We start from the raw sequence: 114,268 nt of genomic DNA on the forward strand, positions 1-114,268 counted from the left end.
TTTCAGGTTCAACAGGTGCGGACTTCATCGTGGCGCGGGTAACGCAGTGTTCCCCATCAGACGCCGTATAGATTTAAGCAAGCCCATCATAAATCAAAATCGGTGTTGCAAAAACGGGGGTGACCATAGATTTTATGGGCAGGGGAAAGAGGCTATTACAACGTCATTTGTGCCGGTTGGCAGCGATAGAGGACAGCCAGCTTTTCCCGGGTTTTCTTTTGTGGTTTCGAGTGAGGGGCTTCCCATTGGGAAACGGCGGATTGTGTCGTGCCCAATTTTTCCGCTACATCGTATTGCGAGAGGCCACGGAAAATTCGCCAGGCGGCAATCAAGCTGACGTCTTGATCCAGCATGATGGAAACGACTTCATGGGGGACGGTTTCATCATCATGCTTATCGGCATGGTAGGGAAGAGGCTCATAGTCCTCTTGCTGTCTCACAAGCCTTTTATACTCATCGAGCGGCAATACCACATAGAGCGGCTGGCCGGAGTCATCATGGATATACTGTAACTTCGCCATTCGGCATACCTCTGACTTTCAATAAGTTGTCGATGTTCTGCGTTTTACCTGCTGAATCAGGCACACGACAGGTTCATCATCGACGATCTCAAAAATAATGCGGTAGTTCCCTGCGCGTAGACGGTACTGGTTATCGGTACCGTGCAGCTTTTTAATGTCCAGTCTGACGGTCGGGAAAGTGCCCAAGAGTTCAACCTTGTGCGCAATGGCCAACCGGTTCTGAGAAGGCAGTGTCATCAATTGTTTCAGTGCTTTACGTGACCAGCTGATCTTTGCCATTGTTCCCTCAGGCCGAATGCACGTCCTGTGCAGTGATTAGATAATAAGCTTTATATCTTATTATTTCAATCTTGGACGAAGAAGGATACGTGAGACATCAACGATGTTGCTCCACGTGTCGGCGCTCAGCCGTAATGGGCGCTAAACGACGTTTCCAGCGCCTGCACCACCGCCCGCACGCGGGCGGCGCGTTGCAAATCGGGGTGCAGCACCAGCCAGATATCCACCCAGTCTTTGTTCTCCGGGAACAGGCGCACCAGCTCCGGGTCTTTGTCCGCCAAAAAAGCGGAGAGCAGGCCGATGCCTAGCCCGCTGCGAGTGGCGGAGCGCAGCAGCAGCTGTGAATTGCATTGCAGCACGACGTTGGGCTCGTGCAGGGCTTCGCCGCAGAAATTGTTCCAGTGGCGCGGCACCAGCTCGCGCGGGAACATCAGCAGATCGTGGCCGCGCAACTGCTCGCCTTTGACCGGCATACCTCGCCGAGCCAGATAGTGCGGGCTGGCGTACAGGCCCATCTCGATGGTGGCCAGCCGCTTGATGATCAGTTCATCGTCATCGGGGCGTGCACCGCGGATCGCCAGATCCGCGCCGTGATAAGAGATATCGGCGATGTTCAGTGCCGTCAACAGCGTGACGGTGATGGCCGGATAGCGTTCCCGCAGATCTTGCAGCGCGGGTATCACGAAGGCTTCGGCCAGGGTATCGGTGGTGGCGATGCTCACGTGGCCGTGCAGGCTGTCATCGCCGCTGGCGGCTTTGCGGTTGATCGCCTGCACCGCATTCTCCATCTTCATCACGTCCGCCAGCATTTCTTCCCCCAACGGGCTGAGGGCGAAGGATTTCGGCGTGCGGATAAACAGCTTGGAACCGAGAGCGTCTTCGAAAGCGGAGAGCCGTCGACCGACGGTCGCCTGATCGACATGCAGCTGGTTGGCGGCTTTGCGTAGCGTGCCACAGCGTGCGACGGCCAAAAAGAAGCGCGCGTCGTCCCAATTCATCATGCCATTTCCTCTCTGCAGATTTGTCGGCGCCGTGGGGCACAGGCCGAGCCAGGCGAACAATAACGGTTTCTATCATAAAGCGTTGTTCTGCCCGGGGGGAGAGAAAGACGGTTAGCGGGCTGCACATCGGCGGTTATTTCTCCGGTGATGCAAGAATGCATCAGGGTGATTCATTCTTGACGATACTTCGCCCGTCGCCGGAACGCTATGATAAGCGCCGTTCCCGGCAGGCCGGGTGAGGAAAATGTCGACGGCAGGCCGCCGTCTGCCGACTTTGGGAGTTGAAACATGTCAGAAAATACCGCCAGCCAGATTGCGGCGCCGCAAAATGCTCAGGCGTCGGGCAGGACAATTTTATTGTTCCTGGCGCTGGCTTTGATGTCGGCATTGCTGAACAGCAGCGCGCCGACGCCGCTTTATCCGCTGTATCAGCAGCAGCTTACGCTAAGCTCGGTCAGTCTGACCGTCATCTACGGCGCCTATGCCGCCGGCGTGCTGATCTCTTTGTTCGGCGTCGGCAATCTGGCCGGCAAAGTAAAGGATTTACGCAGCATGATCGTGCCGGCATTGCTGGTGGTGTTGAGCGGCGCCCTGCTGTTCGCGCGGGCTGATACCTTTGCCATGATGCTGATGGCGCGGCTGTTGGCCGGGGTGGGCACCGGGGCGCTAACCGGCGCGGCGAACATCGCGTTGGTGCGGTTTGGGCCGCGCGACGGCGGCAAAAATGCGGCGTTGATCGCGACGCTGTCATTCACCACCGGATTGGCGCTGGGCCCGATCTTCAGCGGCATCGCCTTGCAGACCGGTTTCCATCCCACGACGCTGCCATTTGTTTTCATCATGGTCATGGCCGCCGTGGCTGCGTTGGGCGTGATGTTCTCGTGGCCGCGTGGCGTGGTTACGGCGCCGAGCCATGTTACGTCGGCCGAGACAGAAAAAAGCTCGCTGCTCGATGGCTTGCGCGCCACCGGCGGTAAATTCTTTGTGTGTGCAGGGGCTTTATTTATCTGTTGGGCGCTGGCCGCCAGTATTTTGGCAATCGGCCCCGGCGTGGCGGAAACGCTGTTAGGCCTGCACGCTCGTGGCGTCTTTGGCTATGCGATTGCGGTGTATCTGCTGATCGCCGGTATCAGCCAGATCCTGAGCCGCCGCGTTAACGCCCGTCATTCGCTGTTGTTCGGTTGCCTGGCGCAGGTGCTGGCGGCAGTGGTGTTCACCATGGCGATCCAGTGGCATTCTCTTGGGCTGGCGGCGGTGGGGCTGGTGGTGGCCGGCTATGCTTATGGCGCCATTTTCGTCGGCAGCGCGACCCTGGTGAACCTGATTTCGCCGCCGACCAGCCATGCGCGTTTGCTTTCGCTGTTTTACGTTATCGCTTATATCGCCAACTGGGTGCCGATCTTGCTGGGCGTGGTGGTCGATCGCGTCGATCTGAATCAGGCAACCCATTTGCTGTTCCTGGGCAGCACCGTGGTGTGCCTGTTGTTGGCATGGAAGACGTCCCGGGTGGGGTTCCCTCGCTAATTACTTTGTGATGAATATCTATTTTTTATAATTAATGATTCTTTAATTACATTTATAGTGTGATTTTCATCGCATAAATTGGCCTGTTTTCGGGTAAACTGCGCGCTTTCTTTTTGCTGCAGGTCACTTTATGAACGTTCTTTTCGCCATTGCCGTCACCACCGGGATCCTGTCCGGCGTTTGGGGATGGGTTGCCGTCAGTTTGGGCCTGATCGGTTGGGCCGGCTTTCTCGGCTGCACGGCGTATTTCGCCTGCCCGCAGGGCGGACTGAAAGGGCTGTTGATCGGCGCGTTGACCTGCTGCAGCGGCGTCTTCTGGGCAATGGCGATCATCCACGGCAGCGAACTGGCGCCGCAGTGGAATCTGCTGGGGTATCTGCTGACCGGCATCGTGGCGTTCCTGATGTGCATTCAGGCTAAACAGCAGTGGCTGGGATTCGTACCCGGCACCTTTATCGGCGCCTGTGCGACCTTCGCCGGCGGCGGCGATTGGCCGCTGGTGACGCTTTCCCTGCTGGTGGGCCTGCTGTTCGGCTATGCGATGAAAAACAGCGGTTTGTGGTGGGCGGCTCGCAGCGATAAAGCCCGCGCTACGCCGCCGATGGACCCGAATGCCGGCTCAAACGGTGCCGCCGAGTGAGTTGCTGCCGCGCCGCTGTGCGGCAGTATCTCCTGATAACCAGGACGGTAACGCTGTTGAAAATTGTCTATTTTAAAAGGGATAGGTATTGACTCTTCCTGTAGGGATTGCGTGAGATCACGTTAAAAGTAACAGGGTTTCGTAACATTATTTTCAGTGATTCCCATCACGTTTTTACCGGTAACAATCGGCTGAGATAGAGGTCTGTCCGATTGGAGGCCTGAAGGCCGGGAATCACCATGCACAACCTGTTTTCTCTGGATAACAAAACCGTCTTAATCACTGGTGCCTCGCGCGGCATTGGTTTTCTGCTGGCGCGCGGCCTGGCACAGCAAGGCGCGCATATTCTGATCAACGCCACCACCGAAGAACATGCCCGGCACGCCGCCGATCGCCTGCGTGAAGAGGGGCTGCGCGCCGATGCGGCGGCGTTCGACGTCACCGACTCCCAGGCGGTGCATGCCGCCATCGACCGTATCGAAGCGGACATCGGCGCGATAGACGTCTTGATCAACAACGCCGGTATCCAGCGCCGCCACCCGTTCACCGAATTTCCGGAGCAAGACTGGGACGACATCATCGCCGTCAACCAGAAGGCGGTCTTCATCGTGTCGCAGACCGTAGCGCGTTATATGGTACCGCGCCGGCGCGGCAAGATAATCAATATCGGTTCGATGCAAAGCGAGCTGGGGCGGGACACCATTACCCCTTATGCGGCGTCCAAGGGCGCGGTGAAAATGCTGACGCGCGGCATGTGCGTGGAGCTGGCGCGCTACAACATTCAGGTCAACGGCATCGCCCCCGGCTACTTCAAAACCGAGATGACGCAGGCGCTGGCCGACGATCCGGCCTTCACCGCCTGGCTGACCCAACGCACGCCTGCCGCGCGCTGGGGCGATCCGCAGGAGTTGATCGGCGCGGCGGTGTTCCTGGCCGCCGACGCCTCCGCCTTCGTCAACGGGCAGTTGCTGTTTGTCGATGGCGGCATGTCTGCGGCGGTGTAATCTTTTTTCGTGGAGTCTGGAGATGAAAATTCAAACCCAGTCCTGCGTGGTCAATGGCAAGCGAGACGTGGCGGTGATCGCGCAAGAAGTGGATTATCGGGGGCAGGGAACGCTGGTAAAAATCAGCCGCGGCGGCATCTGCGGCTCGGATCTGCATTACTTCCAGGAAGGCAAGGTCGGCAATTTTCAGGTGCGTCAGCCGATGGTGCTGGGCCATGAGGTGATCGGTGAGGTGGTCGCCAGCGATTCGCCGCAGCTGCCGGTCGGGCAGAAGGTAGCGCTCAATCCCAGCAAACCCTGCGGGCAGTGCAAATACTGTCTGGCGCAGCAAAGCAATCAATGCGTCGAGATGCGCTTTTTCGGCAGCGCGATGTATTTTCCGCACGTCGACGGCGCTTTTACCCAATACAAAGTGGTGGATAGCGCGCAGTGCATTCCTTACGCCGCCGATCGCGACGACAGGGTAATGGTGTTCGCCGAACCGCTGGCGGTGGCTGTCCACGCGGCGAAGCAGCCCGGCGATGTGACGGGGAAAAAGATTTTCGTGTCCGGCGTTGGCCCGATCGGCTGCCTGCTGGTGGCGGCGCTGAAAGCGCTGGGCGCCGCCGAGATTGTCTGCGCCGATCTCAGTCCGCGCTGCCTGGCGATCGCGAGGCAAATGGGGGCCGATCGGTGCCTGCATGCCGCGGACGACGATTTTAGCGATTATCTGCAGGACAAGGGGTATTTTGACGTCGCCTTCGAAGTGGCGGGGCACCCGCAGTCGCTGCAGCGCTGTCTGGAGATCACCCGCGCCAAAGGCACTGTGGTGCAGGTGGGCATGGGCGGCAGCTTCCCCGATTTTCCGCTGATGTTGTTGATTGCCAAGGAACTGAATCTGCTTGGATCGTTCCGCTTCGTGGCGGAGTTCGCGTTGGCGGTGGCCTGGCTGGCCGACGGCGTGATCGATCCGCTGCCGTTGCTGTCGGCGGAATTCGCCAGCGGGCAGTTGGCGCAGGCGCTGACGTTTGCCGGCGATAAACGCCAGGCTGCCAAGGTGCAATTGGTGTTTTAGGGTAAAAGTCCGATGGCCGCAGGCGGCGATCCTTGTCTATAGTGTAGGAACGCTTAATTTTTCAACCACGGAGATCTCACGATGGCAAGACATACGGATGCTGAGCAAACTACGCTGGATGACGATCTGAGAATGCTGACCGAGACGCTGGAAGAAGTGCTGCAATACACCGGCGATCGCGCGGATCAGGCCTACATCGACATCAAGTCGCACGCCGAGCAGGCGCTGAGTGAGGTCAAGGCGCGCTGGGCGAACACCGGCGAATCTTACTATGCGCGCGCCAAAGAAGCGGTGCACCGCACCGACGACTACGTGCGGGACAAACCCTGGCACAGCGTGGGCATCGGCGCCACCGTCGGGCTGGTGCTGGGATTGTTGCTGGCTCGCAAATAAACCATGCCATCGGGGCGGCGCAGACCGCCCCGTGTTTTTCTTCAGACTGTGTTGTTCATTCCGCCGTTTTACCGAAAGCTTTTCCTTATCCTGCCTATACTTCCCGCTAGCCGCCGTTGGAGCACCCCTATTTCCCTTGTTTTTATATGGACGGATTGAGCCGACGCCGCCGCAAGTGTAAAGTGTTTGTGTATTTATTGTTTGTTTTTTGTTCTAAATCAAATAATTATCTGGTGTAAACACCCAGGGATATACGGTGTTCTTGCGCTGGCGCAAAAGCCGTGAAAATAACACCTCATATAATACAGAGCGTAACTACAGGCGCGGCGTCTGTCGGCTGCGTCGGAGACGATCTCTGCTAACTGACTTGTGAGCGAACTATGTCGACAAGTGTTTTTAATCGCCGGTGGGCGGCTGTGCTGCTCGAGGCGCTGGCCCGCCATGGGGTGCGGCATGTTTGTATCGCTCCGGGATCGCGCTCCACGCCGCTGACGCTGGCCGCCGCGGCCAACCGATCGTTTATCTGCCATACCCATTTTGATGAGCGCGGGCTCGGTCATCTGGCACTCGGGCTGGCGAAGGCGGCGCGTGAGCCGGTGGCGGTGATCGTCACGTCCGGCACCGCGGCGGCGAACCTTTACCCGGCTTTAATCGAAGCCGGCCTGACCGGTGAACGGCTGGTGTTTCTCACCGCCGATCGGCCGCCGGAACTGATCGACTGCGGCGCCAATCAGGCGATCCGTCAAAACGGCCTCTACAGCAGCCACCCGACGCTGGCGATCGATCTGCCGCGTCCTACGCCGGATATTCCGGCCGCGTGGCTGGCCTCCAGCGTCGACAGCGCGATGGCGCGCTTGCAGCATGGCGCTTTGCATATCAACTGCCCGTTCGCCGAACCGCTGTACGGCGGCGATGAGCGTCACTATGCCGATTGGTCCGCCGCGCTGGGCGACTGGTGGCAGAGCGATCGGCCTTGGCTGCAGGAAAGCGAGACGCATGCAGAGCCATTGCCGCAGCCGGACTGGTTTTTCTGGCGACAAAAGCGCGGCGTGGTGCTCGCCGGCCGCATGAACGCACAAGAGGGCGCACAGGTGGCGGAATGGGCCGAAACGCTGGGTTGGCCACTGATCGGCGATGTACTGTCGCAGACCGGGCAACCGCTGCCCTGTGCCGATTTGTGGCTCGCGCATCCGCAGGCGCAGCGCCTGTTGCAAGACGCGCAGCTGGTGGTGCAGTTCGGCGGCAGCTTGACCGGCAAACGCCTGCTGCAGTGGCAGGCGCAGTGCCGGCCGGAAGAGTATTGGGTCATCGACGAGCTGCCGGGGCGGCTCGATCCGGCCCAGCACCGGGGGCGGCGCCTGCGCGCCGGCGTGGCGCAGTGGTTGGCGCAGCATCCGGCGCAACCGCGTGCGCCGTGGGCCGCCGGGCTGGCTGCGCTGGCGGATAAGGCGCTGACGGCGGCGTCCACGCATCTGTACGATAACTTTGGCGAAGCGCAGCTGGCGCACCGCCTGCCGGAACTGTTGCCGGAGAACGGCCAGCTGTTTCTCGGCAACAGCCTGGTGGTGCGACTGATCGACGCGTTAACGCCATTGCCCGTCGCTTACCCGGTATTCAGCAACCGTGGCGCCAGCGGTATCGACGGTCTGATTTCCACCGCCGCCGGCGTACAACGTGCCACCGCCAGGCCAACGTTGGCGGTGGTGGGCGACCTTTCCGCACTGTATGACCTCAATGCGCTGGCGCTGCTGCGCCACTGCTCGGCGCCGACGGTGCTGATCGTCGTCAATAACAACGGCGGCCAAATTTTCTCGCTGCTGCCGACGCCCGAAGAAGATCGTCAGCGCTTTTACTGCATGCCGCAGGACGTCGAGTTCAGCCATGCGGCGGCGATGTTCCAGCTTGACTACGCGCGGCCGGAGAACTGGAGCCAGCTGCAACAAGCGGTTGAGCAAGGCTGGCGGCGCGGCGGCGCCACGCTGATAGAACTGCAGGTGTCGCCGAGTGAAGGGGCCGAAAGCCTGCAATACCTGGTACAACAGATGGCGGTGCAATGATGCTGGCGACGCGAATTTTGCAACAGGGCGAAGCGGGCCGCCCGTGGCTGGTGTGGCTGCACGGCCTGCTCGGCAACAACAATGAATGGCGGGTGATCGCCGCGCGCTGCCCGGAATGGCCGTCGCTGGCCATCGATCTGCCCGGCCACGGCGATTCCGTGGCGGTGGGCTGCCGCGGCTTCGACGACATCAGCGCGCAAATCGCCGCGACCCTGCAACTGCGCAATATTGAACGTTATTGGCTGGTGGGCTACTCGCTCGGCGGGCGCATCGCCATGTATCACGCTTGCCACGGCCGCCATGACGGCCTGCAAGGGGTGATCGTCGAGGGTGGCAACCCGGGGCTGGAGGACGAAGAACAGCGCCGCCGGCGCTGCGAGCAGGATGCGCTGTGGGCGGCGCGTTTTCGCAGTGAGCCGATCGCCGAAGTCCTGGCGGACTGGTATCAGCAGCCGGTGTTCAAAGAGCTTAGCCATGTGCACCGCCAGGCGCTGATCGCCGCGCGTTCGGTCAACAGCGGCCCGGCGATTGCCGACATGCTCGAAGCCACCTCGCTCGGGCGGCAGCCTTATCTGGCGCCGCAGCTGCGCCAACTGACCGTGCCGCTGCGGGTGCTGTGCGGTGAGAACGATCCCAAATTTCAACGGCTGGCGCGCGACGCCGGGTTGCCGTTGCGCATCGTGCCGCAGGCCGGCCACAACGCGCATCTGGCCAATCCGCAGGATTTCGTCGCCGAGCTGCAGACCTTTCTCGTTAACCCTGGTTAAAGGAACCGAACATGCTTTATCCGAATGAAGAACACCTGTATGCCGCTATCGCCTGGCAGGATTGCACCGGCGATTTCGAAGACATCCTGTATCACAAATCCACCGACGGCATCGCCAAAATCACCATTAACCGGCCGCAGGTGCGCAACGCGTTTCGTCCGCAAACGGTCAAAGAGATGATCGACGCGCTGGCCAACGCCCGTTACGACGACGGCATCGGCGTCATTATTCTGACCGGCGCCGGCGATAAGGCCTTCTGCTCAGGCGGCGATCAGAAAGTGCGCGGCGACTACGGCGGCTATCGCGACGACAGCGGCGTACACCACCTCAACGTGCTGGACTTCCAACGCCAGATCCGCACCTGCCCGAAGCCGGTGGTGGCGATGGTGGCCGGCTATTCGATCGGCGGCGGCCACGTGCTGCACATGATGTGCGATCTGACCATCGCGGCGGATAACGCCATCTTCGGCCAGACCGGTCCGAAAGTGGGCTCGTTCGACGGCGGCTGGGGCGCGTCTTACATGGCGCGCATCGTCGGCCAGAAGAAGGCGCGCGAAATTTGGTTCCTGTGCCGCCAATACGATGCCGCCGCCGCGCTAGACATGGGCCTGGTCAATACCGTGGTGCCGCTGGCCGAACTGGAAAAAGAGACGGTGCGCTGGTGCCGCGAAATGCTGCAGAACAGCCCGATGGCACTGCGCTGTCTGAAGGCGGCGCTGAATGCCGACTGCGACGGCCAGGCCGGTTTGCAGGAGCTGGCGGGCAACGCCACCATGCTGTTCTACATGACCGACGAAGGGCAGGAAGGGCGCAACGCGTTCAACGAGAAGCGCCAACCGGACTTCAGCAAATTCAAGCGTAACCCGTAATGAGCGGAACAAACCGCAGCGCGGCGCTATACCGTTACAGCCTGCCGATGGAGGCGGGCGTGGTGCTGCGCAATCAACGGTTGAAAACGCGTGACGGGTGGGTGGTGCAGCTGTGTCAGGGCGAGCGTGAAGGTTGGGGCGAGATCGCGCCGCTGCCGGAATTCAGCCGGGAAACGCCGGCGCAGGCCGAACAGGCCGCGTTGGGCTGGCTGCAGGCCTGGTTGGCGGGCAACGAACCGGAGCACAGCGCGCTGCCCTCGGTGGCCTTTGGGCTCAGCTGTGCGCAGGCCGAGCTGGAGCAGCGTTTGCCGATGCAGGCGGATTTTCGCAAGGCGCCGCTGTGCACCGGCGATCCGGATGAGCTGTTCGAGACATTGAGCGCTTTGCCGGGCGAGAAAGTCGCCAAGGTGAAGGTGGGGCTGTATGAGGCGGTGCGGGACGGCATGATCGTCAACGTGTTGCTGGAGGCGCTGCCGGATCTGCGGCTGCGGCTGGACGCCAACCGCAGCTGGACCCGCGCCAAGGCCGACGGCTTCGCCAGGTATGTTAACCCGGCATGGCGCGATCGTATCGCTTTCCTGGAAGAGCCCTGCAAGACCCGTGATGAATCGCGCGACTTCGCCCGGGCGACCGGTATCGCCATCGCCTGGGATGAGAGCGTGCGGGAGGCGGACTTTGTGGTGCAGGCCGAGCCGGGCGTGGCGGCCATCGTGATCAAGCCGACGCTGGTCGGCAGCCTGGCGCGTTGCCAGACGCTGGTGGCGCAGGCGCACGCGGCGGGCCTGACGGCGGTGATCAGCTCCAGCCTCGAATCCAGCCTGGGGTTGACCCAGCTGGCGCGCATCGCCCGCTGGCTGACGCCGGACACCGTGCCGGGGCTGGATACGCTGGGGTTGATGCAGGCACAGGTGCTGCGCCCGTGGCCGGGCAGCGCGTTGCCGCTGCTGGATGTCTCGGCGTTGGAGTGCCTATGGCGCCGTTGAACGATTGGCCGTGGCGACATTGGGCGCGCACTCAGCCGCAGGCGACGGCGCTGATGCTCGGCGAACAACCGCTGAGCTGGCTGGAGTTGCAGAGCCAGGTGGATGAGCTGGCGGCGGATTTCCAGCATCAGGGCGTTGAACCGGGCTGCGGCGTGGCGCTGTGCGGTAAAAACAGCTATCCGCTGCTGCTGGCCTATCTGGCGCTGTTGCAGTGCGGCGCACGCCTATTGCCGCTCAATCCCGCCTTGCCGACGCCGCTGCTGGCGCAGCTGTTGCCGGAATTGGATATGACCTTTGTCTTCGGTCCGGACTCGTTGCCGGCGCTGCCGGAAGACGTGATTCGATTGACCCCGCCTTCGACCGAACCGCGTTGGCCAGACCTGCCGACGTGGGATGCGCAGCGTTTGGCGACGCTGACGTTGACTTCCGGTTCCAGCGGCATGCCGAAAGCGGCCGCGCACAGCTATGCCAACCATCTGGCCAGCGCCGCCGGGGTGTTGGGGCTGATGGCGTTTCAGCGCGAGGATTGCTGGCTGCTGTCATTGCCGCTGTTTCACGTCTCCGGCCAGGGTATCGTCTGGCGCTGGCTGGCGGCGGGCGCCCGGTTGGCGGTGCGCGAGATGCACCCGCTGAACGAGGCGTTGGCGGGATGCACGCATGCCTCGTTGGTGCCGACCCAGCTGTGGCGGCTGCTGGCGCAACCGCTGGCGGACATGACGCTGAAGGCGGTGCTGCTCGGCGGCGCGATGATCCCGGTGGAACTGACCGAGCGGGCGGAGGCGGCGGGGATCCGTTGCTGGTGCGGCTACGGGCTGACCGAACTGGCCTCCACGGTGTGCGCCAAGCGCGCCGATGCGCGGCTGGGTGTCGGCCTGCCGCTCGGCGGCCGCGAGGTAAAACTGGTGGATGAAGAGGTCTGGATCCGCGCCGACAGCCTGGCGCTTGGCTACTGGCGTCATGGCCATCTGCAGCCGTTGGCCGATGAACAGGGCTGGTTTGCGACCCGCGATCGCGGCGCGATGATCGAGGGGGAGCTACGCATTCTCGGCCGGCTGGACAACCTGTTTTTCAGCGGCGGCGAAGGGGTGCAGCCGGAAGATATCGAACGCGTGCTGGCGGCGCACCCGCAGATATCGCAGGCGTTTGTGGTGCCGGTGGCGGACGCCGAGTTCGGCCAGCGGCCGGTGGCGGTAATCGATGGCGATCCGTCGCTGTCGTTGGCGGCGTTGCTTGCCTGGTCGCAGGATAAGCTGGCCAATTTCCAACGCCCGGCGGCGTTGCTCCCGCTGCCTGACGAGCTGAAAAACGGTGGCATCAAGATTTCGCGCCGCCAGTTGCAGCGGTGGGTGGCGCAGCGTCTCTCTGAGGCATAAAAAAGCCGCCCGTAAGGGCGGCTGAGTGAATGATGCAAGGGGATTATTTCAGCCCCAACGCCTTGGCGACGCCGGTGCCGTAGTCGGGGTGCACCTTGGTGAACAGCTCGACCTGACGGCGCTGGATGTGTTCCGGCACCTGCGACAGTTCGCCGGCGATGCGGGTGAACATGCGCTGGTGCTCTTCGGCGCTCAGCAGGTTGAACAGCGCGCGCGGCTGGCTGTAGTAATCGTCGTCTTCACGATGATTCCAGTGGTCGGCCGCGCCCTCAATGCTCAGCGGCGGCTCGCTGAAGTCCGGCTGCTCCTGGAACAGGCCGAAGCTGTTCGGTTCGTAGGTGGCGCCGTTGCCGCTGTTGCCGTCCACGCGCATCGCACCGTCGCGATGGTAGTTGTGGAACGGGCATTTGGCGCCGTTCACCGGGATCTGGTGGTGGTTGACGCCCAGGCGGTAGCGGTGCGCATCGCCATAGGAGAACAGGCGGCCCTGCAGCATTTTATCCGGCGAGAAACTGATGCCCGGCACCACGTTGGCGGGGTTCATCGCCACCTGCTCAACCTCTGAGAAGTAGTTGTCGGGGTTGCGGTTCAGCTCGAAATAGCCGACGTCGATCAGCGGGTAGTCGCCGTGCGGCCACACCTTGGTCAGATCGAACGGGTTGTATGGCGTCTGCGAGGCCTCATGCTCCGGCATGATCTGAATTTGCAGCTTCCAGCGCGGGAAGTCGCCGCGTTTGATCGCATCGAACAGATCGCGCTGTGAGCTTTCGCGATCCTTGGCGATGATCGCTTCCGCTTCTTCATCCATCAGGTTTTCAATGCCTTGCTCGCAGCGGAAGTGGAATTTCACCCAGAAACGTTCGTTGGCGGCATTGATAAAGCTGAAGGTGTGGCTGCCGAAACCGTGCATGTGACGGTAGGATTTCGGAATGCCGCGATCGCTGAAGTCGATGGTCAGCTGGTGCAGCGACTCCGGCAGGTGGGAGAAGAAGTCCCACTTGTAGACTGGGTTGCGCAGGTTGGTATGCGGATCGCGTTTCACCACGTGGTTGAGATCGGGGAATTTCAGCGGATCGCGCAGATAGAACACCGGCGTATCGTTACCCACCAAATCCCAGTTGCCTTCTTCGGTATAGAACTTCATGGCGAAACCGCGAATGTCGCGTTCGGCGTCGGCCGCGCCGCGCTCACCGGCGACGGTGGAGAAGCGGATAAACATGTCGGTCTGCTTACCGATTTCGGAGAAGATCTTGGCGCGCGTGTAGCGGGTGATGTCATGGGTGACGGTAAAGGTGCCGTAGGCGCCGGAACCCTTGGCGTGCATGCGACGCTCGGGGATGACTTCACGGTCGAAGTGGGCCAGTTTTTCCAGGAACCACACGTCCTGCAACAGCATCGGGCCGCGTTTGCCTGCGGTGATCACGTTATTGTTATCGACAACCGGGGCGCCGGCTGCGGTGGTCAGTCCTTTCTTGCTCATCACTTGCTCCTTATCGTAGTGCAGTTAAGTAAAGACTCGGGCGGTTTAAGCGTTCATCAGCATAGTCCTTTGGCGGGGCTTCTTCCCCTGACCTTGGTCAAAGCCACTACTAGTTGTAGCCCTATTGCCGAGCGACGGCAAATAGGTCTCGGTTATCGTTGGCATCGCCTTGACGAATATGGATTTTTGTTTGCAAATTTTTACATTTATTTGATTATTGAAGAATTTTTTCGCTTTTATCCCTTAAATACTCATTGCGCTTTGGTATAGACTCATGACGTTATTATTATGCGTTGATTCGATCATTCAGTACGGATGACAAACCAGAGGGAAAGATGATGAAAAAGACTTGGGTCGCGTGCGCGGCAGGATTGCTGTTTGTGACCGGCGCGGCGAACGCCATCAGCGTGTCGGGCGAAGCCGGGCAACACTACACCAACCTGGGCGTTGGCATGAGCACCGGCTCTTCAGGTCTGGGCTTGACCGGCAACTGGGCGCGCAGCGACCACGACGGCAACGTCGGCAGCGTGGGGTTGAACTTCGGTGTGCCGCTGGGGCCGTTGACGGCGACCGTAGGTGCCAAAGCGCTGTACCTCAGCCCGAAAGACGGGAAGAGCGGCGGGGCGGTCGCGCTGGGCGGCGGCCTGGAGTGGGAGATCAACCGCTACTTCAGCCTGCACGGCGAAGGTTACTTTGCGCCTGACTCTTTCACCAGCGGCGTGAAGGCCTATAACGAAGCCAGCGGCGGCCTGCGCTGGAAGTTCCGTCCGCTGAGCGTGGACGTGGGCTACCGTTACATGCAGATGGAAGGCAAAGACGGGCGTCGCGACAACACGCTGGCCGATGGCCCTTATGTCGGTGTCGGCCTGAGCTTCTAAGGCCGGCTGACGGGCTGCGGCCCATCGCGTTTTCCGAATCCCTCGGTCCTTGGCCGGGGGATTTTTATTTGTGCCATCAACGGGAAATCCATCCGGACTCTGAATGGCAAAAGATTAAATAATTTAAAGACTCGACGATCGGCATCGCCATAGGCGAGCACATGCCGTAAAATACGTAATATAAATATTTATATAACGATATGGACGTCATGACTTACCGAAATCCACTGGCGGCGCTGATGCCGCTGCTTGCCTCACTCTTTCCTTATACCGCTGCGGCGCAGGCCGATCGTGACGAGGTGTTGACCGTCACCGGCCACGCGTTATCCCCCGCGACGGAAAGCGCATCCGGCGCCGGTTTTAAAACGCCGGAGATTGAACTCGGGCCGCTGGGTACCAGGGCCTGGATCGATACGCCTTATTCTTCCACCACCGTGACCCAACCGATGATCAATAATCAGCAGGCGAAAAGCGTCGCCGAATTGCTGAAATATTCACCGAGTACGCAGATGCAGGCTCGCGGCGGCATGGACGTCGGGCGGCCTCAAAGCCGCGGTATGCAGGGCAGCGTGGTGGCGAACAGCCGCCTGGATGGGTTGAACATTGTCTCCACCACGGCCTTTCCCGTTGAAATGCTGGAACGGCTGGACGTGCTCAACAGCCTGACCGGTGCGTTGTATGGCCCTGCGAGCCCGGCCGGGCAGTTCAACTTTGTGGCGAAACGCCCGACGCCGCAACCGTTACGCGAGGTGACGCTCGGGTATCAGAGCCGCAGCGCCTTTAGCGGCCACGTCGATCTCGGCGGCCATCTCGACGACGACAATACGTTTGGCTATCGCATCAATGCCCTCAACGAAGAGGGTGAAGGCAGCGTTGACGACAGTACCTTGCGCCGTCGGCTGTTGGCCGTGGCGTTCGACTGGAATATCAAGCCGGGCACGCAGCTGCAGCTGGACGCCAGCCATTACGAATTCCTGCAAAAGGGCTACCCCGGCGGCTTCAGCTATGGGCCGAATGTTCCGTTGCCCTCCGCCCCTAATCCGCAAAATAAACACCTGGCGCTCGAGACGGCGGGCAACGATTTAACCACCGACACCCTCAGCACGCGCCTGGTTCATTACTTCAATGACGATTGGTCAGTCACGGGCGGCATAGGGTGGCAACAGGCGGATCGCGCCATGCGTTCGGTATCCAGCACTCTGCTAAACGGCAGCGGCGATATCAAACGGTCGATGAGCGACTCCAGCGCCTCGGGGCGATTTCGGGTGTTGAGCAATACGCTGGCGCTGAACGGCCATGTCGATACCGGTTCGGTGGGGCATGAGTTGGCGCTCGCCACGACGGGCTACGTCTGGTCTATCTACAGCGGCAAGGGGGCCAGCCGGCGCTACGATTTGGGCATCGACAATATGTACCATCCGTCGGCGCTGCATGAGCCGGGCGACGGAAAAATCCCCAAGAACGGCGCACGCTATAAATCCAGCGAGAACAGCCAGCAGAGCGTGACGTTCGGCGATACGCTGACCTTCAATCCGCAGTGGTCGGCGATGCTCTATTTAAGCGAAAGCTGGTTGCAAACACGGAATTACAGCGCTGACGGCAAGAAAATCGAAGAAGACAATCAGCAGGGTTTGAGCCCGAATGCGGCGTTGATGTACAAAATCACCCCGACGCTGATGGCCTATGTCAGCTATGCCGACTCGCTGGAGCAAGGCGGTACGGCCCCGTTGGGGGAAGGCGTGAAGAACGAAGGGCAGACGCTCAAGCCCTATCGCAGTCGGCAATATGAGATTGGCCTGAAAGCCGACGTCGGGGAGATGAATCTCGGCGCCGCGCTGTTCCGCCTCAAGCGGCCGTTCGCTTATGTTGACGCCGAAGACCGGGTGTACAAGGAGCAAGGCGAACAGGTGAACAATGGCCTTGAGCTGACGGCCGCCGGGCGCGTGGGTGACGGGCTGAGCCTGTTTGGCGGCGTCACGCTGCTCGATCCGCAACTGAAAGAGACGGTTTCCGACAGCACGCGCGGCAAACGCGTGGTCGGTGTGCCGAAGGTGCAGGCCAATATGCTGGTGGAGTACAGCCTGCCGTCGATGCCGCAATGGGTCTATAGCGCCAACGTGCACTATACCGGCAAGCGAGCGGCGAACGACACCAACAGCGCCTGGGCTGACAGTTACACCACGCTGGACTTGGGGGCCCGCTACGTCACCCGCATTCATTCCGTGCCTGCGACCTGGCGGCTGGCGGTCAATAACGTCACTAACGAACATTACTGGGCCTCTATTTTCCCCTCGGGCACGGATGGTAATGGCGGTTCGTCGAGCGCCTTTCTCGGCAACGGCCGTGAAGTGCGCGCATCTGTCACGTTTGACTTCTGAGGGCGCTATGAGGATCGCATCGTTGTCTGCATGGGCACTGTTGGTTGGCGTGTTGTTGCACGGCGATTTGTGGGCTGCATCACCTGCGAGCGAAATGCGTATTGCCTCGCCGTGGCCCGCGCAAAACGCCATCATCGCGATGCTGGGTTATGGCGATAACATCGTCGGCACCTCGAATGTCGCGAAACAGATCCCGCTGTTTCGCCAAAGCCTGCCGCGCATTGACGCCGTTCCGGTGGTGAGTGTGAATAGTGGGCAAGCGTTGAATCCGGAACAAATCATCGCGCTTGGCACTCGGCTGCTGTTTGTGCCTGACAGCATGAAAGTACCGCAATTGGATTTACTCGAACGGGCTGGGGTGCGCGTATTGGCGTTTAAAGCTAATTCGATGGCGGCTCTGCGCGCGCGAGTGTTAAAAACGGGGGCCGCGCTGGGGCCGGATGCACAGGAAAAAGCGTTGGCTTACGAGCGCTATTTTTCTCGTAATGTGGCGCGCGTCGCCGAGCGACTGAAGGATTTACCGCCAGGGCAGCGCATTCGCGTTTATCACAGCATGGGCAATCCGCTGACCACCTCAGGGCGACCGTCGCTTAACCAGGATTGGATGGATCTGGCCGGCGCCGCCAACGTGGCGGAAACGTGGTTTGGTCTGAAAAAAGAGGGGGCGGGTGAAGTGGCGTTGGAGCAGATCGTGGCCGCCAATCCGCAGGTGATCGTGGCGATGAACAGGCGCGATGCCGAAGAGATACGCACGTCCGCGCAATGGCAGGGCATCGATGCCGTTTTGCGGCATCGGGTCGTGGTCAATCCCAAGGGGATGTTCTGGTGGTGTCGCGAGACCAGCGAAGAGGCGCTGCAGTTTTTATGGTTGGCGAAAACGCTGTACCCGGCACGTTTTGCCGACATTGACATGCGGGAAGAGACGAGAAGTTTTTATCGGGACTTTTTCGGTCTGTCGCTCACTGCGGCGCAGATTGACGCTATTCTTAATCCACCCGCTTGAACAGATTCGGGGGCCCAAACGGCCCCCGAATGCGTTACCCCACCGCCGGCAGCATGCCGCTGGCGATGCCCAGTTGAATCGCGATGACCGTCACCCCGCAGACAAACACCAACGCCAGCGCCGGCGTACCGCCCCAGACGCGATACTGCGCCTGATGTTTTTGGCGCGTTTTCCACACCAGCAGTGAAGGTAACAGCAGCGCCAGCACCGACAGGGCGATGGCGGCGAATCCCAACGCCAGCACGAAGCCGCGCGGGTAGAACAGCGCAAAGGCCAGCGGCGGCAGGAAGGTGATGGCGCCGGTTTGCAGGCGGCCACGCACGTTATCTTTCCGCTTGAACAGGTCGGCCAGGAAATCGAACAGCCCGAGCGCCACGCCGAGGAACGAGGTCGCCAGCGCCAGATCGGCGAACAGGTGCACCGCCAGTTCAACGTGCGGCGAAGCCACCGCATCGCGCACCGCCTGCAACAGGCCATTCAGCCCGGCCTGCTGCGCCAGAATGCCGACGAAGGTGTCGGAGCTGATGCTGCCCAGCGTCGCCAGCTGCCAGAAAATATAGGCGATCAGCGGGATCGCGCTGCCGATGATAAACACCCAACGCAGTTTGCGAATGTTGCCGCCCATGTAGTTGACGATGCTCGGCACGCTGCCGTGGAAGCCGAAGGAAGTGAAAATAACCGGAATGGCCGACAGCGCTAGGCCTTGCTCCAGCGGCAGCGTCATCAGATTGGTCTGGTGGATATTCGGCAACATCAGGCCGAGCATCACCACCAGAAACACCACTTTCGCGCTGAACAGGATGCGGTTGAACAAGTCGACCGAGTGGGTGCCGATGCACACCACGCCGCCGGCCACCAGGGTGAACAGCAGGACGCCGAGCGACACCGGGAAGTCCTGTGACGTCCATTGGCTGATGCTGGTGGCGAGCAGTTCGCCGGCGCCGCTGATATAGGCGGCGGTGAGGGCGTACATCAGGAACATCATGCTAAAGCTGGTCAGCCACTGGCCGCCGCCGCCGAGATAACGTTTGGCGAGCGTGCCCAGACCGGTATCCGCCTGCTCATGCTGGTAAACCTCCACCAGTAACAGCGCGGTGTAACACATCAACAGCCACAGCCCGACCAGTAAGGCCAGCGTGACGCCGAAACCGACGCCGGCCGCCGCCAGCGGCATCGCCAGCATCCCGGCGCCAATGGTGGTGCCCGCCACGATAAAAACACTGCCAAGAGTGCGATTCTTCACGTTTTTTCTCTACCAGCCGAAAGATTTTGAAAATTATAGGTAACGATTTATGAGGATGGCAGGATAGTGGAAGCCCTAATTTGTGTCAAACCGACGTTACGCATGATGTACATTAATGTTTACATCTCGCAGGCCTGCATCGCACATGAGAAACGGACCCATGGCTGAAATTATCCGCAGGCGGCTAGTGAAAAGTTATTTACGGGCTTCTATAGTGGAATGACCAAAAAATGTGGGAGAGATCAATGTTAAGGGTAGAGATGCTCAGTACCGGCGATGAGGTGCTGCACGGGCAAATTATTGATACCAACGCCGCCTGGCTGGCGGACTACCTGTTCCAGCAGGGGCTGCCGATGAGCGGGCGTGAAACGGTCGGAGACAGCCTCTCTGCGTTGATCGAGATCCTGCAGGAACGAAGCCATATCGCCGATGTGCTGATCGTCAACGGCGGCCTGGGGCCGACCAGCGACGATCTCAGCGCGCTGGCCGCGGCGAAAGCCTGTGGCGTAGAGCTGGTCGAACGGGCCGACTGGCTGGCGCGCATGGAAGCCTATTTCACCGAGCGTGGGCGGCCGATGGCTCCTTCCAATCGTAAGCAGGCGCAGATCCCGGCCAACGCGGAAATGCTGGATAACCCGGTGGGCACCGCCTGCGGTTTCGCATTGCAGCTGAACAAATGTCAGATGTTCTTCACTCCCGGTGTACCGTCGGAATTCAAAGTGATGGTCGAACAGCAGATCGTGCCGCGCCTGCGCCAGCGCTTCACCTTACCGGCGCCGCCGCTATGCCTGCGCCTGACGACGTTCGGCACTTCCGAGAGCGATCTGGCCGCCGAGCTGGATGGCATGCCGCTGCCGCCGGAAGTGGTGCTGGGTTACCGCTCATCCAGCCCGATTATCGAACTGAAGCTGACCGGGCCGGAAAGCCGGCGTGCGGAAATGGAGCAGGCATGGCGGCGCGTGCGCGAAGTGGCGGGGGACAACTGCATTTTTGAAGGCACCGTCGGGTTGCCGGCGTTGTTGACGCAGCGGCTGAGTCAGCAAGGGCTGAAGCTGGCGTTGAGCGAGCAATTCAGCGGCGGGTTGATCAATCTGCAGCTGCAAAGCGAGGGTGCACCGCTGGCGGGGGGCGAGCTGCTGCCGGCGCACTGTATCGAAACGCTGGAAACGACGCTGGCCCGCGCCCGCTCGCTGGCGGAGTTGACCGGTGCGCCGTTGGCGTTGGCGGTCAGCGCCATGCACGATGAGCAGGTGAGCATTGCGCTGCACACGCCGCGCGGCGGTATTGGCCAGACCGTGCGTTATCGTGCGTCGCGCCACGGCCTGCGGCTGCGTCAGGAGTCGGTGGCGATGCTGGCGCTGGATATGCTGCGCCGCTGGCTGAATGGGGGCCAGGCGTGCGGTAAAAACGCCTGGCTGGAGGTAGTGGAAATTATCGAGTGACGGTCATGGCGCCGAGTTGCCGGCGTCACGGCTTTGCTGCAGCCGTTCGGACGCCAGCCGTGACAGGCGTATCGCCGCGGCACCCCGCACGTGCAGTTCCAGACCGTAGTCCCTGAGCGCCTGCGCGGCGCTGCCGGCTTGCGCCAGATGCGTCGCCAGGCTGGCGGCGTCCGCCAGCGCGGTGTTGGCGCCAAGCCCGCCCGCTGGGCTCATGGCGTGCACGGCGTCGCCGAGAAAGGCGGATGCGTTCGCTGTGCCACACCGGCATCGCCTTCGTGACCTGCACCGTCCGCACGCTGAGCGACAGGGGATCCGCCAGCGCTAACGCCGTTTGCAAGGCGGGCGCCCATCCCTGCGAGATATGCCGTACACGCGCCTGCAGCGTTGCGCTTCCCTTCGCCCGTGTCGGCCCGCCGAGCCGTTCAGCCGATCCGATACAGGCCCAATAGAGATAATCGTCGACCGGCGTGAGGCGGCAATCGGGCGCGTAGTCGGCCGCCAGCTGCGCCAAGGGCGCCTGAAAGCGCATCGGTTCAATCACCAGCGATACGCCGTCGGCGAAGATCACCGATACGCCGTTCAGCAGCTCAGGGGCCAATTGGGCCCGGGTTGCCGCATCGAGCGGCGTTTTGCCGTAAAGAGTGACCGTGCCGCTGTCTTCGGGCCCCGCCTCGGGCAGGCAGCGCCGCCGCACCAGCGAGTTGACGCCGTCGGCGGCGATCAGCACATCGACTCGCACTTGCTCGCCGTTGGCGAACTGTAGCTCCACGCCCTGCGGCGTTTGTGCAAATTCACGCAAGGTATGGCCGAAACGCACCCGGTCTTGCAGGCCGGCAAGCAGGATCTCGCGCAGCGTTTGGCGATGAATGCCGAGATCGCCGCTCGGTTCTTGCGTTTGGCGCTTGCTGGACGGCAACCAGTGCTCGGGGCGCCGGCCGGTGAGCGGGGCAAGCTGCGGATCCCATAGATTGCTCTCGCCGCTGTTTTGCGCGCTGCCGGCGCAGAGCAACCGGTAGTGCGCCGGCGGCAGGCAGGCGGCCAGCGCCTGCTGGCCAGACGGATCGATGCGCAGCCGGTAGCCCTGATCGCGCGCTTGCGGCGTGGTGTCGCGTTCAAACACCGTGGCGTGGATGCCGAAGCGGCTCAGCCCCTGAGCCAGACACAGACCGCCGGGCCCGGCGCCGATAATGCCAATGCTGGGTGTTGTCATCATGTTCCCTCGTGAGTCAGTGGCCACAAACGGGAGCGGCCGGAAGCATTTCATTATGTCGGCGCAGGAAAAGGTTGATATAACGGTATCTGGACTAAAAATAGTGATAAGTGGCCAATGTGAACGATAACCCTCACTTCACTGACGCTGACTGCAGCGAATGGCGGGCGGGCCCCTGGCTGATCGCCCTTGGCGGCCGCGACGCGGCAGGCCGGGAGTATCGGTTGGGCACGCGCGAATACGACTGGCATCAGCATGTGCGCGGGCAGTTGCTGTGCGTCGAAAGCGGCTTGTTGCATGTACGCACGGCGCAGGGCGATTGGGTGCTTCCGCCTCAGCGGGCGGGTTGGATCCCGCCGGCGACGGAGCACCGGGTGCAGGTCTGCGGCGCACTGAGCGGCTGGAGTTTGCTGTTGGCGCCGGAGGCCTGCCACGATCTGTCGGATGTACCCTGCGTCATCGGCATTAGCGCCGTGCTGCAGGCGCTGGCTCAGCGAGCAGAAGGCTGGGACAAGCGCAGCGCGCTCACCCTGGAGCAGGATCGCATGGCGCAGGTGATGCGGGACGAGATACGTTTGGCGCCGACGGAACCACTGCATTTGCCGATGTCGTCCCATCCGCGCCTGGCCGGCGTTCTGCAGGCCTTGCTGGCGCAGCCGGGGAGCGAGCGTTCGCTGGAGGCGTGGGCTGAATGGGGGGCGATGTCGCCGCGTACCCTGCGGCGGCTGATGATCGGCGAGACGGGGTTGAGTTTTGCACAGTGGCGCCAGCAGGCCCGGTTGTCGTATGCGTTAGCGAAGCTGGCCGAAGGCGAGACGGTGCTGCAGATCGCGGAAACGCTGGGGTATGCCTCGCCGAGCAATTTTATCGCCATGTTTCGTAAAGCTTTCGGCGATTCCCCGGCGCGTTATTTTTCCGCATCGGCAGGCAAGGGGCGCTAAGCGAAATACTTTGAGGATAGTTATATATCCCTAATTAATCATAAGGTTATAGGGGATATTCGCGGCGAGGGAATGCTGTTACTCTCTTGACGGGTGCTTGAGACTGTTCGTCTTGGGCATTGTGTGACAAGGCGGATAGATGAAAGCCCCAAACTGACTCTCAATCAGAATGGGGCTGCCCTAACGCCTAGACACCGTTATGGTAGCCCCTTCACAGCAAGGAGGCAAGCATGCGCTTAAGGCATGTGTTTCACTCGCTAACCGTTGTATGTATTACGGTTTTGTTATTTATCTGGATGATAAGAGACTCGCTGTGCGAGCTGAAAATCTACCAGGAAAATATCACTATCCTGATCAGGTTGGCGTGTGAGGTGAAGCGGTAATCATAGGGCGGGGGCAACCCCGCCTTCTGGTCTCCAGGCGCGGTTTCCGGCACCCGACTTTACATTTCCAGCTCGATATCCGTCAGCGGCATGCAGCAGCAGGGCAGGATCTCGCCGGCGTTGATAAACGCCAGCGGCTGCTGGCGGTAGGTCACTTCACCTTTCACCAGCTTCAGGCGGCAGGCACCGCAATAGCCGGATCGGCACTGATACTCCACCTGCACGTCGTGCAGTTCCAGCACGTCGAGCAGACAGTTTTCACTGTTGGGGCAGGAGAGCTGCGTGCCGGCGGCGCGCAGCGTTACGATTGGCGTCGCCATCGCTTACAGTTCGAAGTCGCTCAGGTCGTCGGCGTTGATCTCCGAGTCGATCTGGCCAACCAGGTAGGAGCTCACTTCCACTTCCTGCGGCGCTACCTGCACGTTGTCGGACACCAACCAGGCATTGATCCATGGGATCGGGTTGGAGCGGGTTTCGAACGGCAGACCAAGGCCGACCGCCTGCATGCGGATATTGGTGATGTATTCCACATACTGGCACAGGATGTCTTTGTTCAGGCCAATCATCGAGCCGTCGCGGAACAGGTATTCCGCCCACTCTTTCTCCTGCTGGGCGGCCAGCACGAACAGATCGTAGCACTGCTGTTGACATTCCTCGGCGATCTCCGCCATTTCCGGATCGTCGGCGCCGGAACGCATCAGGTTCAGCATGTGCTGGGTGCCGGTCAGGTGCAGCGCTTCGTCGCGGGCGATCAGCTTGATGATCTTGGCGTTGCCTTCCATCAGTTCGCGCTCGGCGAACGCGAAGGAGCAGGCAAAGCTGACGTAGAAGCGGATCGCTTCCAGCGCGTTCACGCTCATCAGGCACAGGTACAGCTGCTTCTTCAGCGCGCGCAGATTGACGGTGACGGTTTTACCGTTCACCTGGTGGGTGCCTTCACCCAGCAGGTGATAGTAGCTGGTCATCTCGATCAGATCGTCGTAGTAGCCGGAAATGTCTTTCGCGCGCTTCTTGATCTCTTCATTGGTGACGATGTCGTCGAACACCAACGCCGGATCGTTGACGATGTTGCGGATGATGTGAGTGTAGGAACGGGAGTGGATGGTCTCGGAGAACGACCAGGTTTCCACCCAGGTTTCCAACTCAGGGATCGAGATCAGCGGCAGCAGGGCGACGTTCGGGCTGCGGCCCTGGATGGAGTCCAGCAGCGTCTGATATTTCAGGTTGCTGATGAAGATGTGCTTCTCGTGCTCCGGCAGCGCCTGGTAATCGATACGGTCGCGGGAAACGTCAACTTCTTCCGGGCGCCAGAAGAAGGAGAGCTGTTTTTCGATCAGCTTTTCGAAGATTTCATGCTTTTGCTGGTCGAAACGCGCAACGTTTACCGACTGGCCGAAGAACATCGGCTCTTGCAGCTGGTCGTTTTTGGTCTGAGAAAAAGTGGTGTAAGCCATAAGCCTGAATCCATCGTAACGTGGCTAAATGAAGGGGCCGGAAAATTCCGGCCCGCTAGGTCAAACTTTAGATCTTGCAGGCGCCGCTTTCGCAGTCGTCATCGCCGGCCTTGGCAGGCTGCAAATCTTCCTGGGCGTCTTCCGCACCGTCGCGGGTGTTTTGGTAGTACAGCGTTTTCACGCCGAACTTGTAGGTGGTGAGCAGGTCTTTCAACAGCTGCTTCATCGGCACCTTGCCGCCCGGGAAGCGGGTCGGATCGTAGTTGGTGTTGGCCGAGATCGATTGGTCGATGAATTTCTGCATCAGCCCAACCAGCTGCAGATAGCCGTCGTTGCTCGGCATTTCCCACAGCAGCTCGTAGTTGTCTTTCAGACGCTCATACTCCGGTACCACCTGGCGCAGGATGCCGTCTTTCGACGCCTTGATGCTGATGTGGCCGCGCGGCGGCTCGATGCCGTTGGTGGCGTTGGAAATCTGCGAAGAGGTTTCCGATGGCATCAGGGCGGACAGCGTCGAGTTGCGCAGGCCGGTTTCCTGGATCTCTTTACGCAGGGTTTCCCAGTCGTAGTGCAGCGGCTCGCTGCAGATCGCATCCAGGTCTTTCTTGTAGGTGTCGATCGGCAGGATGCCCTGCGAATAAGTGGTTTCGTTGAACCACGGGCAAGCGCCTTGTTCCTGAGCCAGACGGTTGGAGGCTTTCAGCAGGTAGTACTGAATGGCTTCGAACGTTTTGTGGGTCAGGTTGTTGGCGCTGCCGTCGGAATAGCGTACGCCGTTCTTCGCCAGGTAATAAGCGAAGTTGATGACGCCGATGCCCAGGGTGCGGCGACCCATCGCGCCACGGTGCGCAGCCTTGATCGGGTAATCCTGATAATCCAGCAGAGCGTCGAGTGAACGCACCGCCAGGGTCGCCAGCTCTTCCAGATCGTCCAGGCTGTCGATCGCGCCCAGGTTGAAGGCGGACAGGGTACACAGCGCGATCTCGCCGTTTTCGTCGTTGACGTCTTCCAGCGGCTTGGTCGGCAGGGCGATTTCCAAGCACAGGTTGGACTGACGCACCGGCGCGATCTGCGGATCGAACGGGCTGTGGGTGTTGCAGTGGTCGACGTTCTGGATGTAGATACGGCCGGTAGAGGCACGTTCTTGCATCATCAGCGAGAACAGCTCAACCGCTTTCACGCGTTTCTGGCGAATGCTGTCATCTTTCTCGTACTGGGTGTACAGGCGCTCGAATTCGTCCTGATCGGCGAAGAACGCGTCGTACAGCCCCGGCACGTCGGACGGGCTGAACAGGGTGATGTCTTCGCCCTTGATCAGACGCTGGTACATCAGGCGGTTCAACTGCACGCCGTAGTCCATGTGACGCACGCGGTTGCCTTCAACGCCACGGTTGTTTTTCAACACCAGCAGGCTTTCTACTTCCAGGTGCCACATCGGGTAGAACAGCGTTGCCGCGCCACCGCGCACGCCGCCCTGCGAGCAGGATTTGACGGCGGTCTGGAAGTGTTTGTAGAACGGAATGCAGCCAGTATGGAAGGCTTCACCGCCACGGATCGGGCTGCCCAGCGCGCGGATGCGGCCGGCGTTGATGCCGATGCCGGCGCGCTGCGAAACGTATTTCACAATGGCGCTGGAGGTGGCGTTGATGGAGTCCAGGCTGTCGCCGCACTCGATCAGCACGCAGGAGCTGAACTGGCGGGTTGGGGTGCGCACGCCGGACATGATCGGCGTAGGCAGCGAAATCTTGAAGGTGGAAATCGCATCGTAGAAACGTTTGACGTAGTCCAGACGGGTTTCACGCGGGTAGTTGGAGAACAGGCACGCAGACACCAGCAAATACAGGAACTGGGCGCTTTCGTAGATTTCGCCGCTGACGCGGTTCTGCACCAGGTATTTGCCTTCCAGCTGCTTGACGGCGGCATAAGAGAAGTTCATGTCGCGCCAATGATCGATAAAGGAATCCATCTGCTCGAACTCTTCAGCGCTGTAGTCTTCCAGCAGATGCTTATCGTATTTGCCCATCTCGACCATGCGAGTGACGTGGGCGTGCAGCTTCGGTGGCTCAAACTGGCCGTAAGCCTTTTTACGCAGGTGGAAGATCGCCAGGCGAGCGGCCAGGTACTGATAGTCCGGCGCATCGCGGGAGATCAGGTCAGCTGCGGCCTTGATGATGGTTTCGTGAATGTCGGCGGTTTTGATGCCGTCATAAAACTGAATGTGTGAACGCAACTCTACTTGAGAAACCGAGACGTTGTGTAATCCCTCAGCGGCCCAATCGATGACCCGGTGGATTTTGTCGAGATTGATGCGCTCTTTACGGCCATCGCGTTTAGTTACAAGCAGACTTTGGTTCATGTGGTGTTTTACCTGTCCGTATGGTGCCCCTAAGCAGAAGTGTAGTCGCTCTGCTCAGTATGTAAACACTATATATAGGGGTTGTATGTCGGTGAGGTAACAAGATAGTGAGAAAAAACGGCGTTTGCAAGTGAACAAAACCGGCCTAATTTGTGGATAACTTGGGGGTGAAATGCCACTTGCCGTTCGCAGTGCGCGCCGTGACTGGCGCGACAAGCTTGTCAATAAGCACGATCAGATTTTACTGAAAAACTGAAAAAACCGATCGTTTGGCGCTTTATTAAACGTTAGAAAAAAACGGCATATTGATCTGATTTAATATTCTAAAAAACTGTCTACAACCGCTATTTTGATCGAAGTCGCGGAAATTAGGTATTTTTCCTAATACCGCGTTGGCGCCGCCCCCCGGTAATGCAGGGCCGGCGCGGTTTACCGTGCTTAACCTTCGTGCTGGGTGTGCACCATGTAGTTCACGTCAACGTTGCGCCCAAGCTTGAAATGATCGGTGATCGGGTTGTAATGCAGGCCGATCATGTGCTTTTCGCGCAGCGGCGTGCCGTCGACCCAGCCGATCAGTTCGGACGGGCGAATAAACTTCTTATGATCGTGGGTGCCCTGCGGCACCATCTTCAGTACGTACTCGGCGCCGATCACCGCCATCAGCCAGGCTTTGGTATTGCGGTTAATAGTGGAAAAGAACACGTGACCGCCCGGTTTCACCAGATGGGCGCAGGCGCGCACCACCGAGGCCGGATCGGGCACGTGCTCCAGCATCTCCATACAGGTGACCACGTCGTAGCGCTGCGGATTGGCCTGAGCGTGGCTTTCTACGGTTTCCTGCACATAGGTGACGTCCATGCCGCTTTCCAACGCGTGCAGCCGGGCGACCTGCAGCGGCTCTGCGCCCATGTCCAGGCCGGTCACTTTGGCGCCTTCGCGCGCCATGCTTTCCGCCAGAATGCCCCCGCCGCAGCCCACGTCGAGCACCTGCTTGTCAAAGATGCCGCCGGCGCGCTGCATGATGTAGTTCAGGCGCAGCGGGTTGATGCGGTGCAGCGGTTTGAACTCGCCTTCCAGATCCCACCAGCGGGAGGCGACAGCCTCGAACTTGGCGATTTCCTGGTGGTCAACGTTTTGCACTCGGCTGGATGATTCTGCGTTCATGGGCTGGTCTGGCTCCTTGTTCTCGTTGCGCGGATTATACATGTTCCGGCGCGGCATCGTCTGCGCCGATGCGTTTTTAGCGCACTTATCTGCACAATTTCCGTGAAACAGCGGCGGTTATTTTCCCGTAAAGCGTGCTTTGTGATATAGTTTTACACCTTTGCCACTATGGCAGCGGGCAGATGAATCATTAGTAGAGGGATAGCAGCTCCATGAGCGACCTTGCCAGAGAAATCACACCGGTAAACATCGAAGACGAGTTGAAAAACTCGTATCTGGACTATGCGATGTCCGTTATTGTCGGACGTGCGCTGCCAGATGTTCGTGATGGACTGAAGCCGGTTCACCGCCGCGTTCTGTACGCGATGAGCGTATTGGGTAACGACTGGAATAAACCATACAAGAAATCGGCCCGTGTCGTCGGGGACGTGATCGGTAAATATCACCCGCACGGTGACAGCGCGGTTTACGACACTATCGTGCGTATGGCTCAGCCGTTTTCACTGCGCTACATGCTGGTGGACGGTCAGGGTAACTTCGGTTCCGTCGACGGCGACTCCGCCGCGGCGATGCGTTATACCGAAGTGCGCATGTCCAAAATTGCTCACGAACTGTTGGCGGATCTGGAAAAAGAAACCGTCGACTTCGTGCCTAACTATGATGGCACCGAGCAGATCCCGGCCGTCATGCCGACCAAGATCCCGAACCTGCTGGTCAACGGCGCATCGGGCATCGCCGTGGGCATGGCCACCAATATCCCGCCGCACAACCTGGCGGAAGTCGTCAACGGCTGCCTGGCCTATATCGACGATGAAAACATCAGCATTGAAGGGCTGATGGAACACATTCCGGGGCCAGACTTCCCGACGGCGGCGATCATCAACGGCCGCCGCGGTATTGAAGAGGCCTACCGCACCGGGCGTGGTAAAATCTACCTGCGCGCGCGCGCGGAAGTGGAAGCCGACGCCAAGACCGGGCGCGAAACCATCATCGTTCACGAGATCCCGTATCAGGTGAACAAGGCGCGTCTGATCGAGAAGATCGCCGAGCTGGTCAAAGAAAAACGCGTGGAAGGCATCAGCGCGCTGCGCGACGAGTCCGATAAAGACGGCATGCGCATCGTCATCGAAGTCAAACGCGATGCGGTCGGCGAAGTGGTGCTGAATAACCTGTATGCGCTGACACAACTGCAGGTCACCTTCGGCATCAACATGGTTGCGCTGCATCAGGGGCAGCCTAAACTGCTGAACCTGAAAGACATCCTCGAAGCCTTCGTGCGCCACCGCCGCGAAGTGGTCACCCGCCGCACCATCTTCGAACTGCGCAAAGCCCGCGATCGCGCCCATATCCTGGAAGCGCTGGCTATCGCGCTCGCCAACATCGATCCGATCATCGAACTGATTCGCCGTGCGCCGACCCCGGCGGAAGCGAAAGTCGCACTGGTAGCTCAGCCGTGGGATCTGGGCAACGTCAGCGCCATGTTGGAACGCGCCGGTGACGACGCCGCCCGCCCTGAGTGGCTGGAGCCGGAGTTCGGCATCCGCGACGGCAAGTACTACCTGACCGAGCAGCAGGCTCAGGCGATTCTGGATCTGCGTTTGCAGAAACTGACCGGCCTGGAGCACGAAAAGCTGCTGGAAGAATATAAAGAGCTGCTCAACTTCATCGCCGAGCTGATCTTTATTCTGGAAAGCCCAGAGCGCCTGATGGAAGTGATCCGCGAAGAGCTGGTGGCGGTCAAAGAGCTGTACAACGACGGCCGTCGCACCGAGATCACCGCCAATACTTCCGACATCAACATCGAAGACCTGATCAACCAGGAAGACGTGGTGGTGACCCTGTCTCACCAGGGCTACGTGAAGTATCAGCCGCTGTCCGACTATGAAGCCCAGCGCCGCGGCGGCAAAGGCAAGTCCGCCGCGCGTATTAAAGAAGAAGACTTTATCGATCGCCTGCTGGTGGCCAACACCCACGATACGATCCTGTGCTTCTCCAGCCGTGGCCGCCTGTACTGGATGAAGGTGTACCAACTGCCTGAAGCCAGCCGTGGCGCGCGCGGTCGTCCAATCGTCAACCTGCTGCCGCTGGAAGCCGATGAGCGTATCACCGCCATCCTGCCGGTACGCGAGTATGAAGAAGGGCGCCACGTGTTCATGGCCACCGCCAGCGGTACCGTGAAGAAAACCGCGCTGACCGAGTTCAGCCGTCCGCGCAGCGCCGGCATCATCGCCGTCAACCTCAACGAGGGCGACGAGCTGATTGGTGTCGATCTGACCGACGGCAGCAACGAAGTGATGCTGTTCTCCGCCAACGGTAAAGTGGTGCGCTTCCCGGAAGCGCAGGTGCGTTCGATGGGCCGTACCGCGACCGGCGTGCGCGGCATCAACCTCGGCGAAGGCGACAGCGTGATCTCACTGATCGTGCCGCGCGGCGAAGGCGACATTCTGACCGTCACGCAAAACGGCTTCGGTAAACGTACCGCCGTGACCGAGTATCCGACCAAGTCACGCGCCACCCAGGGGGTTATCTCCATCAAGGTGAGCGAGCGTAATGGCCAGGTGGTTGGCGCCGTGCAGGTGGAAACCAGCGACCAGATCATGATGATCACCGATGCCGGCACGCTGGTGCGCACCCGCGTTTCGGAAGTCAGCGTGGTGGGCCGTAACACCCAGGGCGTGACGCTGATCCGCACGGCGGAAGACGAAAACGTCGTCGGTCTGCAGCGCGTGGCCGAACCGGTGGAAGACGAAGAGCTGGATAGTCTGGAACCGGGCGCGGAAGCGGTGGAAGAAGACACCACGCCGCTGGACGATGGCGACGACGCGGCTGAGCCGATGGACGACGACAACGTTTAAAGCAAGGTGAGGGCGTCGGCATGCCGACACCGTAATGCACTGAGACAAAAGGGCCTGGCAGCGATGCTAGGCCCTTTTTCAGTTATATGGTTTAATTGGCGCACCGAGCCGCCGGCCGCCGTGCCGGCGATAGCGTGCGCCGCCACTGACTTTCGTATGGTATCCGATTGAAATACTTAGCCTCTTTTCGAACTACGCTGAAGATATCCCGCTATCTGTTCCGGGTGCTGGCGATTTTGCTGTGGTCGTTGGGAGCGCTGCTCACCACCTTTTATATTCTGAATATCCTGCATCAGAAAGAATCGGACATCCGGCAGGAGTACAACCTCAATTTCGACCAGGCACAGGGCTATATCCGCCATTCCGCCGACATCATCCGCGACATCAAGTATATGGCGGAGAACCGCCTCAACGGGTCAGTCAGCAGCCTGGACATGTTCAGCGGCGTGTTTCCCGGCAAGGGCAGCCCGCCGCAATTCTTTCCGCTGTACCCGGAGTCCAACTGTGCGCTGAGCACCACCTACCGCAGTTCGCTCGATTCACTGAGCGGCCTGATCCAGTATTGGAAAGAGAACTTCGTAGCGGCCTACGATCTCAACCGGGTGTTCTTCATCGGCGGCGACAGCCTGTGTATGGCAGAATTCGGCGGCGGCAATGCGAGTGCCAATCGGGAAAATGTGCTGAAGTCACTGCACGAGCGCATTCTGAAATACCGCAACGCCAAGAATCAGGACAAAGACAACAACCTGTATTGGATCAGCCCCAGCGCGCAGCGGCCGGACGTCGGTTATCTGTATGTACTGACGCCGATCTATATCGGCAACAAGCTGGAGGCGTTGTTGGGCATCGAACAAACCGTTCGGTTGGAGGATTTCGTTACCGCCGGCAACCTGCCGATCGGCGTCACGCTGCTGGATGAGAACAACGAGCCGGTGCTGCGTCTGGCGGACGGCGATCGTTATGCCGCCTCACTTAACAGCTATCCCGTAGAGCACGCGTACTTCGGCTATGTCGACAATTACCGCGACCTGATTCTGAAGAAAGCGCTGCCACCTTCTTCGCTGAGCATCGTCTATGCACTGCCGGTGAAAAGCGTGGTGGAACGCTTCAAAATGCTGATCCTCAACGCGCTGTTGCTGAACCTGTTGTCAGCCATCGTGCTGTTCACGCTGGCGTGGCTGTTTGAGCGCAAGATGTTCCTGCCGGCGGAGGACAACGCGTTTCGCCTGGAAGAGCACGAGCAGTTCAACCGCAAGATCGTCGCCTCGGCGCCGGTGGGTATCTGTATCCTGCGCATCAGCGACGGTACCAATATCCTGAGTAACGAACTGGCGCATAACTACATCAACCTGTTGACCCACGAAGATCGCGATCGCATTACGCGTATCATTTGCGAACAGCAGGCGAATTTCGTCGATGTGATGACCAGCAACAACAACAACCTGCAGATCAGCTTTGTTCACTCGCGCTACCGTAACGAAGAGGTGGCGATTTGCGTGCTGGTGGACGTCAGCGCGCGCGTGAAGATGGAAGAGTCGTTGCAGGAGATGGCGGCGGCGGCGGAGCAGGCCAGCCAGTCCAAATCGATGTTCCTGGCTACCGTCAGCCATGAGCTGCGCACGCCGCTGTACGGCATTATCGGCAACCTCGATCTGCTGCAAACCAAGGCGTTGCCGCAAGGGGTCGATCGGCTGGTCAATGCGATGAACAACTCTTCCGGCCTGCTGCTGAAAATCATCAGCGATATTCTCGACTTCTCCAAAATCGAGTCCGAGCAGCTGAAGATCGAACCGCGCGAGTTCTCCTGCCTGGAGGTGATCACCCATATCGCCGGCAACTATTTGCCGCTGGTGGTCAAGAAACGTCTGGGGCTGTACTGCTTTATCGAACAGAACGTGCCGGAGCGCATCTTCGGCGATCCGGTGCGGTTACAGCAGGTGCTCTCCAATTTGGTGAACAACGCCATCAAGTTCACCGATACCGGCTGTATCGTGCTGCAGGTCTGCACCCGCGGCAGCTACCTGGAGTTCAGCGTGCGCGATACCGGCGTCGGTATTCCGGAGAAAGAGGTCTCGCGCCTGTTCGACCCGTTCTTCCAGGTGGGGACCGGTGTTCAGCGCCACTTCCAGGGAACCGGTTTGGGGCTGGCGATCTGCGAAAAATTGGTCAACCTGATGGACGGCGATGTCTCTGTCGAGTCCGAACCGGGGTTGGGCAGCTTGTTCAGCATTCGCATTCCGCTGTTCAACGCCCAGTTCCCGATCCCGCAGGCCAGCGATACCTGGCAGGGCCGGCGGCTGTGGCTAGATATCCGCAATCAGCGGCTGGAAAGCTACCTGATGGCGATCCTGGGCGGTTACGGCGCCGATATCCAACGCTATGACGGGCAGGAGACCGCTGCCGGTGAGGTGCTGCTCAGCGATTACCCGCTGATGCTGGACACGCCGCTGCTGGCTCAGATCCAATTCTCCACCGAGCATATCGGCCCGTCGCAGGAAACCCGGCCAGGCTATTGGATGCACAGCACCTCCACGCCGCGTGAAACGTTGACCTTGCTCAACCGGTTGTTTGGCGTCGGCGGCGGCGCGGCAGAGGGGCTGGTGCAGCTGCCGGTGCCCGCCAAGGCCAGCGCGGCGGACAACGGCGATATTCATCTGCTGGTGGTCGACGATCATCCGATCAACCGTCGCCTGTTGTCCGATCAGCTGGGGTCGCTGGGGTATCAGGTGGTGACCGCCAACGACGGCGTCGACGCGCTCGGCGTACTGAAACAGCATCACGTCGATATTGTGCTGACCGACGTCAATATGCCGAACATGGACGGTTATCGCCTGACGCAGGAACTGCGACAGATGCAGTTCAGCGCGCCGGTAATCGGCGTGACGGCGAACGCGCTGGCGGAAGAGAAGCAGCGCTGTCTCGAGGCGGGCATGGATAATTGCCTGTCGAAACCGGTTACGCTGGAGACGCTGGAACAGACGCTGGCTTACTACAGTCAACAGGTGCGCTACAGCCGCAGCGAGGCCTGAAAAGCAAACAGGCACGGCGGATGCCGTGCCTGTTTGGCGTTCACCTGCCGTGAGGCGGGCTTTAGTCTTTGTCCAACGGCGTCATGCTGACGGACGAGAGATAGTTGAGCAGGGCGATGTCGTTCTCGACGCCCAGCTTCATCATCGCCGATTTTTTCTGGCTGCTGATGGTTTTGATGCTGCGGTTGAGCTTCTTAGCGATTTCGGTCACCAGGAAACCTTCGGCGAACAGACGCAGCACTTCGCTTTCTTTCGGCGACAGGCGTTTGTCGCCATAGCCGCTGGCGCTGATTTTTTCCAGCAGTTTAGAGACGCTTTCCGGCGTGAACTTCTTGCCTTTCTGCAGGGCGGCCAGCGCCTTCGGCAGATCGGTCGGCGCGCCTTGTTTCAGCACGATGCCTTCGATATCCAGATCCAATACCGCGCTCAGGATCGCCGGGTTGTTGTTCATGGTCAGCACGATGATCGACAACTGCGGATAGTGACGCTTGATGTACTTAATCAGCGTGATGCCGTCGCCATACTTGTCACCCGGCATCGACAGATCGGTGATCAGCACGTTGGCGTCCAGCTTGGACAGATTGTTGATCAGTGCGGTTGAGTCTTCGAACTCCCCAACGACATTCACCCATTCAATTTGCTCAAGTGACTTCCGGATGCCAAACAGTACGATAGGATGGTCATCAGCAATAATTACGTTCAGGTTATTCATGTTGTTGGCTACCTTGCTTCAGCAGTCTGCTGACGAAAAAATCAATCTGACTGATGTTATTCTCGATCTCGGGCGCATCACCTTCTGCGATACGCTGTTCTAACGATTCGCACAGCTGCTTGCCGGGAAGCAGATTTAACATGGCAAACACGCCTTTCAGGCGGTGTGCGGTTTGTGACAGCGCATTGAAATCACTGCTGCCCGCCTCAGTATACAGTTTTTTGACATCGTCGGGTACTGTATCGACAAACAGCCCATAGTAATCACTTGATTTCAATTGTTTTTCATAGAGTTGGATATCTTCTGAACTCAATGAAAGCGGGCTTTCTTCCTGTTCCAGCGCGGCCATTTGCTGTTCGATCAGCATCAGCACGGCGTCGATTAATGCGCCGTTCAGGTTGTAGTTCACCCGAATGTAGCGTTTATCCAGCGCTTGCCAACCCGGCTCATCGGTCGCCAGCAGCAGTGTGTAGTCATCGGCCCGCTGCGGGTTATCCGTCAGCAGCACGTCATAATCGCGATTGACCGCGCGATCTTCGGCGACGAGACAGTCGGCGCCGTAGGCCTGCAACAGGCGGGTCACGATGCCGCGCACTTCATCCGACGTGACGTCCAGCAGGGCGGTGACGCCGTCGAGCAGCTTTTCCTGCTCCTGCGGTTCTTTTTTCTCCATCTCCATGGCGACGCGAATGGTGTAGCGAGTGCCGATATCCACCTTGCTGCGAATGTCCAACTGGCCGTTAAGCTTCTTGCACAGCTGATTGCACAGGAAGAAGGTGAGGCCGGAACCGTGGTTGAAGCGGTCCACCAGCGTCTGGCTGAGGAACGGATAGTTGAGGTTGCTGATCTCTTCGTTGGAGATGCCGGAGCCGGTGTCGTTGATTTGGAAAATCAGGCGGTCAGGGTGCTCGGGCTCATGGTCGATGACCAGAGAAATCTTGCCGCAGGCGGTAGTGATAATGGCGTAATGCACCAGCAGCGAGATCACCTTGCGCAGCGCGTTGGCGTCGCCGATATAGTTCTGCTCGACGTCCAGCTGGAAATGCTTGAACAGCGCCAGCCCCTTTTGATTGAGGGCAGGCAGGGCCTCCAGCAGTAACTCGTCGATCAGCGCCGTTGGGTTGAACGGCTCGCGTGTGGGTTGCCAGTCCTGGGTTTCCAGCCGGGTCAGCAGGGTGATGTTATCGATCAACTCCAGTACCGAAGCCGACGCCGTCGTCAGCTGGCCCAGCAGCGCCTGCTGTTGTTCCTCATCCGGCCGGTTGTGCAGGCGGTCGACCAGATCGTGCATCTGACGTACCGGCTGATTCAGCTCGATGCCCAGATTGTGCAGCATCAGTTTGCGCGCCTGAACGTTTTTGTCGTATTCGCGCCGCGCCTGCTGCAGTCGCTTGTTCACCATCACCTCTTTATCCTGATCGTTCATCAGGAACAGGTAGGTGTCCGGTGAGAGCTGGCTGCGGAAAATGCGAATTTCATACACCTCGTTGTTGACCGTCGCCTGGATCACTCCGTGATGCTGTTCGGCCATATGGGCGATCTTTTGCAGGCTGAGATGCGGCAGCAGGTGTTCGGCGATTTTGTTGCTGGCGATCACCGTATTGTTGGCGAAGCTGTAGACCAGCAGGCCGGAGGGCAGGCTGGAGACGATCTCCCGATTCAGCGCGCGCTCGGCCTCCAGTTCCACTGCCATGTTTTCGCTCGGGCGAATGTACTGGCGGCGGATAAAGTAGATGCTCAGCATCGACAGCGCCAGCAGCAGCAAGTTGACTGCGATCAGCCAGATGTTGTTGCGCAGCAGATCGATGGCCAGATTGATAGCCGAAACGCGATACACCACCTTCAGCGGCGCATTGGGCAGGGCGGCGCTGAACTCCACCCAGCCCCCGCTCATCGTTGCATGGGTACCGAGGACGGTTTCCGACGGGATGGTGCTGTCGTCGAGATCGACATCATCCGGCAGCAGCAGGAAATTGGCGCGGGCCAGATTGGCCGGAATGATGTCGTTGATCGGCAAATCAAAGGCGATCACCGTCGCCAGATGCCCCGGCTGATTAAAGGTGGTGCGAATCGAAAACGAATAGGCGTTCTGGAAGCGTTGCTTGCGCAGATCGGAAAAGCTCTCGCGTTCGTCGAGCATATTGGCCTGCTGCAGCATCTCGGCGCGGCGTTCGTCCGCCGAGGTGGTCAGGTAGCTTTCCCGAAAGCGCGAAGCCAGCTCTTTGAGTGGCTGGGTAGTGATCAGGCTGAGGCTGTTGTCCTGACCATTGAGGTAATACATGGCGTAGTTCTCGGTCTTGGCGCCCCAGCGGGTATCCAGGTAGTCCGAGATGTTGGCGATCATCGCCAGCGTGTTCTCGTCATGGCTGCCGAAGATCACCGCGTCGGTTTTCTTGTGCGGTTTCTCGACATAATAGACGTCGGGCCGCAGGCGGGTTTCCTGCAAACCGGGATCGACATTCTGCGCCGGCGCATTGCCGAATTTGTCATAGACCTGATAGGTCATATAGCGGTAGGTATCGATACGCTTTTGCAGCGAACCGGCGATGCTATTGAGCGTGTATTTCTTTTCCGCCAGCCAGGCATTGGTGTAGTTGTAGCCATACAGACCGATGCCGATCGTCAGCAGCACGATAAACAGCAGGAAGCAGCGGGTAATGTTGCTGGAGCTGATGGTCAGTTGTTTATTTTGCATAGTGGCTGCGCATTCCTGAATCAGCGAGTGACGGCCCTGGCGCTGGCGGTCACCGCCAACAGCAGAGCGGCTACGCAGGCGAAGGCCACCGTCAGGTTGGAAAACTGAGCGATGAAGCCGATCAGCGCCGGGCCGGCCAGAATACCGGCATAGCCGACGGTGGTGACGGAAGCGATCGCCAAATTGGCCGGCATGTCGCGCTGGTTGCCTGCGGCGCTGAACAGGATCGGCACGACGTTCGAGGCGCCCAGGCCGACCAACATGAAACCGGCCAGCGAAACGGTGGCGTGATTGAAGGCGATGGCCAGACCCAGGCCGAAAGCGGCACACAGGCTGCCCAGCAGCAGCACCCGGTAGCGGCCCAGCGAGTTCACCACCCGATCGCCATTGAGGCGGCCGAGCGTCATGGTGATGGAAAACAGCGCATAGCCCAGACCGGCCTGGCTGTGTTCGACACCGCGCAACGTGGTGAGGAACAGCGCGCTCCAGTCGAGCATCGATCCTTCCGCCAGAAACATGATAAAGCACAGAATGCCGATGAACATCACCCAACCGCGCGGCAAGACGAACATCGGCCCGCCGTCGTCGGCGCCGCTCTCACGCAGCAGATGGCGGCTGGCAAGCGCCAGCAGGACTATCACCGCCAGCACGGTGAGCAGGGTGGATTGCAGCGGTGTCAGCCCCAACCACAGCAACGCGCTGACGCCGCCGGCGCCGGCAATGCCGCCGATGCTGAAGAAACCGTGAAAGCCGGACATCATCGCCTTGCCGCTGGCGCGTTCGACGATCACCGCCTGAACGTTCATCGCTACGTCGATCATGCCGATTGCCGCACCGAATAGCAGCAGCGCTACGGCCATGCCGCCGAGGGAATCCATCAGTGCCAACAGCGGCAGATCAATACACAATCCCAGACCCGCCATCAGGATCACCGCGCGGCAGCCCAGTTTGCCGGTCAGGAAACCGGTCAGCGGCATCGCCAACAAGGAGCCGGCGCCGATACAGAGCAGCAACAGGCCGAGCGAACCGTCATCGATACCGATGCGCGCTTTGGCGAAGGGGACCAGCGGCGCCCAGGCGGCCATGCCGAGACCGGCGACGAAAAAGGCCAGACGGGTGGCGATCTGTTGAGGAATGCCGGGCGTTTGCTGTTCATTGCACAAGGTAGCTGTCATGTAAGCGTCAGGATCTTGGGTCAAAAGAATGGTGAAAGTTACTGACAGTTTTTATCACAATCCGCGATCCGGATCGAAAATATTCGCGCCTGACATCTCCCTGGCACCGCCTCTGCGCACCAGCCACAGCGCGATAGCTTGGACAATATACTCCTTTTGCTGCTCGTTCAGTGCGACGCCTTGCGGTATGCCGTGCCACTTTTCCAGACAGCTGCGGCAGCAGGTAGCGGTGGCATGCTGGGCGACGAACACCGGGTGGCCGCGCATCGGTGTTTGCTTGCCGTCATTCTTAGGATGGGCGGCGGCCAGGCGGCGGTCGATAAAATCGCGGGCATGGCTGAGTATCAGCGGCAATCCCTTGCCGTCGAGATAAGTCTGGTCTTTGGCATTTAAACGGAAGCGAGCGCGGAAGGGGGAGGTTTGTAGCCGCCGCCACAGCACGTCGGGTTGAAAGGGCATCATGAATTTTACTCGCTGGAGGTGCACTTTTTTCAGGTTATCAGAATTGAAACTCTGCGGCTAATTGTGCCTGCGGCGGGAAATAATCGGTGGGATAAAGCACGAAATGAAAAGTAATTTCAATTTGTAGACTAAAATAAGGGAAAAGATTAGCAATTAGTGCGAAAGTAAATTAATGAAACTATATCATTAGGTTATTTATTTGCGTGCTATTTGTACGAGTCGGAATTGTGAGGAGAGTATGGAGAAAAATAAAAAACCGGCCAGAAGCCGGTTAAAGGAGTGCAGAAATTATCCTCGGATCTCGGATAATGAAGGTAATAATGAAAATAATGATGATAGCGAGGTGATTATAGCGGCTGCGTGCGGACGGCGTTTTGGCACAATGTGCTTATTGTCTGGCTCAATTGTATGGTTGGCTTTTTTTTCTTAAAGATATGTATAACTACATGATTTTTTATCAATTAATCTATTCTTTGTCTTTAAGTGCTTTATTTTGTTTGTCTGTAATGTTTTGTGAAAGTTCGCGCGTATTTACATTTGGAAACCTTTATTAATTACACTGAAACACTATCGGATACTTGGTATCATTTTCTTTCTGGATTAATATAACCCTTGTTACCAGAATGGTAATGCACAGTCGTGCTAATAATGCTCGAAAAGGGCAGTGGCCGTAGCTCGACATAATTAACGAGGATAATAACGATGAAACTTCGAGTACTCTCTCTGATGGTACCCGCACTGCTGGTTGCAGGCACAGCAGGCGCGGCGGAAATCTACAACAAAGACGGTAATAAACTGGATTTGTACGGTAAAGTCGACGGTCTTCACTATTTCTCCAGCAACAACGGCGTGGACGGCGATCAGTCTTATATGCGTTTTGGCCTGCGCGGCGAAACGCAAATCAGCGATCAGCTGACCGGTTACGGCCAGTGGGAATATCAGGCGAACCTGAATCACGCTGAAAGCCAGGACAACAAGAACTTCACCCGTTACGGCTTCGCCGGTCTGAAATTCGGCGACTATGGCTCCTTCGACTACGGCCGTAACACCGGCGTGCTGTACGACGTCGCGGCGTATACCGACTTGCAGCCTGAGTTCGACGGTATGACCTACGGCGCCGACCAGTTCATGTTCCAGCGCTCCAGCGGCCTGGCGACCTACCGTAACAACGACTTCTTCGGTCTGGTTGACGGCCTGAACTTCGCCCTGCAGTACCAGGGTAAAAACGGCAACGGCGAAGAGACCAACAACGGTCGTGACGTTCTGGGTCAAAACGGCGAAGGCTACGGTATGTCCATGAGCTATGACATGGGCTACGGCATCAGCGCCGCAGGTGCCTTCTTCAACTCGCGTCGTACCAGCGAGCAGAACGGCGGTAACGGTCATCAGAACATCATGGGTCGCGGCGACAAGGCCGAAGGGTACTCCGGCGGTCTGAAATATGACGCCAACGACGTCTACCTGGCGGTGATGTTCACCCAGTCCTACAATGCGGCGCGTTTCGGTAGTTCTGACAGCAGCGTTTATGGCTACGCCAACAAGGCGCAGAGCTTCGAAGCCTACGCGCACTACCAGTTCGACTTCGGTCTGCGTCCGTTCGTGGGTTATAACCAGACCAAAGGTAAAGACCTGGGCCGCGCCGGCAACGGCAAGGACTACGGCGATCAAGATCTGGTCAAATTCGTCGACCTGGGTGCGACCTACTTCTTCAACAAAAACATGTCCACCTATGTTGATTACAAAATCAACCTGGTGGACAACAACGACTTCACCGACGCTGCCGGTATCAACACCGACAACGTGGTTGCCGTGGGCCTGGTTTACCAGTTCTAAGCACCTCAGTGTGAACGTCATCGCGCGGCCTTCGGGCCGCGTTTTTTTTGCCTGTAAGCCGGTAAAAAAGCACGGATTGATCCGCTATCGGCACGGGAAGTACCGTGGTTTTCCTCCTCTAAGCCTACGCTGTCAGTACAGAAAAAGAGGGGGATGATATGGAACTCAAGATCGACAAGGTGATCGAAACGGTGCTGTACGTCAGCGATATTGAACGCGCGGACGCTTTTTACCGGGAGGTGCTGAAACTGCCGGCGATGGTCGCTAACGAACGGTTTCGCGCCTATAACGTCGGCGATCGAAGCGTACTGTTGCTGTTTATCGAGGGCGACTCGCTGCGCGGGGCGCACTATCCTACCGGGTTTATTCCTGCGCACGATGGCGTGGGGCCAGCGCATATCGGGCTGGCGGTGGCGAAAGCGCAACTGCCACACTGGGAACGGCATCTGACGGCCAACGGCGTGGAGATTGAGGGGCGGATGCGCTGGGAACACGGCGGGGAGAGTATTTATTTTCGCGATCCCGACGCCCACCTGTTAGAACTGGTGACGCCGGGCATCTGGGCCAATTACTGATCGAACCCGCCTTGTGCCAGCAACGCCAGAGCGGCATTCAGCACCTGCAGCGCCGCCTGCGGTTGCCGCTCTATCTGCACTCTGACGATGGCGCCGTCGATCAGCATCGCCAGCATTGCTGCCTGCTGTTCCTGCTGTGGGCCGGCGGGCAGGTGACGTGCCAGTTCCTCCGCCATTTGCCGCTTATGCCGGCTGGCGATGTGCAGGCTTTCCGGCAGCAGATCGGCGATTTCCACCGCCGTATTGATAAATGCGCAGCCGCGAAAGCGCGGTTCGTCGAACCACTCCGCCAGGCAGGGCGCCAACGCCGGCAGCAGCCCACCGGTTTGCGCCACATGATGGGCCAGCGATGTGCTGAACCAGGTGAGCCACTGCTGATGGCGATAGGTCAAAAACGCCGTAATTAAATCATTCTTGCTGGGAAAGTGGCGATAGAAGGTCACCTTGGTCACGCCCGATTCTTTGATGATGCGATCGATGCCGGTGGCGCGGATCCCTTCTTGATAAAACAGATCGTGCGCCGTCAGCAGGATACGCTGGCGGGCGGGTAAGGCGTTGAGATCGGCGGTCATCATTTTCTCCCTGGCTATTTCCGAGTCATTGTAGACAACTCTGTCTACATGCGCTAGCGTAATGATGTAGACAGAGTTGTCTACACGCCTTCACTCAGGAGATAAACATGAGCATTAAACCCCCATTGCCGCCTTTTACCCGCGAATCCGCTATCAAGAAGGTGCGGCTGGCGGAGGATGCCTGGAATAGCCGCGATCCCGAACGTGTATCGCAGGTGTATTCCCTCGATACCCACTGGCGTAACCGCGCGGAATTTGTCGATGGGCGCGCGGCGGTGGTCGGCTTTTTGCAACGCAAGTGGGCGAAAGAACTGGAGTATCGGCTGATTAAGGAGCTGTGGGCGTTTGACGGCGCGCGCATCGCGGTGCGTTTTGCCTATGAATGGCGCGACGATTCCGGCAACTGGTATCGCAGCTTCGGCAATGAGAACTGGGAGTTCAATCAGGAGGGGCTGATGATCAACCGTCACGCCTGCATCAACGACATGCCGATCCGCGAACAGGATCGGCGTTTTCATTGGCCGCTCGGCCGGCGCCCGGACGATGTCCCGGCCCTGAGCGATTTCGGTTTTTGAATCTGATGGGATGCTGCGATGGCCTTTTGAGAGCAAAAGCGCACCGATCGACAAAGGGGAATTTGTAGAAAAGCCTTCCCGCTTCTAGACTTAGGGAACAACAAATGCACTCCAAGAGGACAAGCTATGACGAAGAAGTTGGTTTTGGCCGTCGGCACTGCGGCGGTATTCTCCATTCTTGCCGGTTGTACCACCTATGATCGCGCAGCCAGCTATGTCAATGAGCCGGTGGTCAGCGATGTCAAAGTAGGGATGACCAAGCAGCAGGTGCGGGCTATCGCGGGTCCACCGTCGACCACTGCCACACTCGTTCATGCGCAGGGCACCTGCGACACCTATGCGGTGGCGCCGCGCGACGGCAAGGTGCAAACCTACTTTGTCAGCTACAACGACACGGGCCATGTCATGAACAAGGGCTATCAAACCTGTTCAGACTACGATTCTCAGCCGAAATAATCGCGTTTCGGCCGACCAAAAAAGCCTCGCTTGCGCGGGGCTTTTCATTTTTTAAGCGTTTAAGGCCTGAAGTTTAGGCAACTGCACCGGTTGTGCCATTTTTTTGCATCAAAACGATAGACATTTCATAACGGTATCGCTAATATCAGCGCCCATTGGAAGGATGGCCGAGTGGTTTAAGGCAACGGTCTTGAAAACCGTCGAGTGTAACAGCTCCCAGAGTTCGAATCTCTGTCCTTCCGCCAAATTCAGCCGGCTTAGCTCAGTAGGTAGAGCAACTGACTTGTAATCAGTAGGTCACCAGTTCGATTCCGGTAGCCGGCACCATGACAGAGGCCCCAGCAGCGATGCTGGGGCTTTTTGTTATGGTATTGGTGCGCTAGAAAAGTGCACACTGCAGCAGTGCGCGCTTCGAATAGCATCGATATTAACATTAACCAACCGATAACCGGATGGGGGAGGCACGGCGTCAATCCCATTAGCCAAGGGCTGAACGTTTGCATATACTGGCGGAAATATAGCCGGTGGGCGAGTCCGGCTATCAGACAGGGTTCAAATATCAGTGACCAGCCACTGATCCGCTTCTTCGAACATCTCTTCCAACATTCGGTTCAGCTTCTCACGATCGCTTTTGCTGGCGTCGGAGTTCAGGCCGTTGGCCTGCATCGGCTTCACGCGCACCTCCGCCTCCGGGAACAGCACATGCACGCGTTTTTCCAGCTCGTTGCGAATAATCTCGGCGGCGTTGGGTAGCCCAGCGACGTTGCGCTTGTCGTACACTAATTCTACAAACATGACTCACCTGTAAACACTGATTTAATGTACAGTATTCTGGCCTGAGGAAGGCGGGTTGGCAAGAGGGGGGCGCAATTTTGCATAAGGCGTTTATTCTTACTTGCGCAGCGGGCTGCCAAGCCTGCCACTGAATCTTTTCTTTACGTCTGGCCAGTGGTCTGCATTTTCCTCGCTCACTTCGTGCGTGAATATTCAAAGGGCACGATTATCCTCCGCAACCTACATTCTTCTCCCTTACTAATCAGTATGTAAGGCGGTGGCGTCGGGCTGGGGGCTCCCTGGTGTTGGGGGCCCGACGCCACCTTTCTGGTCGCCGTTCTTGGCATAATATCGATCAATGCAGGTATGCGCCGGAACTCGGCGCTACGGGCGCTGACGCAGCTTCTTCGCGTTCTGACAGAGAAAAAATCCCGAGTGTTGGCCAATGGTCGCTCGATGAGCGATGAATAAAGCACTCATCTCATTTCCTTTAAAATTATCGAACCGGGATGCGATTTGCTCTCCAGGTTGGCTTCTGTGCGTTAAATTGCTGCGGGGTTAATGTTTAGCATTTTGGGTTTCTCCTGCGTCGGCTATGGCGTGAATGCGATGAAGATATCCCGGGCGTTGTAAAGCGCCTCTGATGTTTGATGAACGGGCATATGAGTTAGCCTGTGCAGACAGCATTTTTATAAGTAAATTGAATCATTTAAAAGGCAGCCAGTCATGTTCGGCAAGACCGGTGATTCACAATAAAATTATTATATTACAATGTATTGTATTTATATTTCGTATACCAAAGGCCCCGAGTCATTGTCATAGCCACCCTAGAAGTGGTTTAATGTTTTTAATTCACTTTAATGACACTAAAGTATAGGTTTAAAACATTATAATGCAACCAAACAACATTAAAATATCAGAAGAAAATGGTATGTCATTGAAAATGATAGGTGAAAACCTTACTTACCTCATGCGCATGCACGGGATTGACGCCAGTCGGTTGAGCAGCGAAACAGGGATAGGTATTGCCACGATCAATAATCTGAGGAAAGGCGTGGGAAATCCCACGATCTCTACGCTTGCGTCCATTGGTGAATTTTTCAGCGTAAAAGTAGGGGAGCTGACTGACAAGGATTTAAGCGTCACGGGAGAGGCCAAACACAATGTGAGATCGCTTCCACTCATTAGCTACAGCGATGTAGAACGTTTTCTGGCCAACACGATCAGAACGGCAGATACCTATACGACAGAAGTCGATGACATGACGGACGATTCGCTGTTTGTGGTAGAGATAACGAATAATTCACTGTCGCCTGAATTAGACCGTGGAACGTATTGTGTGATCTCGCTCAAGGAGCCATTTTGCGATGGCGATATCGTCCTGGTTAAGCTGAAAAATTACCCAATATGCTTAAGGCGAGTTTTTGTTTCCGACGGCGACTTGTTGTTTACAAACATCTCATTAGATTCAGATAGCAGTGTGAAGTCCTATAGCGATTATGCGATCGTCGGTGTTCTATTGAAAACGATAAAGAGGCTGAAATAAATGGACTTATTTAACATAATGAGAAGGTTAAGAAAAATATACTCTCCCAGTTACCTCTATACGTTAGATCGTAGCGTGATCCGAACGGCGGATGGATATTGGCTTTTCAAAGAGTTTGGCACCCATACTTTCGTGAAAAAAAACTGGGGGCAACTCATCGAGGGCGATTTTCTCAGGCATGTTAACCCGAAAGATATCGCTTTTATCGCCGAGACCGAATCTAAAATAAAAATCGCCTCGGCCAAACTGTCGATTCATGAAGAGAAACGAAACTGTATGTGGACGTTGAAAAACGATGTTGACTCGATATCAATATCAGGGGCGGATTTTCTAAGGGATCGCGATCTTGTCGACAAAACCGAGTCCTTGGATGCGACGAAAATAGCCTTCTATGCCGGGGTAAAGGAAGGCAGAGCACTCTCTGCCTCATTGAAAAATGCTAAGAAAAGCGACAGGTCTAAAAAAACAATACTGACGTTGATTAAATAAACCAGGGTTCGACGTGAATATGCTCATCGAACGTAATCACGCTGAAAGCCGAATTGTCTATGCTGCTGACACCGCTTGTGCCGTTCTTCCATTGCGAACAAATCGCCGGGGAAACAGAGACTAAGGTTTCCCCCAGCTTTCTTTGGAATAGCGTATGTGCATGGCCTGAGCCGATAAACTTAACGTTTAATCGTTGGCAGAGGCTCAAAAACTCCTCGGCATTGTTTAACATACAGCTATCAACAATCGGGGTGCCTACCGGAATAGGATGATGATGCAAGAAGACGGCGACCTTTTTATTGTCACTTGCGACGATGGCTTTTTCAAGCGTGTCGAGCGATTGCGTCGAGATTCTGCCGAAATCTTCATTATCAACCACCGAGTCGATGCTGAGTATGCGCCATTCGTCATCTTCAAACGAGTTTATATCGTAGCTGCCACCCTGCTTACGGGCTGCATCGTCCAGGTTCTTTTTGTTGTCGTGGTTGCCTGGGAAAAAATAGAAAGGTAAGGAAGTGCGGTTCATTATCTTAAAGAAGCGCTCATAAGAGGGGATATCGCCATCATGAGAGATGTCACCCGTCACAATGATTAAGTCGGCATTGATTTTATCGGCATTGGCATTAATGAAGTCAATGGCCCTGTCGAAATTAGCAAGATGCTTCGAAGCCAGCGCGCTTTCATTAGGCATAATATGTATGTCGCTAATCTGAATTACTTTCATGCGAGACCCTGTTGATATTACTTAAATGGATTGTATGAGGTGCCCCAATCATAATGATCGGTGTTTTCTATCTTCTTCACCCACTCGACTAAGGCGATGGCGAGCGGCAGTAATACAATAGAGACGACAACTTTATAAGACCACGTCGTGCTTATGATATTAACCAACTCCATGAAGGTGTATTTTCCTGAAAGACTGATCGGATAGGCTGTCAGCAACAGGGCGGCCTGTGTAGACATGGAGCCAACAATATATCGGATAAAGAAGTATTTGCCGGAGAAGATAATCTTCATCTTTGAAATAATAAAACCATTGACGAAATAAGCGACCGGAACGGACACCCAGGTGCCTATCATGACTCGCCAGAATTCATGGTATAAAGAATAATAGTGTGTGGCGATATCGTTGTTTTCTGGCTGAATAACGGCTGAGAGATTAAGTATTATGACATATAAGCTTTGGCAGAACACCATGATCCATATTGCTCTTACCGACAATTTATAGCCATAAACCTCAGTCAGCAATGTGGATATCAAGAAACACAAGGAGAATACAATGCCGCTTGCCGTTATTTTAAAACCATAGATATCAAAGACCTTATAAACCAACGTGTCGCAGGTGATCATAATGGTCACCGTCAGGCCAACAAAAAGGCCATAGAGCTTGAGATTTCCTTGCATTTTTATTCCTTATTTAGTCCGTGTTCTTCTGTTATTCATAATCCATACTTATTTAAAACGTCAACCGGGCGGTCAGATAGTGGCGTAATGATGCTCGAGCCATGTCACATGGACATCATCTCTCTTTATTCAAAACAACGCCTCTCCTTTCCCTCACGGGGTTCCTGAAGGCGAAAGCGCTACGCTGGGTTTTGCGGAGAATGCTGATAGCCTGTTGGTTGAGAAAAGGTGATTCTACCGTAATTCATTAATATTTCTAATAAATATATTGCCTGGATCGCGCTGTGTCAATCAAGGAAAGAGGAATACGGGACGTTAGCTTGATGAGGGCTTTATGCATTCACTCCCGGGGCGTGGGCGGCAGAGCCTGCAGCTGAATCACCAATTCCGCCAGGCTGGCGGCCTGCATTTTCTCCATCACTTTTGCCCGGTGAACCTCTACGGTGCGCAGGGCGATATTCAGCCGCTCCGCCATTTCCCGATTCATCATGCCCCGCACCACCAGCTGCGCGATGTCGCGTTCTTTCGGCGTGAGCGTGCGGTAGCGGCCGCAAGTTTCATGGCGCTGCTGGGCTTTGGCCGAGACCTGCTGTGCCCGTTCGAGGGCGGCGATCAGCGGTTCTGCGGCGATCGGTTTTTGCAGGAAATCCACCGCGCCGTACTTCATCTGCTCCACCGCCATCGGCACGTCGCCATGGCCGGACAGGAACACCACCGCCAGCGTACTACCGCGGCGGCGCAGTTCCCCGTAAACCTGGTGGCCGTCAAGTTTCGGCATCCGCATGTCCAGCAAGACGATCCCGGTCTGAAACAGGTCGGCCTGGGTCAGAAAGCCGGTGCTGTCATTCCAGCACTGCACGTTGTGACCGAAGCTGGTCAGCAAAAAATGGCAGGCGTCGGTGACGGCGGCGTCATCGTCCACCAGATGAATTAGCGACATGGTTTTCCTCATCGTTCAATATGAAATGCAGCGTTATGCACAGCCCATTGCGGCTGTCGGGGGCGGGGCGGTTAGCCAGGCGGATTTCGCCGCCGCCGTAGCGGGCCAGGCGCCGGCAAATGGCTAACCCCAGCCCCATGCCGCCGGCTTTGGTGGTGTTGAAGGGGCGAAAAGCCTGTTCCAGCCCGGCCGTTGTCATGCCGCCCGCGTTGTCCTGCAGATGCAACTCGATCGCCCGTTCGCTCTGGACGGCGGAAAGCCAGACGGCGTTGGCTCCGGCCTGCGCCGCATTCAGCAGCAGGTTCGCCAGCAACTGTTCCAGCAGCGCCGGCGGCAGGGTTAGCGTCAGCGAAGGCGCCACGTTGTTGAACAGTTTCAGGTCGGGATAGCGCTGCGTCAGGCGCAGCAGCGTCCACACTCGCTCGGCGGTTTCGCTTACCGCCGCGGGTCGCCAGCGTGTTTGGTCTATCGCCTCAGCGGTGGGCTGCACCCACTGGCGCAGGTTATGAATTGTCTCGCCGCCGCGCTGCGCCTGTCGGTCGATATTTTCCAACGGACCCAACAGCGGATGCCCGGCGTCCGTTTTGCGCAGTTGGATCAGGCATCCCTGCGCATAAAGGCGAATAGCCGCCAACGGTTGATTGAGCTCGTGCGCGAAGCCGGAGGCCATTTCCCCCAGCACGTTCAGCTGCCTGGCGTTCTCCAGCGCCTGCTCCTGCCGCCGCAGTTGCTCTCCGGCATGGAGCAACTGCCGCCCGCGCCGGCGTACCAGCAGCGCGATCCAGATATGGTTGACGATCAACAGCGCCAGCACCGCCAGCGACAGGCCGACGGCCGTCTGATGCTGGATCAGCCAGCTCTTGATATCCAGCCACAGCCGCCGCTGTTCCGGGTGTTGATTGACGGCGCGCAGCAAGGCTTCCACCTCGCTGGTCGAGACCGGTGCGCCCCATTGAAAGGGAGACTGCGGAGGTGCGGTCAGCAAGGCTCTTGCCACCGCATCCACCAGTGAGTTATCCAGGCCGGGCAGGGCGGCGAACGACCAGTTGGGGTAAAGTGGCGTGCTGCTGACACAGGGAACCGATGTGGGCCGTTGCAACAGCGGGCGAAAATCCGCCGGGTTGATCAGGCCTTCTCGATCCATTTTCTCCAGCAGGCAGACGGGGACGATGGCGGCCTGAATGGCGCGCTCGCGCAACAGATAGAGCAGGGCATCGGCAGGGAAACCGGTAAAGCGCAGGTGGAAATCGCGATCGGGCCGCATACCGGCATCGCTGAGCGCCTTATAGCCGGTCAGATAGCCGCCGAAGGCCTGCGGATCGATGGCGCCCAGCGTTTTGCCCATCAGCGCCTGCGGCGTCGTGATGCCGCTGTCGCGCCGCACCAGAATCACGCTGCCGATGATGTTGCCCGTTGCCCGATCGCCGTTGGCGGCGCGCAATGATGCCAGCCAGCGCAGATGATAGCGGCTGTTCAACTGCACGAACTGCGCCGGATTAGTGACCACGAACTGCACGCTGCCCCGATTGACCGCTTCGCGCATCTGCGTCAGATCGAGCGGCTGCAGGCGGAAGCGCTCACCGCCGACACTGCCGTTGAGGCTGTCGATCAGCGGCTGCCAGTCACGCGCGGTCGCCGCATCGCCGCGCATCGCCAGCACGCCGACCGACCACTCTCCCGCCTGTGCCGCCATCCCCCAACCGAGACTGAACAGCAGTAATAACACGACCCTCACAGCCCCTCCTGATGGGCAATTTGCCTGCCGCCACTTGTTTTAGATCAACGTTGGGGCCGGTATGTGGTTAACCACAATAGAGCGCCATCGATGCCATTTTTACACTGTAAATCATCGACATTGTTTATTCATCTAACGGGCATCAATAGCGTGATCGGGGTGATGCCCAGGGCGTGGGAGAGGCGCATGGACTTCAGTAAACGGCAGTTTTTGCAGCAGCTGGGCGTGTTGACGGCGGGGGCTTCGCTGATCCCCGTGGCGGAGGCCGGGCTGACGTTAGCGCCGACGCGGCGCGAGGGGGATGCGAGCCGCCGCTACGCGATGCTGATCGATCTGCGGCGCTGCGTCGGGTGCCAGGCCTGTACCGTGAGCTGCGCCATTGAAAACCAGACGCCGCACGGCGAGTTTCGCACCACGGTAAACCAGTACCAGGTCAGCCTCGAAGGTGAAGCGGTGGCGACCAACGTGCTGCTGCCCAGGCTGTGCAACCACTGCGACAACCCACCCTGCGTGCCGGTGTGCCCGGTACAGGCCACTTTCCAGCGTGAGGACGGGATCGTGGTGATCGACAACACGCGCTGCGTGGGGTGTGCCTATTGCGTGCAGGCCTGCCCGTACGATGCCCGCTTTATCAATCACGCCACCCAAACGGCGGACAAATGCACCTTCTGCGTGCATCGGCTGGAGGCGGGATTGTTGCCGGCGTGCGTGGAGTCGTGCGTGGGCGGGGCGCGGATCATCGGCGATATGCGCGATCCGCACAGCACGCTGAGCAAGATGCTGCGGCGCCACGAGGCCGAGATCAACGTCCTCAAGCCGGAGAACCAAACCGCGCCCCATGTGTTTTATCTGGGGCTGGATGACGCCTTCGTCACTCCGCTGCCGGGGCGGGCGCAGGTCGCCTTATGGGGGGAGGGACGATGAGTCGCCAACTGATGATCGCAGAAGTGCTGGGCCAACCGCAGGCGGTGAGCTGGCTGCCGTGGGCCGTGCAATATTTCTTCTTTATCGGCATCGCTGCCTGTGCTGCGCTGCTGGCCTGCGTGTGGCGCTGGCGCGGTGGAGAAAACGCCGCGCATCTGGAGCGCATGGCGCTGTTTATTGGGCTGACGTGCGCCATCACCGCACCGCTGGCGCTGACCGCCGACCTGCATCAAACCGCCCGCTTCTGGCATTTCTACGCCTACCCGACGCCCTGGTCGTGGATGCCGTGGGGCGCGCTGTTCTTGCCGCTCTTTACCCTGCTGATCGGCCTGTGGTTTCTCGCTCTCGAATTTGCGCGGCTGACGGGCAGGCCGGTTGCGCTGCTGCGTGGGATTGCGCCCGCCTGCGCGCTGGTGGCTATCGGCCTGCTGTTGTACACCGGGCGTGAGGTTTCCGTCGTGCGTGCCCGCCCAATCTGGTTCAGCTACGCATTTCCGATCGTGATGTTCCTCAGCGCGCTGCAGGCGCTCTTGGCCTTGCTGCTGCTGACATTGCGCGAACGGCCCGGTCTGCAGGCGCCGCTGGCGCGCGGGATGCTGCTGACGTTACTGCTGCTCGGCGGGGCGATCCTGCTGTGGGTATGCGGCGATACGTTATCCGGCGCGGCGGTACGCCACTGGCTGCAGACGCAGGCGATGGCGCGCCGGTATGCCGTGGGATGGATTGCGCTGTGGGGGCTGACGCTGGCGTGCGCCGCTTGGGCCGGTTCTCGGCGCTTGCCGCGCGGCGGTACGACGCTGCTGGTGGCCGGCGCACTGGGGCTGAGTTGGCTGATGCGCTGGACGCTGTTGATCGAGGTGCAAACCATCCCGAAATACAACGCGACGTATTCCCCTTATAGCCTGCCGCTCGGCACCGATGGCTTGCTGGCGATCGTCGGCACTTTCGGGTTGTGGCTGGCGTTAATGATCATGGTGCGTGAAGCACAGGCGTTTTTACTGCGGAGAAAACAACATGGCTAAACTCACCCGGCGTCAGTGGTTGAAAGTGGGCCTGGCCTTCGGCGGATTGTCCGCCTTTGGCCTGAGCTATCGCGAGGTCGCCAAACGGGCGATCGACGGCTTGATTCACGGCACTTCAGGGCGGGTAACCCTGGATCGCATCAACGGCAACTCCCTGCCGCCCGAAGGGCGGGCAAGGCCGGAATGGCAAGGCAATCCGCAGCAGGCCATCTCGATGACCCAGTGTTTCGGCTGCTGGACGCAATGCGGCGTGCGGGTGCGGGTGGACAGGCAGACCGATCGGGTATTGCGCATTGCCGGCAACCCTTATCATCCGCTGTCTCAGGAACGGCACGTCGACTCGGCCTTGCCGCTGCAGGACGCGTTGGCGCAGCTGGGCGGCGAAAGCGGCCTCGACGCCCGTTCCACCGCCTGCGCGCGTGGCGCCACGCTGCTGGAAGGGCTTTACAGCCCGCTGCGCGTGCTGGAGCCGATGAAGCGCGTCGGCAAACGCGGCGAGGGCAAGTGGCAGCGCATCAGCTTTGAGCAGTTGATCGCTGAAGTGGTGGAAGGCGGCGATCTGTTCGGCGAGGGGCATGTGGAGGGCCTGCGGGCGATCCGCGATCTGGAGACGCCGATCGATGCCCGACAGCCGGGGCTGGGGCCGAAAGCCAATCAGCTGCTGGTGACCAACGCCGGTGACGATGGGCGCGACGGCTTCCTGCGGCGTTTCGCTCAGAACAGTTTCGGCAGCAAAAACTTCGGCGCGCACGGCGCTTACTGCGGGCTGGCCTACCGTGCCGGTTCCGGTGCGCTGATGAACGATCTGGACAAAAATCCGCACGTAAAACCCGACTGGGAACAGGTCGAATTCGCGCTGTTTATGGGGACCTCGCCGGCACAGTCCGGCAACCCGTTCAAGCGCCAGGCTCGGCAACTGGCCAGCGCCAGATTGCGCAGCGAGTTCCGTTATGCGGTAGTGGCGCCGGCGCTGCCACTGACCACCACATTGGCGGACGATCATGGCCATTGGATCCCGATATTGCCGGGCACCGACTCGGCGCTGGCGATGGCAATGATCCGTTGGGTCCTCGACCACCGGCGTTATCAGGCCGATTATCTCGCCATCCCGTCGGAGGTCGCCATGCAACGCGCCGGCGAGAAGAGCTGGACCAACGCCACGCATTTGGTGATCGCCGAGAGCGAGCATCCGCGGGCGGGGCAGCATCTGACGCTGGCCGATCTGAATGGCGCCGGGTCGGCGTCGCCGTTGGTGGTCAACGGCGCGGGGGAACTGGTGGCGGCCGAGGCGTGCGACAGCGCCGAGCTGTGGGTAAGCCGTACGGTGACGCTGCACGACGGCGTGCAGGTGGGGGTGAAAAGCGGCTTCCAGTGTTTGAAAGAGGCCGCCGACAAGCTGTCGCCGGAGGCGTACAGCCGGCAATGCGGCGTGCCGGTGGCACGCATCGCGGCACTGGCCGAGGCCTTTACCGCCCACGGGCGCAAGGCGGCGGTGATCGCCCATGGCGGGATGATGGCGGCAAACGGGTTTTACAATACCTGGTCGGTGATGATGCTTAACGTGCTGATCGGCAACCTGAGCCTGGCGGGAGGCGTGTTCGTCGGCGGCGGAAAATTCAACGGCTTCGCTGAGGGGCCGCGCTATAACCTGGTCGAGTTTCCCGGCCTGGTAAAACCGAAGGGCCTGAATATCGCGCGCAGCAAGGCCGCCTATGAAACCTCCGACGAGTACCGCGAAAAAGTGGCGGCGGGCGTTTCCCCCTGGCCGGCCAGGGCGCCCTGGTATCCGTTCGTCGCCGGGCAACTGACCGAGCTGCTGACATCGGCGTTGGCAGGGTATCCGTACGGGCTGAAAGCCTGGATCTCGAACATGACCAACCCCTTGTACGGTATCGCCGGGTTGCGTAGCGTGGCGGAGGAACGATTGAAAGATCCGGCGCGTTTGCCGCTGTTTATCGCTATCGATGCGTTTATCAACGAAACGACGGCGTTGGCCGACTATATCGTCCCGGACACCCATAATTTTGAGAGTTGGGGGTTCAGCGCCCCCTGGGGCGGCGTCGCCAGCAAGGCCACTACCGCGCGCTGGCCGATAGTGACGCCGGCGACCGCGAAAACGGCGCAAGGGCAGCCGATTTCCATGGAGGCGTTTTGCATCGCCGTCGCTAAACGCCTGGCGCTGCCGGGGTTCGGCGATCGCGCTATCGGCGACGGCCAGGGCGGGCTGTTGCCGCTCAACCGTGCCGAGGATTATTATCTGCGCGCCGCCGCCAACGTGGCGTTTGCCGGCAAGGCGCCGGTGCCGGCCGCGAGGGCGGACGAACTGACGCTGAGCGGTGTCGATCGCTTGTTGCCGCAGCTTGCGCAGACGCTGCGCGCCGATGAAATCGACCGCGTGGCGTTTATTTACAGCCGCGGCGGCCGCTTCGCCGATCACGACAGCGGCCGCCGCGACGGCAGCGTGGGCAACCGGTGGGAGAAACCGCTGCAGATCTGGAATGCGGAAGTGGCGCAGCACCGGCATGCGATCACCGGTGAGCGTTTCAGCGGCTGCCCCACCTGCTATCCGGCGCGTTTGTCGGACGGCCGCGCGGTGGAAGCGCTCTACCCTGAGCAGCAGTGGCCACTGCGCCTGATGTCCTTCAAATCCAACGTGATGAGCAGCTCCACCGCGGTGATCCGGCGCCTGCACGACGTGAAACCGGTGAACCTGGTGGCGCTGAATCCGGCAGACGGGGCTCGTTTCGGCATTCAACACGGCGACCGGGTACGTATCAGCACGCCGGGCGGCAGTCGAGAGGTGCGGATCAGTTTACTGGCGGGCGTGATGCCCGGCGTGATCGCGGTGGAACACGGCTACGGCCACCGGGAGATGGGGGCCAGTCAGCACTACCTGGACGGTGAACCGCTGGCGATGGATGAGCGCATTGCCGCCGGCATCAACCTCAACGATTTGGGCTTTGCCGATCCGACGCGCGAAGTGCCGAATACCTGGCTGGATTGGGTGACCGGAGCGGCGGTGCGTCAGGGGATCCCTGCGACCATCGTCAAGCTTTCCGCGTAGGCGCAGCCGTAATGGCCTGCTGTGGCAGCTGGTTTTACGGTGCGGGGGGTTAAGCCTGCGTCAGCAGCTGCAAAAAGCGGCTCAGCGCGGCAAAAGGCGGTTCGCTGTTGCGCCAGAAGACGCCCACGCTGCCTTTCTGCTCTATCTTCGGCAGATTCAGGATCGCCAGCTGCCCCTGGCTGGCATAACGCTGCGCCAGCCGTAGAGAAAGAATGGAGATCATATCGCTGCTTTGCAGCAGGTTGGTACTGACGTTCATGGATGCCGATTCAACCGTGTTTTCGGGCAGCATCACGCCGTTATCCGCCAGCGCATTATCAATGCTGAGGCGGATGGGCGTGCCGGTCGGCCAGACAATCCAGCGCCAGTGGGTGAGATCGTGCCAGGTGAGGGAGGCGGATTCCGCCAGCGGATGGTGAGGGCGGGCAACAAAGCATACCGGTTCGGTGTAGAGCACTTGATAGTTGAGCGGCAGTTGCAGCGCCCGCCCGCCAACGCGGCCCACGACGACGTCCACCGCGCCCGCGATCAGATCGTGCAGCAGCGGGGTCATCACCTTTTCCTCAATATTGAGATGCAGCGTCGGCATTTCCTGCAGCAGGCTCAATATGGCCTGCGAAACGCAGTCGGTGGCGACCGGCGAACAGCCGATTTTCAGGCTTCCCACCAGCCCGCCTTGCTTAAAGCGGGCGATTTCAGACTGCGAACGCTCCAGATCGTTGACCAAACGCTGCGCATGCTGAAGCAGCAGTTTCCCTCCCTCGGAGGGGCGCAGCCCTTTGCTATGCCGCTCAAACAGCGTGATCCCAATCTCATCTTCGAGCTGTGACAACCATTTTGACAGAGCGGGTTGGGAGATGTTCATCATCCGGGCAACGTGGGTCAGATTTCCCTGCTCACCCAACGCCACCAACATTTGCAGATGGTGAAGTTTCATTTTCTGCGCCCAGTTCGCCATTTGCTATAACCCTCCGGTTATGTCTCTGCCTGAAAAGCCATTGTACATTTTATCGCTAAGGATACAAATTCGTAACATACCTAAAACAAGACAGACATCTCCCTACCTGCACCGAGGCGCTCACTATGACTCAACGGCGTGATTTACAAGCACTGATCGATGCTGCTCCCATCGGTAAGACGCAGTGGCGCGTTATCATCTGCTGCTTTTTGGTGGTGATGTTCGATGGTTTTGACACCGCCGCCATTGGTTTCATCGCACCCGACATCCGTACCCAATGGCAACTGACCGCCGGCGAACTGGCACCGCTGTTTGGCGCGGGGTTGTTGGGATTGACGGCGGGCGCACTGCTTTGCGGCCCGCTTTCTGACCGCTTTGGCCGCAAGCGCGTCATCGAACTTTGCGTGGCGCTGTTTGGCACGCTGAGCCTGATTTCGGCCTTCTCCCCCGATATGCCAACGCTGGTCATTTTACGTTTTCTCACCGGCCTGGGGTTGGGGGGCGCGATGCCGAACACCATCACGATGACCTCTGAATATCTGCCTGCTCGCCGCCGTGGTGCGCTGGTCACGCTGATGTTCTGCGGTTTCACGCTCGGTTCAGCCCTGGGCGGGATCGTCAGCGCCCAACTGGTGCCGGTGATGGGGTGGCACGGCATTTTGGTGCTCGGAGGCGTTTTGCCGCTGATGCTCTTTGTGGTGCTGCTGTTTGCCCTGCCGGAATCCCCGCGCTGGCAGGTCCGCCGCCAACTGCCGCGCAAGGTGATTGCCAAAACGGTCAGCGGCATCACCCGAGAGTGCGATGAAGAGACCCATTTTTACCTCAACGAAGCCGCTACGGCGGCCAAAGGGAGCATCAGCCCGCTGTTTGCCGGCCGCCAGCTGCGCATTACTCTCATGCTCTGGGCGGTTTTTTTTATGAGCCTGTTGATTATCTATCTGCTCTCCAGTTGGATGCCGACGCTGCTTAACCATCGCGGTATAGATCTGCAGCATGCCTCTTGGGTGACCGCCGCTTTCCAGATGGGCGGAACGCTGGGGGCGCTGGGGCTGGGCGCGTTGATGGACAAATACAATCCCTTCCGGGTGTTAGCGGCGAGCTACGCCCTGGGCGCCGCGTGTATCGTCATGATTGGTCTGAGCGAGAACGGCCTGTGGCTGATGGCGCTGGCCATCTTCGGCACCGGCATCGGCATCAGCGGTTCGCAGGTTGGGCTGAATGCCTTGACCGCCACGCTCTATCCGACACAAAGCCGGGCGACCGGCGTCAGCTGGTCCAATGCCATTGGCCGCTGCGGCGCGATTGTCGGCTCGCTTGCCGGCGGCGTGATGATGGCGATGAATTTCTCATTCGATACGCTATTTTTCATTATTGCCGTGCCGGCGGCGATCAGTACGGTGATGTTAATGCTGCTGACGGCTGTCGTTCGCCAGTCTGCCCCAGCCCCTGATACGTTGCCTCGCGCAGCGTCGTGAATGAAAAGGAGAATCCCTATGCCTGAACGCAATCAGGATGTTAATCCCAGCCGCCAGCAGTTCTACCGGCATATTTCCGGGCAGAACCTGACCCCATTGTGGGAGTCGCTGCACCATTTGGTGCCGCAAACGCCGAATGCAAACTGCGCTCCGGCTTACTGGAACTATCAGGCGATTCGCCCGCACCTGCTGGCCAGCGGCGAGTTGATTGGCGCCAAAGAGGCGGTTCGCCGCGTGCTGGTGCTGGAAAACCCGATGCTGCGCGGACAGTCCTCCATCACCCCGACGCTGTATGCCGGATTGCAGTTGATCATGCCGGGCGAAGTCGCGCCGAGCCATCGCCATAATCAGTCGGCATTGCGTTTTATCGTCGAGGGGAAAGGGGCATTTACCGCCGTTGACGGTGAACGTACGCAAATGCATGAAGGCGACTTCATTTTGACGCCGCAGTGGCGCTGGCACGATCACGGTAATCCCGGCGAGGAGCCGGTGGTATGGCTGGACGGGCTGGATCTGCCGCTGGTGAACCTGCTGGGTTGCGGTTTCGCGGAAGACTATCCGCAAGAGCAGCAGCCCGTGACGCGCCAGGAGGGGGATTATTTACCGCGCTATGCGGCCAATATGCTGCCGCTGCGCCATCAGAAAGGCAACTCATCGCCCATTTTCAACTACCGCTACGATCGCAGCCGGGAAGCGCTGCACGACCTCACCCGCATGGGGGACGCCGACGAGTGGGACGGCTACAAGATGCGCTACGCCAACCCGGTGACCGGCGGCTATCCCATGCCCTCGATGGGCGCCTTCCTGCAGCTGCTGCCGAAAGGCTTTTCCTCACGGAAGGCGCGCACCACGGACAGCACCATTTACCACGTGGTGGAAGGGCGCGGCCAGGTCAGCATCGGCAGCGAAACCCTTCACTTTTCGGCAAAAGATATCTTCGTGGCGCCGACCTGGTTCGACGTGTCGTTTCAGGCGGACGAAGACACCGTGTTATTCAGTTTCTCGGACAGGCCGGTTCAGGAAGCCCTGGGACTGTTCCGCGAAGCACGTTATTAATTTGGGAGAGACAAAATGACGCAATACGTATTTGCACCGCAAGCCCCCGTGACGGTTCCTGTTGTGGGGAGTGATAAACAGTTTCCCGTGCGCCGTGTCTACTGCGTCGGGCGTAACTATGCTGCGCATGCCCGCGAAATGGGCTTTGACCCGGATCGTGAGCCACCTTTTTTCTTCTGCAAGCCTGCCGATGCGGTGGTGCCGGTGGCGGCCGGCGAAACGCTGGCGTTGCCGTATCCGTCGCAAACCGACAACTATCACTACGAAATCGAACTGGTGGTGGCGATTGGCAAACGGGGGAGCGATATTCCGCTGGAAAAGGCGCATGAATACATTTGGGGATATGCCACAGGCCTAGACATGACCCGCCGCGATCGGCAGATGGACATGCGTCAGATGGGGCGCCCATGGGAAATCGGCAAGTCGTTCGATCTTTCTGCGCCCATCGCGCCATTGCATAAAGCCGGCGACAGCGCCGACGTGAACAACGCGCCTATCTGGCTGCAGGTCAACGGCAGCGATCGCCAGCGCAGCGACATCCGCCATCTGATCTGGTCGGTGAATGAAACCATCAGCTATCTGTCCGGCTTTTTTGAGCTGCAGCCCGGCGATCTGATTTTTACCGGGACGCCGGAGGGGGTGGGCGCGGTGGTGAAAGGCGATGTGATTACCGGCAATGTAGAGGGGCTAACCCCGATCGCCGTGAAGATTGTCTGAGCCGATTCAGAGGTGAATGATGAAGCTGTACAGTTTCTTTAATAGCTCAGCGTCCTACCGCGTGCGCATTGCGCTGGCGCTGAAAGGCCTCCATTACCAGACGGTGGGGGTCAATATTCGCATCGGGCAGCAGAATGAGCTGGCATATCGGCGAATGAACCCGGTCGGGCTGGTGCCGACGCTGCTCACGGACGACGGTGAGTCTCTCAGCCAGTCGCTGGCGATTATTGACTGGCTGGATCGCCATTTTCCTCAGTCGCCGCTGTTACCGACGGCCGACCCGGCGCGCAGCCGGATACTGGAAATCGTTTATGTTATTGCCTGCGATATTCATCCGGTAAATAACCTGCGGGTTTTACGCTACCTGAGTGAAGAGCTGAAGGTGAGTGAGGAAGAGAAAAAACGCTGGTATGCGCACTGGATCCGCCAAGGGCTGAGCGCCGTAGAACAGCTGTTGCTCCAGAGGCCGCCAGGACCCTTCTGCGTTGGCGATACCCCGACGTTGGCGGATTGCTGCCTGATCCCTCAGTGGGCGAATGCCCTGCGGATGGGGTGCGATCTGAGCGGGTATCCGCGCTGTAAGGCGGTTTACGACGCCTGTACTCAGCTCCCGGCGTTTATCGCCGCGGCGCCCGAAAACCAACAAGACAAAATCTCAGCCTGAGCCCGAAAGGAGGAAAACAATGGCTAAAGTGATGCGCGCAATTATCGTCGGGGGAGGCATTGGCGGCGCAGCGACTGCGCTCTCGCTGGCTCGCCAGGGCATTAAAGTGATGTTGTTGGAAAAGGCGCACGAGATTGGTGAGATTGGGGCGGGTATTCAGCTCGGCCCCAACGCCTTTTCCGCGCTGGATAGCCTGGGTGTGGGCGGCGTAGCGCGTCAGCGCGCCGTCTTTACCGATCACATTACCCTGATGGATGCGGTCAATGCCCAGGAGGTGGTGCATATTGAGACCGGGCAAGCATTTCGCGATCACTTTGGCGGTCCCTATGCGGTTATCCATCGGGCGGATATCCACGCCTCTGTTTGGGAAGCGGTATTGACCCATCCGGATGTGGAATACCGTACCTCAACGCAGGTGGCGGGTATCAGCCAAACGGTGGACGATGTGACGGTATTTGATGAGCAGGGCAATCGCTGGACGGCGGATATTCTGATCGGCTGCGATGGCGTGAGGTCGGTGGTGCGGCAGTACCTGCTGGGCGATGCGCCGCGGGTGACCGGACATGTGGTTTACCGCGCCGTGATTAATTGCGATGAGATGCCGGAGGATTTACGCATTAACGCGCCGGTACTGTGGGCGGGGCCGCATTGCCATCTGGTGCATTACCCGCTGCGCGGCGGGAAGCAGTATAACCTGGTGGTGACGTTCCATAGCCGTCAGCAGGAGGAATGGGGTGTGAAGGAGGGCAGTAAAGAGGAGGTACTTTCCTATTTTTCCGGTATTCACCCGCGTCCGCGCCAGATGCTGGATAAGCCGACCTCATGGCGCCGCTGGTCAACCGCCGATCGTGAACCGGTGGAGAAATGGGGCAACGACCGTATCACGCTGGTGGGAGACGCAGCGCACCCGGTGGCACAGTATATGGCACAGGGAGCCTGCATGGCGCTGGAGGATGCGGTAACGCTGGGTAAAGCGCTGGAAGAGCATGGAGGGGATGCGGCAAAAGCGCTTGCCCTGTACGAGTCGGTACGTATTCCACGCACGGCGCGCATCGTCTGGTCAACCCGTGAGATGGGCCGTGTTTATCACGCCGCAGGCGTTGAGCGCCAGGTGCGTAATCTGTTATGGAAAGGCAAATCTCAGGCGGAATTTTATCGCGGAATGGAATGGCTGTACGGCTGGAAAGAAGAAAACTGCCTGCAGCCGCGCTGAGAGAGAGGCCCTGCCCAGGCCTCCGCTAGCGCATGGGCCAAATCGGTGCGGCCTAATCCTCTCAATATGCAGACGAAAAAAAACCTGCTGTAACAGCAGGTTTTCTTAAATTTGGTCGGCATGAGAGGATTATGCGCATCTTCGATGCTTGCCCTGCGGGCCGTTGCTAAAGCAACGTGGTCTCACTACGTTCGGCTCAAACCTCCTTCGGAGATTCTCATCCTCTCGACGTGCAGACGAAAAAAAACCTGCTGTAACAGCAGGTTTTCTTAAATTTGGTCGGCATGAGAGGATTCGAACCTCCGACCCCCGACACCCCATGACGGTGCGCTACCAGGCTGCGCTACATGCCGACGCTATGAAAAATCATACTACCGATTCCCGATGTTAATGCAAGCGCCTCGCCACTTGATTGCTTTAGTTTTAAGCAGTTAGTTGGCGATAAAGCGTTTTACATCGGTCAGCACCTGCAGCAGCAGAGCAAGCTGCGGTTTCTCGTCTTTTATTTCTTCGCCGTTCTGATCGTAGACGCGATAGTTGCCGCTGTTGTCCAGCATCAGCGTCTGCGTCGGCGTAGTGATCACCAGCTGATTGCCATCGCCGGTGGCGATCCAGTCGTTGCGGCGCTGGGCGGTGAACAGATCTTCGCCCTGCGAATAGTCTTTCGGCGCGGTTTTCACGTGCAGCAACCGTTGCATCAAGGTGCGCATCACGTCGTTATGGCCGGTCAGCTTGCTGATGGTCTGCGCTGGGGTGCCCGGCCAGTGGATCACCAACGGCACCTGCAGTTGCGCCTGGTTGAAGGCAGTGCCGGCGCCCCATTGGCCTTTGCCGCTGTCGTTGAATTCGACGCCGTGTTCGGCGGTGATCACCACCACGGTTTTGTCCAGCAGACCGCGCTGTTTCAGGGTATCCAGCACCTGGGCTATCTGGGCATCCACGTCTTGCGCGCCGGTGCGATAGCGTTGGATAAAATCGGCCGGCGCCGGGGTTTTGTCGCCTTCGGCCGGCTCGGCGCCGCTGAAGTTGATATAGGAGAACCACGGCTCTTTGCCGCCCTGATCCGTCAGCCAGCGCTGCCATTGCTGCGTGGTTTGCGCGTCGCTTTGCGGCGCCGGCGTCGGCAGCGAGAAGTCGGTCAACAGGGCCTGGCGGTACAGGCTTGCGTTGAAACCGTCGGAAGAGAACAGCCCCAGTTGGTAGCCCTGATCGCCGAGCGCGTTGAGCAGCGCCGACGGCTTGCGGCCGGCGAGCACGCTGTCCAGATAGGTCGGAGAAATGCCGTAGAACAGGCCGAACAGCCCGGTGTCGGCATGATTACCCGAGCTGTAGTGATCGCTGAAGCGCACGTTTCCCTGGGCGAAGCGCGTCAGCGCCGGCATGTCCTGCGCCACGTCTTTGGCGCGAATGCCGTCCACCACGATCATCAGCAGGTTATAGCCGCTGCCTTTATCGCCGTAGCTGAGATCGCTGAGCGGATACTCCACCGCCACCGCTTCCGGGTTGCCCTGTTGCATCAGGCGGCGCTCATACTCTTGCTGGTCGAGCAGGCCGTGTTTTTCGAGGAACTTGCGCGCGGTCATCGGGTACGAGAGCGGCAGATTGGCTCGCTGCATGGTGATCGGGCGATAGAAGTTGGCGTCAGCCCAAATGTAAATCAGGTGCGACGCGAAAAAGGCGCTGATAAACAGCGCCGCCAGCGGTTTGCCGAAGCGGCGGCGGTTCAGGCTGCGCAGCTTCTGCCAGCTCCAAGTGCCGAACAACATCTCCACCAGGAAGATCACGGGCACGCAGATAAACATCAGCTGCCAGTCGCGCGACAGCTCACTCTGGTCCGGGTTGACCACCAGATCCCACACCACCGGATTGAGGTGCAGGTGGAAATGGGAGAACACTTCACTGTCGACCAGTAACAGCGTGAGCCCGATGGTGGCCAGCGCGGCGGAAATAAATCGCAGCAGCCGCTGCGACATCACCACGAAGGTGAGCGGGAAGATCACCAGCAAATAACCGGCGAACACGATAAAGCTGAAATGTCCCAGCAGGCTGACAAAGGCATAGACCCGGCCCAGCAGGGATGCGGGCCAGTCGGTAACAAACAGGTAGCGGCTGCCCAGCCCAAGGGCGAGCAGGATGTTGAATAAGGCGAACCAGTGCCCCCAGCTGATCATCTGGGAGACTTTTTCACGATAACGCTGACGGTTTGTCACCATAAGTCAATATTAATGTGCTTTGTCTTCACGGACAGAAGCCTGCAGGGCTTCCGCGAACGATCTTGCCAGGGTTTTCCGCTGCGCGGGGGCAACGCTGGTGTTGATCAAATTAGTGACCATGTTGCCCAGCACCATCAGGGAAAGATCGGTGGGGGTATGGTGTTTTTCCAGAACATTGACCAGCTCTGAGAGCAGTTGTTCAACGTGTTCGTCACTGTAACGGGATGATTGTGGCATAAAATTGCGCTTAGTAATCTGCAAAGTGCCCTATCTTACCGTATAGGGCAGTGATTTTCCGCTCTTTTATCACTTCCTGTCATTTGGGGAAGGGGGCGCCCGTGGCGGGGCTGCTCCTCGCAGCGCCTTTCCGGTTTGCCGCGGTTTTTAGTATTGCAGGTCGGGGCCTTCAGTGTTTGAATACGCGCCTAAAGAACAGGAGGATTTACCATGAGTCTGGATATCGACCAGATCGCTTTGCATCAGTTGGTGAAACGCGACGAGCAAACGCTGGACGTGGTGCTGCGCGATTCCTTGCTTCCTACCAACGCGGCGGTGGAAGAAATGATGACGGAACTGCATCGCGTCTACAGCGCCAAGAGCAAGGCCTTAGGCCTGTTCAACGAAGGTAGCGAGCTGGCGGAAGCGCTGCGCACCTGCCGCAAGGACGATAAGGACTTTCTGGCCTTCAGCCGCGCGGCGACCGGCCGCCTGCGCGACGAACTGGCGAAGTATCCGTTTGCCGAAGGCGGCGTGGTGCTGTTCGGCCAATACCGTTATCTGGCGGTGGAGTACCTGCTGATCGCGGTGCTGAACAGCCGTAACAGCATGCGCGTCAACGAAGAGCTGGATATCAACACCACGCACTATCTGGACATCAACAACGCCGATATCGTCGCGCGCATCGATCTGACCGAATGGGAAACCAACCCGGAATCGACCCGCTATCTGACCTTCCTGCGCGGGCGCGTAGGCCGTAAGGTCGCCGACTTCTTCATGGATTTCCTGGCGGCGTCCGAAGGGTTGGACACCAAGGCGCAAAACCGCGGGCTGCTGCAGGCGGTAGACGACTACTGCGCCGATGCGCAGCTGGACAAGAACGAGCGCCAGTCGGTGCGCCAGCAGGTGTACAGCTACTGCAACGAACAGCTGCAGGCCGGCGAAGAGATTGAACTGCAGGCCTTGTCGCAGGAGCTGTCGCCGCTCGGCGAGAAAGACTTCATGCAGTTCTCCAGCGAGCAAGGGTATGAGCTGGAAGAGAGCTTCCCGGCGGATCGCGGCACGCTGCGCCAACTAACCAAATTTGCCGGCAGCGGCGGCGGCATCAGCCTGAACTTCGACGCCATGCTGCTGGGCGAACGCATTTTCTGGGATGCGGCCACTGACACGCTGACCATCAGAGGCACGCCGCCGAACCTGCGCGATCAGCTGCAGCGCCGGACCGGCAGCGGCAAGTAAGCGTGCCGAATCGTAGACAATAAAAAACGCCGCAATTGCGGCGTTCTTTATTTCGGCGTCCCGAAAGGTTCGAAAACGTAGCGATTAAACGCGAACGAAGTCGATGTGAGCCAGTTTTGGCTTGAACGGGTGACGCTGTACAGCCTGAACCTTAACTTTGGTTTCTTTACCGTCGATAACCAGAGTTACTGCTTCGCTGTAGAATTCTGGTTTAGCTTCCATGTTCTTAACAGAATCATGGTCCAATTCGATGGAAACTGCAGCTTCTTTGCCACCGTAAACGATAGCTGGGAATTTGTTTGCTGCACGCAGGCGGCGGCTCGCACCTTTACCCTGGTCTTTACGTACTTCTACATTGATAGTGAACATTGTTTTTTCTCTTAAAAGAAAATTTACCCTGCTACAGGCGACCCAAGTAGCAAGTTCGGAAACCCGCTTTAACGCTGGGCTGGCCCAGGTAAAGCGCGCGGCATTTTAACGGAAAGCCGCCCGCAGGGCAACGAAAACCTGCCCAGGTTGGGGACAGTTCGCTCAGGCCAACTGATTGGCGCGGCGGAAACGGCCTTGATAATCGAACACTTTCTCACGCACCTGCCAAAACTGCCCGCGCTTGCGCGCCACCACGAAATCCGGATGGCGCAGCGCCTGCTGTTGCGCCAGCACGTCGGCGGCGGTGTGCCAGGCGAACGGCACGCCCGGCGCGCGCTGATGCGGGCGCAGGAACAGCATCTCGAACGCTTTGCGCTGCGCCGGCGTCTGCAGGCGGAAGCGCTCGCTGGTGCTGGTGCCGTCCTCGTCGTAATAGGTGGCCTTCAGCCATTCGCCCTTGTCGTCGCGGCCGCTCTGCAGTTCCATGCCGCCGCAGCGCAGCACCAGCGCGTCTTTCAGCTTCAGCGCCGCCTTCAGCATGTCATCGGGATCGACCAACACTTCCTGACATTGATGGCAGCGGCGTGCGGCGATATCGTTCTCCGCGCCGCAGTGCGGGCAACTCTTGAACCGGAAGCGGTAATCGCACTGCTCGCGGTGGCCGTCGTCGTCCTCCAGCCAGCCCTGACAGCGGCGGCCGTAGTGCTCGATGATATCGCCGTTCTCGGTGCACTTGCCCCAGAACAGGTTGGCGAAGCCGCAGGCCGGGCAGAATACCTGCACCGGCTGGCTGTCGCCGTGCGGCTTGCTGACGCCGACCTCCGGCGTGAATAGATCGTGCGGGTTGCCGGCGTAGTCGAGGATCAGGCAATCCTTTTTGTTGGGCGCCAAACGCAGCCCGCGCCCGACGATCTGCTGGTACAGGCTGACGGACTCGGTGGGGCGCAGGATCGCGATCAGATCGACGTGCGGCGCGTCGAAACCGGTGGTCAATACCGCGACGTTGACCAGATAGCGCAGCCGCTGCTGTTTGAACGCCTCGATCAGCGCATCGCGCTCGGCGGGCGGCGTTTCGGCGCTGACCAGCGCGGCTTCGCCGTTCGGCAGCAGGCCGTGGATTTCGCGGGCGTGTTCGACGGTGGCGGCGAAGATCATCACGCCTTTGCGATCCTCAGCGTATTCCACAATCTGGCTGATGATGTGCGGCGTGACGCGGTTTTGCCGCTTCAGCTCGCGGTTCAGATCCGCTTCGCTGAACAGGCCGTTGCTTCTGGCCTCCAGCCGGCTGAAATCGTACTGCACAATCGGCATGTCCAGCCGCTCAGGCGGCACCAGGAAGCCGTTCTTAATCATATAGCGCAGCGGCAGCTCATAGATGCAGTCGCGAAATAGGCTGGCGCCGTCGCCACGGGTGAAACCGTGGTAGTGATACTGGTAAATCCAGCCCTTGCCCAGACGATAGGGCGTGGCGGTCAACCCCAGCAGCCGCAGCTGCGGGTTGGTTTTCTGCAAATGCTGGATGATTTGTTGGTACTGGCTGTCGTCGTCATCGCTGATGCGGTGGCATTCATCGACGATCAGCAGTGAAAAGGCGCCGTAGAACAGCGGCAGGTTGCGCGCCACCGACTGCACGCTGCCGAACACCACCTTGCCGGCGCTTTCTTTTTGTTGCAGGCCGGCGGCGAAGATGTCCGCCTCCAGGCCGTAGGCGCAGTATTTGGCGTGGTTTTGCGCCACCAGTTCCTTGACGTGCGCCAACACCAGCACCCGCCCACGGGCGCGCTTCGCCAGTTCGGCGATCACCAGGCTTTTGCCGGCGCCGGTCGGCAGCACGATCAGCGCCGGTTCGGGACGCCGCCGGAAATGGTTGATGGTGGCTTCGACCGCTTCCAGTTGGTAGGGGCGTAGGGTAAAGGCCATAAATGAACGCCGTAGAGTGGAATGGGCCGCCGGGTACAGATCTTGTCGCCTCCGTTCCCACAGAAACAGCGACATTTTACGCCCCGGGCGGCCGAAAAATTTCTACTATTATGCCTTCTGCGCGCGCGCGGTGCGAGAAGCGTGAAAATTACCTCTGTCGGGCAACGCGTAGTGTCGCTATACTTGTGTGACAGCAATCGCTGTTCCCCCACGCGATTTCCCCCCTGAACCTGCTATTTGCACCCGGTGCAACGGCGGGCGTCATATTTTGGCAATACGATCAATGCGATCATAACAACGACAGGCAAAGCAGATCCCATGCGATTGGACAAGTTTTTATCTCAGCAGTTAGGCATCAGCCGTGCGCTGGTCGCGCGCGAACTTCGGGCTAAACGCGTCACCGTGGACGGTGAGGTGGTGAAGAGCGGGGCGATTAAACTGACCCCGGAGCAAGAAGTGGCGTTCGACGGCAATCCGCTGCAGCAGCAGAACGGCCCGCGCTATTTCATGCTCAACAAACCGCAGGGCTACGTCTGCTCTACCGACGATCCCGATCATCCGACGGTGCTGTATTTCCTCGATGAGCCGGTCGCGTACAAGCTGCACGCCGCCGGGCGGCTGGATATCGACACCACCGGGCTGGTGCTGATGACCGACGACGGCCAGTGGTCGCACCGCGTCACGTCGCCGCGCCACCACTGCGAGAAAACCTATTTGGTCACGCTGGAGCACCCGTTGGCGGAAGACACCGCGCAGCGTTTCGCTGAAGGGGTGCAACTGCACAACGAGAAAGATCTGACGCGGCCGGCGACGCTGGAGCAGGTCGACGAGCACGTGGTGCGCCTGACCATCAGCGAAGGGCGCTACCACCAGGTGAAGCGGATGTTCGCCGCCGTCGGCAACCGGGTGATCGCGTTGCACCGCGAGCGCATCGGCGCCATCGTGCTGGATGACGATCTGGCGCCGGGCGAATACCGCCCATTGACGGAAGAAGAGATCGCCAGCGTGGGTGCGCCGCACCTGCAGGACTGATAACCGATCATCGATTGCGGCCGATTAAGGAGTCGTGGAACGTGCAACAGAACCGAACCTCTCATCTCGGTTTGATTTTCATTCTGGGCCTGTTGTCCATGTTGATGCCGTTGGCCATCGACATGTACCTGCCCAGTATGCCGGTGATCGCCGCCCAGTTTGGCGTCGAGTCCGGCAGCGTGCAGATGACGCTCAGCGCCTATATGCTCGGCTTTGCCTTCGGGCAGCTGTTCTATGGGCCGATGTCGGACAGCATCGGCCGCAAGCCGGTGATCCTGTGGGGTACGCTGATCTTCGCCATCGCCGGCTGCGCCTGCGCCATGGCGCAATCGATCGATCAGCTGATCGGGCTGCGTTTCCTGCACGGTTTGGCCGCCGCCGCCGCCAGCGTAGTGATCAACGCCTTGATGCGCGACATGTTCACCAAGGACGAGTTCTCGCGCATGATGTCGTTCGTCATTCTGGTGATGACCATCGCGCCGCTGCTGGCGCCGATGATCGGCGGGGCGCTGCTGCTGTGGTTCAGTTGGCACGCCATCTTCTGGACCATGGGCGCCGCGGCGTTGATCGGTTCACTGCTGGTGGCCCTGTTCATCAAGGAGACGCTGCCGAAAGAACGGCGACAGCGGTTCCACCTGCGCACCACGCTGGGCAATTTCGGTTCGCTGTTCCGCCACAAACGGGTGCTGAGCTACATGCTGGCCAGCGCCTTCTCGTTCGCCGGCATGTTCTCGTTCCTCAGCGCCGGGCCGTTCGTCTACATCGAACTGAACCACGTTTCGCCGCAACACTTCGGCTACTATTTTGCGCTGAACATCGTGTTCCTGTTCCTGACGACGCTGATTAACAGCCGCAACGTGCGGCGGTTCGGCGCGGTCAAGATGTTCAAGCTGGGGCTGCTGGTACAGCTGGCGATGGGGCTGTGGCTGCTGGCGGTGAGCGCCGTCGGTCTGGGTTTCTGGGCGCTGGTGATCGGCGTTGCGGTCTATCTGGGGTGCATCGCGATGATCTCCTCCAACGCCATGGCGGTGATCCTGGATGATTTCCCGCATATGGCGGGCACGGCTTCTTCCTTGGCCGGTACGTTGCGCTTCAGCATCGGTGCGCTGGTGGGAGCGGTGCTGTCGATGGCGCCGGGCAAAAGCGCTTGGCCCATGGTCACCTCGATGGCGCTGTGCAGCATCGTGGCGGTGCTGTTCTATGTTTACGCCAGCCGGCCGCGCGATCGCGCAGCCTGACGTTCTCCCGATTCGGGGCGTTTTGCCCCGCATCGCCTTAGGGTTGCGCCTTGCCATTTCAGGGTGCAACTGGCAATGAAAAATTTGTTGCTAAATATACGCAAGCTAATTAATTGGCCGTTTTCCCCTCTGTGTGTTTTTTGTTAAAAAATTCCACCGCCGCATCGCCTAATATTCCTCGGGAGGCGCAGTGTTCTGCCGGCTGAGTGCTGCGGATGGTTTGGATTAGGATTGATGTAAATCAAGGCATTAGCAGGGGAGGGTGCGCTAACGTGGTGGGCTAAATGTTTCTTCATTGTAAAAATATGGCGACGGAAAAGTAGTCGCATTGCAAGAAAAAAGAGTTGAGATCGCTGCGGGAAAGGGTTACATATAACGCAAAAATGCGAGCTGAGTCGCAAAATGCCGTGAAATAACACCGCACGGCGCGCCAAAAAATGGCACGGCATCGGCAAGCACGGGGTCAGGTTAATGACTAGCGGCAAAATTTACATTTAAATAACATTTGTGCGCGGCAGAGTCGGGAGTCAGCGGCTATAACTTAGTAACCCTGTCAGGTAAAAGTGTTTCACCTTTTCAATCTAGGGATTTCATGTGGAGAGTATCCAACTTTCGGTAGTGCATCGCTTGCCGCAAAGTTATCGTTGGCTATCCGGTTTCACCGGCGTGAAGGTCGAACCGATTCCGTTTAACGGAATAGACGAAGATAACAACCTGATTGGTCTGAAGTTACTCAGCCATGAAGGGGCCGAGGCCTGGCAGGTCATGCAACAGCTCAATCTGTCGCTGCAGGAGATTCAGGTCGACTGCGCGATTGTTGAATGGGAAGGGGAACCTTGCCTGTTCGTGCAGCGCAGCGACGAGAGCGCCACCATGTGCCGCCTGAAAAACGTCGGCGCCGCGATCGCCGAACCGCTCAGCGCGCAATACCCTTTCTAAATTCGCCGCTAGTCCGCCAACTGCAGCAGTTGACGGGTATAGTCGGCGGCGGGCGCCGCGAAAATCGCCCGGCAGTCTCCCTGTTCAACCACTTCTCCCTGTCGCAACACGATGACCTGGTGGCATAGCGAACGCACCACCTGCAGGTCATGGCTGATGAACAGATAAGCCAGCCGGTGGCGTTGCTGCAGCGATTTCAGCAGCGTCAGGATCTGCGCCTGCACCGATTTATCCAGCGAAGAGGTCGGCTCGTCGAGGATCAGCAACTGTGGCTGCAGGATCAGTGCACGCGCGATGGCGATACGCTGGCGCTGGCCACCGGAAAACTCGGTGGGATAGCGGTGGCGCAGCTGCGGGTCCAGCCCGACCTCCTGCAACACCGCGATCACGCGCTGTTCCCGTTGCTCGGCGGTAAGCCGCTGGTGCACTTCCAGCCCTTCGGCGATGATCTGCTGTACGTTCAGGCGCGGGTTCAGGGCGGAATAGGGATCCTGGAAGACGATTTGCATTCGGCTGCGGTAGGGCAGCATCTGCTTCATCGTGAGCGGGTGCAGCGGTTCGCCGTCGAACCAGATGGCGCCCTGAGAGGCCAGCAGGCGCAGCAGCGCCAGCCCGGTGGTGCTTTTGCCCGAGCCGGATTCTCCCACCAGCCCCACGCTTTCCCCGGCGCGCAGCTCGAAACTCAATGACTTCAACGCATAGTGATAATCCACCGTGCGGCGCAGCAGGCCGCGTCGAATAGGGAAGCGCACCTGCAGATCTTCCACCTTGAGCAGCGGCCGCTCGTCGCCGGGGCGCGCTTTGGCCGCGGCAGGCAACGGCAGCGGCTCACCGACGTCTTCGGCCGCCAGCAGCTGCTGCGTGTAGGGATGTTGCGGCCGGCTGAACAGCTGCGTGCGGGCGTTTTGCTCCACGCAGCGCCCCTGACGCATTACCGCCACGTTATCCGCCAGGCGGCGCACGATATTCAGATTATGGGTGATAAACAGCAACCCCATGCCCATCTCCTGCTTCAGTTCTTGCAGCAGCGTCAGGATCTGCGCCTGGATAGTAACGTCGAGCGCGGTGGTGGGTTCGTCGGCGATCAGCAGTTTTGGGCGGGTCAACACCGCCATGGCGATCATCACCCGCTGGCGTTCGCCGCCGGACAGCTGATGCGGGTAATCCTGCAGCCGGCTCTTGGCCTGACGGATGCCGACGCGTTCCAGGCACTCGACGATCTCTGCGCGCGCGGCTTCACGCCGCAGGCCGCGGTGCAGCATCAACACTTCCGCCAGCTGTTTTTCGATGGTGTGCAGTGGGTTAAGCGACACCATCGGCTCCTGAAAGATCATCGCGATCTGATTGCCGCGCACCTTGCGCAGCGCCGCTTCCGGCGCATGCAGCAACGAGTCGCCGTTGAACAGGATATCGCCGGCAGGGTAAACCACCGGCGGTGCGGGCAGCAAGCGCAGTATCGACAGGGCGGTGACGCTTTTACCGGAGCCGGATTCCCCTACCAGCGCCAGCGTTTCCGCCGGCGCGATTTGCAGCGAGAGTTCGTTGACCACCGGCGTGACGGTGTCGCCCTGGCGGAAGGCGATGCTGAGATCTTGAATTGCGAGCAAAGGAGTGGCCATATCAATGCGCCTTGCTGGGGTCAAAGGCGTCGCGCACCGCTTCGCCGATAAAGATTAATAACGACAGCAGCACTGCCAATACCAGGAAGGCGGTGATACCGAGCCACGGCGCCTGCAGATTGTTTTTGCCTTGCAGCAGCAATTCGCCGAGCGACGGCGAGCCTATCGGCAGCCCGAAGCCGAGGAAATCGAGCGACGTCAGGGTGGTGATCGAGCCGCAAAGGATAAACGGCAGGAAGGTCAGCGTCGCCACCGTGGCGTTAGGCAGCATATGGCGGGACATGATCACGCGATCCGGCACGCCCATGGCGCGCGCGGCGCGGATGTAGTCAAAGTTGCGGGTGCGCAAGAATTCGGCGCGCACTACGCCCACCAGGCTCATCCAGCCGAACAGGATGGTGATGCCGAGCAGCCACCAGAAATTGGGCTGGACGATGCTCGACAACAGGATGATCAGAAACAGCGTCGGCATGCCCGACCACACTTCGATAAATCGCTGCCCCCACAGGTCGAAACGCCCGCCGTAATACCCCTGGGTCGCGCCGACGCACACGCCGATCAGACTGGAAAACAGCGTCAACGCCAGGCCGAACAGCATCGAGATGCGAAAACCGTACAGCACCCGAGCCAGCACATCGCCGCCGTTGCTGTCGGTGCCCAGCAGGTTATGGCGCGAAGGCGGCGAAGGGAAGGGCACCTCGGTGGCGAAGTTGATGGTGTCGTAGCTGAAACGGATCGGCGCCCAGACCGCCCAGCCGTGCAGTTCGATCTGCCGCTGGACGAACGGATCCTGATAGTCGGCTTCGGTATTCAGTTCGCCGCCGAAGGCGGTTTCGCTGTAGCTAATCATAAACGGCAGGTATAACCGGCCTTCATAACGCACCAACAGCGGTTTGTCGTTGGCGATCAGATCGGCGGCCAGGCTCAGCGTGAACAGCACCAGAAAGATCCACAGCGACCAGTAGCCGCGGCGATTGCGGCGAAAACGCGCCCAGCGCGCCTGGTTGATCGGGCTAAGGCGGCTCATTGGCGGGCCTCGAAGTCAATGCGCGGATCGACCAGGGTGTAGGTGACATCGCTGAGGATGTTCAACAGCAGGCCGATCAGGGTGAAGATATACAGCGTGCCGAACATCACCGGGTAGTCGCGCTGCAGCGTGGCGTCGTAGCCCAGCAGCCCCAGGCCGTTGAGCGAGAACATCACCTCAATCAGCAGCGATCCGGTAAAGAACATGCTGATAAAGGTGGCCGGAAAACCGGCGATCACCAGCAGCATGGCGTTGCGGAACACGTGGCGGTACAGGATCTTTTTTTCGTCCAGCCCTTTGGCGCGGGCGGTGGTGACGTACTGCTTGCGGATCTCATCAAGGAACGCGTTTTTGGTCAGCATGGTCAGGGTGGCGAAGCCGCCGATCACCGTCGCCAGCACCGGCAATGTGATGTGCCACAGGTAGTCGGCGATCTTCGCCGGCCACGAGAGGGTGTCGAAGTTGCTGGACACCAGGCCGCGCAGCGGGAACCAGTCGAGGTAGCTGCCGCCGGCGAACAGCACGATCATCAGGATAGCGAACAGGAAAGCCGGAATGGCGTAGCCGATGATGATCAGCGTGCTGCTCCAGGTATCGAATGCGCTGCCGTTGTGGACGGCCTTGCGGATGCCGAGCGGGATCGACACCAGATAAATGATCAGCGTGCTCCAAAGGCCCAGCGTGATGGAGACCGGCAGGCTCTGGCTAATCAGTTGCATCACCGAAGCGCCGCGAAACAGGCTGTCGCCGAAGTCGAAGCGCATATAGTTCCACAGCATGGTGAAGTAACGCTCATGCAGCGGTTTGTCGAAGCCGTACCGTTGGGTGATCTCGGCGATCACCTCCGGATCCAGGCCGCGCGAACCGCGATATTGGCCGTCGCCTGCCGCGATGCCCGTCCGGGCATGGCCCAGGCCTTCGCCGACACCGCCGCTGCCAAACCCGCTGCCGTGCCCGAGCTCGATGGCGGCGATGGCCTGATCCACCGGGCCACCGGGCGCGATTTGCACGATAAAAAAGTTGATGGTGATGATCGCCCACAGCGTGGGGATCACCAATAACAGTCTGCGTATCAGATAGGCCGCCATTCCGACTCCTTATTGCCGCTGAGCCGGTAAGCGCGCCGCCTTGTTGACGTCGTACCACCAGTTGTCGAAGCCAATCGCATAGGCCGGGCGGATCGACGGCGTGGAGAATTTGTCCCAATAGGCATAGCGATCGTGGTTGGAGTACCACATCGGCAGCATGTAGTTGTTCCAGGTCAGCACCCGGTCCAGCGCGCGGCCGAGCGGCAACAGGGCTTTTTCGTCGCCCTGATGGGCGGCGATTTGCCTGACCAGGCTGTCGACCGCCGGGTCCTTGACGCCGGCCGTGTTGTAGCTGGAGTCGATGTACTGCGAATCCCACAGGATTTGCAGATCGGCGCTGGGGAACGGCATCGCCATGTACACCGTCGACATCATGTCGAAATCACGCTCGCGCATGCGGCGGGTGTACTGCGAGGCGTCAATCTCGCGGATTTGCATATCGATGCCCAGCCGCTGCAGGTTGTGGCGAAACGGCAACACGTACTGGAAGTTGCTGCCGCTCAGCAGCATCAGTTCAAAGGTGAACGGCTGGCCGGTTTTGGCATTGACCAACTTTTGATTTTTGACCACCCAACCGGCTTCTTTCAGCAGTTGGGTCGCCTTCAGCAGGTTTTGCCGATCGTTGCCGCTGCCGTCGGAGGAGGGCGGTTGGTAGATGCTGGTAAACACCTCTGGCGGTATCTGCCCTTTGAGTGGCGCCAGCAAGGCCAGTTCAGCGGCGTCCGGGTAGCCGCGGGCGGCGTAGGCGGTGTTTTGGAAATAGCTGTCGGCGCGCTGATAGGCGTTGTAATACAGCGCTTTGTTCATCCAGTTGAAGTTGAAAGCCAGGCCGATCGCTTCCCGTACCCGACGATCGGCGAACAGCGGTTTTTGCAGGTTAAACGCCAGCCAGCGGGTATTCTGTGCCGCCTGATTGGTTTCGTCCTGTTTGATGATGTAGTTGCGCGCGAAATTACCGCCCTGATACTGGGTGGCCCAGCTCTTGGGCGACGGCTCGATGCGGAAATCATAAGCGCCGGCCTTGAAGGCTTCCAGCGCCACTTTATCGTCCAGGTAATAATCGTAGCGAATGCTGTCGAAGTTATAGCGGCCGCGATTCACCGGTAGGTTGGCGGCCCAGTAGTCGCGCACCCGCTGATAGGTGATGTACTGGCCGAGGCGGTAATCGCCGATTTTGTACGGGCCGCTGGCGAGCGGCGGGGTGCTGAGCGGTTCGTTGAGCTTATGGTTTTTCCAGAAGCTTTCCGGCAATACGCGCAGGCTGAGCAGGCTGAGGATTTGATCGCGATTTGCCTTAGGCAGCTCGATGCGCACCGTCAGCCGGGAAATGGCCTTGACCGTAACGCCTTTATAAAAGGAGCGAAACTGCGGTACGCCTTCGGTCATGAATTTATTGAAAGTAAAGGCCACGTCGGCGGCGGTGATCGGGCTGCCGTCCTGGAAGCGGGCGCGGGCGTTGATATCCAATTCCATCCAGCGCATGTCGGCCGGGAAACGGGCCGATTCGGCAATCAACGGGTAATAGCTGCCGGGTTCGTCGTCGGAGTTGGTGAACAGCGTATCGTACAGCTCCATCGTGCGCTCGCCGGGTACGCCGCGGGTAGCGAAACGGTTGAAGTTGTCGTAGGTGCCGATGGCCGCCAGCCGTACGTCGCCGCCTTTGGGCGCCGCCGGGTTGACGTAGTCGAAATGGCTGAAGTCGGTGGCGTATTTCGGTTCACCGAGCAGGGCGAAAGCGTAGCTTTCGTTGAGGGCTTCGGCCTGCAGACCGAAACTCAGTGCCGAGAGCACCAGAGCAGCGAAAATGCGCACGGACATCGGACGGTAAGCTCCTGCTGTGGAATAAGGTACAACCTGCGCCCAGCATAACATTCTTCGGGTGGGCGCAGGGTAAAGTTGCCTAAAGATTAACTATTTTTTTCCTGATAATCAAAGACCTGATTAGCATTGCAGTAAGCGACGAAATCATCGATGCTCAGCGGCTTGCTGAAGTAGTAGCCCTGCATGAAGTTGACGCCGTGTTCTTGCAGGAACTGCATCTGCTCGGCGGTTTCCACGCCCTCGGCCACCGTCAGCATTTTCAGCTTTTTCGCCAGCGAGATCACCGCATCCAGCACCGGCGCGGTGACCGTATCCTGGCCGATGGTGTTGACGAAGCCGCGATCGATCTTCAGGTAATCCATGGTGAAGCGCTCAAGATAGATCAACGCGCTGTGCCCGGTGCCGAAATCGTCCACCGCGATCTCGATACCCTGTTTGTGCAGCCAGTCGAACTCCGCCAGCGCGCTCTCTTCTTCCACCATGCCGCGTTCGGTGATTTCAAACACCAGCGTAAAGTAATCGCCCGGCAGCTGCGTCAGTAGTTCATACACGTCCTGATGGAACGACGGCGCGCTAAGGTGGGCGGGGGAAATATTGAGACCGACTTTACCTCCCCGTGGCAGCGCTTTGGCGAGCTGCGGCGCATCTTCGGCGATCAGCCTGAACAGATGGCGGGTAAGCGGCACGATCAGCCCGTTGCTTTCGGCGTAGGGGATAAAGACATCGGGCGGGATGCGGCCCTCGAGCGGATGCTGCCAGCGGATCAGCGCTTCCAGCCCACCAATGCTGTTGCTGTCGGTATGGAACACCGGCTGGTATTCGATAAAGAACTCGTTGCGCTTGATGCCGCGCAGCAGCGCACGCTCCGGGCTTTGCCGCAACAGCAGCATATAGTAGCAGAGCACGCCAATCATCAGCGACAGCACCAGGCTGCCCAGCAGCGTCAGGCGAATGTCATTGGGCGTCAGTTTCTCGTTGTAGAACAGGATGGTCAGCGGCAGATTGGGCATCGTCAGGGTATCCGCCTTGCCTTTCGGCAGTTGATCGACCGGCATCAGGTTTGGGCTGAAGGTGGTCAGGGCGCGGTTGCCCATCACGATGGCGATGCCCGGCGCCTGTTCGTCATGCGAGGTGAACAGTAAGTAGGGCATCAGATCGATGTCCAACGTAGCGAGGATGCCGGTGGCCTTTTCGCCGGGATGCCGCAGCCAAACCGCAACCGCCGGTTTGTTCGGTACGATCGGCGTGCCCTGCTGCAGCTTCAGATCCAAAGGCAGATCCCAGTCGATTTCCTGGTAGAGATTTTTCATCGGCAACATCATGTCACCGGTGGCGGAAGAGCAATAGGCGTAGCCGCCTTTTACCAACAGGAAGGTGCGCACGCCGCTGGTAAAGGCCGCTTGGTAGGTAATATCCGACTGGCTGGAGAGGCAAGGCTTGTCCAGTAGCGGCATCATTTGCTGCATCACTGCCGTCAGGTGCGAGATATAACCCAGCGTGAATTTTTGCGTACGCGCTTCGACCTTGTGTTGATATTGCGTGCGCTGGTGGTTGATCAAAGAAAGCGTGACCGCAGTGAAGAGCGTAAAAAATACCAGGGCAGCGACACCGCTTTTAGCCAGGCTGCGCTGTCGGTGAGACACGCTGCGGGCAAAAGCTCTTTTCAAGCCCATAACCGAGTCCTCTGCAACCGGGCGTCAGGGGTGTCGCACAGCCAGTTAATGGATTGTGCCAACGGCTTTTTTTTCATTTTTGACTTTTTATCCCGAACCAACCGGCGGCGCCGTTTAAATACGCGGCGTCGCCGACAGAAATATAATGCGCCTATTTTAAGCGGAAACGTTTTAAATAACGCCGGGGCGCCGTTGCCGTCATCTGACGATAATAGGCGAGTTTTTCCTCGATGGCGCGATTTCCTGCCAACAGTTTATCAAAATAACGACGTGCGGCAGTGTTAAGTGGGGAACGGTGACGATAAGGCAGGGATCAATCTTGATGATACCCATTCGACAGCCAAAAAAAACGCCGCCCGTAGGCGGCGCTTATCGCTCGTTTGGTATTCAGGATCTTCAGGGCGTTGCGCCGTCAGCCGTTGGTCAACACTCGGCGTGCTTCTCGATAACGTTTATTCCAATAGTTATCGGTCAGCTTGGAAATCATGACGCCACTGCTGGTAGAAGCGTGAACGAACTGATCGTTACCTAAATAGATGCCGACATGGCGCCCGGTAGAACCGGCGCGGAACAGCACTAAATCGCCGGCGCGCAGCTTGGTGCGCTGGATTTTCTTGCCGAGATCTTCCTGTTCATAGGTAGAACGCGGTAAATCCATACCGAACTGTTCGCGGAAGGTGCGCTGTACAAACGCCGAGCAATCGATGCCGCGCTTGGTGTCACCGCCTAAGCGGTAGCGAACGCCTTTCCAGTCCGCGTACTGATCCATAATCTTTGACTTGACGTCAACGTTGCGGACCATCGCTTCGAATTCATCCTGAGAGGCTTGCAGTAAAAGACCGTCTTTGTCATTAACTGCACGCATCTCAGTTTGTGCGTTATTCAAGTTCGAAGTGTGAGTCGAGCTGCACGCTGACAGCATAACCGCAGCGGCAATTGCAGGGACTACCCGCAAAAAATATCTCAGAAACGGTTGAGATTTGACCATTGTTGTTGTTTTCCCTTGAAGTCCTTAACGACGAAAGTCGCTACCTGAAAAATGCCAAACGGAACGAGCCTAGTCCGCACCTGTTGCATCGACAACCAGTTACCGTTGAAAACGTGCGAGAACGCACATTTTTATCGGATTCCATACTGATTCGACTTAAACCAGGCACAAACGCATCTGAGATTACCGGAACAAATAGGGGATTGCGAGCCTTTTTCCCGTCTTTTTTATATGAATTTGTGATGTAACATAATGTAAATCTTCATATAAAAAACGCCAATTGTCCGATGTATGAATCTGGCGTGAAATCAGGTTGCAAAAGCGTTAACGACTGGTGGCGACATTTTGCGCTCGGCGAAGGGGGAAAGGCCGGGAGGCGGGCACCTCCCGGTATGAGTCATAAATGCATATTATGGTTGGCTGGGACGGTGCTTGCCGGGCAACAGGCGGTTCAACCGATCGACGATCCAGTCGCTGCAAGGCGTCATCAGCACCCAGCTGGCACCAACCAGCACCACGGACAGCGAGCCGACGGCGATATCGGTAAACCAGTGGGCGCCAATCATCACGCGTGGCAATGAGAAGACCAGCGTAATCAGCAGGGCGATGGCAAAGGCGCCGCGGCCGAAATAGCGCAGCATAAAGCAGGAAAAAATAATCAGCATCATGCCGTGGTCGCCGGGGAAGCTGTCGCCGGAAGCGTCCTTAGTGGGGATGCCGGTCAGTTCGCTGACGCGATTGATATTGTCAAAGGTCAGGGTGGGGCTCGGATGCTTCACCGGCAGCAGATGGCCAAGCTGGTTCAGCACCACGGCGGTCAGCAGCATCACCACGCCGGTGATCACCAGACGGCGGCGTCCGGCGGCGTCCTGCTTCAGATAAAAGTACAGATACAGCAGCCCCATGGCGAGCAGCGAGATCGCGTCGAACGCGCGGTTGTTGGTGATGGCGACCAGGTGCAAAAACGCCGGGTCGGTGGCCAGATGGCGGTTAAAGAAGAAGAAGATCGCCGAATCCAGGGTAAACCAGCCGCCGTGATTGGCCGGCAGGAACCAGGACAGAAACAGCGCAACGCCCAGTAAATTGAAGAAGAGAATGAAGGGTAAATTGCGGCGTGTCATGACATAAACCTGTTGGAAAAATGAAAACGAAACAAAACCTGGTTGCCCTGCGACAACCGGGGGGCAACGGTACGGGGTTTAACTTAAACGAATCTTAAACAAGGCGGATTGCAGGGCGTTCCAATCGGCATTTTCGCTGTGGATCAGTTCAATTCGGCTGTCGAGCGGTGCGAGCGGGCGGGTTTCGATGTTGAGATCCTGCCCCTGGCGATTGATCAGCAATGTGCCTTCGGGGATGCGCACCACGCCTTTGATTCGTTCGACCGGCGCCAGCCGCACCCACTCCATGAAACCGACGGTATCGAACCGGGTGTCGCCGTCAAAAATCCAGCCGCAGCTGGTGAAGCCTTGCCCTTCGTTCAGCGCTCGCCGCCAACGGGCGTGTTCCGGCAGCCGCAGCGCCGCCAGTCCCTGCTTTTTCGCCTGACCATGATGATGCTGCGCGTCCGGCAATTCTGTACGATTTGTGCGAGGAAGTGACAACAGCGCGACATCTGCTTCGCCTTGCGCGATGGCGTAGCAGGGCCGCTGCAGCGAATCTTGCGCCCTCCAGGCTTCCAGCGCCAGTCTGTCTTGTGGTTGATAGGTGTCGTTTTTGCTGGCCAGAATAACGTCGGCCGCGGCCAGCTGATCGCGGAAATTTTCGTTGTCGCGGTAGCGGGGTTGGCTAAGCTGGCGGGCATCCAGCAGGCACAGCGTGGCCTGCAGATCGATCCAGCCGGCATAGCTCTCCTGGGTCAGCAGCGACAGGATTTGCTTCGGGTGTCCTAGCCCGGTCGGCTCGATCAGCAGCCGGTCCGGTTTGGCCTGTTGCAACAGCATATTCAAGCCCACCTGCATCGGCAGGCCGTTGACGCAGCACATGCAACCGCCGGGGATCTCTTTGAGCACCGCGCCGCTGTCCGCCAGCAGCGCGCCGTCGATGCCGATCTCGCCGAATTCATTGACCAATACCGCCCAGCGTTCATGTTCGGGTTTATGAGCCAGCAAATGGCGGATAGTGGTGGTTTTACCGCTGCCGAGGAAACCGGTAATCAAATTGGTTTTGGTCATTAATCATTCCTGGCGCAAAAATTAACCTGCTTAATAAATGAGTTACGCAGCCGTATCGGTGAAACGACCGCGATTTAATTTGTGCTCTATCTCGCAAATTTTGCACGTCACCCTGCGCTTTTCAACCGATAAAATCCACCTTTCTTTGCAAGAAAATTCTTAGATAAAACCCTGTATTAGATACGGTTAACTTTTGTTAGTAGCTTGTTTTTACATTGTTAATGACGCGATTAACGATCAAATCCTGTCCCTTTCCTTGCGATTATTCCTAACAAGATCCTCTATGGTTAAATTGGCTTAACTAAAAATGAGGTTGCCATGAATACCTTTCGGTTATTTTTGATCGTAGGAATGTTGTTTTCATGGACGGCAGTGAGTCAGGCAGGAGTGGCCGGCGGGGTAATTCGCTTCGTCGGCTCTATCGTTGAAAGTCCTTGCACGGTCAAGATTGCAGATTCTAAGGCGAATACGCAATGTTACCGCAACGGCCAGCATTATCAGGCCCAGCAAGCGTTGTCAGGTTTTGATACTACACGCAAAGAACTTCCGCTGAATCTTGGCACAACCGAAATGAAGTGGGTAGACCAACAGAAGAAACTTGCTGTTATGACGGTCGTTTATCGTTAAGTCGTTCCGCCATGCCGGCGTAACGTTACGTCGGCATGGTTATTCTCAGCCTGCAGGCACTTCACCGCTTCACCCACTCCTTCACCGTTTCACGCGCACCGCGATCGCGCAGTGACAAATAGGCTTGCGTCACTGCGTCGGTAAACCCCCCATGCGTCGCCAGCGCTTCGCCGAACACCGGTTTGAGCGCCAGCAGCGCCGTTACGCGCCGCCGATCGTCCGGCGTGGCGGCGACAGTCTGTTGCAGCACATCTGCCAGCGGATCGCGAATGTCGATCGGCTGTCCGGCGTCATCGACGCCGCCGATGTAACGCATCCAGCCCGCCACGCCCAGCGCCAGCCCGCTATAGTCGCCGCCGTGCCGCAGATGCCAGCGCACGGCGTCCAGCAGACGCTGCGGTAGCTTCTGCGAACCGTCCATGGCGATCTGCCAGGTGAGGTGTTGCAGCGCCGGATTGCTGAAGCGCGCGATAAGCTGTGCGGCGTAGTCGGCCAGACTGATGCCGGTGACGCTCAGCGTCGGGGCCTGTTCGTCCAGCATCAATCGCAGGGCGGCGCGACGGTAGTGCTCATCCGCCATGCACTCGTTGATATAGCGGTAGCCGCCCAGGTAGCCGAGATAAGCCAGGAACGAGTGGCTGCCGTTCAGCATGCGCAGCTTCATGTGTTCAAACGGCAGTACATCGCTGACCAACTGGGCGCTGGCCAGCTCCCACGCCGGGCGTCCGGCGACGAAGTGGTCTTCCACCACCCATTGAATGAAGGGCTCGCAGGCGATAGCGCATTCGTCGCGCACGCCGCCCAGCGCGGCGGCGATCTCATCCAGCGTAGTCGGCGTGGCGGCCGGCACGATGCGGTCCACCATGGTGCAGGGGAAGGTGGCGGCGGCGGCGATCCAATCGGCGAGCGACGGATCCCGCGCCTGCGCCAGATCGAGCACCGCCCGGCGCAGCACGTGGCCGTTCTCCGGAATATTGTCGCAGGAGAGCAGGGAAAAGGCGGGCAGGCCGCGTTCGCGCCGCAGCCGCAGCGCCTCTACCACAATGCCGGGCACGGTCTGCGGCTGATGCGGCGCCGCCAGATCGGCGACGATCCCCGGATGCTGCCAATCCAGTTGCCCGTTGCCGGGCTCGATGCAGTAGCCTTTTTCGGTGATGGTCATCGAGACGATTGCCACCTGCGGCTCTGCCAGCTTCTCCAGCACTGCGGCGATGCCCTCCAGCTTGCGGTGCAGGCTTTCATGCACCGCGCCGATCACAATGGCCTGATGGCCGTCCGCGCCTTTCTCCAGCACGCTGTACAGATGATCCTGCTGCCGCAGCGCCTCAAACAGCGGCACGCCGCCAGACAGGCTGATTTCGCAAATGCCCCAGTCGCCGCCCTGGGCGTTCAATACCCGATCCGTCAGCAGCGCTTGATGTGCGCGGTGAAACGCGCCGAAACCCAGGTGCACGATACGGCTGCGCAGGGCACGGCGATCATAGTTCGGTTGCCGGACGGTGCCCGGTAGCGGGGTGTTGGCGATCGTTTTCATCTCATCTCCAAAGCGTGTAGGACAGCTGGCGGGCCACTTGCATCAAGTTAGCGGACCAGTTTGCCGCCGTATGGGCAGGGTGGCGCCGGCGATAAAAAACTGCGACCAGTGTAGGTCTGTCGACAGGTTAAAGGAATTGGTCAGTCCAAAATAAGCCAAAATCGTGAAGTGGATCAACCAATGCGCGGTTCACTTTTGACAGCGCGTTGCGAAAGAGTACCTTAAAGGTAACTGACATCTACGTTAAACTGGTATAACAGCATCGCGATGCGAGACAGGCATAAGGACAAAACATGGAACAAACATGGCGTTGGTATGGCCCGAACGATCCGGTCTCTTTGGATGATGTGCGTCAGGCCGGGGCGACCGGAGTCGTGACGGCGCTGCATCATATCGCGAACGGCGAAGTCTGGCCGATTGATGAGATCCGCGCGCGCCAGACGTTACTGGCGGAAAAAGGACTGGTGTGGTCGGTGGTGGAGAGCGTGCCGGTGCATGAGGAAATCAAAACTCACAGCGGTGACTGGCAGCGGCATATCGCCCATTACCAGCAGACGCTGCGCAACCTGGCGGCCTGCGGCATCGATACCGTCTGCTATAACTTCATGCCGATCCTCGACTGGACGCGCACCGATCTGGCCTATTCGCTGCCGGACGGCGCCAAAGCGCTGCGTTTCGATCAGATCGCCTTCGCCGCGTTCGAGCTGCATATCCTGCAGCGCGCCGGCGCCGAGGCGGACTATACGCCGCAAGAGCGCAGTCAGGCGGCAGCCTATTTCGCCGCCATGAGCGAGGAGGAGAAAGCCACGCTGACCGGCAATATCATCGCCGGCCTGCCGGGAGCGGAAGAAGGCTATACGCTGGATCAGTTCCGCCGCCGCCTGGCGGAATACGACGGCATCGACAAGGCGCAATTGCGCGAAAACATGGCGGTCTTTCTGCGCGCCATCGTGCCGGTGGCGGAAGAGGCCGGCATCCGGCTGGCGGTGCATCCCGACGATCCGCCTCGGCCGATCCTCGGCCTGCCGCGCATCGTCTCCACGATTGAAGACATGCAGTGGCTGAAGCAGACCGTCGACAGCCTTCATAACGGTTTCACCCTGTGCACCGGTTCCTACGGCGTGCGCGCCGACAACGATCTGGTGCGGATGATTGAAACCTTCGGCGATCGCATTCACTTCACCCACCTACGCGCCACCTGCCGTGAGGAGAACCCGAAAAGCTTCCACGAGGGGGCGCACCTGCAGGGCGATGTGGACATGGTGGCGGTGATCGAAGCGATCCTGACCGAAGAGCTGCGTCGGCAACGGGCCGGCGATCGGCGGCCGATCCCGATGCGCCCCGATCATGGGCATCAGATGCTGGACGATTTGAAAAAGAAAACCAATCCGGGCTATTCGGCCATCGGGCGGTTGAAAGGGCTGGCGGAGTTGCGCGGCGTCGAGCTGGCGCTCAAGCGGCGTTTTTTCCCGGAGTTGCCGTAGCGGAAAATGAAACGGGGCCAAGACTCGGCCCCGTTGGCACCGACTAGTCGGCGCGGCTCATGTAGCGGCGTTCGGCGATATGAATGCGAATTTTGTCGCCGGCGCTGAGGTATTCCGGCACGTGGATCACCAGACCGGTCGCCATGGTGGCCGGTTTGTTGCGGGCGCTGGCGGAGGCGCCTTTGATGCCCGGCGCGGTCTCGACGATTTCCATATCTACGGTCTGGGGCAGCTCCAGCGCCAGCACCTGGCCATCCAGCGTCAGCACCTGCATGCCCGGCAGGCCGCCTTCCGGAATGAACAGCAGCTCGTCTTCGATCTGGTCTTTCTTGAAGATGTACGGCGTGTAATCTTCGTCATCCATAAACACGTATTCTTCGCCGTCGATATAGGAGAAGTTCACCTTGCGGCGCGACAGGGAAATGGTGTCCAGGATATCGTCGCCCTTGAAGCGTTCTTCCACTTTCAGGCCGGTGCGCACGTCGGAGAAGCGCATTTTGTACAGGGTGCTGGCGCCGCGGGCGCTCGGGCTCTGCACGTCGATATCTTTTACCAGCAGCAGCTTGCCGTTGTAGCTGATCGCCATGCCGCGTTTAATTTCGTTAGCTCTTGCCATTTCAATTCATCCGCAATGAAGAGTATTAGAGAAGTTGCGACAAGGTACTCGCGCCACCGATTTCAGGCAATAGCCCGGCGCAAAAACAGTGCGGGAAAGGGAGGGCGGCCGCCCTCCCGTCGGGGATTAGTGGAAGACCGGCAGCAGGCCGAAAAGCGACAGAATATGCGCGGCGGCGTTGATCAAGCCGAACAGGATGACGAACAGGATCACGCCGTTACCGCCCGGTGCGCGGTAACCCGCCTGCGGATAGCGGCGGCGGCTGGCGCGCGCCATCAGCGCCGGCACGATCACCGCCCAGATGGTGGCCGCCAGCCCGGCAAAGCCGATGGCGTACAGAAAACCGTTCGGGAACAGCAGCGCGGCCAGGGTCGGCGGCACAAAGGTCACCAGCGCGGTCTTGCTGCGCCCGACGGCGTCATCCTTGAACTTGCAGAAGTCCGCCAGGTAGTCGAACAGGCCCAGCGACACGCCGAGGAACGAGCTGGCCAGCGCCATATAGGAGAAGGCGTTCAGCAGTTGGCTGACGGTCTGGCTGCTGGAGACGTTGCCCATTTGCTTGAGCAGGCTGCCGATATTGCCGCCTTCGGCGATCACCTGCTTAAAGGCATCGCGCGCGATATTGCCCTGAATCACATACTGCCACAGGATGTAGATAGCCAATGCCAGCAGGGTGCCGTACACCAGGCTGCGCACCACGGAGCTGCTGTCCTTGTGGTAGTACTTCACCAGCCCGGGAATGTTGCCGTGGTAGCCGAACGAGGTCAGCAGGTAAGGCAGCGCCGCCAGGGCGTAAGGCAGATAGCTGGCCTGGTCATCGCCGGTGTTGAACAGCACCGCGGGCTGCACGTGGGTGAACATGTCGCCCACGGACATCACGAAGGTGATCACCATGCCGCCGATCAGAATGGTGCTCAGGCGGTCGACCGCGCGGGTGGAGAGCCAGACGATAAACGCCACGACCAGTGCGAAGACCAGGCCGGCGGTGGTCTGGCCGACGCCGACGATGCCCTCCAGCGTATGCGCGATAATCGAGCCGCCGGCGGAGATATAGGCGTAGGTCAGGATGTAGAGTACGAACGCCACCGACAGGCCGTTCACGGCGTTCCAGCCCTTACCCAGCAGATCCTTGACCATGGTGTTGAAGCTGGCGCCGCTCGGGTAGTGCAGCGTGGCTTCGAGGATCATCAGGCCGGAAAGCAACATGCAGGCCCAGGTATACACCAGCAGCGCGACGGAGCCGCTGAACCAGACACCGGAAGTGACGATCGGAATGGAAAACATGCCGGCGCCAACGGCGGTTCCGGCAATGATCATCGCGCCGCCGAGGACGGAAGGGCGGGCTAGCTTCTGGATGGTGTCCGTAGACATGCGTGCTCCTGATGGAAGAAGTTCTTTTGTACTAGCTCAATGGTACATGGGTGCATGGCGCATGTAAAGCGGGGGGATTGCACGTTTCACGCGTTTTTGTCTTTAAATTGCGGCTTTTTGGGCGTTTACTCGCCAGGCGGCGAATCAGGCGGGGTAAGACGGTTGCGGGACGAGTGTAAAGATCGCAGGGGCGCAGGGATTCTGCTGGCGGCCACCGCGCGCGGCTGCTATTGTCGCGCTTCTTTTCCCCAGCCCACCAGGAGTAGCGCTGATGGACTGTCGCAGCGACTGCGGCGCCTGCTGTATCGCGCCGTCAATATCCAGCCCGATCCCCGGCATGCCGAACGGTAAGCCCGCCAATACCCGCTGCATTCATCTGGATGAACAGCTGCGCTGCGGCCTGTTTCATTCGCCGCTGCGGCCGAAAGTGTGCGGCAGCCTGCAGCCGAGCCGCGATATGTGCCACGATCACCGCGATCAGGCGCTGATCTACCTCGCCAGGCTGGAAGCGGACACCGCGCCCTAAACTTCCCTCAGCTTCCACAGACACAGCGTCGCACCTGCCGCCATCGCCAGCGCGGCGTAAAATACCGCATGGTAGTTCCAGATTTCCGCCACCGCACCGGCGATGGCGCCGGCAATGACCCAGCCGACCCGAATGGTGTTGGTGAACAGCGTGGTGGCCGTGCCGGCCTGGCCGGGCATCAAATCCTGGAAGTAGAGCATGCCGATCCCCGCCAACACGCCGATAAACGCCGCATTCAGCAGCTGCAGGGCGATGAGTTGGACACTGCCGGTGATAAACAGCAGGCTGCAATAGAATAATACGCCGGCGACGGCAGCACCTAGCATCAAACAACGCTTGCCGCAGCGTTTCGCCACCAGACCGGCGATCAGCATGATCGGGATTTCCAGCCCGGCGGCGGTGCCCATCAGCACGCCGACCAGCCGCTCCGGCAGCCGCAGTTCGTGCACCATATACAGCGGCATGTTGATCAGGTACATGCTGTTGGCGGTCCACATCAAAGTGCTGGCGCCAAACAGCAGTAGCGCATCGCGGCGATGCTGGCGCGGTGCGGCCAGGGGCGCACTCGCCGCGGCAGTTTTCGGCATGGAAGGCAGCCGTTTCCACACCAGCAGGCCGCACAGCACAAAGGCCGCCGCGCCCGCCAGATACATGGCCTTGAAGCCGAAGCCCAGCGCCAGCGCGAAGGCGATCGGCGGGCCAATGACCCAGGCGAGCGAGACCTGGGCGCGCATGATGGAGGTGAACATGACCGCCTCGCGGCCGGTGCGATCGGCGTGTTCGCGCGCCAGAGCGAACATTTGCGGGTTAGCGGTGGAACCGAAGCTGGTGAGCAGTACGCCGACGAGCAGCAGCAGGTAATAGTTGCGGCTCCAGGCGAACAGCGTGAACCCCAGCGCACCCAGCATGCAACAGAGAAAAATCAGTGATTTGCGGTCGCCTTTTTTATCCGAGCGGCCGGCGAGAAACTGGCTGACCAGAATGCCGATCACCGCGCTGCCGGTAAAGAACAGCCCGACCAGCGCCGGCCGCACCTTGACCTCGGTTTCCAGAAACAGGCTCAGCGTCGGGGTTTGCAGGGCGCCGGCGATGCCGGTAAGAAACGCCACCGCCAAAAAGGCCAGCGAAGTGAGATCGGGCGCGCGTCGCGTTACTGCGGATGAAGTCGGCATGGTGGTTGAGAATTCGTCGAAAAAGGAAGGTCGCGCGCATCATACGCCCGTTGAAATGAAACGCAAACCGCTCCTTTGCGGCGAAGGGTAAACGGATATGTCGCGCGGCGACGAGAAAAAAGGGGCGCGTTGCGCCCCCTTGCTTGCCGGTAAATCAGGCGCCTTGCGGCACCGTGTGCGCGGTATTTTTCAGCGCCGGCCCCTGATATTTTTCGATCTGCAGCTGCGCCATCTGCCCGCAGTTGCCCTGCGCCAGGCTGGAAGAGCCGATGTCGAAGGTCAGGCAGTTGACGTTACCGTTCTTGCACAGCGAGCCGGGCTGCGCCGGATCGGCCGGATCGAACCAGGCGCCTTCGCTGATGCGCACCACGCCGGGCCGCACGTCTTCGCTGACCACCGCGCCCACCAGGATCTGGCCGCGATCGTTGTACGCCCGTACCAGATCGCCGCCGGTGATGCCGCGCGGTTGCGCGTCCTGCGGGTGGATCAGGATCGCTTCACGATCCGCTACCGCGTATTTCTCGCGCAGCGGCGTGTTGTCGAGCTGAGAGTGCAGCCGGTTGGTCGGGTGCGCGGTATTGAGCGACAGCGGATACTTGGCCGCTTCCGGCCCGCGATACCACTCGTGCGGCGGCATCCAGGTCGGGATGCCGGGGCAATCCGCATAATGCATTTTGGCGATCGCGTCGGAGTAGATCTCGATCTTGCCCGACGGCGTGCCCAGCGGGTTCAGCAGCGGGTTGTCACGATAATCGGCGAAGCGCACCCACTGCTTATTGGCCTCGGGCACCGGGAAACGCACGTAGTTATTGGATTGCCAGAACATGTCGAACGGCGGCAGCGCCACCCGTGCGGCGCGCGCCTGGTTTTTCATGTCGTCATACATGCCTTTCAGCCACTGGGTTTCATCCTTGCCCTCGGTAAAGGCCTCCTGCACGCCCAGCCTGGCCGCCATCGCCGAGAAGATGTCGAAGTCACTGCGCGATTCGTGCTGCGGCGGCACGCATTGATGCATCGGGAACACATAGAGCTGCGAATAGTCACCCCCCATCTCCAGATCATTGCGCTCGTAGCTGGTGGTGGCCGGCAGCACGATATCGGCATGCTTGGCGGTGGCGGTCCAATAAGGTTCGTTGACCACGATGGTGTCCGGCCGCTGCCAGGCTTTGACCAGGTTATTGGTGTCCTGATGCTGGTGGAAGGTGTTACCGCCCGCCACATACACCATTTTCACCTCGGGGTAGGTGACCTTGGCGCCGTTGAAGTCGATGGTTTTGCCCGGGTTGCTCAGGCATTCGGCGATGCGCGCCACCGGGATCGGCGCCGGTGAGTTTTTCGGCGCATTGCCGGCGGAGATGCCGGCGATGATGCCACCCTTGGCGGTTGGGCTACCGCCGGACGAATAGTGGTAGCTGAAGCCGAAGCCGCCGCCCGGCAGGCCGATTTGGCCGAGCATCGCCGCCACCGTCACCAGCAGCCAGTGCTGCTGTTCGCCGTGGTGCTGGCGCTGAATGCCCCAGCCGCCCATGATCATGGTGCGATGCTTCGCCATCTCGCGCGCCAGACCGCGCAGCGTGTCGGCATCGACGCCGCTGATGTCGGCCGCCCATTCGGCGGTTTTCGCCACGCCGTCGCTCTCGCCCAGCAGGTAGGCCTGGAACTTGTCGAAGCCGACGGTGTAGGTTTTCAGGAAGTCCGGGTTATGCAGCTTCTCGGTCAGCAGCGTGTGGGCGATGCCGATCAGCATGGCGCCGTCGGTATAAGGACGCGGGGCGATCCACTGCGCATTGACGAACTTGGCGCTGTCGCTGTGCACCGGATCGATGCTGATCACCCGGGTGCCTTTCTTCTTCAGCGCCTCGAAGCCGGTCTGGCCGACGTGATCCGGCACGTTCCAGCTGTTTTTCAGCGTGACCATCGGGTTGCAGCCCCACAGGATCACCAGTTCGCTGTTCTCGATCACGTTCGGCCAGGCGGTCTGCTGTTCGTAGACCTCCATCGAGCCGACCACGTGCGACATGATCACCTGCGCCGCGCCGGTGGAGTAGTCGCCGGCGTAGCCGAGGAAACCGCCGGTCAGGTTCATCAGGCGCTGCAGCAGCGTGCGGCTGTTGTGCAGCATGCCGACGCTTTTCCAGCCGTAGGAACCGGCGTAGATCGACTGCGGCCCGTGATCTTTTTGCAGGCGAGTGATCTCATTGCACACCAGCTCGGTCGCTTTGTCCCAGCTGACGCGCACCCACTCGTCACGGCCGCGCAGCTCGGTGCGGCTGCCGGGGCCGCCTTCCAGCCAGCTTTTACGTACCATCGGGTATTTGATGCGGTTCTCGGCGTGCACCTGATAAGGCGCCATGGTGATCAGCTCATTGGGATACGGATCGTCCTGCACCGGCTGCACGCCGACCATCTTGCCGTCCTGCACGATGGCCTCAAACGCGCCCCAGTGGGCGCCGGTCAGGATGCCTTTTTGCGCCTGACGCAAGACGATGAACTGCGGCAGCGCTTCGCTGATGGCCTGCGCCAGCGCCGCTTTGGGCCATAAGCCCGCCAGCAGCGGGGCAGCGGTCAGCGCGGCGGCGCCGGTCAGAAAGCGGCGGCGGCTCATGGTTAACGGTTTTTGGTTGCTCATTGCGCTTCTCCCTTAAAGCTTGGCCGGTGCGGCAGGTGGCATGTCGCTGGCGTGTTTTTGTACGTATTGTGTCAGCACGCGCAGCTGTTCCTGCGTCAGCGAGGTGCGCGGCGCCATGCCTTTGATGACGCCGATCCATTGGTTGGCGTTGAAGCGATCGAGCGCGGTCAGCCCGTGGCAGCCGGTGCAGTTGGCCGACATCATGTCCGCGGCGTAGCGCCAGATTTTTTGCTGATCGTCGATCAGCTGCTTGCGCGGCAGCCACACCTGCAGAGAGACCTGATGCCAGACCAGGCCGGTTTCCGCATCGGTCTGGGTGGACGCGGTCTTCAGCTGTTTGCGCGCGTCTTCACCCAGCAGCACGCTGAGGATGCGCTTGCCCTGCGCGGCGTAGAACACTTCGCTGACCCCGTCTTGCTGCCAGCCGCTCACGGTGGCCAGCACCTTGTCGCCCTCCTGTTTCACCACCTGCACTTCGGTGGACGGCATCAGGTTGCCGGCATTATGGCTGTCGTCTGCGCTGAGGAAGAACGGTTCGGTGGCGATGGTGTAGAGGGTGGTGGCGCCCGGTGCGGTCAGCGCTGCGGCCTTGGCCAGCTCGGCGGCGCCAGCCTGGGTTTCGCCGCTCATGTCCGGCAGGATGTGGGCCACGCCTTTATGGCAGTCGATGCAGGTTTCGCCCTGTTTGATCGCCACCGGGTGCTGCAGGCGCGCCTCAGGGCGCTGGGCGGTGATGTCCATGGCGTCGTAGCTGTGGCAGGAACGGCAGGTGGCCGAATCGTTTTCTTTCAGCGTCTTCCAGACCGACTGCGCCATCGCCAGCTTGTGCGCTTCGTATTTTTCCGGCGTATCGATGGTGCCGACCATCTCGCCGTAGATGTCTTTTACCGCGCGGATCTTGGTCCACAGGTAATCGATCGGCTGATGGGGGACGTGGCAGTCGGCGCACTCGGCGCGGATGCCCTTGGTGTTTTGGAAGTGGACGCTGCCCTGATATTCGGCCAGCGGTTGTTGCATGGTGTGGCAGGAAACGCAGAAGGCGGTATCGCTGGTTTTATGGAATACGGTGGCAGTCCCGGCCAACAGCGCCGCGCCGAGGATAATCCCCAGCAGCAAAAGCCATAACCATCCCCACCGGAGCTTTTTTTCAAAGCCAGTCAGTTTTTTGCTCATGGTAAACCCGCTTATAATTATGAATTTAAAATAAAATCTTGCCAAAAGGCCACCGACCGAAGGTCAGAATGCCACGTCGATTGCAGGGGTAATAATAGAAGAGGGTTAACCCCATAGGGTTATCCGTAGTCAAAAAAATGGCGTATATCGCAAAAAATAGCGTTATATTCTAAATTATATAGCGGTGGGGCGGCGCAACACGCGCTCGCGATGGGTCAGGCCGTGGGCAGATAGGCCTGGCCGCTCAGCCACAGGCGGATCGCTGTGCGGCTGGCTTCGAAATGGGGTTCCGGCAGAGAGTCTGGCGCGCACCAACGCCATTCGGCGCATTTTTCGGGTTCTTTCAGCTCGGCTTCGCCGCCGGGGTGATCCACCTGCAGGCAGATAGACACGGTGTGTTTGCCTTCGGCGTGCCAGGTTTGCAGATTGTTGCTGACGCCAACGAAGCGCGGCGGATCGATGATCAACCCGGTTTCTTCGGCAATTTCGCGTTGGGCGCACTGCTCGAAGGTTTCACCGGCATCCAGATGCCCGCCGGGGATCGACCAAAAGGGCGCGTGGGAGCCGCAGCGTTTGCCCAGCAAAATCTCGCCTTGCGGGTTGACGATGATCACCCCGACGCCCGTCACTACATTCATGCTTTTCTCCGTCAGCAAAGTTTCAGCACAGTATGTCATTTTGCTCCGGCGCTGACCAATGCGCCGATGAAAGTGTGCGTAAGCTCAAAAATCTGCAATGGCGAAAGGGAGAAAGCTTGCTTTCATCTTGCGCTGCTTACACACTCCTTGAAACGTTTCAGCGTTATCCGACCGCTTGTGGGCAGCGGGTAACGCTCCTTTTTCTCAATAAAGCTGAAACGATTCAATTCAGCAGGAGAGGAGAATCATGTTCCAGTTGTCACCGCAAGACATTCATCTGGGCGCCGCTGCCGCCGATAAGCAGGGGGCCATCCGTCAGGTGGCCGCCGCGCTGACCGAAGCCGGCTGCGTCAGCGCCGGTTACGTGGACGGCATGCTGCAGCGCGAACTGCAGACGTCCACCTACCTGGGCAACGGCATCGCCATTCCGCACGGCACCACCGATACCCGCGATCTGGTGTTGAAAACCGGCGTGCAGGTGTTCCAGTTCCCGCAGGGCATCGCGTGGGGGGAAGGCCAGACCGCCTATGTGGCGATCGGCATCGCCGCCCGTTCCGACGAGCATTTGGCACTGCTGCGTCAGCTCACCCACGTGCTGAGTGATGACAGCGTGGCGGAGCGGCTGGCGAAAACCACCTCCGCGGAAGAGCTGCGCAGCCTGTTGATGGGCGAACAGCAGAGCGCTGAATTCCAGTTCGACGTTTCGCTGATTGCGCTCGACGTCGCGGCCGACAGCCTGATGACGCTGCAGGCGCTGAACGCCGGCCGTCTGCAAAAAATCGGGGCGGTCAACGCGCAGTTCGTCAGCGATGTCATCACCCGCAGGCCGCTGAATCTGGGGCAGGGCATTTGGCTGAGCGACAGCGTTGAAGGCAACCTGGCCAGCGTGGCCACCGTCAGCCGCCCGGCGCAGGCTTTCGTGGAAGACGGCGAGCCGGTGGCGCTGCTGCTGACGGTGTCGGTCGCCGACGCGCAGCCGCTGGCGGTGCTCAACTACCTCAGCGATCTGCTGCTGGCCAACAAAGCTGAACGCTTGCTGAAGGCGGATGCCGCTGGGGTGCTGGCGCTGCTGACCAGCGACGTGGCGGAAGAGAGCAGCGTGCTGAGCGCCGAATTCGTGATCCGCAACGAGCACGGTCTGCACGCGCGGCCGGGCACGGCGCTGGTCAACGTGATCAAAAGTTTCAACAGTGACATCACCGTCACCAACCTGGACGGCAGCGGCAAGCCGGCCAACGGGCGCAGCCTGATGAAGGTGGTGGCGTTGGGCGTGAAGAAAGGGCATCACCTGCGCTTTACCGCCAATGGAGAAGATGCTGAAGCCGCGCTGAAGGCGATTGGCGAAGCGATTAATGAAGGACTGGGCGAGGGCGCAGCATGAGCAGAAGAGTAGCAACAATCACCCTGAACCCGGCGTACGATCTGGTGGGTTTCTGCCCGCAGATCGAGCGCGGGGAAGTCAACCGGGTAAAAACTGCCGGCCTGCACGCCGCCGGTAAGGGCATTAACGTCGCCAAAGTGTTGAAGGATTTAGGCATCGACGTCACCGTCGGCGGCTTCTTGGGCAAAGACAATCAGGACGGTTTCCAACTGCTGTTCAGCGATCTGGGGATCGCCAATCGCTTTCAGGTGGTGCCGGGCCGCACCCGCATCAACGTCAAGCTGACGGAAAAAGACGGCGAAGTGACCGATTTCAACTTCTCCGGTTTTGAAGTGACATCACAGGACTGGGATCGCTTCGTCAGCGACTCGCTGAGCTGGCTGGGCCAGTTCGACATGGTGGCGGTGAGCGGCAGTCTGCCAGCCGGCGTCGATCCCGACGCCTTTACCGACTGGATGACCCAGCTGCGCGCCAAGTGCCCGTGCATCATTTTCGACAGCAGCCGCGAAGCGCTGGTCGCCGGGCTGAAGGCCTCGCCGTGGCTGGTGAAGCCGAACCGCCGCGAGCTGGAAATCTGGGCCGGTCGCCCGCTGCCGACGCTGGCGGACGTGGTCGAGGCCGCGCATGCGCTGCGTGAACAGGGCATCGCCCACGTGGTCATCTCCCTCGGCGCGGAAGGCGCGCTGTGGGTTAACGCCTCCGGCGCCTGGATCGCCAAACCGCCGTCCTGTGAGGTGGTCAGCACCGTGGGCGCCGGCGATTCGATGGTCGGCGGCCTGATTTACGGCCTGCTGATGCGCGAATCCAGCGAACACACTCTGCGTCTGGCCACGGCGGTAGCGGCGCTGGCGGTCAGCCAAAGCAACGTCGGCGTGACCGATCGTCCCCAGTTGGCCGCGATGATGGCGCGCGTCGATCTGAAACCTTTCAATCAATAGCAGGAGGCAGAATGAAAACGCTGCTGATGGTAGACAGTTCGCTGGGGCAGGCCCGTGGCCACCTGGCGAAACGCATGCTGGAGGCCGCCGCGGCCAAAACTGGCCTGACGCTGGTCGAGTCACTGCAGGACGCCGAACTGGTGGTGGTGGCGGGGCAGGCTGCTCCTGCTGACGCCGGGCTGAACGGCAAATTGGTGTATGTGGGCGATGTCGAACAGGCGGTGCGGGAACCGGACGCTTTTCTGGCGCGTGCCAAGGCCGAAGCTGAAACCTATCAGGTGCCGCAGGCGGCGGCACCGGTGAAAGCCAATGGGCAAAAACGCATCGTGGCGATCACCGCTTGCCCAACCGGCGTGGCGCATACCTTTATGGCGGCCGAAGCCATTGAAAGTGAAGCCAAGAAACGCGGCTGGTGGGTGAAGGTGGAAACGCGCGGTTCCGTCGGCGCCGGCAACGCCATCACCCCGGAAGAAGTGGCGGCCGCGGATCTGGTGATCGTCGCGGCGGACATCGAAGTGGATCTGGACAAGTTTGCCGGTAAGCCGATGTATCGTACTTCCACCGGTCTGGCGCTGAAGAAAACCGCGCAGGAACTGGACAAGGCGCAGGCCGAGGCGGAGGTGTTCCAGCCGCAGCAGCGCGGTAGCGCGGCGCCGGCGGCGAAAAAGAAAGAGGGCAGCGGCCCGTATCGCCACCTGCTGACCGGCGTGTCCTACATGCTGCCGATGGTGGTGGCCGGCGGTCTGTGCATCGCGCTGTCGTTCGTGTTCGGCATCAAGGCGTTTGAAGTCAAAGGCACGTTGGCGGCGGCGCTGATGCAGATCGGCGGCGGCTCCGCCTTTGCGCTGATGGTGCCGGTGTTGGCCGGTTTTATCGCCTTCTCCATCGCGGATCGTCCGGGCCTGACGCCGGGCCTGATCGGCGGCATGCTGGCGGTGAGCACCGGCGCCGGGTTCCTCGGCGGCATCATCGCCGGCTTCCTGGCGGGTTATGTCGCCAAGGCGATCAGCAGCAAGCTGCGCCTGCCGCAAAGTATGGAAGCGCTGAAGCCCATCTTGATCATTCCGCTGGTCGCCAGCCTGATCACCGGCCTCATCATGATTTACGTGGTCGGCACGCCGGTGGCGAAAATCATGGAAGGTCTGACCCATTGGCTGCAATCGCTGGGCACCGCCAACGCCGTACTGCTGGGGGCAATCCTCGGCGGCATGATGTGTACCGACATGGGCGGCCCGGTGAACAAAGCGGCCTACGCGTTCGGCGTGGCGCTGCTCAGCTCTTCGGTGTATGCGCCGATGGCGGCGATCATGGCGGCGGGCATGGTGCCACCGCTGGCGATGGGTCTGGCGACGCTGCTGGCGCGCCGCAAGTTCCCGAAATCCGAACAGGAAGGCGGCAAGGCGGCGTTGGTGCTGGGGCTGTGCTTCATCACCGAAGGGGCGATTCCGTTCGCCGCCCGCGACCCGATGCGCGTGTTGCCGTGCTGCATCGCCGGCGGGGCGCTGACCGGCGCGCTGTCGATGGCCTTCGGCGCCAAACTGATGGCACCGCACGGCGGGCTGTTCGTGCTGCTGATCCCGGGCGCGATTTCGCCGGTGTTGCTGTACCTGGTGGCGATCGCCGCCGGTACGCTGCTGGCGGGCGTAGCTTATGCCCTGCTGAAACGTGCGGAAGTACCGGTTACCGCCGCGGCGTAAGCCTCGCGATACCGCAAAACGCGCAGCCCCGAGCTGCGCGTTTTTGTTTGTGCCTTAGGCAGTTAGCACGATTTACCCCTGGTCAGAAACCACAACGCTTTCTAAGCTGATAGCGCGACTTTGTTCCTGCGAACAAGCAATGACTCAAGGAGATTCATCCGTGGCTAAAAAAGTGGCGATCGTACTCACACCCGGTTTCGCCGATTGGGAATACGCGCTGATTGCCGGCGTTGGCGGCCCGTTTTATGGGCTGGAGGTGGCGTTTTTTGCGCCGCAGGCCGGAACGCTTCGCTCACAGGGCGGGCTGACGGTCGAGGTTGAAAAAAGCGTGGCCGAACTGGCGGATTGGCGCCCCGAGGTGCTGGTGGTGGTCGGCGGCACCCTGTGGGAAACCGAACGGGCGCCGGATATCCGCGCGTTGCTCAACGAGCAGTCTCAACGCGGCGCGACTCTGGCGGGCATTTGCGGCGGGACGTTGGCGTTGGCGCGGGCCGGCCTGTTGAACGGCAGGGCGCATACCTCCAACGCTGCCGAGTTCTTGACGGGCAATGTTGAGGGCTACAGCGGGCAGCGCCATTACGTTGCGAGCGCCGCCGCCGTCGTGGATGACCGTGTCATTACGGCACCAGGCTCGGCGCCGGTCAGCTTTACCACCGCGGTGTTTAGGGCGGCGGGCCTGGATGAAGAAACGCTGCGTCAGTTCGGCGCCATGCTGGCGGCAGAGCACACGGTGGGGGAAACCGCTCGCGCATAGGCGAGCGGCCAAGGGAGGGTTACTGCTGTGCTTTCAGCCAGGCGATCTCTTCCGCCCAGATATCCGGGTTTACCGTTTCCAGAATCAGCGGAATATTGTCGAAGCGCGGATCGCGCATGATGTAGCTGAACACCGTTTTGCCGATGTTGCCTTCCCCCAGGCTGTGGTGGCGGTCGACGCGGCTGTTGAACTCGCTCTTGGCGTCATTCAGGTGCATGCCGCGCAGGTAGTTGAAGCCGACGATGTCGCCCAACTGCTTGAAGGTGTGCTCGCAGTCTTCTTCGGTACGCAGATCGTACCCGGCGGCGAAGGCGTGGCAGGTGTCGATGCAAACGCCGACGCGGCTCTTATCTTCCACGCCGTCGATGATCGCCGCCAGATGTTCGAATTTGAAGCCCAGGTTGCTGCCCTGGCCGGCGGTGTTCTCGATCACCGCCGTCACGCCAGCGGTTTTATCCAGCGCGATGTTGATCGATTCGGCGATGCGCGCCAGGCACTTGTCTTCATCGATTTGCAGCAGGTGGCTGCCGGGATGGAAGTTCAGCAGCGTCAGCCCCAGCTGTTCGCAGCGCTGCAGTTCGTCGATAAACGCCTCGCGCGATTTTTCCAACGCCTCGGCCACCGGGTGGCCCAGATTGATCAGGTAGCTGTCGTGCGGCAGGATCTGCCCCGGCCCGAAGCCGTACTGGGCGCACGCGCTCTTGAACTTATCGATCACGTCGGCGGCCAGCGGTGCGGCCTTCCATTGACGCTGATTTTTGGTGAACAGGGCGAACGCGGTCGCCTCCAATTCGTGCGCGCGGATAACCGCCTGATCCACGCCGCCTGACGCGCTGACATGTGCACCGACAAACTTCATCTTCATTCTCCTGTGTTATCGGTGACATTATGGCATTGATGGCGGGCGGATTGAATGGCGAAAAGCGGCGGCCCGCCGAAGCGGACCACCGAGGGGGATTACAGCAGGTGTTGCACCAGTTGGTTTATCGCGCCGCCGCCGACCAGCAGCCAGACGAACAGCAGCGTCGCCAGCAGAATCGGTTTCATCCCGGCCTGGCGCACGGCGCTGATGTGGGTGGTCAACCCCAGCGCCGCCATCGCCATCGCCAGCATCCAGGTATCGGCGGTGATCAGATGGCGCACCAGCGCGGCCGGCAGCAGGTTGAAGGAGTTCAGCCCGGCGACCGCGATAAACAGCACGGCGAACCACGGAATGGTGATGGCGGATTTTTCCGCCTTGCCTGCGCTGCCGCGGCTGATGTAGCCCGACAGCAGCAGCAGGAACGGCGCCAGCATCATCACGCGGATCATCTTGGCGATCACCGCCGCATTTTCGGCGTCCGGCCCGATGGCGTGCCCGGCGGCGACCACCTGAGCCACTTCGTGGATGGTGGAGCCGGCGTAAATGCCGAAGGTTTCCTGGCTGAACGGCAGCCACTGGAAGTGTTCATTCAACTGATACAGCCAGGGATAAACGAAAATAGCCAGGGTGCCGAATACCACCACGGTCGAGACCGCTACCGCCACTTTGCTGGAATCGGCCTTCAGCACCGGCTCGGTGGCCATCACCGCCGCCGCGCCGCAAATGCTGCTACCGGCGCCGATCAGTATCGCGGTCTGGCTGTCGATGCCGAACACTTTCTTGCCGAGCCAGCAGGCCAGCAGGAAAGTGGTGATCAGGGTCAGTGCGTCGATGATGATGCCGCTGGCGCCGACATCGGCGATCTGCTGAAAGGTCAGCCGGAAGCCGTAAAGGATAATCCCCAGACGCAGCAGCCGCTGTTTGGCCAGCTGTACGCCGCTGTGACAAACGGTTTGCCAGCGGGGATACAGCGTGTTGCCCACCAGAATGCCGAGCAGGATCGCCAGCGTCAGCGCCCCCAGCCCCAGCTCCGCCACCCAGGGAATATCGCCGGCCCAGACGGCCAACGCGGTGAGCGCGCCGGTCAGCGCCAGCCCCGGCACCAGCCGTGGCAGGCCAAACAGCGGAAAGCGTCGCTCGGGATAGGTGTGAGTGGTATCAGTCGCCATAAAAGTCAGTCCTTCAGTCTGTTTCTTGCTGCTAAGAGTACGTTTGGGCTGAATAAAAGAGAAATTGATTATATATTTATAACCTATCTGAATAAGTGGTATGGGATCAGGCATTGGCATAACGCCGCATTGCGGCTAGGGTGTGGAGGAGCGGCGAGCCGCCGTCAACTTTCCAACTAACAGGAGCAGGCGATGGATACCGACGATCAACGCAGAGAGCAGGTAGATCAGGAAGTGGGGCGCGCGGTGCGGCGGTTGATTGAAGAAAACAAGGCGATCGACCGCGATCACCTGGTGGCGATGCTGCAATTGATACTGCGGGACGAAGCCGGCACGCCGCGCGAGCCGGTGCTGGTCGCGGCGGCGCAGCTGGTCGCGTTGGGCAAATAGCGCGCCGATCTGGCCGCAAACAGGGTAGCCTGGCCGGGCTGCCCACATCACCATGTTGGGTTCTCTGGCAGAACCTTCTTTCAATACCGGGACGGCTATGCATATCACGTTGCGTCAACTGGAAGTTTTCACCGAAGTGCTGAAAAGCGGTTCGACCACTCAGGCCTCGGTGGTGCTGGCGCTGTCGCAGTCGGCGGTCAGCGCGGCGCTGGCGGATCTGGAGGGGCAGCTGGGCGTGCAGCTGTTCGATCGCGTCGGCAAACGGCTGGTGATCAACGAGCACGGCCGGTTGCTGTATCCCAAGGCGCTGGCGCTGTTGGAACAGGCGGGGGAGATAGAGCAGCTGTTCCGCCATGACGGCGGGGCGCTGCGCATCGCCGCCAGCAGCACCATCGGCAACTACATGCTGCCGGAGATGATCGCCCGTTACCGTCGGGATTTTCCGGCCACGCCGCTGGAGCTGAACGTTGGCAACAGCCAGGACGTGATCGTAGCGGTGGCGGATTTTCGCGTCGATTTGGGGCTGATCGAAGGGCCTTGCCATATGCCGGAGCTGGTGACGCAGCCGTGGCTGGAGGACGAGCTGGTGGTGTTTGCCGCGCCGGACAATCCCTTGACCCACCAACCGCCGACGCTGGAGGCGCTGGCCAATGCGCCTTGGATCCTGCGCGAGCGTGGTTCGGGCACCCGCGAGGTTCTGGATCATCTGCTGTTGGCGCACCTGCCGCACTTCCAGCTGGTGATGGAACTCGGCAACTCGGAGGCGATCAAGCACGCGGTGCGGCACGGTATCGGCATCAGCTGCCTGTCGCGGCGCGTGGTGGCAGAACAGCTGGCCAGCGGCGCACTGGTAGAACTGCCGGTGCCGCTGCCGCCGCTGCGGCGCACCCTGTACCTGATCCGCCATCGGCAAAAGCACATTTCCAACGCCTTGCAGCGTTTTCTCAGCTATTGCGCGCTGTAATCGACAGCGCGTCACGTCCTCTGCTGCTGCGCAGGCTGAAGAAAGCATAAAAACCTGCGCGCGCTCACATTAATGAGAGTAAGTAAGGCCATAAGGGCCGCGGCTAATAATTGCCTCTGAATTATGAAGCTATCTTATATCAGTGCAATGTTGCTAGTTCACCGGCGGGTATTTGTTACAATCCGCCCTCATTTTTTCAAAGAGCAGATAGGGTACGAATGGCTCAGCAGGATATAAAAACATCGGGGCAGCAAGCACCCGGATTGCGCCGCGAGCTGAAAGCCCGGCATTTGACCATGATCGCCATCGGCGGCTCCATCGGCACCGGCCTGTTTGTGGCCTCGGGGGCCACGGTTTCTCAGGCAGGCCCCGGCGGGGCGCTGCTGTCTTACGCTCTGATCGGTTTGATGGTGTACTTCCTGATGACCAGCTTGGGCGAACTGGCGGCCTTTATGCCGGTCTCCGGTTCATTCTCCACTTACGGCGCCAAATACGTGGAAGAAGGCTTCGGCTTCGCGCTGGGCTGGAACTACTGGTACAACTGGGCGGTGACCATCGCCGTTGACCTGGTGGCCTCGCAGTTGGTGATGAACTACTGGTTCCCGGACACCCCAGGTTGGATCTGGAGCGCCTTGTTCCTCGGTCTGATGTTCCTGCTGAACTACATTTCGGTGAAAGGGTTCGGCGAGGCGGAATACTGGTTCGCGTTAATCAAGGTCAGCACGGTGATTATCTTCATCGCTGTCGGTGTGCTGATGATCGTCGGCATTCTGAAGGGCGGCGAGCATGCCGGTTGGCAGAACTGGACGGTAGGAGACGCGCCGTTTGCCGGCGGCTTCTCGGCGATGATCGGCGTGGCCATGATCGTCGGCTTCTCGTTCCAGGGCACCGAGCTCATCGGTATCGCGGCCGGCGAATCGGAGAATCCGGGTAAAAACATCCCGCGCGCAGTGCGTCAGGTGTTCTGGCGTATCCTGCTGTTCTATATCTTCGCCATTCTGATCATCAGCCTGATCATTCCGTACACCGATCCGAGCCTGCTGCGCAACGACGTGAAAGACATCAGCGTCAGCCCGTTCACCCTGGTGTTCCAGCATGCCGGCCTGTTGTCGGCGGCGGCGGTGATGAACGCGGTGATCCTGACGGCGGTGCTGTCGGCCGGTAACTCGGGCATGTACGCATCGACCCGCATGCTGTACACCCTGGCATCGGAAGGCAAGGCGCCGCGCATTTTCGCCAAGCTGTCGAAAGGCGGCGTGCCGCGTAACGCGCTGTATGCGACCTGCGTGGTGGCCGGCCTGTGCTTCCTGACGTCAATGTTCGGCAACCAGTCGGTTTACCTGTGGCTGCTCAATACCTCGGGCATGACCGGTTTCATCGCCTGGTTGGGCATCGCTATCAGCCACTACCGTTTCCGTCGCGGTTACATGCTGCAGGGGCGCGATCTGAACGATTTGCCGTACCGTTCCGGGTTCTTCCCACTGGGGCCGATCTTCGCCTTCGTGCTGTGCCTGATCATTACCCTGGGCCAGAACTACCAGGCCTTCCTGCAAGATAAGATCGACTGGTATGGCGTGACCGCGACCTACATCGGCATTCCACTGTTCCTGCTGATCTGGTTCGGTTACAAGCTGTCGCAAGGCACCCGTGTCGTGAAGTACAGCGAAATGGAATTCCCGAAGATGGACGTGAAGTAATTTTCGGTGAGTGATACGCGGCGGGGGTTCCCGCCGCGTTTGGCTTTACTTTTTCCCGCCTTTGGCTTCCGCCAGCGCCTGCTGCGCCGAACTCATCAAATCTTCCACCGTCGCATAATGCTGCGTCAGTGCCACAATGCCAGCGTTGAGCTGCATGTTCACCTCGCCGAACGCGCCAAAATCGTAAGGTGCCTCCAGCGGCGGCACGATGCGCGCCAGGAACTCGCTTTCCGCGCCGTAGGGCAGATCGTGCACCAGAATCAAAAACAGGCCGCCGGTATAGCGGCAGACGTAGTCGCTCGGGCGGATCAGCGTCTTGAGACGCTCGCCGACGGTGCGCAGTACGTCGTCGCCGATCTGGACGCCGTGGCTTTGGTAGAGCGCCGCCAGCGGACCAAACTCAAGAATGAACAGGTGAGAGATCGTCTGTGCCGCTGCGGGGCGGCAGATGCTGCGCATCACCACCTCGCCGCCCGCTCGGTTGAGGAAGCCGGTCAGGCGATCGCGGTGCGACGCCTGCTGCTTCTCCCAGGCCAGCGTGACGTGCTGCACCAGTTGGCGGTGGTAGCGTGCGATCATACCGTGGGCCAGCACCAACCACAGCGGCGCGAGGTCCGCCAGGACAAACAGATTTTGCACGCGCGACAGCGGTGCCGCCAGCAGGTAAGGCAGCGTCAGCGCGATCACCTCAAGCAGCGCGAAGCGTGGCGCGGCGGCGTGGCGCTGCATCAGCCAGCAGGCCAGAGCGGTGATGGTGAGGCCGGCGAAAAGTATTAAAACGAAGCGGCCCGACAGCATCGCCAGCGCGGCGCTGGCGCCGACCAGCAGCGTCCACAGCAACACCGTCACCAGCATGGCGTCCGGCCAGGCGGGTTGACGCCGGCGCGCCAGCCAGGCTCGCCCGGCGGTCAACAGCAGCAACAGCAGCAGCAGGCCGATACCGACCAGCGGTCGGTTCAGCCAGGCGTACCCCACCAACAGCGCGACCGGCCCTGCGGCATTCAGCCAGGGAGTGAGAGGAGAGGGCGTCAGCGTGAGACGCAGCTGGCGTTGAAACGGCTCGTCATCGGCCTGCAGCGGGCTGTATAACAGCCAGTTCAGCAGCGCCGGACGTTTGGGCGTTGTCGCCGGAGATGGACTTCTCATTACAGCCTCGTCAATAAGGCCGCTCTTGCGGCGGCCTGAAGGTTTTTTGCACGCGCGGTGCTGTGGCTTTGGATTCTATGTGGTTTTGCCGTTATTTGTCAGAGTCTGGTCGGATCAGGGATCACTTTCAGAATAATGAACCTACTGGCCGCTGGCGGGGGTAAGCGTGGTGGTTTGAAAAATGGCGTGTAAAAACAAATTTTTACATTTATATAACGCTGTTTTCACCGATTGATATGATTGATAAGTATTATCGTTTGCTTTATTGTGGACGGCTGCGCGCAGGCTGCTGCCGCACACTTTCCGGTTCACGGCGGACGCCTTCGCGCCGCTGTCATGATGGTTGTAACAGGTATCTTAACGAATGAGCGTATCCACCGATCCCATGACTGACGCCAAGGGGCAACCCAACGCCGGCGTGATGGGGCGTTATCAGCATATTCTTCGCCATCGCCTGATGATGATGGGCGTGTTGGCACTGGCGATCCTGGGCTCGCTGCTGCTGGATTTCACCATGGGGCCGTCCGGCCTGTCGCTGTCGTCCTTATGGCACACGCTGCTTGACCCCGCCGCGGCCGATGCCGGCACGCGGGTGATCGTCTGGGACATCCGATTGCCTTACGCGCTGATGGCGGTGGTGGTGGGCTTTGCGCTCGGCCTGGCCGGGGCGGAGATGCAGACCATCCTGAATAACCCGCTGGCCAGCCCCTTTACCCTCGGGGTCTCTTCCGCCGCGGCCTTTGGCGCCGCGCTGGCGATCGTGCTTGGCATCGGCATTCCGGGGATTCCCGACCAGTGGTTCATCTCCGCCAACGCCTTTATCTTCGCGCTGTTCGCTGCGCTGATGCTCGACGGCATCACGCGCTGGACGCGGGTCGCCACCTCCGGCGTGGTGCTGTTCGGCATCGCGCTGGTGTTTACCTTCAACGCGCTGGTCTCGATGATGCAATTCATCGCCAGCGAGGACACGCTGCAGGGGCTGGTGTTCTGGACCATGGGCAGCCTGGCGCGCGCCTCGTGGGACAAACTGGGCATTCTGTTCGGGGTGTTCGCCGTGCTGCTGCCGCTGTCGATGATGAGCTCGTGGAAACTGACCGCGCTGCGTCTGGGGGAAGACCGGGCGGTGAGCTTCGGTATCGACGTGCGTCGTCTGCGTTTGACCACGCTGCTGCGCATCAGCATGCTTTCGGCGCTGGCGGTGGCGTTCGTCGGGCCGATCGGCTTTATCGGCCTGGTGGCGCCGCACATCGCCCGCATGATCTTCGGCGAAGATCACCGTTTCTACCTGCCGGCCAGTGCGCTGATTGGCGCGCTGGTGTTGTCGATGGCCTCGGTGGCGTCGAAAAACCTGGTGCCCGGCGTGATCATTCCGGTGGGCATCGTCACGTCGCTGGTCGGGGTGCCGTTCTTCCTGAGCATTATTCTGCGCCATCGGGGGAACGTATGATCCAGGGTTTACGGATAGAAAACTTCTCGGCGGGCTACCCGAAACGCCAGGTGATCGACAATCTCTCGGTGCCGATGCTGCCGCGCGGGCAAATCACCGTGCTGCTGGGGCCGAATGGCAGCGGCAAATCGACGCTGCTGCGCTCGCTGGCCGGGCTGAACCCGGCGCAGGGCAAGCTGTGGCTGGACGACGGCGATCTGATGCAGATGCCGTTCGCCCGTCGGGCGGAGAAAGTGGTGTACCTGCCGCAGTCGCTGCCTGCTGGGGTGCATCTGCACGTGCTGGAGTCGATCATCGTGGCGCAGCGCGCCTCGGGCGGCCGCAGCAACGCCGGCAGCGAAGCGGAAGTGATGGCTTTGCTGGAACAGCTGGGCATCGCCCACCTGGCGCTGAGCTATCTCGATCAGCTGTCCGGCGGCCAGAAACAGCTGGTGGGGTTGGCGCAGTCGCTGATCCGTCAGCCGTCGCTGCTGCTGCTGGATGAGCCGCTGAGCGCGCTCGATCTCAACTACCAGTTCCACGTGATGGATTTGGTGCGCCGCGAAACCCGCAAGCGCAATATCGTGACGGTGGTGGTGGTGCATGACATCAACATCGCGCTGCGTCACGGCGACCACGTGCTGATGCTGCAGGATGGCGATCTGATCGCCGATGGCGCGCCGGATCAGGTGATTACGCCGCAGAGCCTGGCGCGGGTCTACGGCGTGCGCGGGCGCATCGAGCGTTGCTCGCAGGGCACGCCGCAGGTGCTGATAGACGGTCTGGTGAACCAGCCGACGATTTAACCCAAGAAAAAGCCCGGCATCGCCGGGCTTTCTTTATCGCGCAGCGTGGTTTAGGGCCTCGCTCACGCGTTCGACGACGTGCTGGGCGGTGACGATGCCGCCGGACAGATACACCTCGGCTGCCGGCAGGTAGACCACCTGGCCTTTTTTCACCGCCGTGGTTTTCTTCAGCGCGGTGCCGGTGAGGATTTTCTGCGGTGCCACCGCGTTCGGCCGCCCGGTCGCGGCGTCTCTGTCGATGACGAACAGCCAGTCAGGATTCAGTTTGGCGACCTGCTCAGGCGTCAGCTTGTTGCCGCGCACGTCTTTTTCGTCGGACTGCAGCGCGGACGCGAAGCCGAGGGCGTCATAGACGAAGCTGAAACGGCTCTTGGGCGCGTAAGCGCTGATCTTGCCGCCGGAGAACAGCACCACCAGCCCACGCCCGGCCTGGGTGGCCTGTGGTTTGACTGCGGCGATCTGCGCATCCAGCTTATCGATCGCCGCCTGCGCCTGTTGCTGCTTATCGAACAGCTCGCCCAGCTGCAGGGTGCGCTGTTTCAGGCTGCCCAACTGATCCTGCTGATCGACGGACATGTTCAGCGTCGGTGCCAGCGCGTTCAGCTCGTCATAGGCTTTGGACGCCCGGCCGGCGATCAGGATCAGGTCCGGCTTGGCGGCGCGCAGCACGGCCATATCCGGTTCGAACAGGGTGCCGGCATTGAGGTATTTGTCATCCTGATAGCGCTTCAGGCTATCCGGCAAGTTCTTGCGGTTGCCGGGCAGCGCCAGCGGTTCGACGCCCAGCAGCTGCAGCGTTTCCAACGACGCGTAATCCAGCACCACGATGCGCTGCGGGTGCTTCTTCACCTCGGTGCTGCCGTTCAGGTGCTGGACGTTGACGGTGGCCGGGGTAGCGGCTACCGGCGTATCGGTTTTGCTGTGGCAACCCGCCAGCGCCATTGCGGCCAGCAGGGCGATCATCAGGGGGGAGCGGCGTAATCTCATGGAGCTTCCTCACGGTGATGGAATGAAAAGGGCGCGCAGTGCGCGCCCAAGGGCATCAGAAGTTGTAGGTCATGCCGACGGTGTAACGGCGGCCGTCCAGCGTGGTACGGTAGTGATCGTAATCCACGGTTTTGTCGAGGATGTTGTAAACCCCGCCGGTCAGCTGCAGGTTTTTCGCCGCCTGGTAGCTCAGGCCCGCATCGACGAAGGTGTAGGATGGCGTGCTGGTCGCCATCGAGGTGCGGCTCAGATATTGTGAGGTTTTGCTGCGGAAGTTAACGCGCGACCACAGGCTGAGGTCCTGCGTGGCACGCCAGTCCAGCACGGTATTCAGCATGTGCTTAGGCATCTGGTTGAGCGCCTTGCCCTGGAACTCGCCGCTCTTCTGCTCGGAAGAGGTGTAGGTGTAGTTGGTGTTCCACTTCCAGTCTTTGTTGATCTGCCAGCCGAAGGTGGCCTCTACGCCGCGCATATTGGCTTTGTCGACGTTGACGCGATCGCTGATAAAGTCGTAGGACGTGCCGCCGATGGTGCAATCCGGCGTGTCTTCACAGCGGCGCACTTCGGTGATTTTGTCTTTAAAGTCGGTGTTGAAGACCGTCACGCCGGCGTTAACGCCTTTCAGGCTATCCCACATCAGGCCGATTTCTTCGCTCAGGCTCTTCTCTGGCTGCAGATCCGGGTTGCCGACGATGATGCCTTTACGCACGCCGCCGCCGGTGACCTGCCCCCAGTTAGGGGAGGATTGGCGCAGATCCGGCGATTTGTAACCGGCGGAGACGCCGCCTTTCAGCGTCCACTGTTCGGTCAGGTGCCAGACACCGTACATGCGTGGGGTCCAGTGGCTGCCGAAGTTTTCATCACGGTCCATACGGATGCCGCTGGTCAGGCTAAAGTCGTTGGTCAGCGCCCATTCGTCTTCAGCGAACAATGCCCAGCTCCAGCGCGTCAGCTTGCTGAGACCTTGAGCCGATTCAAGCTGGTTGCCACCGTCGCCCAGTTTTTCATAGCGGTATTGGCCGCCGAGGTTCAGCATGTGGGAACCCAGCTCGAACTGGTTCTGGGTGTTGAAGATGGTGTTGTAGGCCTTCATGTTACGGCCCGGGTTACCGGTTTCTTCGCGCTGCACGTAGCTTGTGGAGTTGCCGAAGTCGTAATAGCCGTTGTGGGTCAGCGCGTAGTTGGTGCGAGTGTATAGGCTTTCGCTGACCTCGGTTGGTGTGCACTTGCCTTTGCTGCAGCGCTCCGCCACTACCGATTTGCCCGGCGTGCTGTTGCGATCCTGCAGCGAGCGGCCGATTTCGAAATCGAATTCGTTTTTCTCGTCCGGCGTCAGGGTGAACACCGCGGTGCCGCTGCGCATGCGCTGTTCGTTGTAACCGTTGACGATTTTATCTTCCGCGCGGCGCGACAGCAGGCCGTTGACCCGCAGGCCGAGCAGGCCTTCAACCAGCGGGCCGGAGGCGTAGGCGTTGGTCTGGAACAGATCGCCGGAATCGCGGTTTTCCTGAACGGTGGCGTCACCGTGCAGCGAGCCTTTCCACTCGGTGCGTGAGGTTTTGCGGGTGATGACGTTGATCACGCCGCCCATGGCGTCGGAACCGTACAGCGAAGACATCGGCCCGCGCACCACTTCGATGCGTTCGATGGCTTCCAGCGGCGGCAGCCAGCCCTGTTCGATGCCGGCGTTGTCGCTGTTCGGGCGGGTGCTGCGGGTGTCGACGCGCTTGCCGTCCACCAGGATCAGCGTGTACTTGGAGGACATGCCGCGGATGCTGATGTCACTGCTGCTGGCGCCGCCAGTGACCACCACGCCCGGCACGTCTTTCAGTGCATCGGTCACGTCGCGATAGGCCTTATCTTCGATCTGCTGGCGCGGGATCACCGAGATGGACGCGGCGGAGTCCTGAATTTTTTGCTGGAAGCCGGAGGCGGTGACGACCATGGTGTCCTGGGTGTCGTTCTGCGGCGCGGCCAGTGCGGCGGTGGCGCTGAGTGAGGCAATCACCAGAGCGGCGAGCTTGCTGTAACGTGGCGTTTCCATGAGGTGAACCTTTCCTGGATTGAAGTGAAAGTAATTAACCAATTGAATTTCTAATGAAATTATTCATCGTTCGCTGAGAAATACTTCGCTTCGTCAGCGTTGCGTGAGGGTATTGTAAGGATTTTTTACTGAATGTAAACGCTAATGATAATTCATATCATTTGTATGCTTGTTCTACTGACGGGAAAGGGTAACCGGATGAATTAAAGGGAAAAGCGGCGCAGCGGGCGTGCGCCGGGGAGGATCAGCGTTTCTGGATGTAGGTGATGGCCAGCGCCAGCGCCAGCACCAGGCCTTTGATAATATCCATGGCGTAGTAGGGCACCGACAGCATCACCAGGCCGTTTTGCAGTACGCCGAGGATCACTGCGCCGATCAGGGTGCCGAGCGCATTGGGTTTGCCGGAGCCCGCCAGCGAGAAACCGATATAGGCCGCCGCCACCGCGTCCATCAGATAGCCGCCGCCGGCATTGACCTGCGAAGAGCCGATACGTGACGCCAGCAAGATGCCGCCAAGCGCCGCCAGCCAGGAAGAAATGACGTAAGCGGCAACCCTGTAACGTACGGTGCGGATACCCGACAGACGCGCAGCCTCGGGGTTGCCGCCGATGGCGTACATCCGGCGGCCGTGCTTGGTCAACGAGAGGAACAGCTGTACCGCCACGGTGACCGCCAACATGATCAGCACGATCACCGGCACCTGGCCGAGGGCGGAAAACACCTCCGAGATCAGGCCTTCCGCCATGTCGCCATTCGGCAGCACCATGTTTTGGGTGATGGAACCGCCGTAGCTGTAGGTCATCGCTACGCCCTGGATCACGAACAGGCTGGCCAGCGTCGCCAGCATATCGGGAATTCTGAACACCACGATCAGCAGGGCGTTGAACAGGCCGACCAGCGTGCACAGCAGCAGCGTCACCACGATGGCGCCGGTGGTGCCGAACCCGTGCCAGACGAACAGTGAAATCACCAGCGCGTTGGCCAGCGAGGCGGTCGAGCCGACCGAAAGATCGAAACCGCCGACCGACAGCGAGATAGAGACGCCGATGGCGATCACCGTCACGATGGCGATCGAACGCAGGATATTGATGATGTTATTGGCATCGAGAAAGTTGTCCGACGCCAGGCCAAACAGGGCGATCAGTGCCGCGACGGTCAACAGCATGCCCCACTTGTAGAGGAAATCAAACAGCTGTTGACGCCAGGGCAGCGCAGGCCGCAAGGCAAATTCTTTACTCACGCAGGGGTTCCTCCGGTGGAATAGAGCAATAAGGTTTCTTCGTCGATGTCGGCGGCGTTCAACTCCGCCACGATGCGGCCGTCCCACAGCACGCAGATGCGATCGCACAGGCCAATCAGCTCGGCGAACTCGCCGGAGGCGTAAATCACGCCTTTGCCGGCGTGAGCCAGGCCGTCGATCAGGCTGAACAGCTCCTGCTTGGCCTTGATGTCCACGCCCTTGGTCGGCTCATCGAAGATCAGCACCTCGGCGTTGCCGCGCAGCCACTTGCCGATCGCCACTTTTTGCTGATTGCCGCCGGACAGGCGTGCCAGCCGCTGTTGCGGGCCGGAGGCGCGAATGTTCAGACGCTGCATGATCTCGCGCGCCCAGCGCAGCTCTTGCCGCCGGCTGAACAGGCTCCAGCGCGAGAAGCTGTCGTCGGCGCTGACGCTCAGGTTCATCGGGATCGCCTCATCGATGAAAATGCCCTCTTTGCGGCGCTCTTCCGGCACCAGCGCCAATCCTTGTTCGACCGACAGGTGCGGCGCGCGTGGCGCCCAGGGCTGCCCGCGCAGTTCGCCGCGCTCGAGCTGCACGGTGCTGGCGCCGAACAATGCCTTGCACAGTTCGGTTTTGCCCGCTCCGGCCAGCCCGGCGATGCCGAGGATCTCTCCTTCATGCAGCCGCAGCGAAACGTCGCGCAGCTTATAGCGATCGCGCAAGCCCTCCACCTGCAGCAGCTTACGCCCAGCGTGCGGCGGGCGCGGCGGCGGGAAAATGTCGTCCAGCCGATGGCCGAGCATTTTCTCGACGATCTGTTCGCCGCTCAGCCCGCGCATGGCGTCTTCGCTGACGCGCCGCCCGTCGCGCAGCACCGTCAGCCGATCGCAAATATCGCTCAGTTCGTGGATGCGGTGAGAAATGAACACGATGCCGATGCCTTCGGATTGCAGGCGGCGCACCACGTTAAACAGGCGCTCGCTCTCGGCGCGATCGAGCGGCGCGGTCGGCTCGTCGAGCACCAGAAAACGGCAGCGGTGCGACAGCGCGCGCGCCAGCAGCACCTGCTGTTTTTCCGCCAGCGTGCAGTCCGCCAGGCGTCTGCGCGGGTTGAGCGGCAGCGCCCATTGCTGCAGCAGCTGCGCGGCGCGGCGGTGCAGCTCCGCCCAGTTCAGCCAGTGGCCCGGCTCGTTCAGCCAGTCCAGCATGATGTTCTCCGCCACCGACAGCGTGGGGATCAGCGCGACGTCGACCTCTTGCTGTACCACGTGGATGCCGTGGCGGCGCGCCTGCAGCGGGGAATGAATTTCCACTGCCCGGCCGTCGATCAGGATCTCGCCGCGGTAGTGATCGTGGGCGCCGGAGAGGATCGCCATCAGCGTCGACTTGCCCGCGCCGTTGGCGCCGACCAGCGCATGGATTGAACCGCCCTGCAGCGTGAAGTCCACGTCCTGCAGCGCGTTGAAGCCGGCGAAGGCGATCGAGATATTGCGCATCTCGAGGCGCGAAGGCGTTGCGGTTGACATAGGGTAGTAAGGCCGTTTAGATGTTTAGATGGCTGTTTTGCTCTGTTGTAACACAGATTGCGCCGTTGGCAACCAACAAAATGGCATAACGGCGATGAAAAACGTGGAGAGGCAGGGGCGCAACCCGCGTCAGGCTGCGCCGGTGCGAGAAGCGGTCAGAAGGTGGTAGGGGTGTGTGCGCTGACGATGCGGCAAATGCGCGCCGATGTATTGCTGAAGCTGTGCGGAATGCCGGTGTTGATGGCGTAACTCTGGCCGGCGGTCAGGCAATAGCTCTGGCCGTTGATGGTTAGCACAATCTCGCCCTCCAGCAGGGTGCCTATCTCTTCGCCCTGGTGCTTGATCTTTTCACCGGTGGTGGTGCCGGGCTGGTAGGTTTCCAGCATCATCGCCAGGTTGCGCGTCGGGCTGCCGTTGTGCACCAGCTTCATCGACACCCCCTGGCTGCCGATCTCAATCAGGTCCTCGGCGTCGATCACCACGCGCGGTTCGTCGGCGGCTTCCGGTTCGGCAAAGAATTCAGACAGCGACAGGCCATACACCTTCAGCAGCTTTTGCAGCGTGCTGATGGCCGGGCTGACCTTGTCCTGTTCGATGGTGCTGATCGCACTGTGGGTTAACCCGGACAGTTCGGCGACCCGGCGCTGTGACAAACCCAATTGCTGACGGATCTGCGACAGGCGTTTGCCCGGTGCCAAGCTGACTTCGCTCATAGCGGTACTTCCTTCTGGTAAGGGCGACAGGCAGAAATGAAGATCGCTATCGGGTGCCTGTCTGGTCGATAACGATACTGCATGATATCGGTAGTTAGGGTGGGTTTGGAAAATATATTGCCCATGTTCACTCTTGGTGCGTTGGACAAAATAGTTGACGTGAAAATGGCAGTAAGGCCTTTTCGGTCAATATTTTATCAATTTAGCAGCCGCTGGCGAATAATCAAACAGGATTGTAACATTTGCAAACCCATTCTGTTAATACTATGTTTCATATTGTGGATGTTATTTTGAGCGCCCGGCAGCGGCGCGGCCTGACGAGAAATCCAATCATGTGTTGAATCGAACGGTGGACGGGCGCCAACGCGCCTTAAGAGCATAATGGCGGGTGACGTATGCAAACCAATAGCGCAGCAGTTGAACATTTTGCACAGCATCATGAAGAGAGGCGAAGTAGCGCGTTCCAAAATGAGGTCGCTCATTATTTGGAACGCCATCCCGCCACGCAGTATATCGATATCCTTCTCACCGATCTCAATGGTTCCTTCCGCGGCAAACGCATACCCGTCTCAGGGTTGAAAAAACTGGAAAAAGGCAGCTACTTCCCCGCGTCGGTGTTCGCTATGGACATCCTCGGCAACGTGGTGGAGGAGGCCGGCCTTGGGCAGGAACTCGGCGAGCCGGATCGCATTTGCCTGCCGGTGCCCGGTTCGCTGACGCCGTCGGCCGCCGATCCGGAGCATATCGGCCAGGTGTTGCTGACCATGCTGGATGAAGATGGCACTCCCTTTGACGTTGAACCCCGTAATGTGCTGAACCGCGTGTGGCAGGCGCTGCGACAGCGCGGCTTGTTCCCGGTGGCAGCGGTAGAGCTGGAGTTTTATCTCATCGACAGGCAGCGCGACGCAGAAGGCGATCTGCAGCCGCCGTGTGCGCCCGGCACTCAGGAACGCAACACCCAAAGCCAGGTGTACTCCGTCGATAACCTGAACCATTTCGCCGAGGTGCTGAACGATATCGACGCGCTGGCGAAGCTGCAGGGGCTGCCGGCGGACGGCGCGGTGGCGGAGGCGTCGCCGGGGCAGTTCGAGGTCAACCTGCGTCATACCGACGACATCCTGCTGGCCTGCGACCACGCGCTGGCGCTGAAGCGGCTGGTGCGGCTGGTGGCCGAGAACCACGACATGCACGCCACCTTTATGGCCAAACCCTATGAGGATTACGCCGGCAGCGGCATGCACGTGCATGTCAGCATGCAGGATAGTGCGGGCAACAACCTGTTTGCCGACGCCGAAGGCGAGGATTCGCCGCTCTTGAAACAGGCATTGGCCGGGATGATCACCCTGATGCCGGCGTCGATGGCGCTGCTGGCGCCGAACGTCAACGCCTACCGGCGCTTCCAGCCGGGGATGTATGTGCCGATCCAGGCCGCCTGGGGCCACAACAACCGCACCGTGGCGCTGCGCATTCCCTGCGGCGAACCGGAGAACCACCGGGTGGAGTACCGCGTGGCCGGCGCCGATGCCAATCCTTATCTGGTGATGGCGGCGATCCTGGCCGGCATGCTGTACGGGCTGGACAACCTACTGCCGTTGCCTGAGCCGGTGACCGGCAACGGGCTGGAGCAGGAGGGGCTGCCGCTGCCGATCCGCCAGAGCGACGCGCTGTACGAGTTTGAACATCAGCACGCGCTGACGCACTATCTGGGCGAGCGTTTCACCCAGGTGTATCACGCCTGCAAGACCGACGAACTGCTGCAGTTTGAACGGCGGGTGACGGAAACCGAGATCGACTGGATGTTGAAAAATGCCTGAATGGGCGTATAAAGTAAGAGGTATGTGCGGGTGACTGGCCTGCCGGCAGCGGATTAATTCGCCTGCCGGGCTGGTTTTCCGTGCGATCG

The 114,268-nt window shown here is 59.6% G+C and carries 98 protein-coding genes, 3 tRNA genes and 1 other RNA gene; 51 read left to right on the forward strand and 51 right to left on the reverse strand.

Features of this window, described 5'->3' with window-relative positions:
• Positions 1-155: 155 nt before the first annotated feature.
• The 3 genes from ACJ8IL_RS18090 to ACJ8IL_RS18100 all read right to left on the reverse strand — a co-directional run bounded on the left by ACJ8IL_RS18090 (position 156) and on the right by ACJ8IL_RS18100 (position 1,801).
• Positions 156-521 (reverse strand): helix-turn-helix domain-containing protein, encoded by a 366-nt coding sequence (locus ACJ8IL_RS18090; protein WP_072022352.1) that lies wholly within the window; start codon positions 519-521, stop codon positions 156-158.
• Between the two features lie 18 nt (positions 522-539).
• The gene (locus ACJ8IL_RS18095) at positions 540-800 is read right to left on the reverse strand and encodes a type II toxin-antitoxin system RelE family toxin (RefSeq protein ID WP_033635320.1); all 261 of its coding nucleotides are present in this window, start codon (positions 798-800) and stop codon (positions 540-542) included.
• A gap of 125 nt (positions 801-925) precedes the next feature.
• Complete coding sequence (locus tag ACJ8IL_RS18100) at positions 926-1,801, reverse strand: LysR family transcriptional regulator (protein ID WP_442516717.1); 876 nt, start codon at positions 1,799-1,801, stop codon at positions 926-928.
• Positions 1,802-2,089: 288 nt separating this feature from the next.
• On the opposite strand from ACJ8IL_RS18100, the gene ACJ8IL_RS18105 reads away from it, so the two are divergent.
• The 10 genes from ACJ8IL_RS18105 to menE all read left to right on the forward strand — a co-directional run bounded on the left by ACJ8IL_RS18105 (position 2,090) and on the right by menE (position 12,465).
• On the forward strand, positions 2,090-3,325 hold the full coding sequence (locus tag ACJ8IL_RS18105) for an MFS transporter (protein ID WP_049203678.1): 1,236 nt from the start codon (positions 2,090-2,092) through the stop codon (positions 3,323-3,325).
• A gap of 130 nt (positions 3,326-3,455) precedes the next feature.
• On the forward strand, positions 3,456-3,965 hold the full coding sequence (locus ACJ8IL_RS18110) for a DUF1097 domain-containing protein (RefSeq protein WP_025303656.1): 510 nt from the start codon (positions 3,456-3,458) through the stop codon (positions 3,963-3,965).
• A 239-nt stretch (positions 3,966-4,204) separates the two neighbouring features.
• Positions 4,205-4,969 carry a gluconate 5-dehydrogenase gene (gene idnO, locus ACJ8IL_RS18115; protein ID WP_025303655.1) on the forward strand — a complete coding sequence of 255 codons (765 nt, stop codon included), beginning with the start codon at positions 4,205-4,207 and terminating at the stop codon, positions 4,967-4,969.
• 22 nt (positions 4,970-4,991) lie between these two features.
• Positions 4,992-6,023 (forward strand): L-idonate 5-dehydrogenase, encoded by a 1,032-nt coding sequence (gene idnD / locus ACJ8IL_RS18120; RefSeq protein ID WP_060433706.1) that lies wholly within the window; start codon positions 4,992-4,994, stop codon positions 6,021-6,023.
• A gap of 81 nt (positions 6,024-6,104) precedes the next feature.
• Positions 6,105-6,416, forward strand: a complete 312-nt coding sequence (gene elaB / locus ACJ8IL_RS18125; RefSeq protein WP_025303653.1) for a stress response protein ElaB — start codon at positions 6,105-6,107, stop codon at positions 6,414-6,416.
• A 380-nt stretch (positions 6,417-6,796) separates the two neighbouring features.
• Positions 6,797-8,473 (forward strand): 2-succinyl-5-enolpyruvyl-6-hydroxy-3-cyclohexene-1-carboxylic-acid synthase, encoded by a 1,677-nt coding sequence (gene menD, locus ACJ8IL_RS18130; protein WP_197770296.1) that lies wholly within the window; start codon positions 6,797-6,799, stop codon positions 8,471-8,473.
• Positions 8,470-9,240 carry a 2-succinyl-6-hydroxy-2,4-cyclohexadiene-1-carboxylate synthase gene (gene menH / locus ACJ8IL_RS18135; RefSeq protein WP_151428872.1) on the forward strand — a complete coding sequence of 257 codons (771 nt, stop codon included), beginning with the start codon at positions 8,470-8,472 and terminating at the stop codon, positions 9,238-9,240. Before menD ends, menH begins: the two co-directional genes overlap by 4 nt.
• Positions 9,241-9,251: 11 nt before the next feature.
• Positions 9,252-10,109 (forward strand): 1,4-dihydroxy-2-naphthoyl-CoA synthase, encoded by an 858-nt coding sequence (gene menB / locus ACJ8IL_RS18140; protein ID WP_025303650.1) that lies wholly within the window; start codon positions 9,252-9,254, stop codon positions 10,107-10,109.
• Complete coding sequence (gene menC / locus ACJ8IL_RS18145; RefSeq protein ID WP_197770294.1) at positions 10,109-11,092, forward strand: o-succinylbenzoate synthase; 984 nt, start codon at positions 10,109-10,111, stop codon at positions 11,090-11,092. Before menB ends, menC begins: the two co-directional genes overlap by 1 nt.
• Positions 11,080-12,465, forward strand: a complete 1,386-nt coding sequence (gene menE, locus ACJ8IL_RS18150; protein WP_442516718.1) for an o-succinylbenzoate--CoA ligase — start codon at positions 11,080-11,082, stop codon at positions 12,463-12,465. Before menC ends, menE begins: the two co-directional genes overlap by 13 nt.
• Before the next feature lie 43 nt (positions 12,466-12,508).
• On the opposite strand, the gene katA is transcribed toward menE, so the two are convergent.
• Complete coding sequence (katA, locus tag ACJ8IL_RS18155; RefSeq protein WP_094460885.1) at positions 12,509-13,945, reverse strand: catalase KatA; 1,437 nt, start codon at positions 13,943-13,945, stop codon at positions 12,509-12,511.
• Positions 13,946-14,283: 338 nt separating this feature from the next.
• On the opposite strand from katA, the gene ACJ8IL_RS18160 reads away from it, so the two are divergent.
• The 3 genes from ACJ8IL_RS18160 (at position 14,284) to ACJ8IL_RS18170 (ending at position 18,204) form a co-directional block, all read left to right on the forward strand.
• On the forward strand, positions 14,284-14,823 hold the full coding sequence (locus tag ACJ8IL_RS18160; protein WP_038876374.1) for a YfaZ family outer membrane protein: 540 nt from the start codon (positions 14,284-14,286) through the stop codon (positions 14,821-14,823).
• Positions 14,824-15,023: 200 nt separating this feature from the next.
• The gene (locus ACJ8IL_RS18165) at positions 15,024-17,201 is read left to right on the forward strand and encodes a TonB-dependent receptor (protein ID WP_442516719.1); all 2,178 of its coding nucleotides are present in this window, start codon (positions 15,024-15,026) and stop codon (positions 17,199-17,201) included.
• A gap of 7 nt (positions 17,202-17,208) precedes the next feature.
• Entirely contained in the window at positions 17,209-18,204 is a 996-nt protein-coding gene (locus tag ACJ8IL_RS18170) for an ABC transporter substrate-binding protein (protein WP_060439380.1), read from the forward strand.
• A gap of 34 nt (positions 18,205-18,238) precedes the next feature.
• On the opposite strand, the gene tyrP is transcribed toward ACJ8IL_RS18170, so the two are convergent.
• A complete protein-coding gene (gene tyrP / locus ACJ8IL_RS18175) occupies positions 18,239-19,447 on the reverse strand; it encodes a tyrosine transporter TyrP (protein ID WP_197773366.1) in 1,209 nt (402 codons plus the stop codon).
• A gap of 245 nt (positions 19,448-19,692) precedes the next feature.
• Between tyrP and ACJ8IL_RS18180 the strand changes: the two genes are divergently transcribed.
• Positions 19,693-20,889 carry a nicotinamide mononucleotide deamidase-related protein YfaY gene (locus tag ACJ8IL_RS18180; protein ID WP_414105076.1) on the forward strand — a complete coding sequence of 399 codons (1,197 nt, stop codon included), beginning with the start codon at positions 19,693-19,695 and terminating at the stop codon, positions 20,887-20,889.
• A gap of 3 nt (positions 20,890-20,892) precedes the next feature.
• Here ACJ8IL_RS18180 and ACJ8IL_RS18185 read toward each other — a convergent pair whose 3' ends face one another.
• Positions 20,893-21,102 (reverse strand): FAD-dependent monooxygenase, encoded by a 210-nt coding sequence (locus tag ACJ8IL_RS18185; protein WP_442516720.1) that lies wholly within the window; start codon positions 21,100-21,102, stop codon positions 20,893-20,895.
• A gap of 1,116 nt (positions 21,103-22,218) precedes the next feature.
• Between ACJ8IL_RS18185 and ACJ8IL_RS18190 the strand changes: the two genes are divergently transcribed.
• Positions 22,219-23,040 (forward strand): AraC family transcriptional regulator, encoded by an 822-nt coding sequence (locus ACJ8IL_RS18190; protein ID WP_404758410.1) that lies wholly within the window; start codon positions 22,219-22,221, stop codon positions 23,038-23,040.
• A 230-nt stretch (positions 23,041-23,270) separates the two neighbouring features.
• Positions 23,271-23,423, forward strand: a complete 153-nt coding sequence (locus tag ACJ8IL_RS18195) for a Hok/Gef family protein (protein ID WP_004935921.1) — start codon at positions 23,271-23,273, stop codon at positions 23,421-23,423.
• 59 nt (positions 23,424-23,482) lie between these two features.
• Here ACJ8IL_RS18195 and yfaE read toward each other — a convergent pair whose 3' ends face one another.
• From yfaE to ubiG, 4 genes are all read right to left on the reverse strand, one after another.
• The gene (gene yfaE / locus ACJ8IL_RS18200; RefSeq protein ID WP_025303642.1) at positions 23,483-23,743 is read right to left on the reverse strand and encodes a class I ribonucleotide reductase maintenance protein YfaE; all 261 of its coding nucleotides are present in this window, start codon (positions 23,741-23,743) and stop codon (positions 23,483-23,485) included.
• 3 nt (positions 23,744-23,746) lie between these two features.
• On the reverse strand, positions 23,747-24,877 hold the full coding sequence (nrdB, locus tag ACJ8IL_RS18205; protein ID WP_019453694.1) for a class Ia ribonucleoside-diphosphate reductase subunit beta: 1,131 nt from the start codon (positions 24,875-24,877) through the stop codon (positions 23,747-23,749).
• 67 nt (positions 24,878-24,944) lie between these two features.
• Positions 24,945-27,233 carry a class 1a ribonucleoside-diphosphate reductase subunit alpha gene (nrdA, locus tag ACJ8IL_RS18210; protein ID WP_025303641.1) on the reverse strand — a complete coding sequence of 763 codons (2,289 nt, stop codon included), beginning with the start codon at positions 27,231-27,233 and terminating at the stop codon, positions 24,945-24,947.
• Positions 27,234-27,671: 438 nt separating this feature from the next.
• Positions 27,672-28,397, reverse strand: a complete 726-nt coding sequence (gene ubiG / locus ACJ8IL_RS18215) for a bifunctional 2-polyprenyl-6-hydroxyphenol methylase/3-demethylubiquinol 3-O-methyltransferase UbiG (protein WP_025303640.1) — start codon at positions 28,395-28,397, stop codon at positions 27,672-27,674.
• A gap of 212 nt (positions 28,398-28,609) precedes the next feature.
• On the opposite strand from ubiG, the gene gyrA reads away from it, so the two are divergent.
• Both gyrA and rcsC read left to right on the forward strand, forming a co-directional pair.
• Positions 28,610-31,252: a DNA topoisomerase (ATP-hydrolyzing) subunit A gene (gene gyrA, locus ACJ8IL_RS18220; RefSeq protein ID WP_049203668.1), complete on the forward strand. Its 2,643-nt coding sequence runs from the start codon at positions 28,610-28,612 to the stop codon at positions 31,250-31,252.
• Between the two features lie 167 nt (positions 31,253-31,419).
• Entirely contained in the window at positions 31,420-34,281 is a 2,862-nt protein-coding gene (gene rcsC / locus ACJ8IL_RS18225) for a two-component system sensor histidine kinase RcsC (RefSeq protein WP_025303638.1), read from the forward strand.
• A gap of 61 nt (positions 34,282-34,342) precedes the next feature.
• Here rcsC and rcsB read toward each other — a convergent pair whose 3' ends face one another.
• The 4 genes from rcsB to ACJ8IL_RS18245 are packed head-to-tail and all read right to left on the reverse strand — an operon-like array spanning position 34,343 to position 39,325.
• Positions 34,343-34,993 carry a response regulator transcription factor RcsB gene (gene rcsB / locus ACJ8IL_RS18230; protein ID WP_004935900.1) on the reverse strand — a complete coding sequence of 217 codons (651 nt, stop codon included), beginning with the start codon at positions 34,991-34,993 and terminating at the stop codon, positions 34,343-34,345.
• Complete coding sequence (rcsD, locus tag ACJ8IL_RS18235) at positions 34,986-37,688, reverse strand: phosphotransferase RcsD (RefSeq protein WP_049207299.1); 2,703 nt, start codon at positions 37,686-37,688, stop codon at positions 34,986-34,988. Before rcsD ends, rcsB begins: the two co-directional genes overlap by 8 nt.
• Positions 37,689-37,708: 20 nt before the next feature.
• Positions 37,709-38,863, reverse strand: coding sequence for an MFS transporter (locus ACJ8IL_RS18240; RefSeq protein ID WP_049294881.1), 1,155 nt, complete (start codon positions 38,861-38,863; stop codon positions 37,709-37,711).
• A 54-nt stretch (positions 38,864-38,917) separates the two neighbouring features.
• Positions 38,918-39,325, reverse strand: coding sequence for a DUF4186 domain-containing protein (locus ACJ8IL_RS18245; protein WP_062826730.1), 408 nt, complete (start codon positions 39,323-39,325; stop codon positions 38,918-38,920).
• Positions 39,326-40,027: 702 nt separating this feature from the next.
• Between ACJ8IL_RS18245 and ompC the strand changes: the two genes are divergently transcribed.
• Together ompC and ACJ8IL_RS18255 are read left to right on the forward strand one after the other, a co-directional pair.
• Positions 40,028-41,158, forward strand: a complete 1,131-nt coding sequence (ompC, locus tag ACJ8IL_RS18250; RefSeq protein WP_025303634.1) for a porin OmpC — start codon at positions 40,028-40,030, stop codon at positions 41,156-41,158.
• 158 nt (positions 41,159-41,316) lie between these two features.
• A complete protein-coding gene (locus ACJ8IL_RS18255; RefSeq protein ID WP_025303633.1) occupies positions 41,317-41,733 on the forward strand; it encodes a VOC family protein in 417 nt (138 codons plus the stop codon).
• On the opposite strand, the gene ACJ8IL_RS18260 is transcribed toward ACJ8IL_RS18255, so the two are convergent.
• On the reverse strand, positions 41,727-42,305 hold the full coding sequence (locus ACJ8IL_RS18260; RefSeq protein WP_049203662.1) for a TetR/AcrR family transcriptional regulator: 579 nt from the start codon (positions 42,303-42,305) through the stop codon (positions 41,727-41,729). The two genes, ACJ8IL_RS18255 and ACJ8IL_RS18260, sit on opposite strands and share 7 nt — an antisense overlap.
• Positions 42,306-42,412: 107 nt before the next feature.
• On the opposite strand from ACJ8IL_RS18260, the gene ACJ8IL_RS18265 reads away from it, so the two are divergent.
• The 4 genes from ACJ8IL_RS18265 (at position 42,413) to ACJ8IL_RS18280 (ending at position 43,663) form a co-directional block, all read left to right on the forward strand.
• A complete protein-coding gene (locus ACJ8IL_RS18265; RefSeq protein ID WP_197770281.1) occupies positions 42,413-42,880 on the forward strand; it encodes a nuclear transport factor 2 family protein in 468 nt (155 codons plus the stop codon).
• A gap of 126 nt (positions 42,881-43,006) precedes the next feature.
• Positions 43,007-43,336: an osmotically-inducible lipoprotein OsmE gene (gene osmE / locus ACJ8IL_RS18270; RefSeq protein WP_025303630.1), complete on the forward strand. Its 330-nt coding sequence runs from the start codon at positions 43,007-43,009 to the stop codon at positions 43,334-43,336.
• 157 nt (positions 43,337-43,493) lie between these two features.
• A tRNA-Ser gene (locus ACJ8IL_RS18275) sits at positions 43,494-43,581 on the forward strand.
• A gap of 6 nt (positions 43,582-43,587) precedes the next feature.
• A tRNA-Thr gene (locus tag ACJ8IL_RS18280) sits at positions 43,588-43,663 on the forward strand.
• Positions 43,664-43,888: 225 nt separating this feature from the next.
• Here the strand turns inward: ACJ8IL_RS18280 and ACJ8IL_RS18285 are convergent.
• Positions 43,889-44,131: a DinI family protein gene (locus ACJ8IL_RS18285; protein WP_025303629.1), complete on the reverse strand. Its 243-nt coding sequence runs from the start codon at positions 44,129-44,131 to the stop codon at positions 43,889-43,891.
• An 871-nt stretch (positions 44,132-45,002) separates the two neighbouring features.
• Here ACJ8IL_RS18285 and ACJ8IL_RS18290 point away from each other — a divergent pair.
• Positions 45,003-45,656 (forward strand): helix-turn-helix domain-containing protein, encoded by a 654-nt coding sequence (locus tag ACJ8IL_RS18290; protein ID WP_043136493.1) that lies wholly within the window; start codon positions 45,003-45,005, stop codon positions 45,654-45,656.
• Positions 45,657-46,145, forward strand: coding sequence for a hypothetical protein (locus ACJ8IL_RS18295; protein ID WP_043136490.1), 489 nt, complete (start codon positions 45,657-45,659; stop codon positions 46,143-46,145). It begins immediately after the preceding gene.
• Here the strand turns inward: ACJ8IL_RS18295 and ACJ8IL_RS18300 are convergent.
• The 4 genes from ACJ8IL_RS18300 to ttrS form a co-directional block, all read right to left on the reverse strand.
• Positions 46,138-46,869, reverse strand: coding sequence for a metallophosphoesterase family protein (locus tag ACJ8IL_RS18300; RefSeq protein ID WP_442516721.1), 732 nt, complete (start codon positions 46,867-46,869; stop codon positions 46,138-46,140). The two genes, ACJ8IL_RS18295 and ACJ8IL_RS18300, sit on opposite strands and share 8 nt — an antisense overlap.
• Positions 46,870-46,886: 17 nt before the next feature.
• Positions 46,887-47,549: a VUT family protein gene (locus ACJ8IL_RS18305; protein WP_025303625.1), complete on the reverse strand. Its 663-nt coding sequence runs from the start codon at positions 47,547-47,549 to the stop codon at positions 46,887-46,889.
• A 340-nt stretch (positions 47,550-47,889) separates the two neighbouring features.
• Positions 47,890-48,489, reverse strand: a complete 600-nt coding sequence (ttrR, locus tag ACJ8IL_RS18310; RefSeq protein WP_164100099.1) for a tetrathionate respiration response regulator TtrR — start codon at positions 48,487-48,489, stop codon at positions 47,890-47,892.
• Positions 48,461-50,182 carry a tetrathionate respiration histidine kinase TtrS gene (ttrS, locus tag ACJ8IL_RS18315; protein WP_236689672.1) on the reverse strand — a complete coding sequence of 574 codons (1,722 nt, stop codon included), beginning with the start codon at positions 50,180-50,182 and terminating at the stop codon, positions 48,461-48,463. Before ttrS ends, ttrR begins: the two co-directional genes overlap by 29 nt.
• Positions 50,183-50,410: 228 nt before the next feature.
• On the opposite strand from ttrS, the gene ttrB reads away from it, so the two are divergent.
• From ttrB to ttrA, 3 genes are read left to right on the forward strand one after another with little or no spacing between them, the layout of a single operon-like run.
• The gene (gene ttrB / locus ACJ8IL_RS18320) at positions 50,411-51,148 is read left to right on the forward strand and encodes a tetrathionate reductase subunit TtrB (protein ID WP_049208488.1); all 738 of its coding nucleotides are present in this window, start codon (positions 50,411-50,413) and stop codon (positions 51,146-51,148) included.
• Positions 51,145-52,170, forward strand: coding sequence for a tetrathionate reductase subunit TtrC (gene ttrC, locus ACJ8IL_RS18325; RefSeq protein WP_149570604.1), 1,026 nt, complete (start codon positions 51,145-51,147; stop codon positions 52,168-52,170). The genes ttrB and ttrC overlap by 4 nt, the downstream gene beginning before the upstream one ends.
• Entirely contained in the window at positions 52,163-55,234 is a 3,072-nt protein-coding gene (gene ttrA / locus ACJ8IL_RS18330; RefSeq protein ID WP_442516722.1) for a tetrathionate reductase subunit TtrA, read from the forward strand. Before ttrC ends, ttrA begins: the two co-directional genes overlap by 8 nt.
• Before the next feature lie 49 nt (positions 55,235-55,283).
• On the opposite strand, the gene ACJ8IL_RS18335 is transcribed toward ttrA, so the two are convergent.
• A complete protein-coding gene (locus tag ACJ8IL_RS18335; RefSeq protein ID WP_049294871.1) occupies positions 55,284-56,192 on the reverse strand; it encodes a LysR family transcriptional regulator in 909 nt (302 codons plus the stop codon).
• A gap of 125 nt (positions 56,193-56,317) precedes the next feature.
• Here ACJ8IL_RS18335 and mhbT point away from each other — a divergent pair, with 125 nt between their 5' ends.
• The 5 genes from mhbT to ACJ8IL_RS18360 are packed head-to-tail and all read left to right on the forward strand — an operon-like array spanning position 56,318 to position 61,317.
• A complete protein-coding gene (gene mhbT, locus ACJ8IL_RS18340) occupies positions 56,318-57,667 on the forward strand; it encodes a 3-hydroxybenzoate transporter MhbT (RefSeq protein ID WP_025303618.1) in 1,350 nt (449 codons plus the stop codon).
• An 18-nt stretch (positions 57,668-57,685) separates the two neighbouring features.
• Positions 57,686-58,723 carry a gentisate 1,2-dioxygenase gene (gene gtdA / locus ACJ8IL_RS18345; protein ID WP_049208494.1) on the forward strand — a complete coding sequence of 346 codons (1,038 nt, stop codon included), beginning with the start codon at positions 57,686-57,688 and terminating at the stop codon, positions 58,721-58,723.
• A 15-nt stretch (positions 58,724-58,738) separates the two neighbouring features.
• Entirely contained in the window at positions 58,739-59,440 is a 702-nt protein-coding gene (locus ACJ8IL_RS18350) for a fumarylacetoacetate hydrolase family protein (RefSeq protein WP_025303616.1), read from the forward strand.
• Between the two features lie 19 nt (positions 59,441-59,459).
• The gene (gene maiA / locus ACJ8IL_RS18355) at positions 59,460-60,104 is read left to right on the forward strand and encodes a maleylacetoacetate isomerase (protein WP_060433915.1); all 645 of its coding nucleotides are present in this window, start codon (positions 59,460-59,462) and stop codon (positions 60,102-60,104) included.
• Between the two features lie 19 nt (positions 60,105-60,123).
• Positions 60,124-61,317: a 3-hydroxybenzoate 6-monooxygenase gene (locus ACJ8IL_RS18360; RefSeq protein WP_043136451.1), complete on the forward strand. Its 1,194-nt coding sequence runs from the start codon at positions 60,124-60,126 to the stop codon at positions 61,315-61,317.
• A gap of 112 nt (positions 61,318-61,429) precedes the next feature.
• Here ACJ8IL_RS18360 and ACJ8IL_RS18365 read toward each other — a convergent pair.
• From ACJ8IL_RS18365 to ACJ8IL_RS18380, 4 genes are all read right to left on the reverse strand, one after another.
• Positions 61,430-61,559: non-coding RNA, RtT sRNA (locus ACJ8IL_RS18365), on the reverse strand.
• Between the two features lie 34 nt (positions 61,560-61,593).
• Positions 61,594-61,670, reverse strand: a tRNA-Pro gene (locus tag ACJ8IL_RS18370).
• A 78-nt stretch (positions 61,671-61,748) separates the two neighbouring features.
• Positions 61,749-63,530: an LPS biosynthesis-modulating metalloenzyme YejM gene (gene yejM / locus ACJ8IL_RS18375; RefSeq protein WP_368907249.1), complete on the reverse strand. Its 1,782-nt coding sequence runs from the start codon at positions 63,528-63,530 to the stop codon at positions 61,749-61,751.
• 9 nt (positions 63,531-63,539) lie between these two features.
• Positions 63,540-63,767: a YejL family protein gene (locus ACJ8IL_RS18380; RefSeq protein WP_004935782.1), complete on the reverse strand. Its 228-nt coding sequence runs from the start codon at positions 63,765-63,767 to the stop codon at positions 63,540-63,542.
• Positions 63,768-63,977: 210 nt separating this feature from the next.
• Between ACJ8IL_RS18380 and yejK the strand changes: the two genes are divergently transcribed.
• A complete protein-coding gene (gene yejK / locus ACJ8IL_RS18385; RefSeq protein WP_025303563.1) occupies positions 63,978-64,985 on the forward strand; it encodes a nucleoid-associated protein YejK in 1,008 nt (335 codons plus the stop codon).
• Between the two features lie 84 nt (positions 64,986-65,069).
• On the opposite strand, the gene rplY is transcribed toward yejK, so the two are convergent.
• Together rplY and ACJ8IL_RS18395 are read right to left on the reverse strand one after the other, a co-directional pair.
• Complete coding sequence (rplY, locus tag ACJ8IL_RS18390; RefSeq protein WP_019453645.1) at positions 65,070-65,354, reverse strand: 50S ribosomal protein L25; 285 nt, start codon at positions 65,352-65,354, stop codon at positions 65,070-65,072.
• 162 nt (positions 65,355-65,516) lie between these two features.
• Positions 65,517-67,274 carry a DEAD/DEAH box helicase gene (locus ACJ8IL_RS18395; protein ID WP_442516732.1) on the reverse strand — a complete coding sequence of 586 codons (1,758 nt, stop codon included), beginning with the start codon at positions 67,272-67,274 and terminating at the stop codon, positions 65,517-65,519.
• A gap of 318 nt (positions 67,275-67,592) precedes the next feature.
• Between ACJ8IL_RS18395 and rsuA the strand changes: the two genes are divergently transcribed.
• The 3 genes from rsuA to ACJ8IL_RS18410 all read left to right on the forward strand — a co-directional run bounded on the left by rsuA (position 67,593) and on the right by ACJ8IL_RS18410 (position 70,483).
• Positions 67,593-68,306, forward strand: coding sequence for a 16S rRNA pseudouridine(516) synthase RsuA (gene rsuA, locus ACJ8IL_RS18400; RefSeq protein ID WP_033639831.1), 714 nt, complete (start codon positions 67,593-67,595; stop codon positions 68,304-68,306).
• A gap of 41 nt (positions 68,307-68,347) precedes the next feature.
• Positions 68,348-69,544, forward strand: coding sequence for a Bcr/CflA family multidrug efflux MFS transporter (locus ACJ8IL_RS18405; protein WP_025303559.1), 1,197 nt, complete (start codon positions 68,348-68,350; stop codon positions 69,542-69,544).
• Between the two features lie 594 nt (positions 69,545-70,138).
• Positions 70,139-70,483: a YejG family protein gene (locus tag ACJ8IL_RS18410; protein ID WP_004935763.1), complete on the forward strand. Its 345-nt coding sequence runs from the start codon at positions 70,139-70,141 to the stop codon at positions 70,481-70,483.
• Between the two features lie 8 nt (positions 70,484-70,491).
• Here the strand turns inward: ACJ8IL_RS18410 and yejF are convergent, their stop codons facing one another.
• The 8 genes from yejF to ACJ8IL_RS18450 all read right to left on the reverse strand — a co-directional run bounded on the left by yejF (position 70,492) and on the right by ACJ8IL_RS18450 (position 80,873).
• Positions 70,492-72,102 (reverse strand): microcin C ABC transporter ATP-binding protein YejF, encoded by a 1,611-nt coding sequence (gene yejF, locus ACJ8IL_RS18415; RefSeq protein WP_368907242.1) that lies wholly within the window; start codon positions 72,100-72,102, stop codon positions 70,492-70,494.
• 1 nt (position 72,103) lies between these two features.
• On the reverse strand, positions 72,104-73,129 hold the full coding sequence (locus ACJ8IL_RS18420) for an ABC transporter permease (protein ID WP_442516723.1): 1,026 nt from the start codon (positions 73,127-73,129) through the stop codon (positions 72,104-72,106).
• Positions 73,126-74,217, reverse strand: a complete 1,092-nt coding sequence (locus ACJ8IL_RS18425; protein ID WP_025303556.1) for a microcin C ABC transporter permease YejB — start codon at positions 74,215-74,217, stop codon at positions 73,126-73,128. The genes ACJ8IL_RS18420 and ACJ8IL_RS18425 overlap by 4 nt, the downstream gene beginning before the upstream one ends.
• A gap of 9 nt (positions 74,218-74,226) precedes the next feature.
• Complete coding sequence (locus tag ACJ8IL_RS18430) at positions 74,227-76,035, reverse strand: extracellular solute-binding protein (RefSeq protein ID WP_442516724.1); 1,809 nt, start codon at positions 76,033-76,035, stop codon at positions 74,227-74,229.
• Between the two features lie 89 nt (positions 76,036-76,124).
• A complete protein-coding gene (locus ACJ8IL_RS18435) occupies positions 76,125-77,711 on the reverse strand; it encodes a cyclic di-GMP phosphodiesterase (protein WP_025303554.1) in 1,587 nt (528 codons plus the stop codon).
• Positions 77,712-78,123: 412 nt separating this feature from the next.
• A complete protein-coding gene (gene mepS, locus ACJ8IL_RS18440) occupies positions 78,124-78,699 on the reverse strand; it encodes a bifunctional murein DD-endopeptidase/murein LD-carboxypeptidase (RefSeq protein WP_025303553.1) in 576 nt (191 codons plus the stop codon).
• Between the two features lie 410 nt (positions 78,700-79,109).
• Positions 79,110-79,820 carry a phosphatase PAP2 family protein gene (locus tag ACJ8IL_RS18445; protein WP_025303552.1) on the reverse strand — a complete coding sequence of 237 codons (711 nt, stop codon included), beginning with the start codon at positions 79,818-79,820 and terminating at the stop codon, positions 79,110-79,112.
• 78 nt (positions 79,821-79,898) lie between these two features.
• The gene (locus tag ACJ8IL_RS18450; RefSeq protein WP_025303551.1) at positions 79,899-80,873 is read right to left on the reverse strand and encodes a CobW family GTP-binding protein; all 975 of its coding nucleotides are present in this window, start codon (positions 80,871-80,873) and stop codon (positions 79,899-79,901) included.
• Positions 80,874-81,191: 318 nt separating this feature from the next.
• Between ACJ8IL_RS18450 and ACJ8IL_RS18455 the strand changes: the two genes are divergently transcribed.
• Positions 81,192-81,500, forward strand: a complete 309-nt coding sequence (locus ACJ8IL_RS18455) for a type 1 fimbrial protein (RefSeq protein ID WP_004935734.1) — start codon at positions 81,192-81,194, stop codon at positions 81,498-81,500.
• 61 nt (positions 81,501-81,561) lie between these two features.
• On the opposite strand, the gene ACJ8IL_RS18460 is transcribed toward ACJ8IL_RS18455, so the two are convergent.
• Positions 81,562-83,034, reverse strand: coding sequence for a mannitol dehydrogenase family protein (locus ACJ8IL_RS18460; RefSeq protein WP_049208506.1), 1,473 nt, complete (start codon positions 83,032-83,034; stop codon positions 81,562-81,564).
• Positions 83,035-83,327: 293 nt separating this feature from the next.
• On the opposite strand from ACJ8IL_RS18460, the gene uxuA reads away from it, so the two are divergent.
• Positions 83,328-84,518 carry a mannonate dehydratase gene (gene uxuA, locus ACJ8IL_RS18465; protein ID WP_442516725.1) on the forward strand — a complete coding sequence of 397 codons (1,191 nt, stop codon included), beginning with the start codon at positions 83,328-83,330 and terminating at the stop codon, positions 84,516-84,518.
• 43 nt (positions 84,519-84,561) lie between these two features.
• Here the strand turns inward: uxuA and yeiP are convergent, their stop codons facing one another.
• Positions 84,562-85,134 (reverse strand): elongation factor P-like protein YeiP, encoded by a 573-nt coding sequence (gene yeiP, locus ACJ8IL_RS18470; RefSeq protein WP_004935725.1) that lies wholly within the window; start codon positions 85,132-85,134, stop codon positions 84,562-84,564.
• A gap of 126 nt (positions 85,135-85,260) precedes the next feature.
• A complete protein-coding gene (gene mtr, locus ACJ8IL_RS18475) occupies positions 85,261-86,505 on the reverse strand; it encodes a tryptophan permease (protein ID WP_025303548.1) in 1,245 nt (414 codons plus the stop codon).
• 271 nt (positions 86,506-86,776) lie between these two features.
• On the opposite strand from mtr, the gene ACJ8IL_RS18480 reads away from it, so the two are divergent.
• Positions 86,777-87,031, forward strand: a complete 255-nt coding sequence (locus ACJ8IL_RS18480) for a YkgJ family cysteine cluster protein (RefSeq protein WP_019453627.1) — start codon at positions 86,777-86,779, stop codon at positions 87,029-87,031.
• Here ACJ8IL_RS18480 and ACJ8IL_RS18485 read toward each other — a convergent pair.
• The 4 genes from ACJ8IL_RS18485 to ACJ8IL_RS18500 form a co-directional block, all read right to left on the reverse strand.
• On the reverse strand, positions 87,028-88,203 hold the full coding sequence (locus ACJ8IL_RS18485; protein ID WP_099817474.1) for a sugar efflux transporter: 1,176 nt from the start codon (positions 88,201-88,203) through the stop codon (positions 87,028-87,030). The two genes, ACJ8IL_RS18480 and ACJ8IL_RS18485, sit on opposite strands and share 4 nt — an antisense overlap.
• A 154-nt stretch (positions 88,204-88,357) precedes the next feature.
• Positions 88,358-90,832, reverse strand: coding sequence for a trimethylamine-N-oxide reductase TorA (gene torA / locus ACJ8IL_RS18490; protein WP_442516726.1), 2,475 nt, complete (start codon positions 90,830-90,832; stop codon positions 88,358-88,360).
• A 12-nt stretch (positions 90,833-90,844) separates the two neighbouring features.
• The gene (locus tag ACJ8IL_RS18495) at positions 90,845-92,005 is read right to left on the reverse strand and encodes a NapC/NirT family cytochrome c (protein ID WP_442516727.1); all 1,161 of its coding nucleotides are present in this window, start codon (positions 92,003-92,005) and stop codon (positions 90,845-90,847) included.
• A gap of 215 nt (positions 92,006-92,220) precedes the next feature.
• On the reverse strand, positions 92,221-92,643 hold the full coding sequence (locus ACJ8IL_RS18500) for a nucleotide triphosphate diphosphatase NUDT15 (RefSeq protein ID WP_043136420.1): 423 nt from the start codon (positions 92,641-92,643) through the stop codon (positions 92,221-92,223).
• A gap of 247 nt (positions 92,644-92,890) precedes the next feature.
• On the opposite strand from ACJ8IL_RS18500, the gene fruB reads away from it, so the two are divergent.
• From fruB to ACJ8IL_RS18520, 4 genes are all read left to right on the forward strand, one after another.
• The gene (fruB, locus tag ACJ8IL_RS18505) at positions 92,891-94,024 is read left to right on the forward strand and encodes a fused PTS fructose transporter subunit IIA/HPr protein (RefSeq protein ID WP_442516728.1); all 1,134 of its coding nucleotides are present in this window, start codon (positions 92,891-92,893) and stop codon (positions 94,022-94,024) included.
• Positions 94,021-94,962: a 1-phosphofructokinase gene (gene fruK, locus ACJ8IL_RS18510; RefSeq protein ID WP_043136417.1), complete on the forward strand. Its 942-nt coding sequence runs from the start codon at positions 94,021-94,023 to the stop codon at positions 94,960-94,962. Before fruB ends, fruK begins: the two co-directional genes overlap by 4 nt.
• An 11-nt stretch (positions 94,963-94,973) precedes the next feature.
• Positions 94,974-96,659 carry a PTS fructose transporter subunit IIBC gene (fruA, locus tag ACJ8IL_RS18515; RefSeq protein WP_060433639.1) on the forward strand — a complete coding sequence of 562 codons (1,686 nt, stop codon included), beginning with the start codon at positions 94,974-94,976 and terminating at the stop codon, positions 96,657-96,659.
• Between the two features lie 160 nt (positions 96,660-96,819).
• Positions 96,820-97,413, forward strand: a complete 594-nt coding sequence (locus ACJ8IL_RS18520; RefSeq protein WP_147824030.1) for a DJ-1/PfpI family protein — start codon at positions 96,820-96,822, stop codon at positions 97,411-97,413.
• Between the two features lie 19 nt (positions 97,414-97,432).
• Here the strand turns inward: ACJ8IL_RS18520 and nfo are convergent, their stop codons facing one another.
• Together nfo and ACJ8IL_RS18530 are read right to left on the reverse strand one after the other, a co-directional pair.
• Positions 97,433-98,272 (reverse strand): deoxyribonuclease IV, encoded by an 840-nt coding sequence (gene nfo, locus ACJ8IL_RS18525; protein ID WP_049205268.1) that lies wholly within the window; start codon positions 98,270-98,272, stop codon positions 97,433-97,435.
• A 98-nt stretch (positions 98,273-98,370) separates the two neighbouring features.
• Positions 98,371-99,444 (reverse strand): YeiH family protein, encoded by a 1,074-nt coding sequence (locus ACJ8IL_RS18530; protein WP_049294862.1) that lies wholly within the window; start codon positions 99,442-99,444, stop codon positions 98,371-98,373.
• Between the two features lie 192 nt (positions 99,445-99,636).
• Here ACJ8IL_RS18530 and ACJ8IL_RS18535 point away from each other — a divergent pair, with 192 nt between their 5' ends.
• The 3 genes from ACJ8IL_RS18535 (at position 99,637) to ACJ8IL_RS18545 (ending at position 102,495) form a co-directional block, all read left to right on the forward strand.
• On the forward strand, positions 99,637-99,834 hold the full coding sequence (locus ACJ8IL_RS18535; RefSeq protein WP_141998550.1) for a hypothetical protein: 198 nt from the start codon (positions 99,637-99,639) through the stop codon (positions 99,832-99,834).
• Positions 99,835-99,931: 97 nt separating this feature from the next.
• Entirely contained in the window at positions 99,932-100,798 is an 867-nt protein-coding gene (gene yieE / locus ACJ8IL_RS18540) for a DNA-binding transcriptional regulator YeiE (RefSeq protein WP_025303536.1), read from the forward strand.
• Positions 100,799-101,016: 218 nt separating this feature from the next.
• A complete protein-coding gene (locus tag ACJ8IL_RS18545; protein WP_025303535.1) occupies positions 101,017-102,495 on the forward strand; it encodes an amino acid permease in 1,479 nt (492 codons plus the stop codon).
• 45 nt (positions 102,496-102,540) lie between these two features.
• On the opposite strand, the gene ACJ8IL_RS18550 is transcribed toward ACJ8IL_RS18545, so the two are convergent.
• Positions 102,541-103,641 (reverse strand): GGDEF domain-containing protein, encoded by a 1,101-nt coding sequence (locus ACJ8IL_RS18550; protein WP_049294860.1) that lies wholly within the window; start codon positions 103,639-103,641, stop codon positions 102,541-102,543.
• 364 nt (positions 103,642-104,005) lie between these two features.
• Between ACJ8IL_RS18550 and ACJ8IL_RS18555 the strand changes: the two genes are divergently transcribed.
• The gene (locus ACJ8IL_RS18555) at positions 104,006-105,088 is read left to right on the forward strand and encodes a FecCD family ABC transporter permease (RefSeq protein ID WP_025303533.1); all 1,083 of its coding nucleotides are present in this window, start codon (positions 104,006-104,008) and stop codon (positions 105,086-105,088) included.
• The gene (locus ACJ8IL_RS18560) at positions 105,085-105,873 is read left to right on the forward strand and encodes an ABC transporter ATP-binding protein (RefSeq protein WP_025303532.1); all 789 of its coding nucleotides are present in this window, start codon (positions 105,085-105,087) and stop codon (positions 105,871-105,873) included. The genes ACJ8IL_RS18555 and ACJ8IL_RS18560 overlap by 4 nt, the downstream gene beginning before the upstream one ends.
• 33 nt (positions 105,874-105,906) lie before the next feature.
• On the opposite strand, the gene ACJ8IL_RS18565 is transcribed toward ACJ8IL_RS18560, so the two are convergent.
• The 6 genes from ACJ8IL_RS18565 to ACJ8IL_RS18590 form a co-directional block, all read right to left on the reverse strand.
• Positions 105,907-106,860: a siderophore ABC transporter substrate-binding protein gene (locus ACJ8IL_RS18565; protein WP_197769025.1), complete on the reverse strand. Its 954-nt coding sequence runs from the start codon at positions 106,858-106,860 to the stop codon at positions 105,907-105,909.
• Between the two features lie 55 nt (positions 106,861-106,915).
• Positions 106,916-108,904 carry a ligand-gated channel protein gene (locus ACJ8IL_RS18570; RefSeq protein ID WP_060433631.1) on the reverse strand — a complete coding sequence of 663 codons (1,989 nt, stop codon included), beginning with the start codon at positions 108,902-108,904 and terminating at the stop codon, positions 106,916-106,918.
• Between the two features lie 244 nt (positions 108,905-109,148).
• Positions 109,149-110,144 carry an ABC transporter permease gene (locus ACJ8IL_RS18575; RefSeq protein ID WP_442516729.1) on the reverse strand — a complete coding sequence of 332 codons (996 nt, stop codon included), beginning with the start codon at positions 110,142-110,144 and terminating at the stop codon, positions 109,149-109,151.
• A complete protein-coding gene (locus ACJ8IL_RS18580) occupies positions 110,141-111,652 on the reverse strand; it encodes a sugar ABC transporter ATP-binding protein (protein ID WP_060433629.1) in 1,512 nt (503 codons plus the stop codon). Before ACJ8IL_RS18580 ends, ACJ8IL_RS18575 begins: the two co-directional genes overlap by 4 nt.
• Before the next feature lie 155 nt (positions 111,653-111,807).
• Positions 111,808-112,365: an HTH-type transcriptional regulator PuuR gene (gene puuR / locus ACJ8IL_RS18585; protein WP_025303528.1), complete on the reverse strand. Its 558-nt coding sequence runs from the start codon at positions 112,363-112,365 to the stop codon at positions 111,808-111,810.
• A 197-nt stretch (positions 112,366-112,562) separates the two neighbouring features.
• Complete coding sequence (locus ACJ8IL_RS18590; protein ID WP_406903351.1) at positions 112,563-112,847, reverse strand: hypothetical protein; 285 nt, start codon at positions 112,845-112,847, stop codon at positions 112,563-112,565.
• On the opposite strand from ACJ8IL_RS18590, the gene ACJ8IL_RS18595 reads away from it, so the two are divergent.
• Entirely contained in the window at positions 112,761-114,179 is a 1,419-nt protein-coding gene (locus tag ACJ8IL_RS18595) for a glutamine synthetase family protein (RefSeq protein WP_406903330.1), read from the forward strand. The two genes, ACJ8IL_RS18590 and ACJ8IL_RS18595, sit on opposite strands and share 87 nt — an antisense overlap.
• Positions 114,180-114,268 lie beyond the last annotated feature (89 nt).

The organism is Serratia sp. CY47444, assembly GCF_052168635.1.
Classification (GTDB): Bacteria; Pseudomonadota; Gammaproteobacteria; order Enterobacterales; family Enterobacteriaceae; genus Serratia; species Serratia bockelmannii.

Bases quoted from the DNA above. Each gene is read 5' to 3' on its own strand.
- gyrA (WP_049203668.1), top strand. From the start codon at position 28,610: ATGAGCGACCTTGCCAGAGAAATCACACCGGTAAACATCGAAGACGAG.
- ACJ8IL_RS18555 (WP_025303533.1), top strand. From the start codon at position 104,006: ATGAGCGTATCCACCGATCCCATGACTGACGCCAAGGGGCAACCCAAC.
- ACJ8IL_RS18530 (WP_049294862.1), bottom strand. From the start codon at position 99,444: ATGGCGACTGATACCACTCACACCTATCCCGAGCGACGCTTTCCGCTG.
- ACJ8IL_RS18435 (WP_025303554.1), bottom strand. From the start codon at position 77,711: ATGGGCTTGAAAAGAGCTTTTGCCCGCAGCGTGTCTCACCGACAGCGC.
- ACJ8IL_RS18445 (WP_025303552.1), bottom strand. From the start codon at position 79,820: ATGACACGCCGCAATTTACCCTTCATTCTCTTCTTCAATTTACTGGGC.
- mepS (WP_025303553.1), bottom strand. From the start codon at position 78,699: ATGGTCAAATCTCAACCGTTTCTGAGATATTTTTTGCGGGTAGTCCCT.
- ACJ8IL_RS18590 (WP_406903351.1), bottom strand. From the start codon at position 112,847: ATGAGCGACCTCATTTTGGAACGCGCTACTTCGCCTCTCTTCATGATG.
- ACJ8IL_RS18300 (WP_442516721.1), bottom strand. From the start codon at position 46,869: ATGAAAGTAATTCAGATTAGCGACATACATATTATGCCTAATGAAAGC.
- ACJ8IL_RS18430 (WP_442516724.1), bottom strand. From the start codon at position 76,035: ATGTCCGTGCGCATTTTCGCTGCTCTGGTGCTCTCGGCACTGAGTTTC.
- ACJ8IL_RS18570 (WP_060433631.1), bottom strand. From the start codon at position 108,904: ATGGAAACGCCACGTTACAGCAAGCTCGCCGCTCTGGTGATTGCCTCA.
- ACJ8IL_RS18485 (WP_099817474.1), bottom strand. From the start codon at position 88,203: ATGCCGACTTCATCCGCAGTAACGCGACGCGCGCCCGATCTCACTTCG.
- ttrB (WP_049208488.1), top strand. From the start codon at position 50,411: ATGGACTTCAGTAAACGGCAGTTTTTGCAGCAGCTGGGCGTGTTGACG.
- ttrS (WP_236689672.1), bottom strand. From the start codon at position 50,182: ATGGCGGCACAGGCGGGAGAGTGGTCGGTCGGCGTGCTGGCGATGCGC.
- gtdA (WP_049208494.1), top strand. From the start codon at position 57,686: ATGCCTGAACGCAATCAGGATGTTAATCCCAGCCGCCAGCAGTTCTAC.
- ACJ8IL_RS18480 (WP_019453627.1), top strand. From the start codon at position 86,777: ATGGACTGTCGCAGCGACTGCGGCGCCTGCTGTATCGCGCCGTCAATA.
- ACJ8IL_RS18170 (WP_060439380.1), top strand. From the start codon at position 17,209: ATGAGGATCGCATCGTTGTCTGCATGGGCACTGTTGGTTGGCGTGTTG.
- ACJ8IL_RS18245 (WP_062826730.1), bottom strand. From the start codon at position 39,325: ATGATGCCCTTTCAACCCGACGTGCTGTGGCGGCGGCTACAAACCTCC.
- ttrR (WP_164100099.1), bottom strand. From the start codon at position 48,489: ATGTCGCTAATTCATCTGGTGGACGATGACGCCGCCGTCACCGACGCC.
- ACJ8IL_RS18495 (WP_442516727.1), bottom strand. From the start codon at position 92,005: ATGAGCAAAAAACTGACTGGCTTTGAAAAAAAGCTCCGGTGGGGATGG.
- torA (WP_442516726.1), bottom strand. From the start codon at position 90,832: ATGAGCAACCAAAAACCGTTAACCATGAGCCGCCGCCGCTTTCTGACC.
- fruB (WP_442516728.1), top strand. From the start codon at position 92,891: ATGTTCCAGTTGTCACCGCAAGACATTCATCTGGGCGCCGCTGCCGCC.
- yfaE (WP_025303642.1), bottom strand. From the start codon at position 23,743: ATGGCGACGCCAATCGTAACGCTGCGCGCCGCCGGCACGCAGCTCTCC.
- ACJ8IL_RS18350 (WP_025303616.1), top strand. From the start codon at position 58,739: ATGACGCAATACGTATTTGCACCGCAAGCCCCCGTGACGGTTCCTGTT.
- ACJ8IL_RS18095 (WP_033635320.1), bottom strand. From the start codon at position 800: ATGGCAAAGATCAGCTGGTCACGTAAAGCACTGAAACAATTGATGACA.
- ACJ8IL_RS18360 (WP_043136451.1), top strand. From the start codon at position 60,124: ATGGCTAAAGTGATGCGCGCAATTATCGTCGGGGGAGGCATTGGCGGC.
- menH (WP_151428872.1), top strand. From the start codon at position 8,470: ATGATGCTGGCGACGCGAATTTTGCAACAGGGCGAAGCGGGCCGCCCG.
- yejK (WP_025303563.1), top strand. From the start codon at position 63,978: ATGAGTCTGGATATCGACCAGATCGCTTTGCATCAGTTGGTGAAACGC.
- ACJ8IL_RS18545 (WP_025303535.1), top strand. From the start codon at position 101,017: ATGGCTCAGCAGGATATAAAAACATCGGGGCAGCAAGCACCCGGATTG.
- ACJ8IL_RS18380 (WP_004935782.1), bottom strand. From the start codon at position 63,767: ATGCCACAATCATCCCGTTACAGTGACGAACACGTTGAACAACTGCTC.
- ACJ8IL_RS18090 (WP_072022352.1), bottom strand. From the start codon at position 521: ATGGCGAAGTTACAGTATATCCATGATGACTCCGGCCAGCCGCTCTAT.
- ACJ8IL_RS18450 (WP_025303551.1), bottom strand. From the start codon at position 80,873: ATGACCAAAACCAATTTGATTACCGGTTTCCTCGGCAGCGGTAAAACC.
- ACJ8IL_RS18285 (WP_025303629.1), bottom strand. From the start codon at position 44,131: ATGTTTGTAGAATTAGTGTACGACAAGCGCAACGTCGCTGGGCTACCC.
- ACJ8IL_RS18105 (WP_049203678.1), top strand. From the start codon at position 2,090: ATGTCAGAAAATACCGCCAGCCAGATTGCGGCGCCGCAAAATGCTCAG.
- rsuA (WP_033639831.1), top strand. From the start codon at position 67,593: ATGCGATTGGACAAGTTTTTATCTCAGCAGTTAGGCATCAGCCGTGCG.
- ACJ8IL_RS18100 (WP_442516717.1), bottom strand. From the start codon at position 1,801: ATGATGAATTGGGACGACGCGCGCTTCTTTTTGGCCGTCGCACGCTGT.
- nfo (WP_049205268.1), bottom strand. From the start codon at position 98,272: ATGAAGTTTGTCGGTGCACATGTCAGCGCGTCAGGCGGCGTGGATCAG.
- ACJ8IL_RS18295 (WP_043136490.1), top strand. From the start codon at position 45,657: ATGGACTTATTTAACATAATGAGAAGGTTAAGAAAAATATACTCTCCC.
- maiA (WP_060433915.1), top strand. From the start codon at position 59,460: ATGAAGCTGTACAGTTTCTTTAATAGCTCAGCGTCCTACCGCGTGCGC.
- ACJ8IL_RS18180 (WP_414105076.1), top strand. From the start codon at position 19,693: ATGTTAAGGGTAGAGATGCTCAGTACCGGCGATGAGGTGCTGCACGGG.
- ACJ8IL_RS18395 (WP_442516732.1), bottom strand. From the start codon at position 67,274: ATGGCCTTTACCCTACGCCCCTACCAACTGGAAGCGGTCGAAGCCACC.
- elaB (WP_025303653.1), top strand. From the start codon at position 6,105: ATGGCAAGACATACGGATGCTGAGCAAACTACGCTGGATGACGATCTG.
- ACJ8IL_RS18425 (WP_025303556.1), bottom strand. From the start codon at position 74,217: ATGGCGGCCTATCTGATACGCAGACTGTTATTGGTGATCCCCACGCTG.
- ttrC (WP_149570604.1), top strand. From the start codon at position 51,145: ATGAGTCGCCAACTGATGATCGCAGAAGTGCTGGGCCAACCGCAGGCG.
- mhbT (WP_025303618.1), top strand. From the start codon at position 56,318: ATGACTCAACGGCGTGATTTACAAGCACTGATCGATGCTGCTCCCATC.
- ACJ8IL_RS18335 (WP_049294871.1), bottom strand. From the start codon at position 56,192: ATGGCGAACTGGGCGCAGAAAATGAAACTTCACCATCTGCAAATGTTG.
- ACJ8IL_RS18290 (WP_043136493.1), top strand. From the start codon at position 45,003: ATGCAACCAAACAACATTAAAATATCAGAAGAAAATGGTATGTCATTG.
- ACJ8IL_RS18185 (WP_442516720.1), bottom strand. From the start codon at position 21,102: ATGAGCCCAGCGGGCGGGCTTGGCGCCAACACCGCGCTGGCGGACGCC.
- ACJ8IL_RS18240 (WP_049294881.1), bottom strand. From the start codon at position 38,863: ATGACAGCTACCTTGTGCAATGAACAGCAAACGCCCGGCATTCCTCAA.
- ACJ8IL_RS18560 (WP_025303532.1), top strand. From the start codon at position 105,085: ATGATCCAGGGTTTACGGATAGAAAACTTCTCGGCGGGCTACCCGAAA.
- yejM (WP_368907249.1), bottom strand. From the start codon at position 63,530: ATGGTGACAAACCGTCAGCGTTATCGTGAAAAAGTCTCCCAGATGATC.
- ACJ8IL_RS18160 (WP_038876374.1), top strand. From the start codon at position 14,284: ATGAAAAAGACTTGGGTCGCGTGCGCGGCAGGATTGCTGTTTGTGACC.
- ACJ8IL_RS18580 (WP_060433629.1), bottom strand. From the start codon at position 111,652: ATGTCAACCGCAACGCCTTCGCGCCTCGAGATGCGCAATATCTCGATC.
- ACJ8IL_RS18305 (WP_025303625.1), bottom strand. From the start codon at position 47,549: ATGCAAGGAAATCTCAAGCTCTATGGCCTTTTTGTTGGCCTGACGGTG.
- ACJ8IL_RS18565 (WP_197769025.1), bottom strand. From the start codon at position 106,860: ATGAGATTACGCCGCTCCCCCCTGATGATCGCCCTGCTGGCCGCAATG.
- rcsD (WP_049207299.1), bottom strand. From the start codon at position 37,688: ATGCAAAATAAACAACTGACCATCAGCTCCAGCAACATTACCCGCTGC.
- ubiG (WP_025303640.1), bottom strand. From the start codon at position 28,397: ATGAACGCAGAATCATCCAGCCGAGTGCAAAACGTTGACCACCAGGAA.
- ACJ8IL_RS18195 (WP_004935921.1), top strand. From the start codon at position 23,271: ATGCGCTTAAGGCATGTGTTTCACTCGCTAACCGTTGTATGTATTACG.
- menC (WP_197770294.1), top strand. From the start codon at position 10,109: ATGAGCGGAACAAACCGCAGCGCGGCGCTATACCGTTACAGCCTGCCG.
- ACJ8IL_RS18265 (WP_197770281.1), top strand. From the start codon at position 42,413: ATGAGCATTAAACCCCCATTGCCGCCTTTTACCCGCGAATCCGCTATC.
- ttrA (WP_442516722.1), top strand. From the start codon at position 52,163: ATGGCTAAACTCACCCGGCGTCAGTGGTTGAAAGTGGGCCTGGCCTTC.
- uxuA (WP_442516725.1), top strand. From the start codon at position 83,328: ATGGAACAAACATGGCGTTGGTATGGCCCGAACGATCCGGTCTCTTTG.
- ACJ8IL_RS18500 (WP_043136420.1), bottom strand. From the start codon at position 92,643: ATGAATGTAGTGACGGGCGTCGGGGTGATCATCGTCAACCCGCAAGGC.
- menB (WP_025303650.1), top strand. From the start codon at position 9,252: ATGCTTTATCCGAATGAAGAACACCTGTATGCCGCTATCGCCTGGCAG.
- nrdB (WP_019453694.1), bottom strand. From the start codon at position 24,877: ATGGCTTACACCACTTTTTCTCAGACCAAAAACGACCAGCTGCAAGAG.
- ACJ8IL_RS18260 (WP_049203662.1), bottom strand. From the start codon at position 42,305: ATGACCGCCGATCTCAACGCCTTACCCGCCCGCCAGCGTATCCTGCTG.
- ACJ8IL_RS18455 (WP_004935734.1), top strand. From the start codon at position 81,192: ATGAATACCTTTCGGTTATTTTTGATCGTAGGAATGTTGTTTTCATGG.
- ACJ8IL_RS18595 (WP_406903330.1), top strand. From the start codon at position 112,761: ATGCAAACCAATAGCGCAGCAGTTGAACATTTTGCACAGCATCATGAA.
- fruA (WP_060433639.1), top strand. From the start codon at position 94,974: ATGAAAACGCTGCTGATGGTAGACAGTTCGCTGGGGCAGGCCCGTGGC.
- ACJ8IL_RS18110 (WP_025303656.1), top strand. From the start codon at position 3,456: ATGAACGTTCTTTTCGCCATTGCCGTCACCACCGGGATCCTGTCCGGC.
- yeiP (WP_004935725.1), bottom strand. From the start codon at position 85,134: ATGGCAAGAGCTAACGAAATTAAACGCGGCATGGCGATCAGCTACAAC.
- menD (WP_197770296.1), top strand. From the start codon at position 6,797: ATGTCGACAAGTGTTTTTAATCGCCGGTGGGCGGCTGTGCTGCTCGAG.
- rcsB (WP_004935900.1), bottom strand. From the start codon at position 34,993: ATGAATAACCTGAACGTAATTATTGCTGATGACCATCCTATCGTACTG.
- idnD (WP_060433706.1), top strand. From the start codon at position 4,992: ATGAAAATTCAAACCCAGTCCTGCGTGGTCAATGGCAAGCGAGACGTG.
- ompC (WP_025303634.1), top strand. From the start codon at position 40,028: ATGAAACTTCGAGTACTCTCTCTGATGGTACCCGCACTGCTGGTTGCA.
- katA (WP_094460885.1), bottom strand. From the start codon at position 13,945: ATGAGCAAGAAAGGACTGACCACCGCAGCCGGCGCCCCGGTTGTCGAT.
- rplY (WP_019453645.1), bottom strand. From the start codon at position 65,354: ATGTTCACTATCAATGTAGAAGTACGTAAAGACCAGGGTAAAGGTGCG.
- idnO (WP_025303655.1), top strand. From the start codon at position 4,205: ATGCACAACCTGTTTTCTCTGGATAACAAAACCGTCTTAATCACTGGT.
- ACJ8IL_RS18165 (WP_442516719.1), top strand. From the start codon at position 15,024: ATGGACGTCATGACTTACCGAAATCCACTGGCGGCGCTGATGCCGCTG.
- ACJ8IL_RS18535 (WP_141998550.1), top strand. From the start codon at position 99,637: ATGGATACCGACGATCAACGCAGAGAGCAGGTAGATCAGGAAGTGGGG.
- ACJ8IL_RS18460 (WP_049208506.1), bottom strand. From the start codon at position 83,034: ATGAAAACGATCGCCAACACCCCGCTACCGGGCACCGTCCGGCAACCG.
- mtr (WP_025303548.1), bottom strand. From the start codon at position 86,505: ATGTCTACGGACACCATCCAGAAGCTAGCCCGCCCTTCCGTCCTCGGC.
- yejF (WP_368907242.1), bottom strand. From the start codon at position 72,102: ATGGCCACTCCTTTGCTCGCAATTCAAGATCTCAGCATCGCCTTCCGC.
- ACJ8IL_RS18550 (WP_049294860.1), bottom strand. From the start codon at position 103,641: ATGAGAAGTCCATCTCCGGCGACAACGCCCAAACGTCCGGCGCTGCTG.
- osmE (WP_025303630.1), top strand. From the start codon at position 43,007: ATGACGAAGAAGTTGGTTTTGGCCGTCGGCACTGCGGCGGTATTCTCC.
- puuR (WP_025303528.1), bottom strand. From the start codon at position 112,365: ATGAGCGAAGTCAGCTTGGCACCGGGCAAACGCCTGTCGCAGATCCGT.
- menE (WP_442516718.1), top strand. From the start codon at position 11,080: ATGGCGCCGTTGAACGATTGGCCGTGGCGACATTGGGCGCGCACTCAG.
- yieE (WP_025303536.1), top strand. From the start codon at position 99,932: ATGCATATCACGTTGCGTCAACTGGAAGTTTTCACCGAAGTGCTGAAA.
- nrdA (WP_025303641.1), bottom strand. From the start codon at position 27,233: ATGAACCAAAGTCTGCTTGTAACTAAACGCGATGGCCGTAAAGAGCGC.
- fruK (WP_043136417.1), top strand. From the start codon at position 94,021: ATGAGCAGAAGAGTAGCAACAATCACCCTGAACCCGGCGTACGATCTG.
- ACJ8IL_RS18420 (WP_442516723.1), bottom strand. From the start codon at position 73,129: ATGAGCCGCCTTAGCCCGATCAACCAGGCGCGCTGGGCGCGTTTTCGC.
- ACJ8IL_RS18255 (WP_025303633.1), top strand. From the start codon at position 41,317: ATGGAACTCAAGATCGACAAGGTGATCGAAACGGTGCTGTACGTCAGC.